We start from the raw sequence: 112640 nt of genomic DNA on the forward strand, positions 1-112640 counted from the left end.
CGGCGTCAGCTATGAGCCTGACGAACTGCTCAGCTTTCGTGTCGTTATTCCTGGGCACTGTTGTCGCATCACCCGCATAGCGTTCGACGCGTTCCATCATTTCCCGTACCCGTTCAACGTCGGCACTCATCCGGCGTAGAATCTCTTCTCTTGTATCCTCCGTGACGGACTCAAACCCTTCGGTAAATCGGTGAAGTCGATCCAGATCACCACCAAGGAGATGGTTGACGCGATCCCTCGATAGATCCTCAACGAGTTCCGCTGGTGTCTCTGCGGTAAGCGCCTGCCGGTTTCGGAGAGTGGCGTGATACAGTCGCGTCCGATCATAGAGGTTGCGCAGCCCCTCGTCAAATGCCACGATGCTACTCTCAAGTTGCTTGTAAAGCCGCCATTTGCGGAAGAAGATGACGTTTTTGTCGGGATCGTACGTATCTCCCCCAGCCAGCTTTGCAGATTCGTAGTTGAGGTCTTCGAGGAACGGAACAATTTCATCGAAGATGTTGCGTCGGTATGAATGCGGATATGAGTAGGGAACCTCCTCGACTGCAGGCTCATAGTATGCCACATCCTCACCGCCGAGAGCCCGCAAATCATGTTCGTACTCGTTTGCAAGAATTCGCCACGTAAGTTTGAGCGAGAGTTCGTGTTCGATTTGCCGGATATCGTTCAACAGCGACCGATCAAAGTCCTCGTAATCGTCAAGCCCTTTGAATCGGGCTCGTGTCTCGATATAGTGCTGGTGTAGTTCGTGTTTCTCAAAGCGATTTTGCCTGGCGCCGTTTCGAAACAGGTCTATTAACTGGAACAGATCATTCGGACTGAGGTTGATAGGGGTAGCAGAGAGCAACAATACCCGGGCTGCCGGATTTGATCGGATCACACGCTCGAGGTTGTTCCGGCGATTTGAATTATTGCGATAATTGTGTGCCTCGTCGACGATGATCAGGCGGTACTCCTCCGAGTACGATCGTTCATCAAACGTCGGGACTGAGCCGTCGGCTTCAGATCGGTGTGTCTTCTGGAACTGACCCATACTAATGACATCAACCTCGTCCTGGATTTCGAATTCAGCGAGCGTATCGTTCCATTCTTCGATCACCGTATTCGGAACGACAGCGAGAACGCGTCCTTCAGTGTCGGGGCCAACCCGTCTCGATCGAAGGTATGTCTTGGCGACTTGGCCGGCGACATATGTCTTTCCGGTTCCTACACTGTTGGCCAAGATATATCCTCCATATGTCTCTAACCGACTCATCACAATCCGATAGCTGAAATCTTGAAAATCGAGTAACTGTTCCTTGGAGGTACCCGGCGCGTCTTCGAGGAGATAGTCCTTATCGAGAACAGCGATGATTGCAGCGAAAAACGTCTTCGGAGAATAGTAGATACTTCGACCCTCTTGGGCTTCATTAAGCGTTTCGAGGATGTCGAGATCAGGCGTCGCCTTCTCCCAAAGTTTGTCGAACCATGATCGGATCCGACGACGGCTCTCGAAGGTTGTTTGCACTGGCATCGACAATTCGATATTCCTTGATAATCCGCTGCTGGAGAAGTTTGCGCTACCATTCCAAGTATCGTCAGGATTTGGGCCATCGGTTAGATAAAAATTGTAAATCTTGGCGTGGAACCGTTCGTCTTCTACGACCCGAATCTCGAGGAATTCGTTCTCTAAGAGTTCTCTCAATACATTGGCGGCGTCTGAATCATACATACCCAGACTCCCACGAAGGAGATCCTGAAGAATCTGTTTCGTATATCGGTCTGTCTGCTGGCCCATGACGACACGAATAGGCGCACAAGTGCCCCAGTTCATGTCGTCACAAGTTGAAAGTGAATTAGACTCTATTAGTGCCCGAAAGACATCGCTTGTTGCTTCAAACCCGGAGAAGAATACGAACCCAGACCCAATGTCCATCCGGAAAATCGGTTCCGAAAGTTCGCCAGTAGCAAATTGACAGTAACTCTTGATGACGTCCCGCATTGACCCGGACTGGTCTTCTGGAAGAAATCCAGAATTATTATCAATAATCTTGGAGTCGAGATCCGAAATCGGAATTCCATCAGGCATAATCAGTTCTTGACTTTGAGATGCAAAATATGTGGCGGAGTTTTAAATTCATTATGAATAGACAGTAGACTATCTGTATGTCGCGCTGGATCAGGAGAGTAAGAAACGGTATATGACGAGATTCTCCGAGCTGTGTAATCTGAGTGCTGAGTTTGAAGGCAATTGATGAGAGAGAATACCGGTATTCTTCACACTGTGATATTAATTTATAATATTATATTTGGTATTAATGTTCACCTTTGGAATAGCGATCATGGATGGATTCAATGGTGTAGCTCCGAAGGCCTTTTTGCGCAATTTCAATAGACTCCGTGAAAAGTTCTCTTCCTAGTTGTCGCCGAGCCCCAAACGGCTGAAGATAGTCACCCTCAATTTCGATATTGAAATCCTTACACACTTTTTTGAATCGTATTCTTCCTCCCTTTTTCGAAAGAGCTGGTGGGATAATGTCGTACTTATGAAACAGAGACATAGTAGGATGCTCCGACCGGAGGTTACTAATTTCATCCTCGTCGTAACTACGTTCTTGAAGCCCCTCCACGACTCTTTTGACCATTGACGGTGCATGATGAGAAGTGAACACTGGCCATTTACCCGATTCAGGTGATTGAATCTCTTTTAATGTTTCAATTGGTTCTTTTGCCTGGCGTGGAAGCGGAATACCTTCGTAATTCTGGCTTTGCCCAAGTACTTGGATAGTGTTTCTATCAAAGTCAATGTCGTTCCATGTGATTCCTGTTCGACGATCATCAGAGGGATCTCTCAATATCTCTGCGGAACGGGCACCTGAAAAGGCAATAAGATAGACTAGAGCACGGTCTCGGTTAGCTGAAAGTTTTTTATCTGGGTTTGCGATGATAGCTCTCTTATCAACGGCTTCTAGGAGTCGCATACGCTTTTCTTCAGACCAAAATTGGCGTTCTTCCTCTTTGATTTCGTCTGGTAAACAATCTTGAACTTCTGGGTAGGTTGCGGGGTTAGTAGTGATTAAATCCTTATTCCTACACCAAGTTAAAACAGCAGAAACAATATGGAAGTAGCTTTGTGCTGTCGAAGGGACGATCTCATCATCTTCGGTAAGTTGTGAGAGGTGAGTTGCATACTGTTTCAGAACTTTTCGATCTAGTTGATGAATAGAAGTAATACTATGTTCTATTAACCATGGCTTCCACCGATGATTGAGAAATGATTCCGCGTTAGAACGATAATTGCCGGAAGCTCCTTCCTTCGCTTTGTCCTCTAAATAACCTTCGATTGCAGCAGCAATGGAAGAGAAGTCTTCAATACCGGTTTGCTCGCTTATTTCATCTGTAAAACCTTTTTCTGTCATCGAACACGTATATCATGAGTGCTCACAAATATAAACTATTGGCTAAGACTGAAAGTAGTCCAATTAAACTATCCACCGGTCTCTTTTCCAGCACTAATGTAAGGAGTAACAGTGACGACTAATATTCAGCAATACAATTGTGTGGATGTACCGTCTAATAAACTACCAAGCTGCCATCCGAGATTCTGCCAGGTGAGTTCATCGAGAATATCGTCATATCCTTCTCCATCGATAGCGTCATTCCAGCCGACCTTGAACCGTCCTCGCCGCCGGTTCTTCTCAGGATCTTCAATACGGACATCCTCGTCATAGGCCAGGGGGATCGTAAGCCATCGGATCGCGTAGACGTGCTGTACCGATAAAAACTCACCACACAATAATACCAAACATCAATGAAAGATGTACCCCAACCTGCGAACGACCCCTACCAACTGGACGACGACGTACAGGTCTACGTGTCTGAGACCAATCCAGACAGCGTACACCATGAGAAAGAAGGCACCATTACGGACGTCTTGCAGGACACTCTCGGAGACGAGACTGGGCGCGAACTGGACTCCTATAGCTACCGCATCGAAACCGATGGTGAGGAAATCGATGTCTGATTCCGGCATCGTGACTTGGTACCGGTATCAAAGTAGCTAATTACCGATACTCCATTGCAACGGGCGATAACGAACGCAAGCCAACGTGGCCACAGATCCGAGATGCACTCGAAGTCAACGAGAATCGCCTTTGCAGTGCGTGGCTCATGGGACGTTTTGTGAACCCGACGAAGGAAATCGCCCAAGAGAGTGACGTCGATGGTGTCCTCGCATTCGAGAGCTTCGATGCTATGGACGAATTCGACTATAACGGACACTCTCCGGAGACGATCGAGGTCAGTGGCAGCACCCGAGAGCGACTTATAGACGCAATCATTGCTGGCAAGAGAAATTATCTAACGATTCAATGAGTGAGCATCTGTGTCATTCGGTCTATTTCTCTACGAACTTCTGAGACACAGGATTCGGTGAACGATGCCAACACATCTTTTCCCTCCTCGACCCGCCCCTCGTCGTAAAGTTCACGCGCTTTCGTTTCTCTATCATTAACTCGATTTTGAAATTTCTTTTCTAGCTCGTCGAAACGACTTCGAACAATTTTCTGGTTCATTTTGAAACCCCGACCGTATTCATCACCCTTCGCTGTCTCCAGTAGGCGCTTGAATTCCCACCAGTATGATCCGTCTTCGTATTCATCTTCGGTCGCCTCGGTCGGGTGTATTACCTCTCGAGATGCTGTTCCAGCCTTTGAAACGACTGTTGGAACAGCTTCACTCTCGATGTAGAAGGGCACATACACTCCGATACATGGGGGTCCTGGTGTCCACCACATTTTCGCAAATCCGTCGTCATCGGATGGTAACTCGAAAATAGCTGAACTGACGCTATCACCCCAAGTAAATTCGGCTGGTGATGAGTGCATACAAATTGTTAGGAAATCCGGCAGTGCCGCATTGAATTTCGGGCCCTCAAGAAATGTCTCTTCATAATGGTCTCTGAGAATTTGCTGCATTGAATCAATATTGAAATTTCCGTTGTCGGTGAGATTATTTAGTAGATCTTGTGAACGCTTGTATCTGATACGAGATACTTGGAGTGCGGTCGAGTGATCAGTATACGCATCAGCGAAATCGAACGGTTCTCGATCATTTGGCCACCAGCCCTGTGTTTTAGCATTGGCAATCAAATCGTCCGACCCTTTCGTCCATGAATGGCGAATCGATAATTCGTTCGAAATCGATTCTGATCCGGTCGAAATTCGCTTCGCTGCCCACCGATAACCGGCCGTTTCCAGGATCCACGCTTCATCTGGGTCAGCAATGAGATACGAGTTGTCGTATGCTCCGTCCTCGATATCGTCATCCGCGACTGCTGAACCGAACTGTCCATACTCTTCGAGTAAATTGCTGACAACTTCGACCGCTTCTTCAGCAGTCGTCGCTCGCTCAAGGCCAAGGCGTACATATTCCATCCCTAAAATTCCTTTCTCGGGCGATTCACCCCGATCAACAGTGTCAAGCGCTTCCCTCCAGGGTTCCGTAAAGACGGCCTCGTTCCCCATGACGACATTATGTTCGTTGATACCAAGCTCATAGCCCCAACACCAGTATGGGGCAGTTCCGAGTGTCGCATAGGTTTTCGACGGTTGTGCAAGTTCGCAATTTGCGAGCTTCAGAGTTGCTTCTGAAGACGGTTTCTTTGCATCTCCGTAGATCATCGGTTGACACTCGAACGCGGGTCGATCACTGTTTTTCCCGAAAATTACGTTCCCGGAGCTTGTCATGTCGGATAATGCGACGGCGTTATCACAGCCAAGCGGTCTGTTTATGGGTTCGGACATGGGTTCAGAGTGAACTATCGGAATCAACGTTTAAATCCCTGTGCTATGGGCACTTTTCACATATTCTCGCATTATTCAGACATTCACCTCAGGGGTTCAATGATCGGCAAACGCGTGAAAAGATGCCAAACACACTCTGGTTTCCACTGATTAATCTGGCAGTTCCTGAATGACTATTCCTCTAGAATCCACCAAATAACCACCCGCGGACTCAACTTCCCACGCTCCACCGCACCATCCTCATGCAACTCCTCAAGGCGTCGATGCGCAGAGGGCCGTTCAATCCCAAGCGTATCCGCCACCCACCGAGCGGTCACCGCCGGAAACTCTGACTCACGTATCACCCCGAGAATACCACCGTCAGTGGTTTCCTTCATGAATCGAATGGTGTTCATCGCTTTATCTCGTACCTGCTATGGTAGCCGTGGTTCTCCTTTCACGCCCCATCCGACACAACTCTTGGTTACCCAGTTACAACTGACTGGTCTTGTAGCGTATCGCTACCGAGATGCCGTTCGAGAAGTGCGAATAGCGAATCTAGACTGATTGCCAAGAGGGCACCTGGGATCGCCCCAGCAAGCAACTGTGGCGTGTTAAACAGGTAGATTCCCGTTATCACCCAGACACCGAGTCCGCCTCCACCTATGAAGAACGCAAGGTAGGCAGTACCGACATTGAGAACGGCACTCGTTCGAATTCCGGCGAAGATAACAGGGAGTGCAAGCGGGAGTTTGATCTTCCGGAGGATCTGATTCTCGGTCATTCCCATGCCACGCGCCGCCGCGACCGTACTCTCATCAACGTTTTCGAGGCCCGTCACCGTGTTCGTGAGAATTGGCAATAGTGCGTAGGCGAATAGACCAACAAGTGAAGGGAGAAACCCAAGTCCCAAGAGCGGAAAGACGAGGGCGATAATTGCGAGCGTCGGTATTGTCTGTGCGACGTTACCGATACCTAATACCATCCGCTTAACGTGCTCATTACGCGTTGCAGCGATACCCAGCGGAACGGCGACGATGATTGCGAGTGCAACTGACACGAGGACAAGTGTTAAATGCTCCTGTAAGAGCCCAAGGAAGGTGTCAAAGTGCGAGAGGAGGTACGAGAGTGCCGCACCCAGTGTCTCGATAACACCCATTTCTACATCCCCTCCTCAGTTGCGGTTCGATAGCTACGGATATCTCGTTCTGTGACCTTCCCCACAACATCGCCATCGTCGATTACTTGCAATGCCTCAGTGTCTTTCTCAATCATTCGCGACAGAGCGATATCCGCCCCATCGGTTGGGGAAACGTGAACATCTGTGGCAGTCGTGACCTCAGATACTTTCTCTCCACCATCGACTGCAGCTGCGTGGGTTTCTTGTTCGACACCGGCTGGTTGCATAATTTCTTCGACGTGGGTTATCTGAAGTTCCTTGAGCGTTCGGTCTGAGCCGATGAACTCCTCGACGAAATCGTTTGCAGGGTTCGCCAAGACTTCTTGTGGCGTCCCATACTGGACGAGTTCGCCAACGTCGAATATGGCGATTTTATCACCCATTTTCAACGCCTCGTTGATATCGTGCGTAACGAAGAGAATCGTCGTGTCGATACGATCTTGGATCTCAAGGAACTCATCTTGCAGTTCCGAACGAGTGATTGGGTCGAGCGCACCGAACGGTTCGTCCATCAGTATTACGTCGGGATCTGCAGCAAGCGCCCGTGCGACGCCGACACGTTGCTGTTGGCCGCCCGAGAGTGCCGTTGGGTACTGGTCACGGTATGCTTCAGGTGGCAGATCCATCAGCGCGAGGAGTTCGTCAATGCGGTCGTCGATGCGCCCCTGCTCCCAGCCTTTGAGTTCGGGTACTGTCGCGATATTTTCACCGACGGTCATATGATCGAACAGCCCGATTTCTTGGATGACATAGCCAATGTCGCGTCGGAGTTCTACCTTGTCCAATTCCTGAATGTCGGTTCCGTCGTAGTAGACCGTCCCCTCGGTCGGCTCTTCAAGTTGATTGACGAGCGTCATCGTTGTTGTTTTTCCACATCCCGACGGCCCGACGAACACCGTCGTGGTTCCTCGCTCGACTTCGAAACTAATGTTTTCAATTGCGACTGTTTGATCTGGATAGACTTTCGTGACGTTGTCGAATGTAATCATACTTGGTGACTCCTGTTCTGGTGTATGGGATTTTTCGTTCATGCTATCGACCGCCGGATGATGCGCGTGAGGAGGGCAGGTTCAATGGTCTCGCCATTTCGAAGTCGGAATAGTTGCTCCAACACGCCGAAGCCGTAGTCGAACGTGAGTGCAAGCAACGAGACAATGACGGTCGAAACGACAATTGCCGACGGATACGCCTCGCTGATACCGTTGAAGATGGGATTACCGAGGTTGTTCGCGCCAATGAATGCGCCGATAGCAGCGATGCCGATGAGGATGACTACGGCGTTCCGGACGCCGGCCATGATGACGGGAACCGCTTGCGGGAATTGGAGACGCCAAAGGCGTTGTCGTCGTGTCATCCCCATCCCTCGCCCGGCCTCAATAGTTGCTGAATCGACTTGCGTCAGACCAACGTAGGTGTTCCGGACAATGGGGAGTTGTGCGTAGAGGACAAGCGCAATAACAACTGGAATCTCGCCGATACCAACGAACGGTATGAGGAGGCCAAACAGAGCAATACTCGGTACTGTCATCAGCATCCCTGCCGTCCAGAGGACGACCTTCCCAAGACGGTCGTCGAATGTGGCGACTACACCGAGTGGGATTCCAATGACGAGTGCGAGCCATACTGAGTCCACGACTACGATGACGTGATTGACGAGAAGATCCCACAGAAGTGACTGATTTTTTGCCATGTACTCGAAGTAGCTTTCGAGCAGTAACGGTGCGACCGATTGTGAAACTGTGAATTGAACTCCAACCATTGGTTTAGAGTATCTCTTTTCGTTGCAGGTACTCCCGTGCGACCGTCTGTGGGTTCTTTCTCTCAAGAGCCACTTGCTTGTTGAGACGTCGCATCACGTCAGTCGTGAGCCCCTTACTGGCGGCGTTTAGTGGAGGTCGAATCGATGGATTGGTTTCCAGCGTTGCACTATCCACAAGTGGTGCGGCATTGTATACCGGGAAATAGCCCTTGTCATCCGTGAGTACTCGCAGACCAAACTGGATAATTCGTGGATCGGTGTTGAACCCGACACCGATATCGGCCGACCCCTTACCAATGACCTGGTACAGAAGACCGGAACCGATGTTGTTCACGGTGACATTGCCGAGGTCGTCAGCAAATCCGTAATGTTTGCTTAACCCCGGCCATCCGTCGGCCCGACTTTGAAACTCTGCGTTCAACGCGACCGTCAGTTTCGAGCCATTTTCTTCTAAGAACGTGGCGAAATCAGACAGCGTCTTAACGCCAGTCTTTTTCGCCCAATCTGGGTTGGCGAGAATGACGTAGGTGTTGTTGAGTTTTGCACGTTGGAGAAATGTCAATCCATGTTTCTGTTTGAACTCGGCTTTCACTTTCCGGTAGAGCTTCTGGGGGTCAGAAATGACAGTGTCGTGCTGTGGCGGAAGTGTTTGCCATGCTGTGCCCGTGTACTCCCAATACAATTGTACCTCTCCAGTGTCGAGGGCGCGGAAGTTCGTCGTCGTTCCACCGAGTCCGACTTGGTCACTGACGTTTAGGTCGGTGTTTGACGAGAGTGCCTCGTACGCAATGTAGCCGAGAACCTCCTGTTCGGTGAATCGTTTTGAACTGATTTTGATTGAGTTACCGCTGAGTTGTGTTGCCAGGGTAAGACAGCCCGACAGCCCTCCGACACCGGCAGCGCCAGCGAGACCACCTCCTGTTTTGAGGAGTCTTCGCCGCGTGACTGGCCTTGGCATACCACATGATAATACAAAGAGGGGCCTAATGTTTGACCCGTAGTAGTTCATCATTTATAAGCCGAATCGGACGGGCTACTCGCTCAGGCTCGCTGGAACGACGGTCACTGGAACTGGAGCATTGAGAAGCACTCGCTGAAGTGTACTTCCAAACACTGCCTTGCCGGTCTGACTGCGCTTTCGTCCATACAAATAAAGACGGTCCATGTCGGCTTCGTCGACCATCGAAAGGATACCGTCAGCCGGTTCGCCAACATGCTCTATGCCACGTATTTCAACGCCGATGTTCACATCTTCCAGTATCTTTTTTGCCGTCGTGATACTAGATTTCCTCGCCGCGAGACCGTCTACCGTCATTGAGCCGTCAGAATCGATGTTCTCACGAGTCGACGATAGTTCGTCATCATCGAAGACATGGAGGAGGAGTGCCGTGGTATTCTGAGATTCAATTTCTGCGGCGGCGGTTGCGACCATCTGGGCCCATGGCCGGTAAGTGCGTAATGAAAGCAGTATCCTGTCGCTCATATAGTGATCGAAGGGCAACCATCCGATAATCAGTTCGTCGCACATGGATGGCTATTAAATACCTCTGCGCCGCCAGCGGCGAACTCAATGCCTGTCTCTGGCTACTTTCTATGCTTCCAAACTGGGTTTTTTTGACGGGCCTGTGCGAGCGTCTCGGGGCTGATTGTCGTAGAGACGGCTGCGGTACCGTCAGTGGTTTTTGCCACGATGTCACCACGCGGGCTAGCGATACAGCTCTCGCCTGCATGCTGGCGACCAGACTGTGTTCCGACATGGTTGGAGCCGACTATGTAGCAAAGCCCATCAAATGCGCGCGCACGACAGAGCAGTTGCCAATCTCGTTCGAACGATTGCCGCCACGCCGCACTCACTGCGAGCAAGTCACAGCCATTGTTCGCGTACTCAAGCAAAAGTTCTGGAAAATTCAGATCGTAACACAACAGCAGTCCCAGCGTCCCGACCGATGTTTCGACGGTAACCGATGTTGTTCCGGCGTTGAATTGGTCTGCTTCGTCGTCCCAGAGTTTTTGTTTCCGATAAGTCGCCTCCACACCACTTTCGGAGATGTAGATGAGTGAATTATAGACTGAGTCACCGTCAGCCTCTGGGAGTCCAACGACGAGATCTGTCTCGGTGGCGTGGGCGACTTCTGAGAGACGCTCCGTCATCGATCCTGGAATCGAGAACTGTTGCGTCTGAACGATATCAAGATCGTAGCCGGTCACACAAAGTTCAGGGAACACCGTGAATTCGACTGCGTCCGGCAGATCACGCGCAAGCTTTTCAATAGATGCAATGTTTGAGTCGGTGTCGCCGACTGCTGGTTCGAACTGACATGTGGCGACCTGTTGTATCCTCATCATGGTATTGACTCCGCTTCTGTTTGGTACATAGACGTTTGTAGGCAGGGAGTTGAAGTAGCCCTTCGCACCTACATCTCAAGGCATTATACGACCCATCGCGAGATGGAGGGGGGATTTATATCCGTTACAAGTTCGCCCTGACCTATAACCTGATTTGACGAGTCGTTTGTTACAATCGATGACGAGACGACGAACTCGACAATCCACCGATGGGAAACCGTCACTCATCGACTGTGATATCCATCAACGGTGGAAAGACGAATCAGAGGTCATTCAGTACCTCCCCGACCGGTACAAAGAGAGGGGTATTCAGGCACCCGAAATCCTCTACGACAACGTTGCAGAGTTTTCCCGGCGAGATGCAATTCCTGATGATGGGAGTAAACCAGGGTCGGACATCCCGAAGATGAAAGAACAACATCTCGAGGAATTCGGCGTTGATTACGCCATCCTGACGGGGAACTCATATCTCAACCTTACTGCACTCCCGAATGACGACTATGCTGCTGAACTCGCGATTGCAAGTAACAAATGGGCTATCGACCGATGGCTTTCCGAGGGCGGTCCATTTGTCGGTTCGCTGTTGGCAGCACCGCAGAAGCCAAAACGGATGGCCGAAATGATTCGGAATCTTGGCCAACATCCGCGCGTCGTGCAGATTGTGATGCCGATGGCGGCCCAACTTCCCTACGGTCACGAATACTACTGGCCAATGTATGAAGCTGCGGAGGAAGTAGGGCTTCCGATCGCCATGCACCCCTACACGGAGGGTCACGGCGTTACTCGGCCGCCAACTGGAGCCGGATATCCGCGTACCTATTTCGAGTGGCATACGCTCCTCGGAACCTACGCGATGGGCCAACTCGTTAGTCTCGTCGCTGAGGGTGTCCTCCCAACCTTCCCCGATCTCAACTTTGTTGTCATAGAGGGTGGTCTCAGCTGGGTTCCACACTTCCTCTGGCGAATGGATAAAGACTGGAAGGCGCTCCGCGCACAGGTTCCGTATCTCGAGAAGCCGCCAAGCGAGTACATTAAAGAGCAGGTTCGGTTTACGACACAACCCATCGAAGAGCCGGACAATCCACAGCATCTCCTCCAGATTTTGGAGATGATGAATGCCGAGGAGACGGTGATGTTCGCCAGCGACTACCCACACTGGGATACAGACTCACCGCTGTACGCTCTCCCACCAATGCCCGACGAAATGGAAGACGGTGTGATGGCCAGAAATGCCCAAGAACTGTACGGACTTCCGGACGATCCGGCGAATCTCCCGACCAACTAAGTTGTCACTATGAAAAATCGATTTGAGATATGTCCGGCGACAGAACTTCCCCCAGGAGAGCGAAAGATCACCAAATTAAACGGTGTTTCGGTAGGCGTGTTTAACGTCGACGGTGACTACTATGCGCTGAAAAATGACTGCCCACATCAGCGTGCGCCGTTGTGTATGGGGAAAGTAACCGGTACAACAACGACAGACGGTTCTGGAACGGTGGATTGGAAGGACGAGGGGCACATCCTGCGGTGTCCATGGCATGGCTGGGAATTCGACATCGAGACCGGCCAATCGGTCTTCAACCCTCACAAGGTTCGTGCTCGGTCATTCGAGACAGCTGTTGAGTCTACTAGTGACAACGCACACGAGGACGACTCTGAGGCCAATCTGATGTCTAATAGCTGTGATTGTGGCGTGAGCGGTGACGAACCTCCGGTTGACACCTACGAGGTGGCGGTCGAAAACGAAGTTGTTGTCGTCTACCTTTAAAATGTCACATCATCAGGTCGGTACAGATGATGCAGTCGAGTTCATTCAATCTGCAACGCTACAAAACGCACCGTCGGCAGTCAAGGGACAGGTTAGAATTCGGGTGCTCGACACGTTTGCCGCAATGATAGCTGGCTATCGACAGGATGGTATCGATATTATTCGTGATTACGCGATAGACCGCTTCGGTGGCGAGAAAAAGGCAGTAGCAACCCTCCTCAATGGAAACGGGGTAAGAGTTCATGCGGAGGGTGCAACGCTCGCCAACGCGACGGCAGCGAACGCTCTTGATATCGACGATGGCCATCGCGAGGTGAAAGGACATCCGGCCGCTGTCGTTGTCCCAGCAGCACTCGCTACGGCTGAACTTGTTGACGCAACCGTCGATGAGTTTCTTGACGCTGTCTATGTCGGCTATGAAATTGGTGTACGAGCCGGATTGGCAATTCACGAGACGGATGATGTTTACACTGGTACCGGGTCATGGGGTGCACTTGGTGCTGCGGCCGCCGGTGCCCGCCTTCGCCAGTTTTCCCAAGAACAGACGGCGCACGCGCTCGGAATTGCAGAGTATCACGCTCCACGGACACCGATCATGCGTGGTGTCGAACGGCCAGGCATGACCAAAGACGGAATTGGCTGGGGTGCATATGTCGGTACGGTATCAGCAACCCTCGCCGAAGCCGGATTTACAGGGTCGGGAACGGTGTTCGACGAGGAAAATGTCACTGCTACTGTCTCGCTTGGCGATCGGTTTCACGTCACAGAGGGATACCTCAAACCGTACCCCTGTTGTCGTTGGGCTCAACCTGGCGTAGCAGCCGTGCTTTCGATGTCGGAGTCTATCGATCCGAAGAATATTCAGGCGATTCATGTCCACACGTTCGAGACGGCGACGCATCTCCACACTCGTGCACCTGATTCGCCTGAGGAAGCACAGTATTCCTATCCATTCCCTGTTGCGGCGGCGCTCGTCCGTGGCCAGTTCACGCAAGCAGAGCACGCGCCAGACGCGCTGGCCGATCCCGAAATACTAGCACTCTCGGAGGTAGTCGAAGTTCACACTGACGAAGCATTGGACGACCGATTCCCGAGCGAATGTCTCGCTCGCGTCGAACTCAAGACCAGAGATGATACATACGTTTCAGACGTTACTCGGTCGCCGGGCGCTCGAATGCAACCACTTTCGGATGATACAAGATACGAGAAAGCCCGTCGCCTTGTTTCGCCCACGCTTTCTGAGTCGGCCATCGAAAAGACCGAACGATGTCTTGGTAGTGAGGAACCGGTGAGAGAATTAGTTGCTCTATGGCAGACATAGCAGGTTAGTAAGGCGGGAACAACACGATGCAGATCAACCATTGGAATATTGGAGGTTGGTGACAGCAAGCGCTTATGAGGAGTCGCTTCATGGTTTCAGTACGATGTTGACTGCGGAAGTGCGTGTCCGGTACGACGGTGACTGGACTGCTAAACTTGCTGAGTTCGATGTCTTTGGAGAATTTATTGCGTCCACGTTTCGCAATCACCGGTACATTGGAATGCTGGCACTGGAAACCAGCGAATACGAGGCGACACTCGACATCATTCGCTCACATGAGATGGTCGACAGCGTCGATGTTGTCGAACAGTACGAAACGCCCGAAGGACGGTGTGCGGCAACAGTGTTACTTCGCGGCCGTCTAACCGAACTCACCCCTTTGCAGGCGCTAATGTACGAAGGATATCTCCCTATTGGGCCGACGAAGTTGAAAAACGGTTGTGAACACTTCAATCTACTCTTGGGTGACCGTGACGAACTCTCGAAGGCTATTGAATTACTCTCTGAGTTTGGGAGCGTATCTGTCGAACGCATCACAAAGGATTTTCGACGTGAGATCACACCAAGTCGTGCAGAATGGCAGGAGCTTCTTTCGTCAATTCCGACGCGACAACGCGAGTTTCTAAATGTGGCAGTCGAGATGGGATACTTCGAAATCCCCCGAGCAGTGACGCTCGAAGAACTCGCCGAGGAATTAGGAATCACAAAGACGACCGCTTCGACCCATCTTCGGAAAGTGGAACGGAAACTTATCACATTCCTGTTGCCATACATTAATCTTGCCGTCAAAGACGAATAACCAGTTTTAACACGTCCAATAGGTATGAAGATGCGACGAGATACAGTACTCTTCCGCTGGAATCCACCAGATGACCACCCGCGGACTCAATTTCCCTCGCTCAACCTCTCCATCCTCATGCAATGCTTCAAGCCGTCGATGTGCGGACGGCCGCTCAATCTCAAGCGTATCCGCCACCCACCGAGCGGTCACCGCCGGAAACGCCGACTCACGTTTTGCCGTGAGAATATCATGTCTTCATCAAATATGTTGTCTAAAGGTACCTTTGTCGTTGCGTCATCACGCGGTGAATAACTCTCTCGGGAACTCTGCGAGTACTTCGGCTCCGTTGGTAGTGACACGGAACGTCTCGCTCATCTCGACACCAAAATCATCAAACCAGAGACCGGGGATCATATGGAACGTCATGTTCTCTTCCAGTATCGTTTCATCGCCCGGTCGCATGCTGGCAGTGTGTTCACCCCAATCCGGTGGGTAGCCAAGTCCCATTGCATAGGCGATCCGATCCTCTTTTTCAATGTCATATTGTTGGATGACATCTCGCCACGCCTTCTCGACTGCCTCGCAGGTAACCCCCGGTTCGACGGTGTCAAGAGCGGCCTCAAGCCCCTCTACGACGATGTCTGCCGTCTCCTGCACCGTCTTTGGTGGGTCACCGACAAACGTTGTACGGGCAAGTGGTGAGTGGTATCGGTGTCGACAACCCGAGAACTCAATAATAACGGGGTCACCTTCTTCGAATTTACGGTCTGTCCAAGTCAAATGGGGGGTACCCGTGTGGTCACCGGAGGGCATTAGCGGGACAACAGCAGGGTAATCGCCGCCGAAGCCGTCGGCGCCGTGGATGAGGGCATCGTAGATGGCGGCTGCAGCCTCGTATTCGGGGACACCTGCTTCGATGGTATCGAGGGCGGCTACCATTGCCTCTTCGGAGATACGCGCGGCCTCTCGCATGTACTCAAGTTCGCGCTCGCTTTTCCTGATTCGGAGCCAGTTAACGAGGAGTGTTGCATCCTCAAACGTGGCGTCGGGGAGGTTCTTCTGAAGGCGTGTATAGGCCTTTGCGGTGAAGTAGTAAGCATCCATCTCAACGCCAATACGACCATCTTCCACATCGAGATCCTCGAGAACTTCCCCCAAGTAGTCCATTGGGTGCAGGTCGTATGGCGAGTGAACGTGATCATCACTATATGCACGGATACTCTCCTCGTCGAGCCAGGTAGTCGCACGTGCCCCATTTGCGTCTTGGTCACGACCTACCTACACTGGTTCGTCGTGATTCGTTGTTACCACGACAGCCTGGTGAACGTAGAACGACCATCCTTCGTATCCTGCGAGGTAATTCATGTTCGCAGGATCGGAGACGACGAGGGCGTCGAGATCCTCTTCGCGCATCCGTTCTTTCGTCCGCTCTAGACGGCTGTCGAACTCGGTGCGGTCAAATATTGTTTGCGCCATGATGACGATACACAGAAAGGCATTCAGTAAATAATGGTATAAGTTTTTTGAATACGTCGGTAACAAGTTCTGTGTATGAATGGTGCTTGGAATTGTTGTGGTGGACCTTGACGATGGGTTTTCAATAAAATGGCATTTACAGAAACACGGATCCAGAGCAACACAGCAACACTAGTATTCAAATAACGATCCTAGTTCGACCTCAGAGTAATCGATGCCGATTGTCCGAAGTGCATCCCAAAGTGTCGCTTGATTACTCGTCACGACCGGTTTGTCAAGATCTCGTTCTAATTGATCGACAATCTCAAACGTCCGATACCCAGTACAGCTAATGAAGATACCATCGGCATTCTCGCAGTTAATGTTCCGCGCTTGTTGATACGCCGTCTCTGGACGATGAGTGCAAATTTCCTCATCTGTCCGGCAACCTAATCCGTGGATATCGACTACCTCATAGTTGGATTCCTCAAGAAAGTTTACTTCTAACTCGTTAAGTTCCTCAATATATGGTGTCGCAAGTGCTATGGATTCCATCTTCAGCGTATCAAATGCACGCTTGACCGACGCCGCAGTTGCAACAGCAGGCACTCCTGCAACGTCTTCAATTCGCTGTTCGATTTCTGTTTCAAATCCCTCCCCTTTGAGTAGACTGCCAGCAGTACAAGAGTAGGCAATTACATCAACATTGGTCGTTTTCAGAAGCTTCGCACATCGCTCAACATCGTTTGACATTTGCTCCAATGTTTCTGCATCAGCCACGCCATCTTTGAGCAACATTCGCGAGGCGTGGACAGAGACACCATCAGGCGTGTATCGGAAGTACTCTCCTTCACTGGTTCGATCAGACGACGTCACGACGACTCCAAGCCGATTCCTCCACCCATACATTATTCTACCTGTTCAATGTCAGCTGCTCTACTTTGTGAGTCACTCCTCCATCCTTGCCAAAACTCCTGTTTCCACGTCGGGTTAGAGAGTCGGTAGAGGCCAACAGTGAGTAACGGAAGAACGAGAACTGCGGTGAACAAGACAGCCAAGATTGGGTACACCTCACTGACAAGGCTGATGATACCTATTCGAGAAAGCCATATTGCGCTGAGAAGGATAAGCAGTCCCACCGATCCACGCTCAAATGCTGAGAGCCCATCCCTTGTTGCAAAGAATCGATAGTCGGACTCCCGGATATTTTCGTCAATGCGCTCAGTGATGGAGTGCACAAATCCCACCCCGCTTTCGGTCAGCGTCCAACCGATTGCCACTCCATAGAGAACTAAGAGAACTGGTGAACCAAGCATTGCTAACCACGGAACTGACGCTCCCATAACACGCTCATTGGGATAGTAAGCCAACAGAGAAAGGTAGGATAGCGCGAGCGGGATGGCAAGCATGAATGCGCTTAGTACCCCCGAAAGAACTGCTTCTGAACGGCTTTCCATCCGATCAATTAAGAACAGTGGTGGAATAAAACCGATGAGCGAATATCCAGCGTAGATCAATGCGGATTCCATTGCGGCGCTAATACTTGGCTTGTCCACGTACGCTGTACTTCCGCTTCTCAGAACCTCAAGGGCCTGTCCGCCATTGTTTATGAGAACATAGGCAAACATCGTGATATATACCGCATAGATAAACGTTGTACCAATGACGCTGAATCGTTCTATCGCTCCTCGACCAAAGTAGAGAACGAAGAAGATGAATCCGATAAGAAGGACATTGGCAACAAACACTGGAACGCCAAGGATCTGATTCATTAGATTGCCACCTGCAGAGGCAACGACTGCGATGATGACAACTGCTAAGATTACGTAAATAAGCTCAAAGATAGGCCAGCCATGCCAAATGAGGTTTTTCATCAGCGATTTATAGTCGTATAAATTGAATTTCCTCGAAAACTCGTAAATCAGAGCTCCACAAATAGCGAGGGCAGTAAAATAGGTAAGTATAGAAACACTTCCGAGAGCACCATATTTTGCTACGTACTCTACTACTTCTCGCCCTGTCGAAAATCCCCCACCGATACTTACAGATTGGAAGACAATTGCCGGGATTATAATTCGTCCAATTCGGGTCTCTGTGAGGCGTGCGAACATAACCCATAGCACGTGAGTATTAGATATTAAAGTTTTTATCCTCATTTTATGAAAATCCTTGGAAAAAAGCGCCATTTTGGTTCCGCTCTGTCGGACAACTAAATACGTGTCGTTTTTTTAACCCAGTGGAAACTCGCGATTTAATCCCCCCGCTTAAATACTGGAGCCTGAAATTCTTGTTCGTTAAGAAAATAACCATATAATAGTTCCTCTCTGCAAAACTCTACGCAACTTTCGTATAAGGGTAGCACAGTCTTCTAGGAGAAAGACTGTACAAAGAATGAGATACACACAACCAATTTACGTTATTTAAGTCGATTTGAGTATAGCGAACATATTAGTGGTGATCAATGTTACTCATGACCATGAGCGACCAAAATAGGAAAACCCCTTCATCACTATCTACTACCGAAACTTCCTTAGCAATCGTAGAGAAGATCCGTGCTCATAATGGAATTCGATTGAGGAACTTAACTGAGGAACTTAATCTCTCAAAAAGTACGGTTCATGCCCATTTGACCACACTTAGAAACAATCGATATGTCGTTAAAGAAGGGGAATTCTACCATTTAGGGCTAAAATTCTTTGAGTTGGGTGAGTATGTAATCTCTCGTAAAGATATTTATGAAATTGCTGAGCAAGAGGTTAATGCTCTTAATAATCGAGTTGATCAGATAGCTGACTTTAGTGTTGAGGAACACGGACGAGTACTTTCACTCTATAGTGAACTCTATAATACTCAATCGTCGTTTCTTAGTGATCGACGTACTTTTTATATGCATAACACTGCGTCTGGAAAGGCCATTCTCGCCGAGTTTTCGAAATCAAAGGTAGAGAAAGTAATAGACCGGTGGGGACTTCCTTCTGAAACTGAGCACTCGATCTCAACCCTTGATGAACTTTATATGGAACTTGAAGAGACACAAGAGCGAGGATATGCTATTAACGATGAAGAAGTTGTTACTGGCCTCTTTTCTGTTGCAAAGCCAGTCATGCATACCGATGGTCGCGTTTGTGGAGCGGTTAGCTTAGATAGTCCTAAATATCGAATAAACAAGGACTCCATCGATGATTTTGCTTCACAACTCGATCAGACAGTCCAAACCATTGAGCAGAAGCTCGGTGATTGTTCCAATCATATTTGATTGAATAAAATGCCTAAAGACGAAATTCCCGAACTCGTCGAAGTTACTAATTAGAGCCACGACAACCCCGAAGACCACCAGTACGTCGTCTCCATCGACGACGTTACTGACGAACTGATGGCTTGTACGTGCCCGCACCACATCCACCGCAATGCCTCCTGCAAGCATATGGCCGCAGTCGAAAACGCGACCGACGATGGGACGCTCACGGCGTTCCCATCGGAGGACGACGAGACGGACGAAGACGATGCTGAACCGGCAGAGTGCGATTGTGACGGCCTGAATGGCTTCCCGTGCTGGCCGTGTGTTCGGGCGGGTCGCAAGGAACTGCCAGCCTAATCCCGGCTCTCTTTTCTCATTTATGTCATGCCAAACGACGCTGTCCGACGTCGTGGCCCAGCGAACGCTGACCGAAACCACGAGTGCGCCAACTGCCGACAGCGACGAAGACCGAGCGCAACGCCACGCGGCGGACGTCGCAACTGAGCATTTTCCCGAGCTGCCGATTGAGGCGATTGCGTGGGACGTGTCGCACCGTGCAAAACGGCAGGCAGGCGTCACCAAGTACGACCCTGCGACCACCACGATCACGCTCAGCTGGGATGCGTTCGAGCACCACGGCTGGGAGCAATTCAGTGCGACCGTGCGCCACGAGTTGATTCACGCTTCGGAGACAATTGAGGTTGATAGCACTACCCGCGAACTAGATCCCATCATCGACGGGCCTGAGAGTGAGTACGATGATGGTGAGAGTGATGCTGCTTTATGCGCCTACCTGCGAGAAGTACAAATGACCTTTCCAGATCGGAACCTGAGCAGCCAATATCCTGAGCGACTCATTTGTTCTAAGTAAGAGTGTAATCTCCTCCAATTAGCAATCACCCATACCAACGAATGGCTCCTATTCCGGACGAATCCAGATCACGCGACGAGCTTCGGGCTTCTTCTTGCGAATCTCTCCCTCCTCTGCAAGCCCATTCAACTCCCCATTGGCCGTCCGACGTGGCCACCCAAGCTCTGCCGCAATCTCACTCGCCATGTAGGATTCAAGCGGCTCCATCACTTCGAGTACATTTGTGCACTAAAGATTTTTTACTTGACGCTTGTAGTGGTATGATGTGGAAAGTTTCAGGACGAAGCGAGGGATGTGTTTCATCTCCGAAAGCGAACTGCGACTCGAGGAGAGCTACACTGACCAATTGAAACACTACTACGAGGGAGCGAAGGCCTCAACCCGTGGGCTCGTCCTCACCGGACTGATGATCGTCTATGTCGTTTGGATAGTCAATTACTTCATATTCATCAAACCAGAACTCTTGCCACCCTTTTTACCAATCTTTGTGATCATCGTCGTTCTCGCCTATTTCGTGGATCTTCTCCGAGGATTCCGACGAGTCAATCAACTCACCCTCGATTCGATTACTGCCGTTGAGGTAATCGAAGGCTCGTTGTGGACCCATCCTCGATTTATCATCGAGTACCAGAACGACGGTCAGAGCAATAAGCGACGTATTCGACTCCCGTCCAGATACTTTGCATTCACCGAACAAGAGTTCGAACACGCAAAGGAGCTGTTTCGCTCACACGAGATCCCTCTCACTGACGATGTCGATCGGTTCAATGACACCCAGCCATCCACATTAAAAGAATAAAGAAGACGTAGTCGTGTCGTTGAAAACGCTAGTCCTCGAGATGAGCGACGTGCGCTGCGACAACTGTAAGACTCTCAGCCGCAACACCGTTCTCTCGTGCGTCAACCCGCTCACGGACACTCTGGATGTACTCCCGAGCGTCGACGTGTGCGGATTCGTTCTTGCTCATACAACTAATTCGGAACTGAGGAACCATAACGATTGCGTCACAATCGGCTTGCGAAGACGCGCTTCCCATCATCCCTCTGCGTAAGCAATTCAGATGCCCCTGCTCGTTGGAGATAGTCTGTCGCAAACTCCTCCCAGACGTGTTCATGCTCAACAGCGTAGTACGTCCACGGATCGTCGACATTGGGTGGAAACGTCTCGAACGGGATGACAACATCGTTCTTTCTGCGGACGCCTGTAGCGCCTAGAGTTTGAAGAAACGAAAAGAGGGCTGCTTTCCGACGGACTGTGAGGATCCGCTTTGATTCGCGAATGTACTCATTTGCCCACGTTGCCCAGTCGTCCCCCTGATTCGTTTCTGGAACGTCTGAAAACGTGTGAAACGTCCGAACGTACAATTCGAAAAATGCGATTGACGTTCGATGGTTCGCATTCGGAAGACCGTGAGACCGAATGAGTTCCGAGATAAGACTCCCACCGACAGTTGGGATCAATTGCTTCCATGTTACTGCCTCAATGGCGTCCGCAATCTGGGTCGGTTCGAGCGGCTTGTACCACGCAATCTCTTGTTCGTCGCTGATCTCGTCGAAAAGACTGATGGCAGTATCGACGATATCGCGTGTATCAGTACTATAGTTTGAGAGATCAGCACCTTCGATCGCCTCTTCTTGTGCTTCTGCAAACGTGTAGACACCATATACGTCATCGTCGAGTTCGAGGAGCTGGATAACAGCGGGTTCATCACGACTCCGTAGATCCTCCCGTGCTTCTGATTCAGACGGGTGAACATACGAGAGCAAATAGTAGTTCCCATCGATTCTAAGATGATAAGGAATGAGAGCCATTACCGACCACTACACAGAGAAGAGGCTTAATATCCCGGGGCATTCGTCCCGACTTACAGTAGCAGGCCTATGGTTTCTTCTTGCGAATCTCACCATCGTCCGCAAACCCATTCAAAACCTCATATGCCGTCCGCCGTGGCCAGCCAAGCTCCTCCGCAATCTCGCTCGTCATAGAGGGGTCGAGCGGTTCCATGACCGCAAGCCATCCGCTGGCTTGCACTCTTGAATAAATTCATCTCCTGCTCCTCTCGATCCTTCTTATCATTATCGGGCCTGGTCCGATGAGGTTCTCTTGATACTGCTCCCGGTACAAAGCCATCTCTTAGCGCCCTCCCACAATTAGTAAACCACTTATTCTAAACGGAGTAATCGACCAACAGGCGAGGGTTGCCAAGCCAGGCCAACGGCGGTGGGCTTAAGACCCGCTCGCGTAGGCGTCCATGGGTTCGAATCCCATCCCTCGCATTCCCATTCACACTCAACCCGAACGATATCCGTAGGAGAACAGTTTCACCCCGGCAGACATCTCTGCCAGATCAAAGGTGTCTTGAGTAGCTAGTCACATTTGGTGTCTAATGCAACAACGTGTACAAGCTCCAGAAGACACAGACGATCCACAAACAAAATCACCGACTGACGTGCTTTCCGAGCTCCCACCAAGTGCAAAACTGGTTGCGAAAGTCCTCGAATACAACAACAGTGCGCTCACGCAGGCTGAACTTGCCGATGAAACCTTGCTCCCGCCACGCACGGTTCGCTACGCACTGACTCGACTCGAAGAACATGATCTCGTTGACTCACGCTTCTCATTTGTCGATGCACGAAAACGCTGCTATTCTCTTGCCTTCGACAATCGCTAACTGAGGCACCTATTCCTCCAGAATTCACCAGATAATAATCCGTGGGAGCCAACGATGAATCGGAGCGGCCACGTCAGAGTGGGCGTCCACAAGGACATCTTCGACGACGAGATTGTGGACGAGATGATGGCGGATTCGGTGGGGTCTCACGAGGACTACTTCTATCTGGAGGTCACATTCCCCGAGCGGTTAGGCGGGACTGGAAACGGGTTTGGAACGCCGGGTATCACGAACTGCGTACCGTCTGGCCATCCCGCGCCCGACCCGAAGGGCGGGCGGGTTATCAGGTGGGTCGTCTGAGTCTGAGCCCGGGCGTCAGCAGAGGAGGGGCAAGTGACTCCAAGAAACCTAGGCCGCGCTACGCCGAAGGGTAACTATTGTCGATAACTTAACTGCCCCAACCGTAATCCACTATTGATATCCATAATCCCGTGGTATTGGGCGGGGTAGCTGCCTATTTTCGTGCGATAGCCATTTACTCTTGTAGCACCAATATCTATCACGGAGGTAATTCTATGTCAATGGGCACGTTCGATGCAGAGGAGTACGAACGCCGCGAAAAGAAGATCAGCTCCGTTGACGCTGATTCGGACGATCGACGGACGAACTTCGAAGGCCACGTCGAATACACTGGCGATGACTCGATCGAAGAGCTCCTCGCTCGACTGAAAGAACTGAAGGCAGAGTAGTCTGCAATCTATTTACCACTAATTTACACTGTTTAGACAATACCAGATTGAGTAACACGTCACCTCCCCAGCGGACAGCTCGTTTTTCGGCGGTTGTTTCCATCCGTCTGTGTACTATTTACTTAGGTATCCAGCGAAGCAGTCTGGATGGCTCCGAAGGTACATTCGTGATTTTACACCACCTTTAGCATATTTACTTCCGAGCATTTGTTTAAAGTCACTGGTGGAAGAGGGGGTATCATTTCGCTGATGCTCTTCTTCTCGGCCGACGTTTACTGGATAAGTTGAACCGCCGAGTGTGACCGACTATGACGTTACTGAAGATCCGACTCGTGCGGAGAAATAGGTCGTCTCTATTCTTGGCCACCCTAGCTCATTCGGAAATCTATCTATTTCATGCATATCCTAAATCCCTGAGCTGTTGTTTTACTGCATCAGCTATCTCGATGGTATCATTTGTAGTCTCTCGAACATCCAACGTTTGTCGGCATTCCCCGAGTGATTTTTGTGGGTCAGAAACAGCTGGTGAGCCGACTTCTTCCCACCCATCCCGTGTCTCATAGCCATAATACGAACGAGAAAGCGCAATACCAGTGAGTGGCTTATCAAACGTCTCGATAAGTGAAGTGGGATAGCCAGCCTTCTGCATCATTCGAATCCGCGCGGATCGAAGACCTTCATACTCAACTAATCGTGGTCGGTCTGTAATCTCGCCTAGTAAATTCTGTCCTCGGGACGGAGCATCAACGTCAGTAAGTTCGAGGATTGTTCGATGAACGTCAAGAATGCTCGTTGTCTTGGTACACACTCCTTTGCAGTCAGAACCTGAAATTACAACCGGAATATGAGCTAGCTCTGGATACACTCCATGTAAATGCCGCCAGCTGCCATGCTCACCGAATAATTCACCGTGATCACCAATCGTGATTACATAATCAAAGTCCTGCTTTAACTCGGCAAAGATCTGCTGATATTGATCTGTAAGGTAATGAACTGCTTCGTCATACGCTTTACGAATATGTTCTTGGTCGGGCTCGTCATCCGTGAGCGTAGCGGCTACTTCGTCATAGGACGAATCCTCAATAGTTCCATTTGGTGGTGTATATGGAGCATGAGCTTCCATGAGGTTTGCAAACAAAAATTCGTCATCTCCAAACGCAGTTTTCTGAGTCTTTTCGAGGAATTTTGCTGCACCATCGTCAGTTCGTTTGTCTACTAGATTGTGAGATCGTTTTCTCATGCCTCGCTTGATTGAGTCTCGCATTCGATATTGACCAGCGAACGCCCGTCGTAGAACATCCGTATATCGCTGCAATCCAGTGGAATCCTGATTGATTTCGAGAATTTCTTTCCACCCCTTGAGGCTTTTACTGTTGACGTTTATTCGCCATGTGCCTTCGAACGTGTCGAAACCCCTATCGTACCCGAAAATAGGCGATACCATTAGATTGGCACTAAACGCTCGTGTCGTGTATCCGGCTTGCTGGAGACATTCTGCTAGTGCTGGCTCTGGACAATCGAACCCCTCTGATTTTGCATGGATGCCGATTTCGCTCGCATATTTTCCTGTGAAGAGAGATGCATGCGCGGGTATCGTCCATTTCGCAGTTGACCAGGCATTGTCAAACCGCTTCCCAGGAAGCCAGTCAAATTCTGCATCAAAAGCATCCTTTCGGAGAGTGTCTAATACAATGAGGGCGATGTTAGTCATCACCGTAGTAGAGACCTAGAGTACTGCTAACACTTCCGGTTGCATTTGAAAACGATAATTTGATCCTGAGTTAAGGGTCTTTTTACCGTAGAGTTCGTTCTGTTGTCGTCTTCACCGCCATGCTGTTCCCATTCCAATTCCCAGTACCAGACCAATCGCGACGCCCGTTGCTAAGTTATCCATCGCAACACCGATGGCGACCCCCAGTGCAAGTCCAACTGCAATTCCGGCTCCCATCTCCTTCTCTGAGCCGTTTTCACCGCGATCTGAAGACATAGAGTTTCAATTAGTCATACCCGCTAATAAACCATCTATGTCTACCGACGAGAAGGTTTGCTCAAGATTGTACGTGAAGGTGACGACAATGAGTACGAAACCACCCGTAGCCCGTAAACCTGCCGAGACGGCATAGAACCGCGCCCAGCGGGAACGATTTTCCTTTAGCCTAACTCCGTCTCCTGCTTCTTATTTATGTCGCGCCAAATGGCGCTATCCGATAGTGGCCGCTCAGCGAACGCTGCTCGAGTACGCAGATGCGTCGACCGAGAGTGACGACACACCGACATCTGAGCACGACCTGCTCGACCGCGTGCAATGCCACGCGGCGGACATCGCCGCTGAGCATTCCCCCGATTTGCCGATAGAACCCATTGAGTGGGAAATCTCGTCCTAACGACAGAGATTGGCAGGTGCGACGAAATACGACCCTGTGAACGGCGAGATAAGATCTCGCTCGTATGGGATGCATTCGAGTAACAGGGATGGGAGCAATTCAGTGCGACCGTGCGCCACGAACTCATCCATGCCTGGCAGTACCACGAGTTCGGCGACGCGGATCACGGAGCAACACTCACCCGCTGGACAGACCGCCTCGAGACCTCGAAATACTATAAGAGATTCACCGCACCCAAGTGGTGGCTGGTGTGCGAGGACTATAGCGGTTGGATTGCTCGCTATCGACGCTCGAAAACATTGCGCAACACGGAGCAGTACAGCTGTAGTGAGTGTGGTGGGTCGATTCGTGTCAAGGAGGGCGATAGTCACTGACCGAATTCAGTTTAAGTAGTTCTCGCGATAAAGAATAGATACGAGGAAGATTTTCGCGGTTGACTGCTTTCTACTTGAGCCCTTGCTTTCGCTCTTAGTCCTCGCTTAGAGCCTGAAGTGGTTAGTGGCACATACTAACGTTCTCGCCACTCGAAATCGAGATTATCTTGCATGCTCTCGAGCCAGTCTTGTCCATTCTAACGACGACTGACACTCCACAGAGAGCAGACGGAAATATCACTCGAAAACGTACTGTGTCATCGTTTCGACCGCAGTGTCCACAAACTCCGTTGTAAGTCGAGCAACTGCACGGTCAATATCGATGTCCATGAGCGAAACGACGGCCCACGGGGAGACAAACGACTCTTGAGTCAGTGTGCCCGCCTCGAATGCGTTTGCCAGTGAGAGACCTTCGGGATACTCCTTCGTCGTAATTCCAAGCGCGATGTACTGTTGCCCAGCAAACGGATGATCCTGACCGCTGATAATCAAATACGGCCGTCGTGGTGCATTTCCAAACGGATCCGAAGCAACGACCACGACCCCGCGGTCATACATCACTCCTCCTCCGTCGAAGTGCTCTCTTGTTCCTGCTCGTCAAGATCCGGAAGATCAGCGTCCCAGTCCGGGTTCTGATCATAGTAGTCACCCTCGAATTGCATCGCAACCGTCTCTAATCCGATGAGGCTCGCCGTATGAGCATCGTACGCTTCTGGATTGATTGCCCAATATTCTCCCTTGTGCCTGACGAGTCCTCGGGTTTCAAGTCGACTCAATGTCGTTCCAACACTCCCACGGGGGATATCGAGTTCCTCGGCCAATTCACCGGCTCGAAATCCCAATTCTGGATTGTCAGCGAGAAATTCGAGAATGGACCGTCCATTTGTGTTTTCGTTCGGTAGCTCTGTTGGGTGGTAGCTCTCGAAGTCGACGGGCATGTGTAACAGTATGTAATAGAACGTAATAAGGCTGATGTACTGGATGACACAACCATCTGAGGATCGACGAGGTGGCTAACGAGTTGATGGCCTGCACGTGCCCGCATCACGTTCACCGGAGCGCCTTCTGTAAGCACATGGCTGCGGTCGAAACCGCGACGGACGACGGCACCCTGACGGCGTTCCCATCGGAAGAGGACGAGACGGACGAAGACGACGCTGAATCGGCAGAGTGCGAGTGTGACGGCCTCGATGGCTTCCCGTGCTGGCCGTGCGTTCGGGCGGGTCGCAAAGCACTGCCGAACTAACCCCGTCTCACTCTTTTCATTTATGTCACGCCAACTGCCGCTGTCCGATGTGGCCGCCCAGCGAACGCTCACCGAATGTGCGGATACAGCGACCGAGAGCGAGGACGACGATACACCGATGACCGAGAGCGAGCTGCTCGACCATGCGCAACAGCACGCAGTGGATGTCGCAGCTGAGCATTTCCTTTCCCTGCCGGTTGACGCGATTGAGTGGGACATCTTGAAGCGTGCGAAACGACAAGTAGGGATCACGAAGTACGACCCAGAAACGGAAGAGATTATGATCGTTCTCACGTGGAACGCATTCGAGCAAGAGGGCTAGGAACAGTTCAGTTCGACGGTGCGCCACGAACTCAACCTGCAAGAACCTGTCTACTCTTCGCATTGTAACCAAGTCTCAATGTCTGCGATGATCTGCAAACTATCCAAACTCTCAAAACCGGTTTTGAGAGTTTGGATGGCTGATAGTACCCTCGCTGCTGGAAACATACATTTCTCGGAAAGTCTATACGGTTTCTCCGATATTGTATTCTATGGAACTTTTAGACCTTACACTTCGCGAAGGTGAGCAACGATCCGGCTACTCGTACTCCACTAAGCAAAAAATAACTGTAGCAGAAAACCTCTCAGAATTGGGTATAGAATATATTCAGCTTGGGTTTCCAATCGCTGACTCCCAGACAAAGGAAGTCTGTGATGCCCTGGATATTACGGCGAAAACGACTGGTATTGCGCGTGCGATCCAAAGGGACATAGATGCAGCAATAGATGCAGGGGTTGATGTTATTGACTTGTTCGCTCCAACGAGCGATCTGCAGCGCTCTCATATTCTTGGAGTAGAGAAAGAAGAGCTTCTCTCACGTATCGAAACCTCCCTTGATTATGCTCACGAAACTGGGTGTGAGGTTCATTTCTCTGCGATGGATGGTTTCCGAACTGAGACTGACTTCCTAAATGAAGTTATCGAGCGTGTAAATGCAGACTACATTACAATCGCTGATACCGTTGGATCGCAAACTCCAACGATGGTCGAAAAAACACTCACTGGCCTCACCACTGACTTATCACAGATAGGGATTCATTTTCATAATGACTTAGGCTTAGCGACCGCAAATGCACTTGCAGCGAGCAACTGTGGAGTTGGCAAAATCGATGTATCTGTTGCCGGTGTGGGAGAACGAGCAGGAAATACTGCACTTGAAGAGTTTGTTATCGCTCAGTCTCGAGAAGCCAATTCTACCGAGCTTAGTGTCGATAAAGGTCAGTTGATTCCTGCACTCGAATCGATTCTTGATATCCTTGATGAAGATATTGCACCACAGAAACCGATACTTGGGAAGGGAGTGTTTGAACATGAATCTGGCCTCCATACGGCTGCGATGCTAGATACTCCAGCAACATTCGAACCGTTTGACCCTGCAGATTTTGGGGGACAACGACATTTGCTGTTTGGGTCATCAACGGGGAGAGGGGCAGCGAAGAAATTACTAGAGCGAGCAAATCGCGATCCGATTGACGATCGAATTGAGATCCTTCTTAGCGAACTCGATAGTCAGAACGAGGATCTTCACCTCGAAGAGGCTGTTGCACTCGCGAAGGATATCAGATAATCTGATCTGACGCCAGTTGTTCGATTATTTCTGCTGAATATCCGAATTCAGTGAGAATCGCGACCGTGTTTTCTCCTAGTCGAGGAGGATCTCTAGTCTTCCTCCGTTGAAATCCAGTGCTTTGTGCCGGAAATCGAGGTACTCGAATCGTTGTTTCGTTCCCTTCTACGGCATTGATCTCTGTCAGTGCATCAGTCATGTTCAAATGAGGATCGTCAACAACATCCTGGAGGTTCTGCACTGGTGCCACAGGGACGTTCACATCACGGAGTCGAGAAACAATCTCCTCTCGGTCGAACTGTTGAAATTCGTCCTGAAGCAATGCTACTAGCTCATCGTTATTTTGCCGTCGAGCCTTGATCGAAGCAAATCGTTCATCTTCATCGAATGGAAGGTCGAGTTCCATACAGAGCCATTTCCACTGGCGTTCTGACGACGGTCCCACGAAAATCCATTTCTCATCCTTGGTTTGGAAAACGTCGTACGGAGACCAATTCGGGTGCCCTGCACCGAGAGAATCCGGGATATCATCATAGGCTTGCGTATATGCTAACCAATAGCCCATCAGCGCAACCGAACTTTCAAAAAGGGGAACCGTAATGAGTTGTCCGGAGGTTGTTGTATCTCGCTGTCGAAGTGCACCAAGGATAGAGATTACGCCATACAGCGATGCAGCCATATCAGCAATGCTTGTCCCGGCGCGGACGGGCGGCTCCCCGGGATTGCCTGTTGTACTCATTAAGCCACTCAGCGCCTCTGCAATTGGGTCAAGTGCTGGGTAGTCCTCATACGGTCCCGGATTAAACCCCTTAATCGAACAATAAATCAACTGTTCATTGTGTTCTTTCAAATCGGCATATCCAATGTTAAGTCGATCAGTCGTGCCCGGTCCGAAATTTTCGACGATAACATCTGCCTTCTTAACAAGATCAATAAAAACGGCACGTCCGCGATCGGCCTTCAGATTCAGCGTTAGACTCTTTTTATCGCGGTTGACGTAGTTGAACGAGCTATTTCCAGTTGGACTTGAGTCACGAACAGCGTCGCCTCCATTTGGATTTTCGATTTTGATTACTTCTGCACCAAGATCAGCGAGCGTCAGTGTACAGAAGGGACCTGCAATAATATGGCCTAGCTCAAGCACGGTGATATCAGCAAGTGGCAACTTCTCGGTTGTCATTGTTCTGACCCCCATTGTGCTTGCGATTGATTTTCAGTAAGCTCTTCACCAAACAACTGCGTTCTTCCGTCAGCATCAAAGAAATACAGATGATCTGTTTCGAATGACGCTGTAATCGACTCGCCCGGTGAGAGATCATCAGCGGCATCAGAGACAATATCTAATCGTGTCTCATCGAGTGTTCGAGCATGAACCACCGATTCCGTTCCAAGCGGCTCGACAACCTCAACTGTCGCCTCAACTGAGTGGTCACCAGCTCCAAGCGAGAGATACTGTGGTCTTATTCCGAGCTTGATAACGTCACCACTGGACGCGGAAAGATCCTGGTTTGGTAATGGAATTTCTAGTCTATGACCAGTGACCGTGGGTGTTTCATCGATAATTTCTACCTGGCATTCAAGAATATTCGTCGACGGCGTCCCGATAAATCGAGCAACATATTCGGACTTCGGATAATCAAATAGGGTTTTCGGTGGATCGAACTGCTCAAGGGAACCATCATTCAGTAAGACGACGTTATCGCTCATCGTCATCGCTTCCGTTTGATCGTGCGTGACATAGACAACAGTCGTATCGAGTTCTTGGTGGAGCCTTTGAACTTCGACTCGCAACTCTGCCTTTAGTTTGGCATCAAGATCGCTCATCGGTTCGTCCAAGAGAAGTACGTCGGGGTTCTGGACGAAGGCACTTCCAAGGGCGACACGCTGCTGTTGACCACCAGAGAGCTCAGCTGGCTTTTTATCAAGTTGATCTGTGATTTGCAACGTCCGGGCGGCCTCTTCGATTGACTCGTTGCGGTCGGCTTGTGAAACTCCTGCGATTTTTAATCCATAGCCGATATTCTCACGGACACTCATATGTGGGTAGAGCGCGATACTTTGGAAAACCATCGCAATATTCCGCTCCTGTGGCCTGAGATGGGTTACTTCTTCATCACCGAAGTGAATGTGTCCACTTGTTGGTGTCTCTAACCCTGCAAGCATTCGGAGTGTCGTCGTCTTCCCACACCCAGAGGGCCCAACGATAGTCGTAAAGGATCCTCCCGGGATGTCGAGGGATAGGTTGTCGATTGCTTCGAACTCTTTGCCACCTGATTTGAACACTTTGCGTACATCTGTAAGGTGAATTGATTTTGCCATGTTACTCAAGACCTCCAACGCTGAATCCCTGGAGCAGGTAATTTTGAAGGAACAATGCTATCAGGAAGGGTGGAATGCACATTAGAAACGAGACAGCCATCGTCTCGCTCCAGCCGACAGATACCCGATCAAGGAACAAACTCGCTCCAACCGTAATCGTATACATATTGTCGCTACTCATCACGACTCGAGCCATTGTGAAGTCATTCCACGCGACTGCGAACGAAAAAATCGCAGCTGAAATGTAGCCTGGCCGAGCCACCGGCAAGACAACATCTCGAACCGTACGCCACCGGCTTGCTCCCCGAACCCATGCCGACTCTTCGAGCGAAATCGGAATGGTCTGGAAGTACTGCCACATCAACCAAATCGCGAAGGGCGTTGAAATCGCCGTCAGCGAGAGTGTGAGTGCGAAATAGCTATTCAACAGCCCTGCCGTGTAGAACAGCACGTATAGCGGGATAGCGAGTACGATCGGGCTGAACATATACGAGAAAAGAACCGCACGTGCAGTGAGGCTCTTACCACGGAAATCAAACCGAGTAAGCCCGTATCCGGCTGCAACAGCAATACTCGTCGAAAGGACCGTTGAACTTCCAGTGACGATGATACTGTTCGTCATATACCGAATCGTCTTTGTCGTGGTTAGTAGCTCGTTGAAGTTCTGGAATGACAGTGTCCGTGGAATTAAATTCACTTGTCCTCCAGAGAACACCACTTCTGGTGGCTGAAACGCTAATAAGAGCATGATATATACCGGAATCATGACGAAGATAGAAACGAGAACCGCCGTAGTATAGACCCCGAATCGCTTGAACTGTTGTTGTGTCTTTTGAGAAACGAAGGTTCCCGCGCCTCTTGAGCTGGTAGCCATTATGTACCCACCTCCTCACTCGGATTGAATACCCGAAAGTACACAGTTGCGACAACCGCGAGAAGGAAGAACATTATACCAGCCAGTGCTGTTGCACCACCGAAGTTTACTTCGTTGAAAGCGAGCTGGTAAACTCGGATCGGTAGAGTTGTTGTCGCTTTCAGTGGCCCTCCATTTGTTGAGAGCCAAATAATATCGAACTTGTTGAACATCCAAATCCCACGGACGAGAAGAATAATGAAAATCGCACCTCTCAGATGCGGGAAAGTGATATCACGAAATGCTTGCCACGTAGTGGCACCTTCAACCCGTGCTCGTTCGTACAAGTCAGGATCAATTGCCTGCAGGCGGGCGAGAAGAATGAAAAATGAGAACGAGCCAAATTTCCAGACACTCGTTACAACAACACCTGCCATCGCCCACTTGAGAGACGAGAAAAATCCAATCGGTTCTGCGATGAGACCGGCATCGACGAGAAACTGGTTGAGGATCCCGACATTCGGATCTAAGATAAATTTCCATAGGAAGATCACTACTAACGTTGGAATCAAATATGGAAATATCATCATCGTGCGTAGTACACTTCGGCCTTTTATTCGCTGATTTACAACAAGTGCTAGCCCAAGTCCGACTAAGAGACTAAGAATTGTTGTGGAGAGGGCATAGACAACACTATTCCAAAGAAATGTCCAAAAATCAGGACTCGATAGTAATTCAGTATAGTTAGCGAGTCCAACAAACGTTGCCTCCTGTGTGGGATTGGAAAAGAGACTCATATTGAGTGCGTAGAGAATCGGAAGCACCCAAATAACAGTAAAGAATATCACAAGTGGTAGAAAACAAACTAACAGTAAAAACCGACGTCCATTGAATAACTGTTGAGGCCGAGTTCGTGTTTCCATGCTCATTGATTCTTCAACCCTTGTAGCTTCTTTGCAACCCAATCCACCGTCTGTTCGGGAGACTTTCCACCAACAAGAAGTTGATCAGCCGATTGTCCGAACAACTGTTGACCGTATGCGTCAGCTGCAACGATATTTGGTGCGCCATCTTTTCCAGTCGCTAGGATTGTCGAGAATGAGTCCCAATTCTCTTTCACGAGCTTCATTACTGCCGGATGTTTCTGAATTGTCTTGTTTTGCTTGACTGCCTTGCTATTTAACCCATCTCGAGTAGGAGGGAACTGGAACAGTGGTGCCGAGAGGACAAAATCCATGAACTTATCCGACTTTGAGAAAAAGTCGACAAAGGCTTTTGCGCCCTCCGTAGCATTTCCATCATTCCGAACAACGTGCCCTTCCATATATGCCCACCACTTGTTCTGCTTTTTACCCTGTGGCAGCGGGAATGGTGATGGAGATAGCTTCTCTATTAAATCTGGACGGTTTTCAGCAATAGTTAAGATTGGTAGGCCGCCAACGCTTGCAATTGCTGCTGCATTTTCTTGCTGTAGTGCCTCAATTGCATCTCCCCACTCCCATCCGCTACCATTCGGTGAATATTGACTCATCGTTTTCAGCCACCGGTAAGTTTCGACTGCCTTCTGCCGGTTAGCACCGTCGTCAATGGTGATCTGGATGTTATCGGATGGACCGCTATAGATCTCTACATCATTTTGCCACAGATATTGTGTGATTTGCGTGTCCGCGTTGTTTGTCTGTCCAGATTGAACTACAAACCCTTCGATGTTATTCGATTGAGAAACCTGTTTCGCCTTTTTCTCCCATTTAGACCAGGTTTCGGGATTCGAACTGTAGAGATCGTTCCGGTACCAAAACATCAAAGGCTCGACCATTGTCGGTGCAAAGTACGATTTTCCATCCACGTTTACTGGATCTGGAAGCCCATTATCCTGGACAGCATTCGAAATTGGTGCTAAATCTCCGTTGCGTTGATATCGGTATGCATCGGCAGAAGTATCAAAAATAAGATCTGGCGGGTTGCCGGCAGCCACCATTTTTTGTAATTGTTGATCTGTTGATGTCCCCTTTGATGTGTATGTAACGTTCACCTTGTAGTCATGGTTCTTCTCAAACTCACCAATGATTTCGTTGATGATTTGTTTTGAATCGCCTCGGTCACTAAGATAAGAAATCGTTTTTCCCTTTCCATCACTGTCGTTACCATTTCCTGACAGAATGCTTGAACACCCTGCGAATCCAATAGCACTTCCAGCAGTGGTCAGTTGGAGAAATCCCCGTCTACCAATGTGTCTGTCTGCCATGAGCTATACTAACATATGTGAAGAGAGTCTACTTTTTCCCTACACACGTAGGGGCTTTAAGTACTATTCTCAAGTATGAACTTTCGCTCTGCTGGAGCAGTAGCAGACTGGGTCTTCTGTTCGAGCGCATCGATTAACAGCTTTTTTTCTGCTTTTCGGAGATGCTCCAGGAACGTAGAATGAGCAATATCAAGTTCTGAAGCTAAATCCTGTGCTTCGACTTTTCGAGGCCAATCAAAATATCCTGACGCCAAAGCAAGTTCGATGACTTCAGCTTGTCTAGAAGAAAGCAGTTGTAACTGAGATTCAAATGGAGATAATTTCCCAAGACTTACTGAGCCAATTCCAGAGAGTTCCGCAATTATCCTTTTCAAATCTTCACGGCGAAATACGACGATATCAAAGATCCGCTGACTACCATTAACTTTATCCATTCCATCTAGCATCCCATGATTCTGGCGAATGATTGGAAGAGCTCCACACGACTTTTTCGTTACAAGTAACCGATTTTCATCAAGTGTTTCGACCGATTGAACCTGCTCTGATGCCATTAGCTTATCCCGAAGTAATTCTCGCTTCTCACCGGCTTCAATTACGAAAGTAATGAAGTAGTCATCTCGAACTTCTTCTTGTGTAACATTAAATGGATGATTGCTTAGCGACGTGATTTCGCTTAAAATGCAATCCTTCTGCAAATTGAAATAGATCTTTGCTCTAAACATGCTCTGTGTCAATCACAGTTACGAACTCCAGCAAAATAGCTCTATTTTCCATAATTCTGTGATGTTGATACTTGATTAATAGCGCTCGTTTCAGTGGTTCTCGAATTGCTGCCATTTGCGTATGCAACGGTGATTTTATTCTTGTTCTCACTCTCGTTCTCACCAGTGCAAAAACTGTGTATTCCCAAACTGATTCTATGATTTTCTTGCAAAAACCCTCGCGTAAACCGACTTATTTATCATACTGTAGGTGACGTGGATGTATCTTGACCTATTACTCTCTTCTTGATACAAACAAACTATATGAACGACTTTCTGTCAATAAAGGATGTCACTCTGCCAGCGAACTGACCCAATTAACTGGGCGACGATATCCAGATCTACATATCCAAAACTGATCCCGATAACAAGTGTCTGGAAAAGCAAGCATCATCACGGATGTCCTGCAAGACCACCTCGAAGTCGAGACCGGGCGTGATCGGGACTCCTACAGCTACCGCATCGAAACAGAAGACACGAAATTGATGCCTAGATCCGGCACCGCGACTTGGCACCCGTATCTAGCAACTAATCATCGATACGCCCATTGAAATGAGCATTTCCGAACGCATACCAACGTGGCCGCAAATCCGAGATGCACTCGAAATTAACGAAGTTTGCCTTCTCGTGCATGGCTCACAGGAAGTTTTGTGAACCCGACTAAGGAAGTCATCCAAGAGAGCGATGTCGATGTTGTCCTCGCATTCGGAATCTACGAGGCTACAAACGAATTCGACTATGACGGACGCTATCCGGAGACGATTGCGGTCGGTGGCATCACTCGAGAGTTAGATCTCATCATCGGTGGTCCTGAGAGCGATTACGATGATCGTGAAAGCGAATTGCTCTATGCACGTCCCAACGAGGAATACGAATGACTGCTATTCTGACCGAATCCATATCACCCGACGCGCCTCTGATTTCTTGTTGCGAATCTCTCCCCCTCTCCTTACGCTCTCTTATTACCAGTCATAGATCCTGGTTATTTGATATACCGTTGTTGTTCTTCCGGGATTTCATCTTCTAGTTTTTTTACATCCTCCGTTTTCATATGAACCGTAAGCACAGGGATTCTGGCATTACAAACGACTTCTTCGGCGATACTCCCCAGGATTCGTTTTTTCTCCCCCGTTCGTCCGTGAGTTCCCATCACGATAAGATCAATATCGTTTTGCAGTACATAGTCGAGGATCACCTCGTACGGGATACCGTGTTGGATCACGGTGATGAGCTCGATCTCGGCGTCGTCCGCTCGCTGCTCAAGATAGTCAAGAGCGCCCGCTCCTTCTTGTTCGAGGACTTGGATGACTTGTGTTTGTGTTTTATCAGGGAATCGCATGTATGCTCGCAAGTCGACGACATAGAGAGCATGTATGGTTGCGCCGCTTAGTTTCGCTTGTTGAAAGCATTGTTCTATGGCACTTGCCATCTCGAGACTACCATCAGTCGGGAGGAGAATATTGTCGTACATCTGAATACGACTATCATGGTTTGCCATTCATAAAGATATTCGTGAACTACGATTTCGAGTCTGCTTTCAATTTGTCGCTGTTCTATCAGTACTGGTATGACCGAATGATACCGATTCGATCGCGTCCAATGGTGGTGAGTTGAGTCTCGACAAACATCCTGGATTGAGGAAGGATCGAATACCGACGGAAATTTGCGGTAATCAGGGTGGTACCTCAATATTCGCGAGAACACTACGGGAATCTGATCGTCATAGCCGCCACTCCATCCCAGCAGTGTCTGCAATGGGTCGAATACCGATATTAGCTCATACGGGCATTATCGCGAAATACAACGCCTCTATCCAGCCTTAGATCTGAATTATTAAATTCTTATATATAACTATAAATATAATTATGATTTTAAGTATATTTATGCCAATCTGTTCGTCGAATCACGGCCTTCTTTCGTTCTCAAACGAGTTGATACAGGGAGTCATTGTTAAATGAAATGAGCACTGGCCTCACTCAATGTCCTGACTGTGGATGGACCGGTAAGACAACTGATTGCGTGATCGATGAACTCGAACGACAGTGTCCTGTCTGTCACTACGCATTTCGACGTAATTCGTGAATCAAGAAAGTGATTCACTCGTTCTCTGGAATCCACCAGATGACCACCCGCGGACTCAACTTTCCCCGCTCAACCTCTCCATCCTCATGTAACACCTCAAGCCGTCGATGCGCTGACGGCCGCTCCATCTCAACCGTATCTGCCACCCAGCGAGCGGTCACCGCCGGAAACTCTGACTCCCTGATCGCGGCGAGAATATCGTCGTCAGTCGTTTCCTTTGCGTACTGCCCCCGAGTATCGCGCTTTCTCTCGTCTGTCATCGTACCCATCAGTTCACTATCCACCATCTTAAATCCATACACTACATAGTACGCCGGTGGATTTAATACCATACACTACATAGTGCTTGGTAGGAAAGACGGAGCCATCGGGCGTGTTGAAACGCGCCGGGTGCTTGCAACACCCGGCACCGGTCTTCCGAAACGTGCTAGAAGACCATGAGTACAAACCCGTCCGCAGCCCGTGACGCTGCCGAGACGGCACAGAAACGCGCACAGGCCGAACAATTTTCCTTCGACGTCGATGCCCCCGGACTCCTCGAAGTGACCAATGAGATCCACGAGACGCCTACAGACCACCAGTATACCGTCTCTATCGACAATGTGACAGGTAAAACACCAGATTGATAGCTATTGAGAAATCGGAGCCAATTATTCGTCCTGTTGCCAGTGAGGTGCAGAGTTAAGTCCGGGTAGTGCTGAATTCAGATCCATCTGAGCGGCTCCATAGAACTGTTCTCGCCCTACTGGAGTAGAGATACGCAGAATCACCGTATTACTTGTCGCTTGAAAAATCGACAGTGCCCATCCCTTTTCATGCTTCCATTGGCTGTGGCGTGCTGAATCGTTGTTTTCGACCGTCTGTGAGCCCAGTTCCCAACTCAACCGAGTCAGCTGGGTGAGGTCAAACGGCACGACGTTGGGTAAGGTCACATCATTCGAAAAACCATCCAAAGTGTCATGAGTAGCCATATCATACAACGTGGACTGCATGATCAAAAATTCAGGTGGTTATCGCTCCCTGAAAAATCGTAGTGTAGAATAACCCACCGACAGGAGAGGGTTACTACGCCCGGTCAACCGCGGTGGGCTTAGGACCTGCTCGTGGAGATTGTGACTGCAATGGCCTCGACGGCTTTCCATGTTGGCCATGCGTGAGAGCAGGACGGAAGGAACTGCCGAACTAACCACCGCTTCAGCCCTTTTTATTGCTACTTCGGCGGTTAATACAGAGTGACCAGAATCCCAAGCTGGCAATGATTGGCTAACCGTCACAGAAGAGAGCTAGTCCATATTCGCCGTTCAGCGCATCTATAAGACGATTAGAGTGGAACAGGTTCCCATAGAGAGGAATGCTATGGATCACCAAGTGCTGTTCATTCATGGTGCTGGAGGATACGAAGAAGATGAAAAACTAGCAGTGGATCTACAGGATGTATTGGGGGCTGCATACGAGGTGCAGTATCCACAGATGCCAAATGAAGATAATCTCGAATACGAGGCATGGAAACAGCAGATCGTAACGGAACTTGCTGCATTGGATGATGAGGTGATTCTTCTCGGACACTCTTTGGGCGGTTCGATTCTGTTAAAATGTCTTTCCGAGGAGAAGATAGACGTGCCTATCGCTGGTCTATTCCTTATCGCAGTACCTTTCTGGAATGCCGAAGGGTGGCAAGTCAGCGAGTATGAGTTGGAGGAAAACGTTGCGTCGAATCTCCCAAGTGAACTACCTATGTTTTTTTACCACAGCCGAGACGATGAAATAGTACCGTTTTCCCACCTCGCGCTATACGCGGAAAAACTTCCGCAGGCAACTATTCGCAAGTATGATACTGGTGGACATCAGTTCAACAACGATTTGTCTGACGTTGCTCGGGACATCAAACGACTAGAAAAGAAGAACTCATAGCGAGATAAACACTGGCTCACTCAGACTACGTCGACAGTTGAACCAGAACCGCTAATGTAGTATTATCCATGGCACGCCAATTAACATTCTCGGATAGCACGGACCAGCGAACGCTCACAGAAAGCGCGGATGCTGCGACCGACGACTTTCCGGAGACACCGACAGCCCTCCTCGACCGAGCACAACAGCACGCCACGAACGTCGCCACCGAGCACTTCCCTGACTTGCCGATCGAAGAAATCGACTGGGAGGTCTCACACCGAGCCCAACGACAGGCAGGCGTCACGAAGTACGACTCTACAACAGACGAGATCACGATTGCGCTGACCTGAAGGGCCTACGAACAACACGGTTGGGAGCAATTCAGCGAAACCGTCCGGCACGAACTCGTTCACGCATGGCAGTATCACGAGTTCGGCGACGCGGATCACGGAGCAACATTCACCCAATGGACAGATCGCCTCGACAGCTCGCAACACTGCGAACGCTTCACCGCGCCAAAGTGGTGGCTCGTCTACGAGGATTGCGATGGTCGGATTGCCCGGTATCGACGCTCGAAGACCGTCCGCAACCCGGAGCAGTACAGCTGCAGTGAGTACGGTGGGACGCTTCGTGTTGAAGGAAGTAGTGATCACTAACGTCTTGAGAATCGATGGCCAGTGCCTTCCACACAATATATTAAGCGCAGGCAAGATATATACTGCAGTAGCGCGAAGAGTAGGATATGACCCCAGACGACAACCCACCCACGCCACCAAGTCTCGCCGAGGAATGGAAAGAAACGTGGGAAGACGAGTCAACGCGAGATCGGGTGTATACCACTACCCTGCAGCTGTATGAGCCAACACGAGTTGCTGCGATTGCCGAGAGAGCAAATGTCTCGAAGGAAACCGCTAGGGACTACCTGCAGTGGTTCGCGGAAATCGGGATGCTAACGCAGACCAACGAGACACCAGACGAATTCGTCCGCGACGAAGACTACTTCCGATGGCGACGGATTCATTGGCTGCGTGGACTCCCCATGGAGGAACTCGAACAACGATTGAAAATGGAGATCGCAAAAGAGCGGAGTTACCGCGAAAAATACGATGCCGAGGGACCTGACCACGTGGATGCGCTCGACCATGCAGACTATACTGATATCGAGGATGTCTGGTCGGAACTGCAAGAGTGGAAAACAGTTCGACGGCGAATCGAAGAACTCGAACAGGCACGACAGAACCACGACAACACTACACAGGCGTCCGCCTAATCGATGAGCGATGATACCGAGAAAACACTCGATGAGACCCTGTTACGCCATATCGCTCGTCGATTGGGTACACTCTCGCTCGTTGAATCTGTCTCTGTCTTTCCGCACGAGCGACCGGAATCGGTCGTAGCGTGGTTTGATCGTCAGTATTTCCCCGACGCAATTCAACAGGTCGCTCTCGAGATCCGTGCGTATACGAATGGTGATTTCAACATCACCTATCGTGAGGACAGAGGTGGAACGGCGTGGGTGTGCCGATGGGACCGGCACGAAAATCCGCATAATACCCGGGATCATTTTCATCAACCACCGAAGGCACGTACGGAAGATACTGTTGATCGAGACTACCCGGCCGATTTTGTCGCCGTCATAGATTCCGTTCTTGAGCGTGTGGATGACCGAGTAGGTGAAGTCTGGAACGACCACGAGTAAGGTGTCTTCTGGTAGGAACAATTTGCCTTCGATGTCGATGCTCCCGGACTCGTCGAAGTCACCAATCAGAGCCACGAGAACCACACAGACCACCAGTACACAGTCTCCCTCGACGACGTGACCGAAGAACTGATGGCCTGCACGTGTCCGCACCACGTCCACCGCAACGCCTTCTGCAAACACATGGCCGCCGTCGAAAATGCAACCGACGACGGAACGCTCGACGCCTTCTCCTCGGAGGACAGCGAAGACGATGCCGAACCAGAGGACTGCGACTGTGACGGCCTCAATGGCTTCCCGTGCTGGCCATGCGTGAGAACGGGCCGCGAAGAACTGCCGAACTAGCCATCGCTTCAGCTTTTTTATCCATGGCACATCAATTGCCGGTCTCGGCTATCACCGAGCAGCGCACATTCACGAACACAAGTTTTCGCACGTCGAATAACAAGTGAGATACTACTGTGCGTGTAAGTAACTACCATGGAGACCTCACTCGATAACGTAGAATCCCCACTCGAAGAGATCAAGTTTTTCGCTCGTTCAGCGAACCGGATTCGAGCACTCAACGCACTGACTGCAGGTTCGATTGAACGCCGCGACCTCGAAGAAACGACCGGAATTTCGCGCCCAACATTGAGCCGTATTCTCGATGATTTCGAGGAACGAGGGTTGGTCAATCGAGACAGACGACGCTACGAAGCAACGAAACTCGGTTCGTTTACTTCGAAAGAATTCATTGGGCTCCTTGATCGGTTTGAGGCGCTCCAGACGCTGAACGGAGTGATTCAGTGGTTCCCGGAAGAAGGATTTGACTTCGATCTCGGCTGTCTCGCCAACGCCGAGGTTGTCCGCCCACACAAAAACGACGCCCTCGCACCGACAACACGTATTGTTGAGCGACTCAACGCTGCTGACCGAGCGCGTATTCTCTCATACACTGTGTTCCCTGCAGGAATAGAAGCGTGCTGGCGCGCGACCATCAACGGTGGCCATCGGTTGGAGGCAGTCTTCGATTCAGGAGCGCTGGCAACCGTCGCGGCTGACGCGACCATGGTTATCCGCTCGAAGGAGATGTTCGAAACAGGCCGTGCCCGGATTTTTCATTACGATGGCGCTGTCCCCTACGTCCTGTTTATTATAGACGATGAAGTCGTCGACTTGTGTCTCGGAAGCAAAGACGGAGCACCGCGTGCGGTGATAGAGACCGATAACGAGACGATTTTGGCGTGGGCAAACGCCACCTTCGACGCCTACTGCCGAGAGGCTATTCACCTCGATCGAACTGCGTTTGCGCCGTAATGGCTGTCCACGGTGTGAAATTCTGCTCAGCGCGAATAGATATCGTGGTGGCGCGCCATTCTCAAATCGGTGATACCATGACCACGAAACTGTACATGGATGTCCACCGGAACATAGACGGTGCAGACGCCAAGGCCGTTGCAGAGGCACACAAAAAAGACCTCGAAGTTCAAGAAGCGCACGGTGTGAAATACTTGCGGTACTGGCTTGACGAGGACAAAGGAGCCATCTTCTGCCTCTTCGAGGGATCGAGTAAGGAAGCAGGCGAGACGGTGCACCGCGAAGCGCACGGACTCGTCGCAGACGAGATCTACAGAGTAGAAGAAGGAAAGTAAATCAAGGAAGAAACGACGGATAAATCGATGAAGGGGATTCAACTGCCCCTTCACGCTAACGGTGATTCCAGATGAATCAGAACCCCACGTTGACCATACAACGAGGCCCCAGGAGATGACCCCCGAGTCACATGAACTCGTAGTGAAACACCTCGACGACCCGGATGATACAACCTCGTTCGACAACGGCACGCTTGAGATCGTATCGCTTGGAGACGTCACGGTCAAACGGGCGACTGTTGACCCCGAGTGGAGGTGGTCAGAGGATGTCGCTCCGCTGATGGGTACCGACCGCTGTGAGTCTCATCACACGCTCTATATCGTCTCAGGGCGATTGCGCATCGAACTGAACGATGGAACCGAAGAGGAAGGTGGAGCTGGCGACGTAATGGTGATTCCACCCGGACACGACAGTTGGGTCGTCGGTGACAACCCACTTGTGTACGTAGACTTCTCCTGTCTCTCACCCCCTTTCGGGGAATAACAAATTTAATTTCCTTTAAGAGAATCGGTACCAGTGCAAGTCGAAGGAGGGAAAGGCAACGTAATCAGCACAGACGACACCCCTTTCTCCATTCTGAACCAAGACGTGCGGGTTAGCTGCCACCACCCTGGAGGCTGGTGCTGAGTAGATTAAGTGCACTGCTAAAGACCGACGCGTCACCAGAGAACCGACGGGTATCGCCTTGACTCAGCGTGAGGTCGCGGCCGAACACGAACGTCGTGATCTGTCCTTGTCCTCCGTCACCACCGCCCAACAGGTAGCGGATGATGTACGCGTTGTAGTCGTCCGGCTGGCTGATTTCTGGGACGTTCCCGCCACCAGGTCGCGCGAGGAGTCGCACCGTCGTGGACTGTTCAAGGGCGTTCTGCACACGGAACTGTACACCCGGATGGTAATCATAGGTGTACACCAAGACGTTCTGGCCTTGTGCAGCAGCACTGCCGGCACTACCGAGGCCGAGTGCGAGCGCGCCCGTCGCGAGTGCGCCCTTCTTCATGAACGACCGACGTGGGTTATCCAGCGTGTCCGCTGGCTCTTCTGTGTCTGTATTGGTCTTTCCAGGCATTATCTCACCCCTTACTTGTAATCGAACTGTATGGATAAAGGGATATGACCGTTCTAGCCGGGGAAGACTCCTCTATTCGGGATTTTCTGCTGGTATTCCGCATATCACGTTCGAGGTAGGTGATTGCTGATGCCGAAAGAACGTCTTAAATTCACAACTAGATGTAGATTCCTGAAAAACGGACTAAATCCGGTAAGGAAGCAAAAAATGAAATTCACTATATTTAAATATTATTATTTCCACATCAGCATGAATTAACGTCGTTGATGCTTGTCACACTGGCTTTCGCTTATTTCGAGTGGTTGCATCGGCTCGTTGCGAGTGGCGTTGTGCGCGACGTTCACGCCGCCGTCCAATCAGCATTCGCACGATATAGCTGGGTTGCGGTGGAAGCCAGCCGAGCTGCTTGGCCATGCCGAGATCATCACGCACAGCATCGTGTTCTGCGACGGCACCGTCGGCGATGCGATACCAGTGTGTCTGGTTGACAGCGAACGAACGATCCCTCGACGGAAATACGTCCGTCACGTCTCCATCGGGTGAATCGTGGACGACGAACGGTCCGTGTTGGCGACCATGCATAGTCACCCGTGCGGCGACGCGGTCTCCGTCGACAATGACTTCATGGAATTCGAACCGCATGTCGGTGAAGGCCCGGTGTAGCCAGCGCATCGTGGCTTTCAGTCCCTCTGGACCGCGCTGACGGGCTTCCATCGGTTCGTCGGCAGACCGGTGGTTGAAGAAGTCAGTAGTCACATGGGCATCGACCGCATCGTAGTCGGCCGTTGCCACAATGTTTAAATCTTCCCGAGCGAGCTGTTCATGTTGATTTTGAATCATTATCCTCACCTGGAATGTTGTCTCCACCCGCCTGAACGATGCTTTCGGTCGGCGAATGTATGGTTTTCGTACGCATGACTGGCCTGAGAGACATGCCAGTCACCTCTACGGTTTCGCTTCGAGCACGAGGTTGACCGGCGTTTCGGTCACCCGTTGGAAGCGCGTGAACCCTCCCTCGGTAGCGACCTCATGCAATCGAGCTTCTCCGGCCTGCGCACCCAGTGCAGGTTCACCGCCCTGGTCGAGCGAATTCGGCGTACAGATCATCGTCGAGAAGGCATAGAACACTCGTCCCACTGGGTTCAGGTTGTCCTCGACCTGGTCGTTGGCGAATGGTTCGACCAGCATCCACGTGCCGTCGTCGGCGAGCGTCTCTCGGACGTGCGCTGCGACGCCGATCGGATCGCCCATGTCATGAAAGCAGTCGAACATCGTTACGAGGTCATACTCAGTTCCATTGTACGACTTGGCCGTTGCCGCTTCGAAGCTGACGCGTTCCGCGACACCGGCCTCCTCAGCGCGCTCGCGCGCCATATCGATTGAGTGGTCGTGGTAGTCGATACCGACAAAGGTGGACTCGGGGTATGCTTCGGCCATGATAATTGTCGTTGCCCCATAGCCACAGCCTACGTCGGCCACGCGTGCACCGTTCTTGAGCTTCGTCTCCACCCCGTCGAGGGTTGGAATCCACTCGTTCACCAGACTCGCCGCGTAACCAGGTTTGTAGAACCGCTCCGTGGCCGGGAATAGCTCCGGGTGATGCTCGTGCCACCCGACGCCGTCGCCAGTCTGGAATGCCGCTTCAATGTCGTCCTGGACCTCGGCAATGATGGCGTTAGTTCCCTGAAACCCTCCCAGCATAAATGCTGGACTGCCTTCGTCGGCCAGCACGAGTCGCTGTTCGGGAGAGAGGCTGTAGCGGTCGGTCTCGGGATCATAGGTCACGTATCCGCCGGCGGCCTGCGACCGCAGCCACTCGCGGACGTAGCGTTCGTGCGTGTCGGTATGTTCGGCCAGTTCAGCCGACCTAAGCGGGCCGGAGTCAGCCAGTGCCGCATAGAGACCGAGCCAGTCGCCGATCTCAGCTAGTGCGGCTTGGAACGCCCCACCAAGATCGTTTACAGCTGTTCCGATGAGATCGTCTAGTTTCTCTTCGTCTATCTGGTCTTGTCCCGTTCGGGTGTCTGTTGTCATGGTCGTCTCTCCTGCGTGAAGGTGGACGAGACACACCAATACGTTGTTATCTGATGCAATTCACCCAGTGCATGCCGGCGTTGCGGCCGGTGCAAGCGATGCACTAGCTGCACGAAAATCCATTGCTCGGCGAATCCCTGGGTCGATGGGCGTGAGTCAATGAACGTAATCTGGACCCAAGACACGACCAATGCTGTGGCCAACCGAGATCGTCGATGGCTTCACGGCCATGAAGCTCCCGGTTAATTCTGCTTTGCAGGGCGCTAAACCCTCGCCACTTACGGCGGGGAGGATGTCACGCTTCGATCGCTTCCATATTGAGAGGGCGAGCCTCGTCGCGATAGGACTCGTAGAGTGGGGTCGCCCACTCACGTACCTTCGGGGCGTCGGTGTCGACAATCGCTCGTAACATACCGGTATCTGGGTCATAGCCGGTGAGGGCGACGCGGTCGTCGAAGATAGTGAGCCCGCACGGAAGCGTATCGTGCAGCAGGATGGTAAGGTTGCCGCTCGCGAGGCCTTTCTTGGCTGCCTCAGGCGACCACTCAAGCACGGCTTCGACGATAGGTGGTGGGTAGATAATCTCGGTCTCCATGCCGGCACGAACGTTCCGGAACAACGAGCCGGCGTTGGCCGATTTGAGTGTTGCCGTCCCAAAAGCCCGCATCTGTTCCGCATCTTCGATTAACTCATCGTAACGGTGCACGGGTTTGTATGGATCCTCGGCGTCGCCGACCGTGACGACTGCCTCGGCAAATGCCTCGATTGTGATGCCGAGTCTTTTGGTTGGAAGCCATTGTGCGACATCTCGGAGTTTCCGCTCGGTCTCCATCCGGGTGAGCAAAGTGGTGACCTCCTCCGCGATAAACTGGCCCGCCGATGTCGCCCGGTGCTCATGGCCGTCTCGGATAATCCAACCCTGCGTTTCGAACTCGCGCAGCATCCGCCCGATCGTGGACGACGATGCGCCGGTCATTGCCCGCAGGTCCGACCGGCTATGCGGACCGTCAGCCAGTGCGTTGATCACCTCGATGCGGTGCTCTGATCGTGCGAGGTACTCGATCTCTTCGAGTGCCGATTCCATGGTACTAGTTCACACCCCGCACTAAATTGTTTTGGGTTGAACGTTCCCGTCGTCCGAATTACCTCGAACGGAATAAGTAAGGTTCATCCCTAGAACAATCTTTTTCTATTAACTATTTCTCTGAAATCCACCAGATCACTACTCGTGTGCTCAATTTCCCCCACTCCAACTCACCATGCTCATGCAACTCCTCAAGCCGTCGATAAGCGGACGGCCGCTCAATTCCGAGCGTGTCCCCCACTCAGCGAGCGGATATAACGGGGCTCTCCTTTGTGTATGCCCTGAGAATTTGGTCATCTGTACGTCTCTATTCCGATAATCTTATCTTATCGTTGGAGTGTAATTGTCATATGACTGTCGAAGGTAATAGATCCAGCCAGCTACTCCTTCCAATTGTTGGTATACAAGCGACACTGATAGCGATTTTTCTCACTAAATTGGATTTAGTGTTGGTAAGCTTTAGCCTCGCAGGTATTGGATCTCTGTTTATACTATACTGGATCGTCAAAACGACAGCTGATAGCCGATCTCTCTCCCAGTGGCTCAGTATTCTCTTAATCGGAAGTTGTGTCGTTGGGTTTCTCTTCTTTCTTTTTACAATGCTCACCAGTAGTTGGTAGCCGTTTTAAGTCTTTAAAAGGAAACTACTCGTTTGTCACGACGAATCCTCAACTTGGTGTGAGCTACGGCATTCGGATCCTGCGCTACCAGCGCTCGAACGTCGTGAAACACCCTGAGAAGTACAGTTGCGGCGATTGCGGCGGATCGCTCCGTGTCGAGGAGACTGCCGGACAATGAGGTCGGAGTACCGTTGTCCTCGCTGTCTGGGGGTTGTTGGAACGATGACGGTGGCTGGCCCGTCGAGGGTTCATCTGAGTCCGTGCGGGCATCGGGTCGCCACTCCCGACGAATTGCTCGACATAGGCGCTCTGCACCTACCACGCCCTGATGTGTGGGTGACGGACTTCCTCGCTGAATCTCACTGGCTCCCGCTGACGCTTTCAGCTCTCCGTCACTCTTTCATTCGTTCGTTTCTGGGTGGTACAGGCGCAAACACAGGTTAGAATATTATACTAATCTACACGGTTCTGTTGTAGCTCTCAGAGCGTGACAGGAATGGTGTGCTGAATAGAGAGGCTGGGTGTCGTGGCGCATCGGATTAGCCGACGTCGATTACTGGCAGACGAAAGTCTCGGGTGAACATGTATACGTCAACCCTGATTCGCTGGCACGATCACTTACCAAGTGATGACGACAGTAACAGACCTACAGTGGAAACAGATCGTCGTTGGTGGCATTGCCCCTCACGTCATCTCGACCGGACTACTCATCGTGGCGATTGTCGGGTACACGTTCCTCCTTGTGTTCCAAACGGGAGGAGAGCCCGACCCTGGTGCGTTGCAGCAGTTCAACACCGTATCTGGGACTCAGATATACCCCGTGGTGACAATCTTGCTGACTGTAGTCGCGGCGGGGTGGGTCGCTCGACGTGTTGATCCCGACAGAGCGATGCTTCACGGCGTTGCCGTGGGTGTCCTCGCTGGCCTCGTGGGATTCGCGTTTGGTGCACTTGACGCAATGATGATAGTCCGCTTCGTCTCCACGGTTGGAGCGGGTGTACTCGGCGCAAAGCTATCGCAAATCCTTCTCGGCGACTAAGAACGAGTAGGGAATTTTCCCCGGTTTTGGTGAATACCCCGACTGCTAATAGGTTCCAGCGATCATGCTGGATTCAATGCCGAAATGTCCTTGTCAACATGTTCATCTGAATACTGATGCGAAAACGAGTGGAACTATTTTCTGATGAACAGAACATCGAAATGCGATAGAAAAGCTGTAACGTGCGGCTCCTGCATTGGAGTGCAACTACCCAAGCCCGCCCTCACGAGGGGATCACGATGAATCAGTCTGCCTCAGATCGAAAGGCGCTGATCGTCGGATGCGGGGTCGCTGGACCGGTTCTCGCACTGTATCTACAGCGAATCGGTATCACCCCGGTTATCTACGAAGGGCGACCAGAACCACGGGATGACGCGGGATTCTTTCTCAACCTCGCTGAGAACGGAACAGACGTTCTGGAGACACTCGGCATTAGGGAGGAAGTCCTCAAAGATGGTCATGAATCGAGTCGGTTGGTCTTCCAGAACCACAAACAGAAACAGCTCGGTGAAAACCCCTCCGAGACGGTACTGATCAAGCGTGGTCTTCTGACCAAGGGCCTTCGAGAAGCGGCAATCGATCAGGGAATCACCGTAGAGTTTGGAAAGCATCTGACCGACGTCCAGATTCCGCACGAAGACATGGCCATCGCGTACTTCGACGACGGCACGGAAGCCCATGGAAACTTCCTCGTCGGCTGCGACGGAATTCATTCACAAACCCGTCGCTCAATTCTACCGAACGCTCCGGATCCGGAGTATACGGGAATCATCGATTCTGGAGCGTTCACCCGAAATGACTCGATTCCACCGTCTGAAGGAGTTATGCTGATGACGTTTGGAGTGGACGGGTTCTTCGGCTACCAGAAGGTTCCGACGGGCGAGATCTACTGGTTCGAGAACCACGAACGGAAAAAGGCCCCTGATCGAGCAGAACTCGATGGGATCTCGCCAGCGGAGTGGAAAGAGAAGCTACTCCGACTCCACAAAGACGATTACGACGAAGTCACCGAAATCATTCGTTCGACCGATGGAGAAATCGGTAAGTGGCCGGTGTACGACCTGCCGTCACTCCCGACGTGGCATCAGGGAACAGTCTGTCTCATCGGTGATGCCGCACACACGACATCCCCACACGTCGGCCAGGGAGCATCACTGGCCATGGAGGATGCAATCGTTCTGGCGAAGTGCCTACGGGACACCGAAGTAGTTCAAGATGCGTTCGAGACTTTCGAGTCCATTCGACGCGACCGAGTCGAGGAGATCGTCAAGATGTCTCGGGAGACGGGGAATCAGAAAGCGCCGTCTAACTTAGTCACGAGAAAGGTTCGGGATCTCGTGCTCCCGTTTTTCTTGAAACGAGGTGTGGAAAACTTCGAACAAATATACTCGTACCGAGTGGACTGGAACGAACCGGTGTGATCGGTCGTCCGAAAGTGCCAGAGTACACAAATGAAACGACAATCCGACATTCGCAGAAACGGTTCTAGAGAAACAGAATTCCATTTATGAATACATACGTAATCCTTGCAGGAGCAAGTCTCATCTGTTTCGGATTTGCCACCATCGTTAGCATTCTGATAACATACACGAGTCCGGCGAACCCGCTCGGTCTCCTACTCCTTGCAACCGCTCTCTTTGTCTCTGCAGGGCTCTTTGGCTTATTCAGTCTCACGTGGTATCTCGTACAATGGATTGCGTCGGTTGCGACTACGGGTGTCAGAAAGGGTCGGTATCAACTCGGAGCGTGGCTCGAAGAACTCGAAGAAAAACACTCGATAATTCGCATCATATGTCTCTCAACGGTGATTGTACCGCCTGATCGGCGATCACCCAAGGAGAGGGTGACCGAGTCGCTCACAGCACTTCAAGCTCGGTACATTGAGGGGCAGATCACAGAGCCTGAGTTCGAGAATGAGCTTATGACGATACTTGAATTAGAATCCGAAATCGAGTATTAGTAAGTCACTCGACCACAATTGCTCCCTTCATTCCCGCTGACCGGTGCGGTTCACAGACGTACTTGAAGACGCGGGTGTCCTCGAATGTATAGTCGTACGTGTGGCCGCTCGAATCGGAGTACTCTGACTCGAAGTCACCATTCTCCGCTGAGACGTTGTGAGTGCCACCATCACCAGTCCATTCCCAGACGATAGTCGTACCCGGAGAGATCATTACCGCCGGTGGATCGAACGCCTTTCCTCGGCTTCCAGCACCAACACGGACGATTACCTCGTTTTTTCCCCGTCTATCTACAGTCCCACTATAATTATTGACACCGTCGAACCAACCATCGTAGTTGGGAGGATCTTCGACGTAGGTTTCGTCAGGACGTCTCGTTGCATCACTATTTTCGCTAGGACTACCGAGACACCCTGCGAAGTTTGCACCGACTGCTGTCGCTCCGAGTATCCGAATTACGGCGCGTCGAGAGTAGTTGGGAATTCCTTCATTCATGATTGTGTTGCAGGTTGTCCGCTGTTTGGTCGATGTTTCGCATCTCGAAAAGACGACACCAAGGGTTGGATCTTCGCTTTTCGAGTTCCGAGTCGATCAATCTCTTAGGGCTATTTCTCATGTTACTTGGCCTCCTTAGGAGCCTCCTCCAGCCGTGACTTCCGCCCATGCGTGCTGGACAGTGACCGTTGACAGCCAGAATATCACGACTGCATTAACGGGATGAATTGCCCCTACGAGCGACCCAAACCGATGGGCGGTGCCGAACTGGACGAAGAATAAGAGAAAAATCACAACTGGAAGCCCCTTGTGAATACGAGGCAATCGTCCGAGGAACGCGAGGACGAACAGTACTAGGAGGAACACCGGCAGGATATTGCCGAACGAGACGTGTGTGCCCCATCGGGCAGGGTTCACAAACACAGCCATGCCGGCAATATATACTTGAATGAGAACACTGGCTGTAAGGAGAATGGATGCTCCCAGATAGCAGTACTTAGCCCATCGTACGCGTGACGGACTGGCGTTTTGTTCGTCCGTCTTCTCTACCCGTGTTGAATACGTCACATTAGAAGGCTTCGCGGAGACCTGATTGAAACTTCTCGTGAACATGTTACCCCGAAGAGCGCCTCACAGAAGAGCTGCATTCGGAATATCGATTCGAAGAAGAAAACCAAAATGTCGGATGCAAGTGAACATGTTTACCTCCAACTCCATTATCCTGCCGCTCCAAGGAATCCTATGCCACGAGTACGCCTAAAGGTCGGTCCAATGCCGGATATGGTTACCATTGCTGATAAGTTTCCAAATACGGTTATCCGATTTCTCTCAAATTATCCCTCTGAGAAGGGCGTAACCAGTGTGTTGGAGATTCAGACAGACCGCCCAGATGAGTTCGTTCAAGGAACCAAGAACTGGTTTTCGAGTTCAACCACGGTATTGCATAGCGATGACGAAACAGTAGTCGTAATGCTTGAAGGACAACCACCGAACGGGTACTTCGTCTCTGAAGACATTGAGTACCACCCAACGACCCCTGTCGTCGCCCGTGATGGTTATCTCTTCATCGAGTTCGTGATGCCGGAATCGAAGTTGGCGACCATGTGGGAGTCACTTGATGAACGTAACGTCAAGTATGAGGTACTCTCTATCACCGAGGACTACAACGTTCTCGATTCACTCACTGCTCGGCAACAAGAAATTCTCACGGTCGCCATCAAACGGGGATATTACGATAATCCACGAGGGTGTTCATTGACCGATCTCGCCGAAGAACTCGGGGTGAACAAGTCGGTGATAAGTGGCGTTCTTCATCGAGCTGAAGGTGAAATCATCAAAGATGCTATCGGCGATCCACGGGAACATTAGACTGAGAACTGCTGAAAGGACAGGGAGGTTTGATGAAAGTGGACTGATCTGGGCTACCTAAGTGGGCGAGGTTTCTCCATGGAAGAACGGAAGATGACCCAGTACGAGATATGCGCCCTGTATTCAGTCCAACCGCTAGAACCGATCACCTCTTGAAGGTTTCAACAAGGCCATGTTAGTAGACTATACTAACCCTGGCGTATCCACTTTTACTCTAGCTGGCGACTGTTTACACCAATTCGGAGCAAAACCTCCGTGTCTGCTCCGTGAGACGGCCCTGTTCATACACTCCACAGCGAGCTTGCAACCGTCCTGGAGGAGACGCGGGACGACGAGATCACTGCTGAGCGGCTCGCCACACGAATGCTCGACAATGACGGGGGCAAATGGCTCATGATCGGCCTCACTGAGGGTCCAACAGTGGTTCTCACCTACAATCGGCTGATGAATTCGATCATCCGAACACCGACCGAGCGTGATAGTCTAGATGGGAATGGACGTCGGCAGCTCGACCGTCGGCGAACGGAAGGGCACGTACTCGAATCAGTGCAACAGCTCGGGCGAGAGTATTTTGACTGGGTTCATCCGCGCTATTGGTGGGTGTTCGATGCTGACTATTGCGTCGAGTAAGGCTACATAAATCGTTTGGATTGCTCGGTTGGCTACCGGACAGAGCGGAATCTATAAACTGGGTAGTCTCGTTGCTGTCACTATGGTGTCCACTTCCACGCCAACTGTTGGCGTTGGCACGCTTCTTGGATAGTGGATAGTGTCGCGATTTAGGGTCAGACGGGCTTAACCCGGTACGCTGCACATATTTTTGACTCGGCTGAAAACGATTTCAGCGTCTTCAGTTGACCGGGTCGTGGCGCTGCTCGTCTTCTTTGCGCGGGATCTCCTCGAGAGTCTCGATGTAGACTGGGTTACGGTAAAGGAATAATCCAACGGCGATGATCCAGATCACGCCCGGCATCAACCCGATCTGGAATGCCATCGAGAGGTCGGTGTACCCATGGGCTTGAACGATCGCGAAGGAGAGCGCTCCAATGCTGGCAAAGGCGCTTAAACTGCCCATGCCACTGAACCAGTCGAGACGAGCCGACGACTCGGCGCTGGTAAAGAACGCCGCCGCGAGGAGTCCCGCTGCGATGCCAAACATGAACCACTGGATACTGAAGAGTCCGCCTTCGATTTGCCGAACCGCGAAGGCCGTCTCATAGAGCAATTCCTGTTGGTCGGGACCCGCTGCCGCCCACCGATCGACTATGATCCCAAGGGCAACACCGTCAACCGCGGCAAAGATGCCGTAGACGCCCGCACACACTACCATCGCCGCACCACCAAGCGTCGCCCACACCCCGGCAACTCCTCTGCGGAGGCGGAATGCCAGGGCGATGATAGCGGCACCCATCAGGAGGATTCCGAGGAACTCTCCCAGGTGGTAGATTGCCCACAGTGATTCGACCGCGTAATCCGAGAACGCATCACGCGTGTGGTGCGGTGGCGTAAACGGGTGCAAGTAAGCCGACACCCCGTAGACCACGAGTCCCAGAATCGCCGTAACGGTCCCGACCTTCGAGAAGTACCGCTCAGAAGGAGCCATGGCCCTCCACCGGCTGGGTACCGACTCCTCTGATACCATGAATATTCAACGCCACTGACCCGATTGAAGTCTCCTCACTTGGGATCATGTTTACTCCGTTGCAGATACATTGCTCTGGCCGACAATTATCGTCACAACGATAGATAGACTCTGCTTGTCAATATAGACTCTTCCATGTTATTTCAGGAATTACAGGACAGGATTTGTATTTTCGGAATTTCCACCTCCTAAATTCTCTTTTACGATACCTCGATGGTTTTAATTCCACGTACTACATAACACATGGTAGGAAGCATGGTGCCCTCGGGCGTGTTGAAACGCGCCGGGTGCTTGCAACACCCGGCACCGGTCTTCCGAAACCTACGCCCAAAGACCATGAGTACAAAACAATCCGCAGCTCTTGAAGCTGACGAGACGGCATACAAACGCGCACAGGCCGAACAGTTCTCCTTCGACATCCAAGCCCCCGGACTCGTAGAAATCACCAATCAGAGCCACGAGCACCCCGCAGAGTACCAGTACACCGTGTCCATAGACGATGTGACCAAAGAACTGATGGCCTGCACCTGCCCACATCACGTTCACCGCAACGCCTTCTGTAAGCACATGGCCGCCGTCGAAACCGCGAGGGACGACGATACCCTGACGGCGTTCCTATCGGACGACGACGAGACGGACGACGACGATTCCGAACCAGAAGACTGTGACTGCGATGGCCTCGGTGGTTTCCCGTGCTGGCCATGCGTGAGAACGGGCCGCAAAGCACTGCCGAACTAACCCCGCTTCAGTTTTTCACTCAGATCACACCGTTGAGCGTATGGATACAGTGACCGTCGATTCCTTGCTAAAGCAGTATTCGTCGTAACAGATAGTCTCCTATTCGTCATCACGACCTTGGGCGATACATCGGTCATGCTGTCTGTGCTTCGAGGGATCTGCAGACGCGACGAATCTTATCAATAATTTTCCAATTGAGGGTAATGGTTCGTATCCCAACGCGGAAACAGGGCAGTAGTCTCTGGAAGAGTTGACTTTTCCGGCCACTCTAATCCGGGTGTCCAATGTCTGTTGTTTACCACAAACCTGAACTCACTACCCTTTCTCCGATAATATCGACCGTGAAACGACTGCAGGTCCATTCATCGTTACTCATTTCCCGCCCCGAGTTAGGCAGTCAACAACAAACCGACTACAATCCAACTCTTTGGTGAACCACGTGATTGCGTGGGGGAGAACAAATAATGACACACCACGACATCTTCACTAGCACGGTCTTACAAGTCGGTGGACTTCCGGGATGGCTGCAAGACCCTATCTCGGGGTTTATCGCATTGCTTCCGCGCCTCGTCGGTGCGCTCATCATCCTGCTCATCGGTTGGATTATTGGCCGTGCCGTGGCGGCGGTCGTCCGCAGAATCGCGGATCGAATCGAACTCGATAGAATGGTGCTCGACACCCCGCTCGGGCGGATGATGGGCGGAACGGAGGGCGCGGTATCGGGCGCGTTCGGAAAACTCGCCGCGTGGTTCGTCTACGCGCTGGCGATTCTCGCGGCGGCGAACGTGCTCGCAATTGCGACGCTTTCGCAATGGGTTGCCACCGCAGTTTCGTACCTCCCAGCGCTCATTGCCGGACTGCTGGTTATCGTCCTCGGATTCGTGGTTGCTGACTTCATCGGTGACGCGATCATGCGAACTCGGGCGGCAACGCACACCGCGTACACCCGGTGGTTCGCCACGGGAACCCGGATGTTCCTATACTTCACCGCCATCGTCATCGGTCTCGACACAATGGGTATCGACGTAAGTATCCTCTACCTGTTCGCTCGTGCCCTTGCGTGGGGACTCGCGGCCGCCATCGCCATCGGGGTCGGCGTCGCGTTCGGTTGGGGTGGTCGGGACTACGTCGCCGAACACATCGACGGGTGGATGAGCAGCGCGAGTCAGGGAACCCCAAGTCCGCAACCCGGCGACGACGACTGAAGGGTACTTTGTGAGCGACTTTTCGATAGAACTCTTTTATCGGAGCTTCTTCCTGGAGTCGTGTCAGTGGGAATTATCGTCAATCGCCATTCTGCTGCTCGCCAGGACACTTACCACTAGCATTGAGCATGACTTTCGATTGAGTATATCCATCTTCACGCAGGAAAGATCGAACTTGAGGCGAAGTAACTAGGAGATCTCGAAGCATGCTCGGCGATAGATTGGCGGTACAAATGGGTTCACAGCGTTCGTCACGTGATAAGGTCTGATTTGAGGGGCCCGAGTCGTAGCACTGGAGAATTAGCTCGTCGAATTCCGCGCCGATTCGGCTCAAAGGTGGCTGAGACGAATATTTTCCAAGCTGGGACTGTGACCCGGGAAAGATAGACAATATTTAAATTAGGCCGATTCAATTGAACCACCGTGTCGAATTACGAGCGTATGGAATCTATGACGAGAAGAGGAAATCGGTATTAACAGAGCATGTTGGACGAGCAACGCAACGTTATCACGGGGATGCCTGTGGACAGAGAATATGATTTCGAGGAGTACTACCAGACGGACGTTCCGAAGTACATCCAGAACGACGACGAACTTGACCGCATGCAGGCGGATATCCGCATGCGGAAGATAACCGGGAAACTTCCCCGGTTCTTGCTCGGTGGACCGACGGGATGCGGTAAGACACACTGCGCACGCTACTTGGCCTCTCGCTTAGACGCCCCACTCATTACTATTCAGGGAAAGTACAGCCTTCATGAGAGCGATTTGCTCGGTTCACCGGCTCTCGTCAATGATCAAACGGTGTGGAACGACGGCCCGCTCACCAGGGCGTTGCTCGCGAGTCGGGAGGGGCCGGTCGTTCTCCTGCTCGACGAGGTGAATCGGGTCCGACCCGAAGCCAAAGGCGTTCTGTTCAGCGCCCTCGATGACCGGGGATGCGTGGAACTCGACGGTCGAGGCGGTGAGACCGTTCAGGGAGACCCGCAGAATCTGATCGTGATCGCGACGGTCAACGAAGGATCGGAATACGTCACAGAGCGTCTCGACAGGGCCGAACGACGGCGATTTGGTAACAAGTTTTCGATCACTTATCTCGGGCTGATCGATGTCGAGAAAGAGGCGCGTCTGGTTTCTGATCAAACCCCTATATCGCTGCCGCTAGCCATCGAGATCGTGAAGACAGCGAACGATATCCGCATGCAAGCCCGCGACGAGAACAGTTTGGCGATAAACGCCGGCGTTCCCACCGCGATGGTTCTCTCTTGGGCGCGTTCCGCCTTCGCGTATCACGACGCGGGTCTTGACGATCCGGCGGTCGAAGCAGCACGTGACGCCGTTCTCCGCCCGTTTTACGACGAGAATCGCGCCGCACAGGAACAGGCCATGCAAATAGTGAAGGACCGACTCTCCGGGATACCCGTCGGAAAAGATGCAGTCGAATCCTGGCTCGCCGACGAGCGAAGAATAGTGAAGGGGAACGGGTACGCGTAACTCCTGTTCAGACACGAACTCGAGGCAATCACAATGCTGTTACGGGAAAACGACATGCTCCGAAATCTCCTCCGAACGCTCTCAAGCGTCCACACCGATGGCAAAAGCCTTGACGTGGTGTTCGCCGACCGCTCGTTCGTCGTCGATGAGGACACGGTTGCCATTTCGACTGAAATCGACGCTGACGTGGAACTAAGCGAGGCTGACGAACTACGGTTCGTCGTCGACGCGCTCAGTCACCAGGCCTGGCGCATACGTCTCGGAGCACGCTCCGAGTTCGAGGAATTCGTGCGCGACTATCCGACCGCTCCCCACGTAGCCGGCGTCGTGCGGAGTTTAGTCGAAAACATTTACGTTGACGAGCAGCGGACGAATGAATTCAAGGGACTGCGACAAACCGTCGCATTCAAAGCCGACATCATCATGGCCGACCACGACCAGCGTCCGCCGCTAGATGCGCTTCCCCGGGAGGCGGCGCTAGTTGAGGGGGTCTGCCAACTCGCCTTGGCTGGACACGTAAAAGGAATTGCTGGTATAGACGACGGCGTTCGCACGTTTCTCGGTCAAACCCGCCGCCACCTCGTAGAAGCTAGGTGCGAACACGACGCGACGCGACGAAAGGAGCAAGCGCGCCGCGTGACCGACGCGCTCCTGTCACAGGTCGCCATCCCGAGGATCGCCGACGAGTACGCGAAGGACACGACGTTTTCCGCCGACTTCATTCCCGACGTTCCCAGTGCCTCCCGTGGCGCAGTTGAACCGATAACAGCGCGTGCAGTTCTGGGTGATGCGCTAATAGATGTCTCCTCAACTCTTGTCGCCGTTAGCGTCTTGTTCGCCAGTGGCATTCTTAGCGCGATACGTCGGATACTTGAACAGCTCCGAATATTCGCCCTCCTGAGGTGGGTGGCGAAAAAGTCCGACGTGCTTAGAGCGTGGCGCTGGCTACTCTGTACGTTAACCCCCGAGCCGATCGGTCGTACCAGCGAGGAGGAGCAACGCAAAGCGACTGCAGCCGCGCTGTACCGTCGACTCGCCGCGGCGGGACACTCTGCGGAGGGTTTCTTGACTGCCGATGGAACCTTACCGCATGACGTCGACCCCGAGACGGTTCGACCGGAACGTATCGACGTCGACGCGCTCCGCGCGGTTTCGCCAGAGGCCCTCGGGGCGCTGAACCACTCCGACCTCTCTAAAGTGAACTCCCCTCACCCAGACGGAAGCAAACTCGAGTCGGACAACGCAGAGCAGGAGACCACAGCGTTCATTGATACAATGACGGACTTGGCCGACGAGGGAACGGCTGCCGACTGGTACCGGTGTAATCACTGTTCGTATAGACAGTCGGACGTGAACACCGTATATCAGGGGCGTGACCTGCAGCGAACGGAACGACTCGCAGAGAACGATATCACAGTGCGGAGGGCCGCCCGCGACGCGCGAGCATCGACGCAGAGCAACGCATTAGACGTCAGGACAGAACTCGATAAACGAGGACTTACCCAAGAGATAGAGAAGGCGTTCTCCGCATTCGGGACACGCACCGTCGAGCGGAGGGGGTGGTGTGGCGAGCGTCTCGACGTTCGAGCGGCCGTACGCCAGCGTGCTGGTGCACCGTACCAACAGGATGTGTTTCGTCACCGGCAGCAATCCAACGCCAGCGATCGAACAGTCGGCGTCGCGATCGACCTGAGCAGGAGTATGGATATTTTCGAGGCGAAGGTTGCCCTGGGCGCGCTCTTCAGAGCCACCTCCGTAATCGGCGATAATATTGTTGCCATCGGATTCGGAACCGATAGAGAGAACGGGAACCGGATTAAAACACCGCTTGTAACGGCCCCCAACGAGGAGTTCCAGTGGCATCACTTGAATGCTATTAGCGAGATGGACGATACACCGACTGCCTCGGGAATTGAGGACGTCCGTGATCTTCTCAAGAACAGCCGGGAGCGGATACTCGTTGTAATCACAGACGGGAAACCGAACATTCCGCTCAACGGGACGACGCCGAATCGCGAAGAGGCGGTGACGGACGCGAAAGAACAGGTTCGAGAGGCCCGTCGCCATCACGACGTCGCTGTCATCGGCATTGGAATCGGCGACGAAATAGACGAAGGAACCCTGCGGGAAATGTTCGGACAGTGGGGATACGCGCTGGCTGACCGATCGAACCTCGCCAAGCGACTCGTTGACGTGTATCGCGGTCAAATCGAGACCACTCGACACAGTGATTAGATCCGACATCTTCAAATTTTGACTTTCCAAATAAATATTTAGAATTAAAACGCGTGGAGATCCGCCAGGGATTTTGGGGAGACTACGTGTTTGTACGAGTTGTTCTAATGATTCATCTCGATCTCAGCTTCTCGCGGTTTCTGTCGTGAGCTTTTGCTTTAAACCGCTGAGTCGAGTTACGCCTGTACGAAATTTCCACTGTGTTATCGGGACGCACGATTAAGGAAGTCACAGTACGTGCGACAGCGAGCTGGCAAACGTGTAAAACGTGCAGCACTGAAGCCTCGAATTACTCGCCAACCCTGAAACTGCCGAGACGGCACCAAAACATGCACAGACCAAACAGTTCGGCTTCCGCGTCGTGTCCCCCGGAATGGTCGACGTGACCAACGAGAGCCACGACAACCCCACTGACCACCAATACGTCGTCACGCTGGACGACGTGACGAGTGAGGCAATGGCTTGCACATGCCCGCACCACGTTCACCGTGACGCCTTCTGTAAGCACATGGCTGCCGTCGAAACTGCGAGGGACGACGACACCCTGACGGCGTTCCCGTCGGAGAATGACGAGACGGACAACGACGATGCTGCACCGGTAGAGTGCGATTGTGACGGCCTCGGTATCTTCCCGTGTTGGCCGTGTGTTCGGGCGGGTCGCAAGGAACTGCCGAACTAATCACCTTAGTTTCTTCTTCGTGTCTCACCAATTGCCGTTATTAGCTGTCTTGTACAGTAAATGCTCGTGGGAAATGATAGTGAGACTTCTGAAATAAGCTGACTAGTAGACCATCCATTGGCTTACAAAACGACTGAACCACAACATCGACGATTTTCCCCTGGTATTGTCACGAGGTTGAAAACAGGTCAACGGGTATTTCATTACTGCAGTCTACTTGTGGCGTATGCCCGCCACAATCGTCGAAGTCGAACTCAGCGCTGACGAATTCGCGCTCTCTCACACCCTATCTAGTGTCGAAGGAGTCAAATTCGAAATTGAACGCGTTGTCGCCCATGAAGACGATCGTGTCATGCCATTTGTCTGGGTGAGTGGAGGAGACATTGACCGCGATGAATTCGAAGCCATTCTTACTGAAGACCCAAGCCTTGATCAGCTTGAATTACTGGCTGATGTAGACGACGAGTGGTTGTATCAAATGGAATGGGTTTCCGAGATTGAGACGCTCGTGCAAATTCTCGTTACGGAAGAGGCAACGATTCTCGCCGCGACCGGCAATCAAGACAGCTGGAATCTCCGTACCCTCTTTCCGGATCGGGATGCACTCTCTCGAACTCACGACTACTGCCAAGAGAAGGGGCTCCCATTCGAAATTTTAAACATTTACCAGCTTGACGAGGGTCGCCAAGGTCGCTTTGGAATCACGGAAGACCAGCAAGAAGCACTCACACGGGCGTACGATTCTGGGTATTACAACATTCCCCGTAAGGCAACTGCCGAGGAGATTGCTGATGAACTCGGAGTCTCTCACCAGGCTCTCTCTGAGCGCTTGCGACGTGGTCATGGGAGTCTAGTCAAAAATGCGTTGATCATCGGTCGTGGTGCTGATGAAAGGGAGAAAAACTAGCAGAGCGATCTATTTTCTTCCACGGCTAGACAGAACATACCAAATGGAGAGCGACTAGTAGGAGCAGCTACCACCGAGGGCTTTTGATTTGATGGCCTGTATCTCGATAATGCTGGATAGCACATCGATCTACTTCGTCAGGTGGCCTATCTTTGGTGCTGACCATCCACCGACATTCGGTGCAGCAGAGGAGCTTTTCTTTCATCATAGGCCCCATTTCAACGAGGAATCGGTTTATTACTGTAGTTGCATTCTCATGCAATTAATTTGTACTGGTTGCTCGTAAGCAATCTACCATCAACTTAATGAATAATTAGTAAATTGAATTATTCGGAGCCTGGCCGTTCTCCATCTGCAGTGGGTTTGGAGACGGTGATCCAGCTATATAACAATCATCTATTTTGATGCTTTATAAATATATATGCGGCCATACCAAATTAATATTGGTTAATGAAAATCCGAAAATTATCTAAGCCAAACATCACCAGCTATAGGTACGCTATTTATGGCTACCGCTACCACAGACGACACGCAAGCGAGTGGAGGAGATCGGTTCATTTATCTCACTGCTGGATTGGCAGCCCTCAACGGGCTCTTGTTCGGATTTGACACCGGAATCATCTCCGGTGCATTCCTCTATATTAATAACACCTTCACGATGTCACCACTCGTCGAAGGTATCGTGATCAGTGGTGCAATGGCGGGTGCAGCGTTTGGTGCGGCGACTGGGGGCAAACTAGCCGATCAGATCGGTCGCCGCCGACTAATCCTGCTCGGTGCGGTGGTTTTCTTCATCGGATCGCTAACGATGGCTATTGCACCGACGGTGCCCGTCTTGGTCGCGGGTCGTCTCATCGATGGCATTGCGATCGGCTTCGCGTCCATCGTTGGCCCACTTTACATCTCAGAAATAGCACCACCCAAAATTCGTGGTGCACTTACCTCACTGAATCAACTCATGGTGACACTCGGAATCCTCATCTCCTACTTCGTCAATTATGCCTTCGCAGATGCCGGCGATTGGCGGTTAATGTTGGGTACGGGGATGATCCCTGCCGTCATCCTCGCACTCGGCATGCTCAAAATGCCCGAAAGCCCCCGCTGGCTCTATGAACATGACCGACCGGACGCTGCCCTCGCAGTTCTCAAACGCACTCGTGAAACTGGTATCGATACAGAAATGACTGAAATCAAGAAAACTGTCGACAAACAGTCCGGAAACGGTCTTTCGGATCTGTTCGAATCGTGGCTGCGGCCGGCACTTATCGTCGGGCTTGGACTCGCCGTCTTTCAGCAAATTACCGGTATCAATGCTGTCATTTACTATGCTCCGACAATTCTCGAATCGACCGGTTTCGGAAGTTCAACATCGATCCTCGCTACCGTCGGTATCGGTGTTATCAACGTCGTCATGACTGTCGTCGCCATCGCACTTATTGACCGTGTCGGCCGACGAAGTCTCTTGCTCGTTGGCGTCGGAGGAATGGTTGTAACGCTCGGTGTCCTCGGTGCCGTCTTTTACCTTCCTGGGTTCGGGGGCATCCTCGGGTGGATCGCGACGGGCAGTCTGATGCTCTTCGTCGCCTTCTTCGCGATCGGCCTTGGTCCGGTGTTTTGGTTGCTCATCTCTGAGATCTATCCACTTTCTGTTCGTGGCAGTGCCATGGGAACGGTGACCGTCGCCAACTGGGGTGCGAATCTACTCGTTTCCCTCGCATTCCCGATACTCACCGTAAATCTCGGCAAACCATCCACCTTCTGGCTGTTCGGGATATGTAGCTTGTTGGCGTTTGTCTTCGCCTACCGGCTCGTCCCTGAGACGAAGGGACGCTCCCTCGAGGCGATTGAAGCGGATCTCCGGGACAACGTCGCTGATCCTGTCGGAGCCACCGGAACGGAGTCAGTACCCTCTCGCGATTAAGGATACGACCGATTCTCTTCTTTCGATCATAGACTGACCCGAGTAAATGACACATTAAGACTGGTGGATTTTGAATAGAGGCCACGATCGAGACTATTTCGGATGGCTGGGTACATACTGGAGACGTCGGTCGAATTGACGATGATGGTTTTGTGTATCATGTTGAGGCAGCAGAGTGCGACTGTGACGGCCTCAACGGCTTCCCGTGCTGGGAGTGCGTGAGAACAGGGCGGAAGGAACTACCGAACTAATCCACGCTTCAGCTGTTTTTATCCACGTCAAGTCCCGGTCTCGGCTATCACCGACCAGCGAACGCTCACTGAGCATCTGGCTGCAGCAAGCAAGGTACACCTGAGCCACCGACAGCCCTGATCGACCGTTCGAATGTCACGCGATAGACGCCAAAGCAGAGCATTTTCCTGGATTTTTTTGTGGCGTTTTGTGGTACTAATCACGTATATTTTCTCACATTAATTCACATGTGCTCTACTAGTAGTAGGATGTCAGTAACAAAATCAAGTAAGTCCAAATACAGGGTAATATGACTTCCTCCTGGGACCCACGGACTCGCCGTCGAGTACTCGAATGTTCAGGCACTATCCTTACAGGGACGTTCCTCGCTGGATGCTCCACCTCGAAGGATAAGGACGTCAAGAAACGAACAACCACCGAGAAAGAAAGAGTTGATCCCAGTCAGCTATCACTGCAGAAGCTGGACCAAATACAACCCTCGGGACAATCACCGCCCAGTGGCGGCTATTCCGAAACTGATGTTCGAGCCGACGGCCAGTATGCTGTTCTCGGAACCAAGTGGGGTATAAGTGGCAGCTATCTTGTCGACCTTAACGATCCAGGTTCTCTGAAACAGGTCCATTATCTGGGGAATTCGAACGACGCGCCGAACATAGATGTCAAGTTCGACTATCGGAACGGGCTGTACTATCGAAATATCGAGAGAACCTGGTCCGGGAATTTCGAGATCGTTGATTACGGGTATGATACCGGAACACCGGAGACTCCAAAAATCATTGGTTCTATCTCCGAAGGGAAGTCACACAACGTGACACCACACCCGACGAAGCCGATTCTCTATACAGTGAACTATGAGCTAGAAACAGATGGCTTCGACGTGTACGATATCACTGATCCGATAACTCCGCGCAAAGTTGGCCAGCACGGGCCAAAAGGGGCGTGTCATCATATCAAGGTTGATCCGAACCGAGAGCTCCTCTGTGCGTCATTTCAGGGCGGACAGTTCGTCGGGATCGTCATCTATGACGCGAGTAATCAACGAAAACCGGTTGAAGTAGGTCGTTTCGACTACAAAAAGCACAAATCGTACAGTACGGCACAAGTTGGCGAAGAAGCATTCGGGGCTGCACACCGCAGCTATTTCGATCCACGACGCGATTTGCTTGTCGTCGGAGACGAGCGATTGGCAGGCGTTCCAGGGGGAAAACACGTCTTCGACATCGGGTGGAAGGAAGGCTCGCTAAAAAATCCTAAGCCGATTGGATTCACTGTCTCACCTAACGCTCGTCGCATGAAGGATGACTACGCTAACCGTTTCGATTGGACTGGTCATCACTTCGATATCGTTCCGTGGGGGGAGGCAACACTCCTTGTCAGTGCCGACTGGCACGAAGGAGCGGTGTTGTACGATATTACCGACCCAACGAATCCGCACTCAATTGATCGGTATCCGACCGCTGATAGCATGGAGGAAGTTACGCCAAACGACAAAGTGTCACTCCTTGGTGAACCACCGATGGCGTGGAAGGCAGCGTACAATGCCAAACGTGACCTCATCGTTGTTAGTGATTCTTTTACGGGATTCTACACGTTTGAGCTGATGTCTGAAACGTAGCCGTTTGGCTCTCTCAAGGGCCTATTCCGAATTCAATTCGTTGATTCTTGCACTAAATAGGGAGAACATAGAACCATCCTTTCCGTTGGTCAGGATCCCGATGGTCAACTGAATGGATTGTCCGGTGTCTCCAGTCGGGTAATATCTCCAATTACGTCGAAGTCATCGTCAAACGAGTACAGGTACTCAATACCCTCTCGCTGCATGTACGCAGCAATCGTCGCGTCCCCAAGAGAGAGTCCTTCGTAGGTCTGAAAGAGAGAGACGGCGTTGGTGAAGTCCTTTTGTGCCGCGTGGAGTACCTCAAATCCAGCAGACTGATTAAGCCGCTCATACGTCTCCACAGCCATTTCGTGACGCTTCCGGTTGTGTATCCAATTGAAAGTTTCAAGAGCGATGTAGTTCGTCACTCGTCCAGTCGGGAGGTCGCCGCGATCCATCCCGCGGACGATCTCCAGAGCACTATCGTGATGCTGGTCATCGATATCCGCCATCCCGATAAGAACGCCTGTGTCGACAACTGCAACTGCCATTAGTTGTTCTCCACGAAGGCGGGATCCTCCTCATGGCCGGCGAGGTCGTGCGTTTCAGATCCGCCACCACCCATCGATACCGGTTTAAAGTCGTCGAACGCTCCGTAGCGCTGCTTGACAACTTCCACAGAGAGGTTGCCTTCATTGTCAGTATTCCAGCGGAGTTTGTCGCCTGGTTCAATGTCGAGACGTCGGCGAAGCGACGCCGGAATCGTAACCATTCCCCGGTCGCTAACCTTGGTTTCTTCCGGAGGTTCTTCGGTTGTCATACGTGGCAGTACTGGCTCTTGTGGCATACATGTTGCGCCTCATGTAGCCGTAGTCGATCTGTGAACCACACCGGAACACCATCTACTTCGGTTAGCTCAGGCCGGCCGAATCCAGATAACGCGCCGTGCTTCGGGCTTCTTCTTTCGAATTTCGTCGCTCTCATGGAGTCGAGTGAGAACGTTATAGGCTGACCGTCGTGACCATCCAAGTTCGTCCGCGATCTCACTCGTCATGTAGGGTTCGAGCGGCTTCATGACCTCTAGTACCGCTTCTTCGGTGTGCTCTTGGACATATTCCCCGCTCTCATTACGTGCCCTTTCATCGTTCTCTGTCATACCTGCTCCTTCATTTCCGCATGACATAAGATTATTCCTTACAGGGAAATCGGTGGTTTTATTACCTATTCCCTACAAGGAATACGTAGGAAGAACGGTGCCCTCAGGCGTGGTGAAACGCGCCGGGTTATTCACCATTAGGCGAGAATAAGAAAGATCATACTTTGGCTTCTATTCGTAATGGAATCGAGTTCAGGGTTCAATCACGGCTCGAAACCGAACCTCGCTTTCCATCATACGTTCATAAGCTTCAGCGGCCTCCGTTAGGTCGAATACCTCCACCTCGGGCGTAATATCACGAAGTGCACTGAATTCTAACGTATCCTGTGAATCACGGGCATGACCGGAAGCCCAGCCACGGATTGTCCCACGATTTCCAACCAATGATGCTCCAGAGACATCAATAGGGTCGCCGGGGACACCAACAACGACGACTTCACCGTCCGTTCCCAAACCAGGGATGATAGAAGAAATTGCCGTCGCACTCGGTGCTGTAGCAAGGATCACCGTTGCGCCACCAAGTTCAGAGAGTACTTCTGCAGCATCTTCTGCATTCGCGTCGATAAAATGATCAGCACCTAAATCGAATGCGTACTCTTTTTTGTCTGTTCCGCGTGAAATTGCAACCGTCTCGAATCCTGCTTGATGAGCATACTGTACGCCAAGATGACCGAGGCCACCGATACCTTGTACGGCGACTAAATCACCTGGCTGAGCGTCGGTGTGTCGAAGGGCGTTATAGGTCGTGATTCCAGCACACAGTAACGGTGCAGCATCAACTGGTTCGAGCTCGTCCGGTACTCGAGCGAGTGCCTCCGCGTTAATAGTAGCATATTCAGCGTACCCGCCATCGACCGTTATACCATGGATGTCCTCATTTTTACATTGTTGAAACTCACCACGACGGCAAGCATCACAGACGAAGCAGTGACCGCCGTGCCAACCGGCACCAACACGGTCTCCTTCGGTCCACAGTTCTACAGCTGAACCAACGGAGTCCACACGTCCAACGATCTCATGCCCGGGAATTCGGGGGTAAGAAAGACCTGGGTAGCCACCCTCTTTCGCGTACGAGTCGCTATGGCAGACACCGCAGGCTTCGATCTCGACGCGAACCTCCGTGGCTTCCGGATTGGGAACTGTTCGGTCGACAAGTTCAAATGGTGCACCAGGTTCAGCTACCTCTATTGCGCGCATTGTGTCAGGCATAGCATCATAGCTATCGGGCGCACTGTCAATAAAGATAGCTTCAGTGGAAAGAGATCGTTTCAACACGTCCCCATGCGTAACAGATCTGACCCAGCGTTGGAAAAGGCGCCATGACTACCCAGAACTTCCGACCCTCGACAGCGGTGTCACACTCCTCGAGACGGACGAGCGAGCGACCGGCGCGTTACAGTCGCTCGTACTCGACCATTTGCTTCTCGGCGGTGGCTCGGCTATTTGGATAGACGTCCACGGTCATGGGACAACACAACTACTCTCGCGGATCGCACCATCCATACGCGTCCTTGATCGCATCCGAACCGCACGTGCATTCACCGCATGGCAACACCAAAGCCTCTGCCAGGATCTCATACCTGAACTCACTGACGTCACTGCCGTGGTCGTCCTTCCGGCGTTCGAGTGGTTCTATCGGTCGGAGGAGCTGTCGCGTGGCGACGGTGAGCGGATGCTCGCGGCGGCTGTCGATCTCATCGGCGAAATTGTGGATACATTCGACGTCTCAGTGCTCATGACTCAGCACACGGATGATGCGCTAACAGATTCGATTCAAGAGTGCGCAGCCGACGTCATTCGGTGCGAACAGACACCGTATGGGCCACGCTTTTCGGGCGACGAGTATGAGACGTTAGTGTATCCACTCGACAATGGAATGGTGCAAACGACGCTTGCCTTCTGGCAGCAGGTGCTGACAACCCGCCACCCAGCGGTTGCTGATGCCGATTCCCCAATAGAGGTGAGTGTCCATGGGTCGTACTAACCTGACGTATCGCGACGCACTGCGCGTCATGGAATCACGATGGGATGACTACCGTCGTGCACTTCGACACACCGATCAGGAGGTGTTTGATCGGCTCTTCGAATATGCCCGAGCACACGCTGATGCTAGCGGGCTGCAGAACCACCAGTTCGTCGAGGTTCCGGCGCTCGTCTCGATGCTCCTCGAACAACAAAAGCAGATCGACGATCTCGAAGATCGACTCGATCACGTCCAAGTCAACGAGTTTCGGGACGTGCGTGTGATAGAGTGACGTGTACATCTCCTGGCGTGTGAGCGTCGCGATGTTCGCCTCTGCGGTGTCGGTCTCCCAGGCAGCGAGTTTGGTTCCGAGGTCATCAAGCGACCATTCGGTCTCTTCAGCGAGGGTGTAGACGAGGTAGCGTCGTCGTGGATGCGCAATTGCCTCGAAGACGGGTTGTAATTCGAGGATGGACTCGGAGATATCGATGTCGAAATCGCGCTTGGCGGCGCTCTCCTCGGCGGCCTGACCCGAGTGTGTCTCCCTCTCGTTGGGAGGTGGATCGTCCCCCGCCATAGCTAACTTTGGAGTGTAAATGTATTAAAAACTCGGTGTAGAGCGTGTCTTCCGACCATTTCGAACTAATGCGTATACAGTTGCAGTCTCTTTATATCTATTTATAGTGTCATGTTTCTCATTCAACTACTCGAAATCGCCTGATAGTGACGAGCAGTGCTGGTCTGAATGGTTGGTGTGACCGACCGGTAGACAGGTCGGTCGGCAGGAGCAACGAAATTCGACCCTGCGACGGACGAGATTACGATCGCGCTGACGTGGGACGCCTACGACTCGCACGGCTGGGAGCAATTCAGTTCGACCGTCCGCCACGAGTTGATCCACGCATGGCAGTACCACGAGTTCGGAGAGGCGGACCACGGGCGAACGTTCGCCCGCTGGATCGACATTCTCGACACCGCACAATACTGCGAGCGATTCAGATCGCCGAACTGGTGGGTGATTTGCGAGGATTTCGGTGGGCAACTGGCGCGCTACCAGCGTTCCAAGGTCGTGAAACACCCCGAGACGTACAGTTGTGGTGAGTGCGGTGGGTCGCTGCGGGTCGAGGAGACTGCCGGACAATGAGGACAGAATATCGTTGTCCCCGCTGTCAGCGGGTTGTTGGGCCTATAACGGTGTCTGGCCCGTCGTTGATCCATCTGAGTCCGTGCGGGCACCAGGTCGCCACTCCCGACGAAGTGCTTGAGATGGGCGATCTGCACCCACCACGCCCTGATATGTGGGTGACGGACTTCCTCGGTGAATCTCATCGACTCCCGCTGACGCGTTCGGCTCTCCGTCACTCTTTCATTCGTTCGTTTCTGGTTGGGACAGGCGCTAACATACGTTAGTATAATAAACTAATCTACACGGTTCTGCTGAAGCTCTCAGAGCGTGACAGGAGTGGTGTGCTGAATAGAGAGGATTTATGCAGAATGGTTACATCGCTCCATTTTGAGCGGAAGTTCCTGAACAGTGATTTTGAAATGATGAGTGATAATTCGGGACGGTTCAAACCATTCACGAGACTCGTTACCCAGCGGAAACCGTCGAATGCACGGCCGAGCAGGAACGACAAACGGAAATTGGACCAATCCGCGGCGACACTAACCCCGGGACAGTCCGCACGTTTAATACTGGATACCGGCGAGCGGTGTCGTTGGGTGGGAGTGCTCCAGCCATCCTGGATTATTCCTGTCCGACTGGTGAAGAGGCATGAAACGGACAAAAACGACAATAGCGCTGTTGACGATGGTCGTCGTCATCGGCTTGACGTTCGGAAGTGGTGCTGCCTTTGCCGGCGCCGACTATTCCGATAAGAAAGATGTCAAGAAAGACGACAAGAAGGAAAAGAAAGAAAAGAAGAAGGGCAAGAAAGGAAAGGAGAAGGTGACGATCTGCCACCGACCGCCTGGCAACCCGAGCAACGCCCAGACGCTGACGTTAGGCGCACCGGGAGCACAGGCGCACTTGGACAATCACCCGAAGGACACTAAGGGCCCCTGCCCGAAGAAATACTGAGCTAACGATACTTTTTTATCGCTGACTCCAGCCCAGACGCCAGCGCCCGAAAGCGAAGAGCGATGAGCGATCGCTATCTTCAATGATCTACCAATGGCTCCCGCTACATTCGCGCCCTGTATTCAGTCTAACCGCTAGAACCGATCACCTCTTGAGGGTTTCAACAAAGCCATGTTAGTAGACTATACTAACCCTGGGTATCCACTTTTGCTCTGACTGGCGACTGTTTACGCGATTTGCAGCAAAACATCAGTGCATGCTGCGGGAGACGGCCCTATTCGATATGCTCTACAATGAGCTTGCAACCGTTCTATAAGAGATACGACCTGACGAGATCGACGCTGATGGGCTTGCAACGCGACTGCTTGAAAATGACGGGGACAAATGGCTTAGAGGATTTTCCGAACGTTTCGGTACACACGGACATTGACGCTAGAAAGAACGAAACACCAGCCAACGAATACCCCATAGAAGATGGCTGCTTGGTAGCGTGGCGGGACTGCATTAAGCGGTAGGACCGCAAGTGAAAGTGAGATGATACCGAAGAGTACAGCACCAAGAAGATAGACGCCTTTTCCGAGTGGTGTGTGGACGCTCATAATAAGCGGTGAGATCACCATTGTGAGTACCAAGAAACCAAGAAGTGAGCCAAAAGCGACTAACGTGTCGCGGCCACCGATTAAGCGTTGAAGTGGGGATGTCGTCGCGGCCATAATTTCACTACGTTTGCAGATAGCAAAAGGATTGCTCTCAATAGGATTTCGCGAGTTTAGGCGATGTTCTCTGGTTTTCTGGGCAATTACTCATCGACTGGTGAATGAGTTTATATCCGGCCGGGTTTTTGAGACGCTATCCAAACAAGATGGTCTGTATTCGACTGAAATGTGAGAGTTCTCCCTGTTTCTAAATGCGTGATTGATTCTATAACCGAAGTAGAACGTGTGACGGTAGCGAGGTCGAATTCTCGAATTTGCCTGATTTGGCCGATTGACTGCCGGTTGAGAGTATAAGCGGCAGTGGAATCGACCGGGTCGCCACCCTCCGGGAAGCACAAATCCCGTCTCCGTTATCGAGAGGCTGATTTTGTTGGGGAGAACACTTGGTTGAAGAGAGTCAATCAAATCTATTCGACCAGTATAATGAGTTTAGATACAGTCACTACTAGGATGGCAACCAATATCTCCAATCATCTCAACAGTGATTGGGTCGTCAACAGCTAGTCGTAACCTGTAATAAGAATCATCAATCTGATTGCCAATACTTCAATAAGAAAAAGACTGAACGTAGTAGATGGTTCAAATCACTTTCTTGCCAATGATTGTCGCGTTCCGTGTTTCAACAACCGTTCCATTGACTGTATTAACCGCGACAATTGTCACCGTACCAGTTGTCGGCAGCATGAGTGTTACAGTCGTCTCACCACTTTCAACAGGCGTTTTATAGACTGCTTTGCCTGTCGCATCGATCACGTTCAATTGGGTCACACCTTCGCTGGTCGTTGCCTCATCGGTGAGCGTGACCCGCGTATCGACCTTCCCTGCTGCAACTGAATCAGTTGTCGACGCACCTTTGAAAACAGATGAATCAGCAGTACCGAGAGTTACCGTTGGATCGAGTGTTAGACAGCCACTCGTCATCGAGACCATCACGACCAGTATCGTGACCATCACAACGCGAATCCGTTGATTCATTACTTTTATGACTTGGTGCGGCATGCTTAGTCCTCACGACTAGCCGGTCCGGCCGTGGCTATCCATTTTCCGTCTATCGATCAGCATTCTTAGGCCCGTTGAGTCCAACAGAAAAACGTAATGAGTCAAATGCAGGGAACTCAATGGGAGTATAAGACGCTGAGACCACCGCGTGGTGAAACCAAAAAAGAAGCCGATGATCCGCAAAAGGAATTGAATGCCTACGGCGAAGATGGGTGGGAACTGAGCGAGACGATCGACTACACGGGTGGCGGCACCAAATATCTCGTGTTTAAACGACCAGCTGCAGCTGATACGTGCGCCGGTGAGGACGCAGAATCATGAGCGATGAGAGTTCTGACATCAGTACGGCCAATACAATGCGCGAGCGAGCAGGCGAGAGTCGGCTCAAAATCTGGCTCTTGCTCGCCGCGAACCGCCTCCACGTAACGGCCGTCTTAGCGTTTGCAGTCCTGATTGTCTTTGTCATTGCGGTGACCTTCCTGTCTCCACCCTTGCAGCAACAACTTCAATCCGGAGACATGATTGAGACGATGTTCTCGACGATGATTGGGGCCATCATCACTGGCGTGACGCTCGTCGTGACCATCGGTCAACTCGTCATCTCCCAGGAAAACGGCCCGCTCGGCGAGCAACGCGAACGCATGGAGAATTCGATGGACTTCCGTGACTATGCCGAGGAGCTGATCGGTTCACCGAGTCCTGCAGATCCGTCAGCATTCCTCCGAGAACTGATCGATGTGGCCGAGCAGCGAGCCGTCGCCCTTCAAGAGGGTCTGTCCGAAAACGACAATGATCAACTTCAAGAGGAAGTTGACGAGTTCACCGACAGTTTCACTGGAAATTCGGAAGTTGTTCGCGATCAGCTTGATGGCGCCAAATTTGGTACGTTCGACGTGCTCTTTGCCGCACTCAATTTCAATTACTCATGGAAAGTTTTCCAAGTCGAACGACTCATGAATAACTATGAAGAGAGTCTCTCCGAGGAAGAGATCACGCTCTTAACTGATCTGAAAACGGCATTGAGCCTGTTCGGCCCTGCTCGTGAACATATCAAGACCCTCTATTTTGAGTGGGCACTTGTGAGTCTCTCACAAATGATTCTGTATGCAGCGATCCCAGCACTTGTCGTCGCCGGGATTATGCTCACGATTGTTAATGCGACTACGTTTTCAGGGAGTACGCTCGGCGTGACGAATATGGCGTGGACGATCGGTCTGGCGTTCACAATAACGTTAGTACCATTTTTCCTCTTTACATCGTATGTCTTACGAGTTGTCACTGTTGCGAAGAGAACGCTTGCTATCGAACCGTTGATCCTTCGGGATTCACAACGGTAATTCATGTCTTAGAACCATCGTGAGGTCTACATACTTCAAAATTGGTCGAGTGTCTTCAAGAGGGCGAGTGCGTCACTTGGCACCGTAAATTCAGCAATAACACTCATAGCAACGCAACATCCTGGAAAAGGATAAGAGCAGGGGCACAGCAATTCAGCTGCCAAAGATGTTACTGTTTTCGCATGGTGTAACCACGTCTGCTTAGTGCAACAGGCGGTAGTGGGTATTCAATGCCGAATATCGGGTTGAATGAGAGGGGTTAGGCTGTTGTCGTGGTCGTATTCCAAAGGCCGTAGCCGCCTTGCTTGGCCTCCTGTTGCTTCTGTTCAAACTCCGCTCGTTTGCTGAACTGGCCGTCTGCGACCCGTGCGTAGCCCGACCGGAGCAACTGGGTGTTATACAGCCAATTGCCGGTGTAGACGTACACTTGCAGGTGGCCGTCACTGTCGCTCCCAACCTTTGGGTCTGTAACGAGTGTGACGGTGCTGTACTCAAGCTGTGCTTTGGTGGTCTGGAGCGCTCGTTTGTGGTAGAGACCGCTCTCAGGCACGTGTACACCGATCAGATCAACAGTCTGGGTCTTGCCGTTGCGTTCGATTTTGATGGTTGTCGGATCGACGATTTTCGTCACCCGCGCTTCAAAGCGCTGGCTCCCCGTGGGTGTATCGACTCGTGCGGTGGTCTGTGTTGGCACTGTCGTTGCTTGAGCTGCCGTGCTGGGTTGCGTCGTTGTTGCTATTGTTGTCTTGGACGTCGTTGTGTGCGCCGTGCTGGCCGTCTGTGTTGGTGCTGTCGTCTGGCTGGTACTGGTCGTTTCCGGCACTGTGGTCGTTGCTGGGGCTTCTGTTTGCGGCTGTGGCTCGGTTGTCGTAGGCATCGTGTCGTCACTCTTCTCACCGAAGCCAATCCCACCGAGACAGCCAGCGAGGGCAACGATCACAACGAGTGTGAAGATGGGGACTGTTCGGGACATATCTGCTGTCGTTACTCTGGTTAGTTCAATATTCGGGGTAGCGAACACTGGCCGGCTGAGCGGGGTGTCGCATATGGTCTACCGTATCTGCTGAACGACCGAGGACCCGAGTGCTACGAGTAACCCAGCTGGGGCAAGTGCTACCCCGATAGCCATTGAACGGAGCGTGTCATAGAGAGATTCTCAGAGCGTTGGTTTCAACTCGTTCTGCTTGAATCAGTCGGTACAAATACCTGCGAGTACAGCGTCAGCTGTTCAAGTTCGCGCGTGGCAGTTCACTACAGTAGGCCCCACACTACACCGAGAATGGTACCGAGACCCATACCAATCGAAATACCTATCCCGATATTATTCAGTGCAAGCCCAAGAACGACTCCTATTAAAGGTCCGAACGCAATCCCTAGAGCCATCTTATTCAAATCTATTTGGTCGTCCTCTTCGTCAGACATGTGCTATCTTTGGACTTCTGGTGAGATAAACCCAGAGATCTAATGGCATATGAACGCTCTATATCTAACGTTCACTATGGAGTCCAAAGGGTGACATTCTGCTCTAGCAGCGAACGTCCTTTTTCTGGAATCAGCTGATTGCGAGCGACTGGAAGCATGCCGAGCCGAACGCTCCGCAGCGGACCGCCTCGGCCGAATGCCCGCCACTACTGACACCAGTGGGACAGTCAGACTGCTATCATCGGTGGACAGTCAGTTTTCTCGTGAAGAGGACACCACATTTCCGGAGTAATCTGGGTGCGTGCAGGCGCCTCACCGCCTCTCGTGACCATCACGCTCTCAGTGACAGTCCCACTGCACCGGAGCTCGCTCTTGACAGTCCCTGTGGGGATCTGTCGGAAGATAGTCGTCCCTGCTGTTACTGGCAACTGTGGAGTGCCCTACTAGATAGACAGCCCCTCGTGCTGTCGCTGCTCGACGTCCAACTGTTTCGGCAGGGTGGACAGTCCCATCGGCTGGATCATGCTGGAGCCTAGGGCGTGCTGGTCGCCAGATCAGACAGCCCCCCTGTAGTGGCCGGCGGACAGAGCAGTCTGTTGCTGGTAGACAGTCTTCCGTGCTGGTCCCTTCCTCTATCGCGGGTTATTCAATGAAACTGCGGTGTCTCGCAGAAGATGGCACCCCGCTGGTGCGCTCGGGTCGGCACCCAGATCATGCCGTCATATCGGCACCCAGAGGGGCGTGCTGGTGTTGGCACCCGGCCATTGCTCACGGCTGGTGATGGAGATGTGTCGCTCGTCGGCACCCCCTCTGTTCGGGTGCAGAATGTGGCACCCCACGGTGTCGTTTAGCGGCGTTCTCGCTGTGTCCCGGCAGGGCAGACTGTCTAGTGGCTTCGTCATACGGTTCTCAAGCGTAATCCAGCCATTCTCGTCTGTGTTAGCCATCACTCGTCTCCTCGTGCTGTCGCGGATGCGGTTGCTGTCGCTGTTGCTGTTGCAGTCCTCTGCTGTGCGGGACACTGCTCGGTTCTACTGGCGGCTTGCCGCCCTAGTGCTCCCTGTCCTGCTGGCGGTCTACACTCCGCTCTGTGGCCTGTTGCTCGCACTGCTGGACTATCCTTGCACCATAACCACTGTCCTGACATTTTCATGGTACTGCCGGTCTGACTGTCCCCCAGTTTCGTTTCCTTTCTCTCCCGGCGCTCTGCTCAGGGGACTGTCCTCTCCTCCAGTTGCCCCGCGTCCTATGTTCCCCTTGGATGCACTCCATCCATGTAATTATACGATATCTGACTATCCATACTTTCGTAGCCACAGGGAGACTGTCAGTCGTCTCTCATCCCTCATCCTACCAGAAATCTTAGCTCTTATTCGGGTGCCCACTCCTTGCACTCCACACATGAGGGTGCCCACTCCTTGCACTCCACACATGAGGGTGCCCACTCTTTCACGCTCACTTTGGGTGCCCCATTCTCTCCAGATCATCCTGTCCTCGGTGCGCCCTCAGCATGGTCCAACATCTCGCTCGCACTCACTGGCCAACCATCAGCATACCGCCGGGCTGCCACCTCCAGATATTACCTCACCCATCTTACATTCTCTCCAGCACGTCGGATTCTCCTTTTGCCGTCACATTGGGTGGTTGGCAGCCTATTGGTGTCGGCGGTTTCTATCAAAGGCCTTAATACAGGCGTAATCACTAAGGCCATAGCTAAATTAGGGCTTACAAGAACATACTATGGAAAATGATATATCCAACGCAGAGCAAGCACCCTTCGGCGCTATTGATGACCAGATGAGTGCGGATCGCGCCGCACTGTTAGCCGCTGTCGCTCGTGCCACAGAAGATGATCGAGATGGCATTCCGACGGGTCAACTTCGGGAAGCGGTCGGTGTGCCCTCAGGAAGCATGCCGTACCATATGGACGCGCTCATGGAGTGGGAGCTAGTCGAAGTTGTCGGTAATCAGAAAGAGGGTGGGGGGTCGCCATCAAAGGTGTTCGCTCTCACGGAGCGGGGAGCAGACTACCTCGATAACTCGACAATCAAACAATTCCCATCTGCTGAGGACGTGGCGGAATTAGAGCAGCGTGTCGATGAGTTAACCACCCAACTGACCGAGCTTCAGGACCAGCACAACCAGATGCGGGAAGCCTATAATCGGATGGCGGATCTTGTCGAAGAGTTGCAAGACCAAGTTGAGAAATCTTAGAGCCGCGGCAGCGACGAGTCGTCACCATCATCCGTCGGCCGTTCCGCGTCTGTCCGATGGTCCGCCGGTACGTCGCTCTCCTCGCTGCTCCGCTGGTTGCTCTGCTCGGTCGAAATCAACTGCTTGGTAGCACTGCTACCGCTCTGCCCTCTGTCGTCCAGTAGGTCCGTCAGCGGCGTCTGTGTGTTGCCCTCGTACAGCCGGATGTCCATTGGTGTCTCTGTTTCCGGCGGGACGACGACCACGTCCCACTCGACCTCGCTCAGATCGCCGTCCATCTCGTACTCGGGGATTACCGGTGGTTTCACGTTCCGCTTGCCACCGTCCGGGTAGGCACTCGCGTCGGTGAAGATGTCGGCGGCCGTCTCAAAGCGGACATTAACTGTGCCCTCACCGTCGCGCAGAATGTACTCACCGGTCTGTTCGTCGTACACCCAGACGTTCTCCCGGCCACCGGGCCGCGTGATGGTCTCGCCGTCGATAGTGAGCGTCTGTGTGCCGGTATAGAACCGTCGTTCGTCCTCGGTGGGATGACTACTCCGACAGCAGAACGGCGCGTCTGCCACCGTCTCATACACCTTCTCGGCCACCTCCTCACGGGCGAAGAACAAGCACCGATGGCCCGCGTTGTGTGCCTGCGCGAGATTCTTCACCGTCTGGGAGGGTTGGGTACTCCCAGTCGTGTGTTCGCTCTCGATATAGGCGTCATTCGTCCCTGCAAGCCGATTCAACAGCGCATGCTCCTCGCGGTAGCTGTTCACTGTGTCCGCTATCGTCTCCGGGTCGTCATCCGGCCCAATTGAGAGGACGTCGTCTAGTCGTGCGAGGCCGTCTGGCATGACGTCGCCGGTCTGCTCGGGGATCTCGAAAATGAACCCGAGTTGCGTCATCGGCACGTACGCATCCGCCATCGGTGCCCAATGCTCGGCGTTGCCGTCGTTCTCTGAGTCTCCAAGGTTGAGGAACCCGGTATCAAGCGGTTTCACTTCCATCTCATCCTTGACCTCCCGATTGGCCAGATGTGTATCCGGCACTCGCTGCAAGACTTTCCGCCATGCTTTCCCGGCGTCGGTCACGTCGTCGCCGGGTAGATACCGGTTCAACCGCTCAACACACGCCGCTATTTGCACCCAGCCACCTGGATCACCTTGTCGAATGCTCTCGTCGTAGACTGCTTTGAGCGTTTGGTTCCGCAAGTATTCATCTGTCCCGACCGGGAGGTCTGCTGGATCATCCGCAGTCGTTCCCTCGTCCAATTCGCCATACGGCAATTCGCGCTGAATTTCGGCGTCGGTAATCGGTGGACTGCCATACTGCTCCAGACTCCAATGAATCACGTCCTCGGCATCCTCTTCCGAGCGAAGCGGTGGATACGGTGCAAAGGTATGGATTTTGAGCGGATCGGAGTACTGCATGCCGCCTTTAATCGGGATTCGCGTCCATACCTGGTAGTTCTCCGTTTCCATCAAATCCTCCTCGTTGTACCCCTTGAACAGCTTCGCGACGGGACGGGCGTCTTCGTCGTTCGGCAGTCGGAAGATCACCGGGTTGTTACAGTTCGCTTTCACGGCACTCAGCACACCTGCTTCGTTCAGCTGCTCGGGATACTGGCAGGCGATCGTCACCGAGAGTTTCATCGATCGGGCCCGGGCGAGCATGTTCTTCACGTCGAGATTCTGGCTTGCGATGGCGTCGAACTCGTCGAAGATGGCGAAGAACGGCTCGTTCTCACCGTCCTCGAAGGAACGACTTTGCACGGCGCTCCAAATCGGGCGCATGACACCGAGCGTAATCATCTGCTTGACGTCCTGATTCGAGACAGGCGTTCGGACGATCACGATTTTGTTCTCGTTGATGATTTCCTGAAAGTCGATCGAACTCTCCCGCTGAGCAATAATCCGGCGGATAACACCGTTCTCGACCCAGTTTTTCACTCGCGACAGGAGGGGGCGAACGGCGTCGTCGTCCATTTCGGCAATTTCATTGACGAACTCCTTGATGTAGGGGTCCTCGACCTCCTCGGCGAACTGTTCGCGACGCTCCTGATTCAGAAGGACGAAGTAGAAATCGATCACCGAGTAGTCTTTGTCCGATTTCATCATCGCGCGGCCCATACTCTCGGTAATCGCCCGCATACGCGGCCCCCAATAGTCGTCGTTATCGAGAATCGCTTTCAAATTCTCCAGGCGATCCTCAATCTCCCGTTCTAATTCGACCTGACTGTCTGTCTCGGGAATTTCAAGGAAGTTGATGCCGACATCGCGCTCAAAGTCTTCGTCGCCCGGTTCAATCCACACCACATCATCGAGGCGGTCTTCGGGGAGCAGCTGGAGGAGTTCTTTCGAGTCTCGCGCCTTCGGGTCGAAGTAGACGAAGCCGTGGCCGGCGTACGCTAACTGAACCATCCAGTTCAGAAGCTCGGTCGTCTTCCCGGCGCCGGTCGTCCCACACACCCAGTTGTGCTGAAAGAGTGAATCGAACTCGATCGGCACCTCGCGAAAGCCCTCCTGGGCGCTGTCATTGTAGCCAATCCAGAGCGGACTCTCGGGACGGTCGCGCGACCCTTCGATGAGCTGGCGGACCTTCGGGCCGGCGACGACATCGTTTTCCTCCGTGTGAGTAAGGACTTCGGCGCCGCCGATTCGGTCGCTGCCGGTCGGAGTAATCTGGTAGGGCTCAACCGTCGGTGCGCGAAGATCGTCGGGAATCTCGTCGTTCTGCTCGTCACGATCGTCTCGATTATCTCGATCGTCTTCATCGTCCGCGTCGTCACCGCCGAATAGGTTATCGAACATCGTGGATCACCAAGGCCCGGCGTCGGACTTGCACCGAAGTGACGGCGTCGACCGTCCGGGAAACGGGGGGAGCGTCGCCGCTGTTACTCTTCTCGTTGACTGTCGGCCGGCACTTCACCGCCGCGTTGGGCGTAGCGCCAGTCGATTTTCGGCGTCTCGATCTCTTTGTTCGGGATATGCGCCGCCCCAGCGAGTTCGTTCACCGAGAGAATCATCTCGCGGTCTTCCCACTCCCGAGTGTGAAGCTTCTCGATGAACGCGGGGTGATCGCTGGTCGGGACAGGCGCGTCGGTGAAGCCCTGCTCGGTCATGGTGTTGTAGTAGCGGGTGAACATCCCCGCCACACCCCGCGCTCGGGATTCGGCTTCGTACTTGTCCGGCGAAGCGGCGAGAATCCGCATGTTGGTGTGAAAACCGTACTGTCCTCGCTGCATTTCGACGATATCCGCCGCTTCGCGGTCTTTCTTGCTCGCGTCACGAGTACGGGGATTCAGCCACCCGACGACCTGGTCCGACCGGAGCCCTTCGGCGACGTCATCGACGCCCTCATCCCGGGACAAGAGCCCGCCGTCGCCTTCGGTCCAGTCGTTTTTCGCCGGCCGAAAGACAACCTGCACGACAACGCGCGTCTCCGGCGTCGTGAGCATCTCGCTCGTCACTTCGCCGTACGGATCGCGCTCGAAACCTTCGCCCTGATGGTTACGAATCGGGTAGTAGTAGTGACGGTTCAAGTCGAGTTCCGCGCCGGCGATATAGTCGTCTGGGCGGATTTGCGGGAATGCATTGCCACCTTCCACCCAAAATACCTGGGTGTTCGAGTAGCTGTTTGCGACACGCCGGCGGAACTTGTCGGCGGCGTCCTCATCGGCGGCGTGTATGTAGAATTTGAGTTTCGCCTCATCGAACCACAACTCAAAGGAGTGGTGCTGACTGACGTTTTTGCTCCGGAACCCCTTCGTCCGCACGTCGTGGAGCGATTGGAGCATCGCGGCGCCGTCGACGATGCCCTGGTTGTCTTTGTAGGGCCGAATGGCGAGCAACACACCCGGCGTCTCGTCTACGGTTTGGGTGTACGACTCGTCGAGCTGCACCGCGGTGTATTCGCTGGCGCCGTCGTCGCTGCCGAACAGGCCCATCAGATTTCCCCCCATTCGTCTTCGATGTACGGCCGAAACGGCCCGTCCTCGCTCGCTTTGTAGCTATAGATCACGTCCTCGAAGGGCGAAGCCCGTTCTTGGGCGTGCATCCACCCTTCGACGTCCGCGTAATCGACGAGATAATCCGTATACCCCAGGCCGTCCTCCCCGCGTTTCGCCTGGCTGGTAATGAAGTGCAGTTGCTCGTCGTTCATTCCGAAGCGCTTCTTCGCGTCGTCTTCTTCCAGCTTGTCCGTGTAGAAGAACTCGGTTGTCGGAACCTGGCCGAGAATGGCGCGTTTTGACTCTTGCATGTCCTTGTCGTCAGCGCTCGCGAAGTCGCTCGGGCGGTGCGAGAGGAACCAGAGCCCGGCGTTGAAGTGCCGCCAGTGGCGCGCCGACTGTTGGAGCCACGCGAGAATTTCCTTCGATTGGAAGAGGTAGTGCGCCTCATCAATCACGAACAGCGTCTTGCTCGGCGCTCGTTTCACGGCCTGATAGACCTGTCCGAGCATCAGCTGGAGCATCGTCGCTTTGTCCGCCGCCGCACCGAGGCCTTGGATCTGTTTAAGATCGAGGTACGACACTTCACCCGGGCGAATGTGGGCTTCCGATTCCCCGACGAGTGCGTCGTGTTCGCCGCCCGCTTTGAAACCACTGAGGCGGCGAAGGAGCGGGCCCGCGTTCTCTTTGATCTGTGCCTTCTCCAGTTCTGAATCGACGTACTCGCCCGGGTTTTCGCCCATGTCGTTGACGATCTCCCGGAAATCGGCCATCGTTGGACTGTTCTCGGCTTTGTGCGTGGTGACGTCCGCTTTCAGCACACCCGCCTGTTCATATGTCGCGTTCAGTGCATCGGAGACGAACGGGGCAAACTCGCCGGCTTCGTCGCCAATCATGTCGAGAATGAAGTTGCGCGCCTCGGTGAACTTCATATCGTACGGATCTAGATTCCCCGATGCTGCCAGCGCCGCTTCCGGCGTCTCCTCGATATGCAGCGGGTTGATGGTCTGTGACCCGTCCACTGTGATGTGTTGGCCGTTGAGCAGTTCAATGAGACTCCCGAACTCGCCCATCGTATCGCACAAAATGAGCGTCCGATCCTCGCCAGCCAGATACCAGCGGGTGGCCTGCTTGCCGACATGGTAGGATTTCCCGCTGCCGGAGTTCCCGATCGTCAGCCGGTGGCCGGGTGCCACTGAGAACTGGTCCTTGATGATTTCGCTGCCGTTCTGGACGTTGCGGCCCTGCTCGACGCCGTCCTCCTGGTCGATATAGGCGGATACCGGCGGAAAGGCCGCGGCGATCGTCCCCGACAGCGTCAGCGAGTAGCGTTCGCGCGTCGAGACGTCGGCGAACGCGTCCCGACTGTTCGGTGAACAGGATTCGAAGAGTTCGGCTTGTCGCTGTTCTGGTGCCAGCACCGTTAGATGAGCGGGAGCACTCTCGAGCGTACCGGTCACTTTCTCGCAGGCGCTTTCGAGCGCTCGGTGTTTGACAATATCCAGGGTTAGTTCGTCTTCACTCGCTAGGCCCTCCTTGATACGCTCCTCGGCTTCATCCAACGCCTGCCGGGTGCCAGCCCGAACCGTCACGTAGCCGCTCAAATCCCACGGTTGGGCTTGCGTGTGGTGGAGGAGTTTGTACATCTTCACGTACGGGTCGAGGTCGTCCTCGACGAGAATCGCCGAGACGTCACTCACATCTTTGCGCTCATCGATGTTCGCGTCGATCTCTCCGATGGTGTCTTTCAATTCGAGTTCCGTCGCCCGCTTGTCCCGTGCCCGGATGTCTAAGCAAACATCAACGTCTACGCCTCGCATGGTGTAGATGTCTTCGAGGAACTTCTCTCGGGGTTCAACCGGCCAATCGGCGATCCAGTAGGTCCGACAGTACTGCTGGCCTGTCCGAACGTAGCCATCGCGAGCGTCGAACGTTTGTGGCGCGAGGAGTTCCTGTACCCGATCGTAGGCCAGTCCGTTTGTCTCGTCTTCGTCGCTGGCGAGTGGCGCGAGGAGGCCTTCACGGACTCGTGCGAGGAACGACGTTTCTTCGTTGGCGTCCTCGTCAACATGCGTGCTCGTTGCGACTGGTTGCGAGACAGTGCCGCCGTCTGTTGTCGCTTCGACCGTCGCAACGTCCGCTACTCCTGTCGATGGTGTGTCGGTCGCATCCACGGCTTCAGGACGTGGACTGTCGCCGTCCTCGGCGCTATGTGGCCACACTGCTGCATCGACGTCCTTCGTCACACTGTCGGCATCGAAGGAATGCTCTGTCCCGCTCCAATATCGGCCCAGGAGCAGCGCATGCTCAGCAGGTCCGACTTGCGTAGTGTCACACCCATCGGTACTCCCAAATGCACGGGAGAGCCGAGAGAGTCGGCTCTTCACTTCTCGTTGCATTCGTCGGCGTTTGGCGTCACACTGCTCATCATCATCGCCGAATAGCAGCGATCGAATCTCGCCTTCATCGGTCATGTCCGGTACCGACACCTCGTCTGGGCGAACTTCAACGACGAGATAGTGCTGCCACTCGCGAGCGTTGAACCGTGGAAAGTCGGTGTTCTCGGTCCACGTGATAACGCTCTGAAGGAGCTCTCGCGCTAGCTTCCACTCTTCGCCAGCGTACTCCGACGAGTAGAGTTTCGCCCGATACTTCTCGGTGACATCGCGAGGGTCAATCTCCAGTGCCGTGCTGAACAGGCGGAAATTGAAATCGCTCACGTGTTGATCAAGTTCGCCACGAATACGGCCGATCATTTCACGGGCGTCACTCGTCTTTTGCATCGTCGTATTTCGGCCCGAAACGCGCGCCATCGCGACAAGTCGCCCGTCGTCCATCTCGGCAGTGCCATCGGCGTGGATCCGTTTCACGCCGTGCACTGTGGCGGCTTCATCGCCTGACTTTGGGAACCCGCGTTTGGCCTTCGCGTATGCGAGTGGGGTTTTGATGCAGTCAAGTCCCGTCGAGTACTCGCCCGATGAGACAGCCAGTCCAACAGCACCGAGCCCACCGAGTACGCCGACACCAGCACCCATCAACGACGGAGCAAGCGGGGCACCGAACAACGCGGCGAGACCACTGACCCCGACGATACCGGCACCTGGTGTGCCGTAGAGGAGATCGTTCACTTTGAGCCCGTGATAGTCAAGTCCGGAATCGACGTGTGGTGGGACGAGTTGACTCGGATCTTTCGGTGCGTCCGCATTGTCTGTCATGGGTAAGTCCCGTTCCCAGCCTTGCACCGGGATGTCGGCGTGAACCGAAACGGGGGTTAGTCGTAGCGTTGCAGTATCTCACGGCCATGATTTAGCTCGTAGTCAGCGCGTTCTTGCTCTTCTCGCACGTCTCGAGCGTCGATACCGCCATCTGCGTTCAACGCGGTGTTCACTGAATCATAGTTCACGGTCTCCTCCGTTGCCGACGTGCCAGTGCTAAACGTCGAATTGTCCGATTGTTCCCAACTGGAATCGCTGTCGCTCTGGTAATCCTGATACTTCTCGTGGACTTCGTGCCCGACCCGCTCGCCCGCTTCGTCGATGTATTTCCCTGCTTTGCGCTGGTTCGCTGCTGAGGTGCCGAGTGCGATCGAGGCAGCGTCATTGGCGTGTGCCAGCATCTCCTTCGGGAGAACGAGCAAAGCCAAGACAAGCCCACCAACAACGAGGGTGAACGTCTCCAGCACGCCGAGTGCGCCGGATGTCCATGGCAAATCGGCGAGCAACCGAAGGACGAGTGCTTGAAAGAGCTCCGTGACGATCACGACACCAAAGAGATAGACGAAGGTATCACCGGTGCTCTTCAAGAATCCCGAGAAGCTGCGACAGGCCCAGGAGAGCGGCCACAAGAACACGCACACATAGATAAGGGCCCGCTCGAGGCCAAGGATGAGAACCCCGACGGCAATTGTGCCCGACTGGAAAATACCAAGAAGGGCACCAAGACCAATCCCGACACCGAGTTTCGCGAGTTTTGAATTTGTCTGAATGAACTCGGCACCGTCAGGTGCAACCGATATCGCGGTCTCGTTCGCCAGGTGGAGCAAGAGTGGTGGGATAATCCAGGTCGTTGCGACCATGATGAGCGCGATGCCGACGCGTTTCCATGCTTGACGCTTCTCGTACGGATCCGACCGATAGAACGACATCCCGAAGGCCGCCATCAACGCGACGCTTGCGAGACCGGCTGTCCATGCCGAGGCTTTGTATACGCCGGGCCACAGACCGTTTTGAGGATTGACCCAGGTACTCGGCTTGTCCGGTTGACCGGGAGCAGGGATCCCTGCGACGCTGTCGCGAACCGTATTCGCAATTCCCTTCCCGACACCAAGGAAAATCCCAGCAATCGCTTTGAGCTGTCCCTTCGCCATATCGACCGGGTTAATCGACGGAACGAGCCCGCCACCAAACCCACCAAGGAAACCGCCGCCGTTGCCACCGCTTCCGCCACTCGTCGAATTATTCGATGGTGCTGTCGTCTGGCCGTCGCCAGGACTGCCGATCCAGTGATTCTGGGATGTCGTCGAATTGTTCACACTGGCTGATTGTGCCGTGACTGGGCCGGCAAGCGACGTGACTAGCACGACGAGAATGAGTACCGAAAACCATCTGCTGTGTCTCTTCCAAGTCATGGTCAGAAAGGGAACTCGAGAGGCTCACATTATGTTCGCAAAATTCACACACGAGAGCGTGCTCACGCCAGCCTTGTCGAGGACGACGGCGAACAGTGGGAAGAACCACGCACCGCAAAACGTGATCACTGCCCCACGGGCCGCATCGCGACCCTCTTTTTTCTTATCTGAACGGGCACTTCCCATCTTCAGCCAGGCCATTGCACCGCGGAATGCTGCGAGCAGAAACATCCCGATCGTAATCATCCCAAATGCGAGCGTAATGACGGGACCAAGTCCGGACGAACACATTACGTCGCTTGCTTCCTGGGTAGCTTGGGCTGCCACTGGCACTGAAAACGCCGCGGTTGTGGCGACGATACCGACACTAGCACGAATGGATCGAGTAGGGATTGCCCCCCATTTTGCAGCGACCACACGCTTCAGTGCGTGATATTCCTGCGTTGAATCGTCCGTCAATCGGTGAAATCGGTCAGAGATGAGTCTCTCGGTCGATTTCGGCTTTTGTTCATCCATTGTACTCACTACCACATCTAGAGGGCTAGATAAATACCTTACGCACACAGTGAGACGCCGTATACTATCGAATAGAGTCAGTGTGTCCGTAACCTATTTATGTCATAGACTAGGGCTGTTCTACATGCTTCCACGCAATTCCAATCAAATGGTCTCTCTCACCAATGTCGACAAAGAGATTCTCGAAATACTCCGAGGTGGGCGGGCAACGCAATCCTACATCGTCGACGAAACTGGCCGTTCGCGCCAATACGTCCACAATCGACTCGGAATACTCACTGCTGCGGGGTATCTTGAAAACATTCATAGAAAAACGGCATTGTACGAGTTAGTCGGTGACCCGCTTGCTGACGAGGAAAATGGAGGATGAGGCGATGCGAATCCCATCACTCTCGATCGAAGCGCCGAACGAAACCGCACGAGAGACACTCCGCCGCCATTTCGCGATACTCGTCGGCCTTCTGAAAGTCGTTCTCGTCGGCAGCATCATCCAAATTGTCGTCCTCGGAACGACGGGCGTTATCGCGATGTACATTCTCGGCTTAGAGGGGGCGGCCGCTGGCTGGCTGGTGATTCTCTCGTGGTTCATCGCCGCGTACTTCATCAAACTCTACGGACGGAGTATTTTCCCAGTGAATGCCGACCAATTCACCCGAATCTAAAAACCAGCTCTCTCACGCTATTTGCTCGCCATCGAGAAACACGTTCTTGAGTGTTGCTCCACCGTTCCGAATGACTTGTGCCTTTGTCGCATCCCATCCGGGTGTGTGTATCACGAAGTCTTGCACAGTCGCTTGACTAACACCCTCGTCGACGACGAGTGCTGTCATCGGCGTATCCTTGATCGTTACCTCGACGTTCTTCACCACGACCTTCTGGACGGCGTGCTGAATCATGAGCGACCATCCCGTTGGTTTCTTCTGGATGATTTTCGTATTCGAGACCGTACACGTTCCGTCATCAACACGAATGGGGCGCTGCTCGTAGTAGAACTCCTCGCCAAACGAGCGGTCAGTCACGACTACACAGTTGTGGATTCGTGAGCTGTCGCCACCGATACGGATATTCGACGCCTGGCTGTTTGCCGCGATACAGTTCACTACGTCGACCGTCCCGTCACCCGTCCCTGGCTGGCCGCCGATCACGTAGATGCCGTTGTCCGGCCAGCCACCGAACAGTGAGTTCTCGACACGGAGATAGCCCTGTGCCTTCGGATGCATCGTAATCCCTGACGTTGCCCATGAGCGGCCAGCGTTCGGGCCGCCGTCGTACGTGTCCCGCGTGTTGATCGTCTTCTGGTAGGTGAGCCCACCAAAGCGGAAATCGACATTGTTCACGCGGGCTCGCGCTTCTTCCGTCGCTGGATTCACTCGAAGCGGCCCCTGACACCCGAGCGAATGCATCCCGACTTGGCGAAGGGACCGAATCTCCGACGTCCCCGCCGTATGGTGGTTCAGTACCTGCATTCCCTGGTTTTTCCCGCGCCAATCGAGGGTAAACCCGCCGAACACGAACTTCCCCCGATGTGGATTGTCTGGAATCCCAATTTTGAAGTGTTGGGCGGGGCCGTGGAATTCGCCCGCCGAGACATCGAAGCCGTTGATCGCGTTGACACGCCCGTGAACGAGCGTCGCGTTCTGGCCGATGATGCCGAGGTTCCGAAGCCCGACGCGCCGAACCTGGCTGTTCATTTTGTAGCGTCCGGGTGGGAAGTAGAGGAGCGTATCACTCCCGATCTCGCGCTGGATTACAGGTGAGTTGTCCTCGTCTCCAGTCGGATCTGCGCCTGCCTTCGCCATGTTCACGACATTGCGGAACTCGCCGCGCCACGGCTTGGGATCGATCGATCGGAAGTTGCCGCTCGTCGCGTTCGTGTTGCTGTTTGTCGGCCCTGTTGATGGGACACTTCCCCCACTCGCGCCCGTCGGGAGGAGACACCCCGACAGAGCTGTCGCTCCAATACTTGCGCCTGTCGCGAGAAACGCCCGTCTGCTGTGCGATACACGATCAGCGTCGTCAGGAGGTGATAACGATGTCATAGGAGGATCACTCACGCTTCGGTGCAGGCGTTGTTTCTAGGTTAGTTACTATCTTAACCAAGATAAGTTTTGTGTGAGTTACTGGCTATGTTCAAATCAGTTTCTTATAAGATTTCACGCTCATGTGTTAGCGTTGTATACTAATGGGGCTTTGTGGAATCCTCAGAAAATAATAGATTTCGACGGGCGTGCTGATACAGGGCGCGTATCTTTCATACCATTTCCTTGAGAGCGGCAAGAGGAACTGGTCTAATTCAAGATACGCTCGTTAAGGTACCACGGAAGCACTCCAAGGACAAAGAGGATACCACCTGAAAGCACGATCACTGCGGGTGGGACGACGATTGTAAAATATTCTTTATTATCAATTCCAATCCAACCTGCACTGAATGAGTTGGCGATGTGCAGAATGCTTACTCTCATTAACCACTGGATGGTTACCGCACCACCAACCAAGAGGAGGATTCCACTGCCGAATGCGCGGTGGGAGACTTGCGTCATAGGTGCCAATTATACTACCGGAGGATATATGCTTATTCCACCCATTGAGTATTGACTGATAATTGAAATGCCTCCTTAGTAGTAAGTGAAAGATACGCCTCTATCAGGTCACAGATTCTGCTACGATGAATGGACGCTCTGTCTGCAGCACGCACCTCTTGGCAGACTGTGAAGGTTTCAACAGAGCCACAAATAGGAACAGTCGAAGAGCGGCGAAGAGGTAAGAAGAGGACAAAACGTAGTCAGAGTGAACGGCTCGCTAGCGAGTAGTACCGGGAACGAGACTCCAGACTTTCTCTGTCGCGAGGTACTCACCGTCCTGCTCTTCGATGTACCCTTCGGTAAGAGCCTCGGCTATCGCGTCAGCGAGATCCCCGTCAAAGCGGCTATGCTGGCGTGCAATCACACCAATGTGGGCGCGATCAATTGTCGCGCGGTTGTGCCCGCCCGGATTATGCTCGATAATCCGGGCAATGAGTGCGGCATTCTCGCTCATATGTTCTACTAGCGATCAGCACTCAATAAGATTCATATCCGAAGAGATCCGTTGAAATAGTGCGCTAACCTACCACTATATTGGAAGAGACCCGCTTAGTTGCGCGAATTTGAGTTCGCTGTACGATAGCGTCCGAAGGCGTATCCTAGCCAAACAAGAGTCAGGGGGATTGCAATGAATTTTAGAAAGTCGAAAAACAGCGCGTAATATACGACTGTCTTTCCAACCATCGAAAACTGAGGGAGCCACGCGGGAAGCGTAGTAACACCGTCCGAGACACCAATCACAAATTCCATTAACAAATATTCACCAATCAGAACAGTAGCGAATAGACTACTGAGGGCAATCACTGGCCGTCGAAGAGTTGGTTCACGCCGTACGGATTGAGTAAGTTCCATATACATTTATTTGAGCTGAGATGTATTAAATATGTATAACGTGTCACTTGTCATGACATCATTGTTCCAACAGAATTGCTCATGTTTTATGCTTCAATTTCATAAGCGCTACTTATCAATTGGAATCTCTCGTATCACCTGCAGAAAACGCGGTTATGAAGTATGCTGCGCGTCCTTTGCTCCACGAACCGTTTCCTCAACTGCCTCGATACCGTCCTCATGGAGCACATTGCCGACGACGACTGTGTCAGTTACATTCGCCATCTCAAAGGCTGAGTCATAGTCGTGAATCCCGCCCCCATAGAAGAGTCGCGCTGACGAGAGTGAATCGCGTGCGGCAGCGACAACAGCTGGATCGCCGAGGGTGCCGGAATACTCGAGGTAGATAATCTTCTGGTCAAGGATCTGTTCAGCGAGTTCAGCATAGGCAACGACATCATCTCCATCCAAGTCACAGTTGGCCTGTGTGTACGTCGCGACTGACGATGCTGGATTGAGGACAATGTATGCTTCTGGGTGCACGTAATCCCAATCGAGATCGGATGTGCGAACCCATTCGTGGTGCGCTCCTGTGATCCACAGTGGGTCATCGGCATTCAGAACAATCGGAACGAGGTAGCCTGAGAGTGCATCACTGTGGAAATTAGTCGGGCGATAGGTCGGTTCGACGAATATTGGGGTCTCGGCAGAAGAGAGTGCATCAAGAATTGACTGAACGCTCGTTTCTGTGACGTTTGTGGTGCCACCGAGAATGAGTGCGTCTGTTCCCGTGTCAGCTATGCCAGTGTAGGTATCCCCATCGTGAAGTGCTTTATCGGGTTCGATCTTCGTGACGTGATCCCACTGTGCCCACGCAGCCGCCATAGCTCACCGTAGTGCCATCACACGCAAACCGCTTTCCCACTGTTCGTATGGAATCATAAGCCTCCGTGATCTGCGTACGACACTTTCACTCCGGGGATGGCTCATCCCTAATATCGTGTTGCCCCGTCTCTTGTCTATGAATCACGACTTCGTCTCATTCGGACGCGAAGAGGTGTTTGCCGAACTCACCGAGCACATCGTTGAGTTGCGTGAAATCTCGGATGGCGATGCAGAGGTGATGGCGAGCAAAGTCTTGAGCCGAGCATCCAGCACGATTCATTTGGTCGGGCTATCCGACAATGGCAAGCGCGCACTCTACCATTGGGAGACGTCAAATCCTGGCGCATGGGCTTCGTTGATACCCTTTGACGAGCGTGGTGTTGATAGTCTCAATGCGATCATCATCTGGCAAGCTACCGACGAGGACCAGCCGGACGACTTTGAGACGTGGCTCAAACTGCGACTCGATGGCTTAGACTGGATTCATCCAGACTACGTCTAACGAGTTGTACTTGCGTCTTCTTCATCCCTGATTAGACTCCTGCCTAATTCGAGCATTCACTCCCCATCCGGGGTCGTTCGAATATGATTGCCCTTCTCAAATCGCTTCTCTGTGATCAAGTCTCGTCTCTGTCGTGGATTCCTGCAGCGATCTGCGTTCAACCACTTTATCGAATACAAGGCAAGTACAGACGCAGAGGTGGATATAATCGTCGAATCTTTCGGATTTTACCTGAATAACATCATTACAAAATAGAAGAACAATATTATGTATTTATTGGAGAATATAGTTTCGATCAGTCTTCGACTTCCGAGTTCCCTTCACTACTCGTCCCGAGAAACCATTCCCGAGTACCTAAGCGAGACCAGGATTCTTGCGTAGGCACATGTCGTTCTTGTGTCTGTCCGTAATTGACAAGCGTCACGAGGAAGACACCTCCGATTGTATTCCCAAGGAATACCGGAAGCCAAAATTCTGTAAATACGGCACTCAACGTCGCACCACCGATGAAAACATAATATAGTGCCTCACAGCCCGTTACTACAATGTGATACAGGTTCCCCGCACTAATCGTGTAAAATATAACGTAGATGAGTACAAAGCGGGTGATAGTGTCGCGCGCAGCATGATCGAGCCAGACGACACCAGCAACGAGCCATCCGGCGAAAACCGCTTTGTAAAATAATGCCCACCAGCCGACGCTAAGACCATGTTTGCCGAGGTTCGTAGCCATACGAGCAGTTTCCGGTTCGAGAACGTTGCCCTGTGCGAGGACAAACGCACCAAGTCCAGCACCGAGTATGTTACCGAGCAAAACGATACTCCAGATGCGGAGTAATTTGGGAATAGATGCAAGATGAGTTAATACCAATGCAACCGGGGGCAGTGTATTCTCTGTATATAGTTGGTATCGTCCTAGGATGATGTAGATAAACCCAATTGGATACAGAATTGCTGCCAGAAACTCGTTCGAAGACACTGCCGCACCGACTGCAGAGCCAAGAAACGTGAGTGTGATCGCAAAGCCAGCGGCTACCCCGCTGAGGAGAAGTTCTCGATCGGTTGCTTCTACTTCTTCGTCAGCGGAGGCGACGACACGCTGGAAAATTTCGTCAGTCGAAAACCGTTGTCGCACGGCTCTTCCAGCGGCAGGAGCCCCACTCTTAGCTTGATCAATACTCTTTCGAATATCCTCTTCAGACGGACTATCTGAACTCATTTACCTCTCCTTGCTACCTCGATAGCTACGGTAGCCTGCGTGGCGACGCTGCAGCGTAGTTGCGAGTAGTGCCTGTCTATTCAAATCTCACGGTGATTCCTCGGGTGGAGGTTCACCGTTGTTTTCAACATGAATGCGAACCTGGCCGTTGCCGTAGATGATATTCAGTAGATCGTCAGCACTGAACATGACTGTAACACGCTCGTCAGCGTGTGGGCGAAAGAGCTGATCAAGCCCATCTGGATCAATGTGATCTATAGGCGAAATTCCCCCTCTTGCAAATTCTTCCCCGTCTGACGATTAATCGCATTAAGGACGGTATCGCTAAGTGGGCGATTCTCCGTAGGTGAGTAGACTTCTGTATTGGTATGGTCGTTCATCGTCGTTCTTCAATGCAGACTCCCATGGTTGCCTCCCCTATTCTTTTTGCCACTCTCTCAAAAGCGCCAATCAGCGACGTCTCGTCCTTCTCAACGCGAAACCTTCACGTACTGGTTAACGGTGTTGTTTCTCATATCGACCGATTTCATCTGAGGAGAGGGGTCGTTGCCTACGTTCGCTAGTTTACTGTTCTGATGGCCATTGCGGCTAGAGCGTCGTTCGCACAGGGACTCCATTTACTTGCGTCCGCTCAATTGCAGTACCTCTTTCGCGATGACGATGTGGAAAATATCACACTCTGAATGGCCGAGAACAGTATTCCTTCAGGCAAACTTTTTTTATCGATTATCGTTGCACTCGGTAGCTCGGATGATTCCCCTCGCGGCTCCAACACTCGGCGATGTCGAACTCGATCACATTGCGACTGTTTTCGAACGCGGCCAGCTCACGCGTGGACCTGAAGTTGATGCCTTCGAAACAGACTTCGCCACCTTCTGTGATTCAAACTACGCGATTGCAACCGCCAACGGAACGACTGCATTGCACACTGCCTTCCACGCACTTGTGCTCGGAGAGAGGGATCGGATCGCAACGGCACCGTTTTCGTTCATTGCAAGTGCGAACGCAATTCGATGGTGTGGAGCCACCCCGACGTTCGTCGACATCAGGGCTGATACCTACAACCTCGATTGCCACGCGCTCGAACAGCGTCTCCGTGATGGTGAACAGATCGATGGGGTGCTCGCTGTCCATGCGTTTGGACTTCCTTGTGAAATGGAGCATCTGCACGAGTTGGCTGATGAGTTCAACTTTCTGATTGTCGAAGACGCTGCTCAAGCCCACGACGCTCAGTACAATGGTGTGCCAGTGGGATCACTTGGTGACCATCAAGAACGTCTTCCTCGATTGCTTCGATGTCATCAAGTAAGGTATAGTATTATTGACGAACCAGTGAGATCGGCGGGGGTACGTGTATCGCCATCAGAGCAACAGGCCCAAAATACCCAGATTACGCAAATTATGGGCGAACTTTCCGATCTTCGAACAGCACTGATTCAGTTACTCGCAAAATACGAGCATGACATAGCTGATCCTGATGTGGCTGATCTCCGGCTCTACATTGATTCGCTTCGCCCGATCATTAATGATGCTGACACTGACGTCGCCGCGTTTTTACAGCCGATCCAGCAAACTGTGAGCGCTGTGGGTGCAGTCGGCTACTATTTTCTCCCAGGTGATTGAAATGCGCCAGGGATCCGCGAGCTCAAAGCAGACTTTGATGCCGTAATCGAACTCCGCATTGGCACATCCGGCCCTGAACAACGGTGGAATCTTCGCCACACTGGATATACAACGCGGTGGTTCTCACTTGACTAATAAATTATTTCCACTTATCAATATTAAGGATTTAATACTCGACCACAGATCCAGGTATCAGTAGTACTGCCAGCGGGAATCGAGACAGCAGAACACGGCTAGCGATCGATATCCGTTTTGAGGACGTGTGCTAGTTCCTGCATTGCCGCTTGGTCATACTGGGTCAAATCATACCGATTACTGTTATTTCGCTCGCTATACACACCGAGAATGCCGAATTGGACGAGCAGGAGAGGATATTCCCGAGCATACGCCGATCGAGCGCTGGCTCGTCGAGTGTCTCATAGAGTTGACTCACACACGGATAGTTGCGCTGGCATACTTCGAGTGCCTGCTGAGCCTCCTGATGATACGTTGAGAGTAGCCCGTATTGCGTTGGCTGTGTCTCACGAAGGGCCTGGATGTGCGTAATGAGAGTCTCTGGCATGGCTTCCTGATACTATTTACCAGCTCTGTTTTCGCTTTTTTGTCTGTACAGGTGATAATAAACTAGTGTAGAAATGGTCATAAAATAGTGAGGGAGAGGAACCCATATTCATGTATGCATCGTCGAAAAAGAGGACTGCTGCCAGTCAGTCACTCGTCGGTAATCAAGCTGTGTCGAGTTCGATCAGCGTAGTCATCGTAACTGTCGTTCTAGACGGAGAGGCTCTCAGAGATGCCGGACATCACCGCAGTCAGTGCAGATGAGACGGCCTTGGTCTTCGAGAAGGACACCGCCACAACGGCTTCATTTCCCACAGAGATTTGGCCCGTCAGTTCTTTCGACTGTTGTCTTGAGTGCCTATTCTAAGTGGTCGATTTGGGCTTGCTGAGCTTTCACTTGCTGTTTGAGGAGATAAATCTGGGCAAAGAGCCAGAGATGGCCCTCATTACCAAGTAAGGTGACCATGTTGACCGATTGTTTCCCCATCATCTCCATAAAGAGTTAGATATCTAACTATTAATAAGCACTCGCCAACTGGTCATCGATTTCGCGTCTGATCACCAGCACATTATTCACTCTGTTGAATACAGCTATGAACGATCGGCCTCGGCTGTCTAAAGGGTGTTGAGGTCGAGTATTGTTACTTGAAAAACCGGATAGATATCACAAATTGTTAATCGATATTTTTACCTGTAAGTTAAGCTTGTAAACCATAGAATTTTGGCTGGGTATTCGGTACTATAGTCCTGCCGGTGCTCTCTTATTCACTCGACTTAGTCACCGATGTCTGCGTTGAATTCATCTTGGGAGAGATCCTCAAGGAGATTCTGCACGTCTTGTTTGGTCTCATCGTCAATATCATCGATTGCTTCAACACTATGGGCTCCACCGTGAGCAGTCTGCAATGCATTTTCGTTGAGGGCACCGTCTGGGCTCACGACCGGCAGCTTGAGATCGGTAAAATTATCCGGCGGAAAGCCTGTCGATGAGAGGATAAAGTGGTTATCGATGTCAGAAAGGTCATTCGTCTCGAAATCCTCCTCTTGTGGGGAGTCCCATTCTTCTGTCGTTGTCCCTGAGTACTCGGGTTCGTGTATGTCATACTCTGTCATGGTCCATCCACATACTAAATCCGCTAGCTATTTGTACTAAATGGCCATTCGGACGCTGTTTCGGTTTCTAAGAGAAAAATATTCAAGCAGTAGATTTTTATAAATATATTCTGAACCTCAGTTATCCCAATTTAGAACTGATTTCCATGAGTATCAAGAGTAAGAGCCTATTGTCTTCTCTGCTGATACAGCAAATCAAGCAACTCCTCAAGTCGTACGGACTCGGCCTTCTGTTTACCGCCAACGTCGTCGGAGCGGAATCGATATACATCCTAGGCAATACAGGCACGAAATTCGGGTACTGGCTGTTGTGGACGATGCCGCTCAGTCTGCTGCTCGGTATGGGCATGCACGAGATGTCCGGCCGGCTCGCAATCATCAATCAGCCACTAATGGAGTACATCCGGGATACCGTCGGCGAACTGCCGGCGAAGCTGTTAGCGTACGTTATCGCTTTCATTATGTACTTCTGGGCGATCTTAAACTTCGCCATGTGCGGCGCAGCATTGGTCTGGCTGACACTGCTGGAGAACCTCCATGTGGGTGTCGTTCTCGTCGCTGGTATCGGCGTTGCGATAGTCGATGTTCAAATGCTCGCCAAACGAATTACTATAAAACATACGGTGAATAGAACAGGAAGTACCTAGAGCGCAAGATAAGGGCCAACAGAGAGAAGGATAAGACCTAATGCAATCTTTAATTTGGCTGGATCGACAAGATGGGCAACCTTCCAACCGACAATAACACCCACGAGTAGCGGGATTCCGACTAGAACAGCAAGTGGGAGTGAAATATCTCCTTGTAGAAAATACCCTGTGGCTGCAAATACTGCAATGAAGATTGATTGTACCTGAGCGACAGCAACAGCCAGCAATATCGGAACACCAATCAGGAGTAACGTCGGCACTGCAAGCACTGGACCACCAATACCCAACAAACCGCTACAAATACCGAGAACGAACCCCAATATGCCAAGTATAATCTGTCCCTTTCGCGTCATTGCTTCAAGCATGTATAGCGGATTGAATCCACGCCGTTCGCGATAGAGAATGATTCCACCAATAGTCATTGCGACCCCACCAAGCAATAGTCCGAAAACCGGCCTCGGTACGTAGGTGTTCAGATAGGCTCCCATTAGTGCACCAGCGATACTTGTTACACTAAGTATGGTTGCTATTGCACGACTTGCTCCCGTCTCCATCTCACCAGAGTATAGATAGGCAGCACTTCCAACGATACCCGTCGCGATGAAGGTTGCATGCGCGGTTCCGGCAACTTCAGCTGAAGAGATCGGTGTAAGTGAATAGAGCGCGATCGTCACGAAAATTCCGCCAGGGCCAATCGTCGTAATACCAATCCCAGAGAGAAATGCGATCACCACGAGTAATACCATAAGTGTGTATCCGAATGGAAGACTTAGCATGATCACGTGTCTATTTTTATCGCTATTTGAGTGTATTCTGATTACAATGATTCATGGATCATTTCTACGAGCGATTTAGCAGTAAAGAGTGAGGCAACGAGCATAAGATATACGGTTGAGAGGAAGAATGATTTCTCCGCCAGGACCGAATCGAAGTATCTCATCATAGCTCAACTCACCGAAGGAATAATTCGAGAAAATTCTATGATATGACTTGACGGAATGAGCTAAACTTGATAAAAAGTAGCATCTGGTAAACTCACCGGACGACAGTCACCGGGACCGGAGAGCGTCGAACAACTACCTCGGCGACGCTACCAAGGAGAATCCGAGTTACACCTGACCGTCCGTGGCTCCCCATGACAATATGGTCGACATCCTCAGTTTGAGCGTACTCTACGATGACTTTCGATGGCGCACCTACTCTAGTTGCAGTTTGTATGGTAATACCGTGCTCTTCAGAGAACTCTTCTGCTGCTTCTAACTGATCCTTCACCTCCGCTCTGACTCCTTCTGCCTCTTCCTCGGTAAATAGCTCTCCAAGAGCTTCTGGGGTATGATGTACGTCGGATAAATCGACGACTGTCAACACCGTAATTTCCGCGTCGGAAAACAGTTCAAAAGCGTATTCTAGCGCTTCGCGTGCTGGCTCTGAATTATCAAAAGGGACGAGTATCTGTAGTGGCATAGTGCATACTATGACCCCTGTCATTATTAAATCGCATCTATTTACCCGAGTCAATTTCGTTACTACTTCGTAGGAGACACTCAAGTGATACGTTATGGATAGTGAAGGACCAATAGTATCTACAGCGACGCAAAGTAACGGGATTACTCCCTGATTCGAAGGATTTGCCGCTGAACTCAAAATCGATACTCACGGCAGACTCCAGGCAACTTGTTTGATCCGCTTCCAGCCAGTGAGAGTATATCGACTGCAACTACCCTCGTGATCGTTCAATCTGATCCCCAGTACATGCAATTTCCTCGTCCAAGGTACAAGTCCTCCGAAAAGGTATAATACTTTTTGTACAATGGTGATAAGCTGATTTCCTCGACGAGCGTGTCAATCTACTATCGAAGAAACATGAACGGGACAGTCAACGCGGCAACTAAATAGAAATTCGGAGCATTCGTACGGTCACGCATCTGGTGGAAGCAGTTCCGCGAACTCGTCATCAAGTGCATCGTTCACAACGTGGAACGAGGCCTCGCTATTTCATACGGTGAATGCAACTTTCTATAATTCTGAGAGGTACGGGCTGCTGAATACATCCTCTGTATTCAACAGTCGCCCCCGAGATGCGAGATTTCGCCGACGCGAACGAAACGGGCGCGTCCCGACGCGGCTCGGACCCTGACGGAGTGCGCGCAGTCGATCCAGGTCACCAGCGTCGAAACCCGGTGACACCTGTTTCTCAGACCGTAGATACTCTCTGACCTTTAGTAGGATGCGCTTGCAGCCAATGTTATTTTATCAGTACCAGGAGTGGGTTTCATCCTGGGCTGATTTCAATGAGCATGAGAAGTCACTCTCTGTTTTCGTCAATGCCCGTGAAGAAGGTAAAAGAGCTGCTCGAGACGTACGGACTCGGCCTCCTGTTCACCGCGAACGTGTTCGGAGCGGGGTCAGTGTACATCCTGAGCAACACGGGGGCGAAGTTCGGCTACGCGCTGCTCTGGACGATGCCGCTCAGTCTGCTACTCGGCCTCGGGATGCACGAGATGTCGGGGCGACTCGCGACCATCAACCAGCCGCTGATGGAGTACATCCGGGACACGGTCGGCGCCTCAAGGGCGAAACCGTTGGCGTACTTCCTCGCATTCATCATGCACTTCTGGGCGATCTCGAACTATACTATCACCGGCGCAGCACTGGTCTGGCTGACCCCGCTGAACAACCTGTATGTCGGGGTCATTCTCGGCGCCGGTATCGGCATCTCGCTGGTCGAACTTCGGCTGTACAACCGCGTCGAAGCGGCCATCGCGGCGTTCATCCTCACGGTCTTCAGCATCTACATCGTCATCGCCGCCGGACTGACGCCGCCCGTCCAGAAGGTGGCTCTCGGGTTCGTCCCGGCGATACAGGCGAACTACGGCTATCTGGTTATGGTCATGGCGCTGCTCGGGACCACGGTGTACTATCCGAACTTCTTCATCCAGTCGAGTATCAGCGAATCGAAAGGCTTCTCGGAGATGCGCCGGTATCGGAGAGATCACTTCGTCGGCCTCTGCTTCGTCGTCTTGCTCAGTACGGCCGTGCTGGTGGTCGCAGCGATGACGCTCAAGCCACATACCCCCACTCTCGCGAGTCCCGCGAATCCGTTGCATTCGAAGCTCGGCAGTTGGGCACCCACTGTCTTCGTCGTGGCCGTCTTCCTGGCGTCGATCTCGTCCGCGACGGGGACCCTGTTCGCCGCGGGCTACATAGTCCCGCAGTCGCGGGGCCGTAAGCCGGCGTTCGGTAACCGGTCGTTCCGTCGGGTCGTCGAACTACTCATCGTCATGTCCGTCGGCTTCATCGTCCTACTGATCGAGACGACCGGCGCGAACCCGGTCGAGCTGGGAATACTCATGCCGGCGATCAACGGCGTCATCGGCCTCCCCATCACAGTTGTCGCGCTCTACATGGCCAACGAGCGATTCTTCGATCACCCGCGATGGCTGCGTGTCGGCCTCGGTATCGCCGTGGTGGTGACGATCATTCTGGCGCTGGTCAGCGCCGTGGATCTGGTGAACACAATCTCCAAGTGGTTCTGAACCCGATCGATCGTCGTACGGCAGCCGAAGGCCGGCGTCGCACGGCAGGCGATTGTGAGTAACACTCGACAATAATAGCTGGGAGACAACTACCCATGTAGCTGCGTACACAAGTAATAACTAAGGGTGAGTCACGCGATGAAAGAACTGCCTTGAGCCTGTGGGCGTGAAGCGGGTTCGAGGGGTGCGGTGGACGCGTGGCGGTGCCGAGAGGGCTGGTGGTGGGCTGGCTTCCCGTCACTATGACCACACCCTCTCCACGAAAGTTCTCGTTCCATGCGTCCTTCGGAATCCGATACTGCTTCGTGTTCACTTTTCTCGTGAACGATATTTTGTGTAGATCAACGATCTGAGGCGCTGGAGAGAGCAAGGGAGGAATTTCTTAGAGATGTATCATATCTGTTTACGAAGGCGGCGGCGCAGCGAGGGTGAGAAAACAGAGCCGGACGCGGTCAAGACGAGGTCGAAGATCTCAATACCCACATGATCGAAGTAAATGGGTCGGTGTTCGTCTATGGTAATTCCTCCAGTGCGGTTCTCGCGCTGGAGGCAGCGGCTCGCAGACTCGATAGTGAGATCTGCAATGGCTCTAGAAGCGCTTGGGGGTAAGTACCAGGAATTGTTTGTGATAGGCGTTACGCGATTTTTCGGAATGTCGCCATTCCATCTTGATGGATCGTAATCCGGTACCCCTCATACGTAAACTCAATTTGTGCTTGTGCAGCCTCCGGCGGTGGACTCGAAAAGAGGTTACTGACAAAGTGATCAATTGCATCATACACTGGCGTCAATTCAGATGTGTTCTTCCCTTCAAGCTCTGCCACTACTTCCGCAACAGTGACTTGTGGATCACCGTCATCAGCCGAAGCTACCTCGGTATGGAAAACCGTTTGCTCGGAATTCTGGTGGACGTTTTTGGTCTCGGCCATATCATCGCTTATTGCGCGTGATCGTCGTAAACGAATTGGCTGCAAGACTAACAAGTAACAAAGTGATTGGATCGGTGAAACTGGTAGATGTCGACTTTTTGTCATGAACTAAACAGCAGCTAACGGGAGAACAGATATGGTTCACCAGTCACTGCCTCTGTGGGTGAGAGTCTAGAGGAGTGATTCCACTTCTGCCAGTATCTTGAATACCAGTGCCATCACTAGTTTTAACCAGAACCATGCCTGTTGGTGATCTTGGCCCGACCGACGTCGTCACGGCAGACCGCGATACTCCACTCGGTGATATCGCTGAAACACTCGACTCTGAAAATGTTGGGGCAGTCGTCATCACTGACGATGAGACACCAGTCGGAATTGTTACCGACCGTGATCTCGCCATCGCAATCACTACGAGCGATGATGTCACTTCGCTCACCGCGGAAGACGTAATGACAGAGGATCCAGTCACACTGCGCGAAGACGCAGAAGCCATGGAACTTTCGCGCACGATTGGTGACCATAACGTCCGCCGAATCCTGGTCGTCGATGAGGACGACAACCTCACCGGCATCGTGACACTCGATGATCTCATCGCCACAATTGGCGAACAACTCGATAATATCGCGGATACAATCGAAGTGCAGTCGCCAGACTACAGCCCGTAGGACGCAGAGGATGCGCTATACGAGAAATGCCACTTCTTCATCTATTTTTGGTAGTGAATCCGTTTGCCGAGGAGACCTCTTCCAGGACAATAGTAACGATGTAGGCAGTTTCGAACAAGACGACGTGCTCCCGGCAATATTGTCCCAGCCATTTTGATGGCTGCTTAGCAAACCGAGCCGGAATAGGTCATGTACATCTGTTTGAGTACTCTCTCTGGAGTAATTGCACATCTACGTGGTCGTCTGGCGTGTACTGTTCATACTGTTGAGCTCGGTGTTTAGTCTCGTTTACTGTGAATGAACGAGCTATTTTTCGCGTGGGAGGCTGATATTTTGCATTTGTCCTCCACAGTTTGGGCACCCACCGGGCTGGTCATCAGCTTCAACACGGTGACCACAGTCTTGGCGTTCATGCGTATAGGGCGGCTCCTCATCAACAGGATCGCACTCAGTCATAGTGGTATGTATACATGCAATATTCTACAGTTTTAGCCTCTTCATGTTTTGCAAATCAGCATTAATGTCATTCAAGCAGTACTTATATCATTTAAGAACCACGTTTCGGTGACCAATATTCACGAGAATAGAATGGTACCTAGAAAGGCGATTTTCGCCTATTCGCGTTGTGGGTCGCTGGCATGGCCAGCTTTTACGTCAGTTTTGCTCATACAATTCAAACAGCCGTGGACAGTGTTTTGATTATCGCCGAAGACCCGTGCGAAATCTCGAGTGATGAAGCTCCCGCAGTTCTGACACCCGGTATCAACGATTCGTGACTCCATCCCTCTTTGTGAAGTGGTCTTTGCCATGGGTCAACACCTCCTATGTTACATATCATTCATCCGCTGTTTACTTGTGGCCGCACACTGCTGGCACTCTGTAATCCGATAGGGTTCCCGCGAAAAAGCTGCATTTTGGCTCTCCTCACTCTCAGTGATGAGCTCGATCATCACTTGGTGTGGCGTCATCGCAGCACAGTTGTCACATTGTTCTACGAGTTGGCTGTCAGCGGATCTCTTTGCTCCCATAGGTTTGTGGTTTCTCCGTCTGGGGTGGTTTCAGCGCAGCACTGACATCAGGTGGTTGTCTCTGTCTTGTTCACTCTAGACACATGTTAACATATGAGTAGGGAATATCTCTACCTATGGGCTGAATATGCAGGCTCATTAACCGCCAGTAAATGATTATATTTTTATGCGGATCACAGAGCGTAGATTGAGAAACCGTTGGCAACACGTCTCAAGTGGTAGACATTCGGCAAAGAGGTGGAGTGACGTCACCTATCCATCTGTGGTTTGAGAGGCAACTTTGATTTTCACGGTTCCATCGCCCCAGAGTGTGACTAACACGTCATCGGTATCGAACGCGACAGTCGTGTTGGCAGTGGCGTCTTTGCGAAAGAGATTATTGAGCGCATCTGTGTTGATATCTTTATAGAGCTGGAACTCTGCCTCAGTTACCTCCGTGTCTTTCAGATCTGCGACCGTCTCTACAATCGCGGTACTCAGCTCTCGATCGTCGTCTGGATGATACAGCTCGCTCTCTTGGTTACTCTTTGTGACCATACGCTACCAGCACACACGCCATCTGAATAACCGTTATGGGTGTTACCTCAGACCGCTATTCAACTAACGTATGACGCACACTACTCGTTCATCTCCTTCTCTATGACACTGCTTAATTAAGGCTCAGAAGAACAGAATCTTCTATCCAACCTCATTTCGTCCTCATTGATCGATTCTCGTTCTTGGCTGCTCCTGGGCTACTTCCGAGTACAAGCGATCCGATTCCGAGGAACGAAAGATATGATCGACGGCTTGTTCGTGAGTTGCTTGGTACATCAACTTGGTTCCGGTCGTCGGAATTATTCATTACAGTAGCACCTATCCAAGATATTAAAATAAAATTTGGAATACAACAGATAAACGTTGACAAAGATAGAAATATGGGCCCGTATTCAACGCATATTCCAAATATGACTGAAAATAGTGCTATCTCTTCACCTCAACAATCACTGCCAAAAGGCAAGGGATCATCACGAATTTCTTCGAGTACTCGCTGGGAAATTTGATGGATGTCACCCGTCGGCTCGATCGCATAATCGTTTTCTTTCCGAGCCCACTCGTTCTCGAGCGGGTACCAGTCAATCTCATAAGATTTTAGACCATTACAAAAATCGAATATTCAGAAGAAATAGTTCAGTATTTATTTGATAGTTCTGCTATTTTCTCTGCGGAGAGAGACGTACTATAGATAGACGTAGCGTCGATGTGACCACCAAAGTAGTTCCCAGTGGTATCCCACACGTCCTGCGATGAACTCCCACCGGAGCGACCGATTTCACCTTCATCACCGTGATCTGAAACGCTCTCGAAGCCGACATCCGCTTTCGACGCCACTTCACTCCCGTCGACGTAGAGTGTAAGCGAACCTGTCTCAAATACCACTGCAACGTGTACCCAGTCCGTCCGAGTGAACGGGCTGCCAATGGTGCTGAGATTCCCGTTGTCTATCACCCCAGCTTCCAATGTATCGTCTTTGATGCGCAGCCCCAAGCCGTTCGCGCTTCCGCCTTCATCGTAGACACTTTGTGTTCCCGTCGTCGAATCAGGCTTCACCCACATCGAGACCGTTCGTTCGGAGAACGCATCATGGAGAAAATCGCTACTAGAGGTTCGAATATAATCGTCATTGCCGTCCAATTGCAGCGAATACTTGCCTTCGACAGCGACTTGATTGTTGTAGCCAGCGCCGTTTTTAAGCGAGAAGGTATGATTGTAGCTTGAACTGTCCTCGTTACTATTCTCGAACTTCCAGTAGGCGATCTGCACCTCGCTCATCTGCTCCTGAAACACGTGTCGATAGCTTTCACTTCCGATCTTATATGTCGTCTCTAATTCGAGTTCCACGTCGCCATCAGGTGTTGAGTCAGGGGTTACATCCCAGCGAGTGGTGACTGACTCACCATTCGAGACTGCATCGAAGTGTGTAGGGGAACTGGCTGAGACCGACCACCCGTTGGGGAATCCCGAGACGTTGAGATCGATATCTTCCATCATGACCGTCTCCGCGTCTGAACCGCCTGGATTGGTGAACGAGGCGGTGATTTCGAATGATTCTGACGAGCCACTGGACGAATCATACGAATCAGGAGCAGTGAAATCAACCTCCGCTGTGGTCTGTTTTGCCCCTGGGTTTCCATCTTCGGTAACGAATGAGGCGATCGTACTCACAGACGCGTTCGGTTCTGTAACGGTTGAGACCACCCGGTAGTCAGTACGCCACTCCTCGGGCGTCAGCGTACACCGAACGTACCCACGGTTATTGTTGTAGAATTTCCGCCAGGGAGTATTTTCGCGGTCTCCATACGTCGTCGTGCCACTCGAATCGCCCCCTGAGGAAATCGAGGTTCCAACATATTCGGTTCCCACCGTCTTCGAGTCCGGATCCGAGAAGTCGGACTTGAGGTTATAGACGAAGCTCCGGTGGACGTCACCAGTAATGACAACCGGATTCAAGTCCGAATGCTTGGTCATGGAATCCAAGATAGTCTGCCGGTCGGCCCGATAGCCATCCCACTTGTCACCGCCGCCAAAGTCCACTTCATCGGAATCTGAGTTATTGTCCGTTGCTGCAAAGGGAACCTGATTTGCCAGAACGTTCCACCGGGAGCTCGAACTGTCGAATCCGTTGAGCAGCCATTGTTCTTGCTTATCGCCAAGAATCGTTCGCTTGGGGTCTTTTGCTTCCTCGGAAGAAGAGGTTTGATCGTCACGATACTGCCTCGTATCCAATACGTTGAACTCGGCAATATCGCCGAAAGTGAACCGACGATACAGGGGCATGTCTGGCCCGTCGGGCATCCGCGAGCGGCGAATCGGTTGGTGTTCCCAATACGCTTGATAGGCGGCGGCTCGTCGTTTGAGGAACTCTTCGGGTGGCGCGCCGTCGATCTCATCAGCGTAGTTGTTCTCAACTTCGTGGTCATCCCAGGTCAGGATCCAGGGGAACGCAGCATGAGCATCTTGGAGGTTTGGATCCGTCTTATGCTGGGCGTGTCGGATTCGGTAATCGGCCAGACTTTTACATTCGTGTTGCGGCTCATAACCCCGACCGAGGGACCCCTGTGCGTCTCCCTCATAGATGTAGTCGCCTAAGTGAAAGGCCACGTCGAGATCTTCCTCGGCGAGGTGCTTGTGAGAGGTGTAATATCCAGAGGGATAGTTCTGACAGGAAGCGAACGCGAAGTCGAACTCGTTCACGTTCATATCGGCTGTTGGTGCGGTTTTCGTCCGGCCAACCGGACTTTTTGCAGCACCAACCTGGAACTGGTAGTAATATTCCGTGTTGGGCTTGAGTCCCTCGGGTTCGACGTGGACAGAATGCGCATGTTCCGGACGTGCGTATGCCGTCCCGTCTTTGACAACCTGTTGCATGTTTTCGCGGGTGGCTACCTTCCAATTGACTGGTGTCTTTTTGTCCGGCATCCCACCATCAGCTTGGAGGGGCTTGCGTGCGAGACGCGTCCAAAGGACAACCGAGTCAGGGAGTGGGTCACCAGAGGCGACACCTAGTGTGAACGGATTGTCGTTCACGCTACCGGAGTCGGATTTTGCGGTGGTGAGTCCGATTGTTCCAAATGTGGTGAGTCCTGCGACGCCCGTGGCTGTTTGCAGAAATTCTCGCCGGTTGGAGGAAAGAAATGTAGTTTGTTTGCTATGCATTTTATTTTCGCTGTCAGAGTCTGCCATTTATCCAGATGAAAAGCCCAATTGCCGTCGCATGAATGCTTATAATATACGTCTATAGCGATACATCTAATACCGTAGCTCGAAAAATATGAATACACATACATAGTAGTAAGCGGTCTATATGTACCTCATTACCCATATCCTATCAATACAGTAATTGGAATAGATTTACCTAAGAGGATAGAATATGAAGTGCGTTTCTGTCCGAATTACAGAATTCTAAGAAATTGAATACCTAAATAGTAATTGACTATTTAGTCCATGTAGTACTGTACCCTCATTCTGGGTGAGTTCTTCCAACAAGTAGGCTGTAATCGGGGAGGCAAGAACAACGCCAACTAAGAAGAACCGCTCAGGGAGCTTTCACGCAGATTTTCGACTACCCTCTCGAGGGTATTGCACTTCCGCTTATAGCCTGAAGCAGAGGTTACAGCATTAGAAACTCCGTCTATGTCGATAATACTGTAACTAAGACGGGAGTCAAGATACCGAGAGCACATTCGAGAAATCACGCCCCACCTTCGCAATCGCGTCGTGCGCCCGGTCGATGCCGTGCTGCGTCAGAAAGCCGTGAATCATGGGCTGAAATTACGATACTGAACCGCCCCCCTCGCTGACTTGTAACTTGTTTTCAGTATCAAGAAATAAGGTAGTTTGAATTTAACGAGGTGGTACTGTTAGTTCTCTTCGTTGGGGCGGTGACGAGCAGGATACTCGAATTCAGTCACGACCGGGAGATGGTCAGATCGATAGTTCCCTTCTCGAAGGTTAAGTGTTCGGTACCACTCAATGGCAGCGGTATCCAAAGTGAAGATGTAGTCGATCCGATCCTTAATCACGTTCGTGAACCCGTGATAGGTTCCCCATGGCCCGTAGACCGTGTCGGTGTCTGCTTCTCTCCGCGGGTCGGACAAGGGGCTGTCAGTGGTACCGTTCGTCCCAGTCATAATCTGGTACGGGTTCCGACTTGGTTTGGAGTTGAAATCGCCAGTTATCACGACCTCCTCACCGTCTTCTGCATGCTTCCGTGCGCGCTTGGTAAGGAGCTTCGCTGACTCCACTCGAGCTGTTTCCCCGACGTGAGAAAAGTGCGTATTGCAGAACCAGACCCGCCGTCCAGTCTTGCGGTGACGCAGACTCGCCCATGTCGTCACACGCGGGAGATCGGCGTCCCACCCGACGCTTGGCTCGGCAGGTGTTTCCGAGAGCCAAAACGCGCCGGTCTCAACGGCGCGAAATAGGTCGGGGTGCCATGCAATGGGTACCATCTCACCTTTCCGGTCACCATCTTCTCGGCCAACACCGTACCACTCATACTCAGCGACTTCTTTTCGAAGGTCATCATACTGATTTGGTTGGGCCTCTTGCACGCCGAGAAGACCCGGCTTAATATCGGTGATTGTCTCAACGACACGACTCAACCGTTCGTCCCACGAATACTCATCGTCAGGGTTGTCATAGCGAATGTTAAACGAACACGCCCTGAGGCGGGTTGGGTGCGTATTGGACATAGATGAATCGTCGTTTCGGTTTGTGTTCTCTTGTTTGGTTGCGTCATCAGTTGCTGATCCAGTAGCTGTTCCAAATGCGACTCCAGTCGTAGTTACTCCTGTCCGTTGGAGGAACGTTCGCCGTGAGAAGTCCTCAAACATTGCATTCCGACCTTTCTCGGGCATCATTAAACCTGCTTATAATTCGTATAAATACACCTATTGTGTTTCACCAAGAGATTTCTAATCGTATCTATCGATTACTCCAGTGAATCACTCAATCAGTGACTTGAAAACACACAAACAATTTTAACAAACAAACTTGTGATAGAGTGGTATTCATAGAGGTATTTACGTAACGGAAAATGTATTATAAAGGATTCAAATGGCGGACGACATCCTTCAATTGCCCTTGGACGTGAGGGCAACCAGCCGAGAAGAAGCCAGGGTCACTAGGTTCGAGACCTGTTTCCACCGGCACGAAGCGTCCTGGTAGTATCAGCCCCGCCGTACTCAATGGTCAATTCATGGCTCGCCCTGAGGGAGCTCACTCCGCTCCCTTCACACTCCCTCGTTACCTCTTGTTGAATTAACGACATTCCCTTGTCCACTTCCGATAATCGTGTAAATTGTTTTCCCTTTGTCACTCGTTCATATCGATCTGTATCTCTTCACTTGGGTGCCGTTCCTTTTGAGGACAAAGGTGATGGTCACCAGAGTTCTCCCCGATAAGGTTTGCTCCAGTCTTTTTCAATGTACACGACTGAATCGATCTAGCATCGGATCCACATTCTAGAGATTATTATTTCATGTATATAGGAGAATTATAAGCATATTTTATAAGGGTGTCCTTTTGTAAAATCGATGTCAGAGACGTACACAGAGAGCGCCACAGAATCGGATCAGCGGAACGCACCGTCTACAACTCGACGCCAAACACTGGCGTTCCTCGGCGGCCTTGGCGGACTAGGGCTCACGGCAAGTCACCGATCTACAGCGCAGCGTGCGAGTGAAAGTGGCGAACCAACTGTTGACCCCGACACTGAGTTTAGCATTGCAATTTTCCCGGATACGCAGTACTACGCACAGCAGGATAATGGCATCTTCGAGCAGATGGGGCAGTGGGTCGCCGATAATAAGGAGCGGTACAATATCCAGATGTTCCTGCACGAAGGGGATATCGTGCAGAGCTACGGATCAGATAACGATTCCGAGTGGGATATTGCCCAAGATGCGATCGGCAGGATGGACGACGCGAATATCCCGACCGTGCTGTCGCTTGGGAACCATGATGCAGACAATATCCGAAATCCGGAAACGTTCCGCAATCGGTTTCCGACATCTCGCTACAAGAAAACCAATCAGAACAACGAGACGATTCTCGACTGGGGGACATTCGAGGGATATGCCGAAAATGCGTATTTCCTCCAAGAAATTCATGGGGAGCAATTTCTTTTCCTCACGCTGGAGTTCGCGCCACGTGATGCGTCGTTGAAGTGGGCCGGGCAACTTATGGAAGATTATTCCGAAGCGACTGCGATTCTCGTCACACATACCTATACATATCACGACGGCACCCGAACGGATGCGAACGACAATTTCGCCCCGAATTGGTACGAAGGTGGGGGCCTCCCTGAGGGCAGCAATTATAATAACGGAGAGCAGATGTGGCAATTTGAATTGCGGCACCACGAGAACTTAGCGAATGTACACTCTGGGCACCACATCACTGGCCCATACGTTGCACGAAAAACCGCCCGCGCAGAAGGCAATCGCACTACACAGATGTTCATGGACTACCAAACGATTGACAATGGTGGTGATGGGTGGTTCCGCCTCTTGACGGTAAACACCCAGACATACGGGGCAGAGATTAACACGTATTCACCGTATCTCGAGAAGTGGAGTGACAACGAAGAGGAGTCATTCGAATTTAATCTCTACCCGTCTAAGAAAGGTACATAAGGATCCGAATTCGATAGGAAGTTAGGCAATCGAGGTGCAGGATATTATTTCGCATGGTGTGATGAAGATTGGATAAAGTTGCCACTGGCGTCTCTTCCCTCGAGGCAATCATTCATCACTATGATCGATTATTTAGAAGGGCATAGATTCGTGAACGAATCTGTATTCCTATTATAAATTTACTTTTTGATGCCCTAACGGCTCCTTCCTATGGTGTCCGATCGACTCCAATCGCTGAACCGGCGCACGTTCGTAGGAGCCAGCGCAGCTGTTGCAAGTACGGCGATGACTGGTATTGGGACAGCTCACGAAGCAGACGACAAAGAGCAAGAGGATGATGACGAGAACGGCGATGATGACCTTACAGATATCGCCCACCGTGGCTACATGGGCCAGTATCCAGAAAATACACTTCTTGCGTTCGAAGAGGCGTCGCAAACCGCCGATATGATCGAACTCGACGTAATGACGTGCAAAGATGGCGACGTTGTCGTCTTCCACGACGAGAAGCTCAGCAGCCGTGATGGCGGAACTCGTGGACTCACCGATAAAGATGGCTACGTCTGGAAGATGTCTTGCGAGACAGTACACAACGCAGAAGTGCTTGACAGTGGGGAGACTATTCCGCTTCTCTCAGAGGCCTTGGAGACCATCCCTGACGATGTTGCTGTCAACATCGAGTTCAAGAACCCGGGCTCGACAGAAGTGAAATCCTCGACGAACCTTTCAGGAGACGAGCTGGAAAAAGGAAAAGACCGCTGGCGGTCGTTCACCGAGAAAATCCTCGATATCGCGGCGGAGTACGACAATGACATTCTCGTCTCATCGTTCTACGAAGCGGCCATCGCCACAGTCCGAGAAACAGATTCGAGCATCCCTGTAGGCTACCTGTTCTGGGATTCGATCGAACGCGGCCTCGACATCGCTCGTGAGTACGACTGTGAGGCAGTCCACCCCGCATACAATATGGTGAAAGGCTCACCCTTCTTCAACGACGACTACTACATCACCGATCCGGATTTTGCGGACATCGACCTCGTCGCGACGGCCCACGAGGAGGGGCGTGCAGTCAACGTCTACACCCTGGATACGTGGTATCAGACCAACGAACTCGTGGAGGCCGGTGTCGACGGTGTCATCGTCAACTACCCGAACCTGCTTTGAGTGCGTTATTGCCTTCGAATTTCAGCGAACTATCTCTTTTTGTGCGTATCAAGAGGTGCCAGGAAGATGAACAAGAGACCAGCAAGTAATTGATTGGAGGGAGTACGAGGTAGCTCTATATCCGTATATATTGAAATTACAAACGTTCAAATTACCGCCCGTCACTCACTACAATGTCGAGTATTCACATCAGTCGCCAGTTCTCTAGAGTAGTCAGATTACTCCACAACACGTGCTATGACAACAGCCAATCAAAGCAGTACGTTCGAAGCGGATGAATCGATTTTCAAGGGATATATACTGGATGTCCGGATTATTGAATCACGGTGTCCGGGTGAGGAAGGAACACGGTATCGGTTTGAAGCGCCTGGTCATACGGAGATTTACTTCGACGATCCAGATCTGGCGAAATTGTACACCGACATCTACTTCGACGTAAACGGGTTTGAGGAAGCCGGCACGGGTGACCGTGGCGTCCCGCCAGAGATAATTCAGGCGGGCCGAGATACACTGGCCGCATACTTTCTCACACAACCGTACACGGACATCAACTGGGTTGCGTCATATTACGGGAAGAATTCCACGAAAATCGAACGGTATGTGGCTGCAGTTCAAAAGCGTGCGCAAAAAGTCCGTGCCGGTGCGAAGGAACGCGGAATGGAATAGCTCTTCGATTTTTTCGAACGTTAAGTACCGTTGGAACTGTTGGCCACTTGTGTACCGAGACGATTAACCTGCGTCAATACGGGGCGGCGGTGCGCATGCTCTTCACGGCCGATTTATTCTGCATCTCAAATCGAGCCTAGTACGTGTAGATTGATAGAGATTGATTCTGAATCGACTAGCATTCGAACTATTTATTTCCAGCAGCTATAGCTGCTTTCTCGATCAATTTTCCAGTTATTAGTAGTATTAGAAAGACAGGTACATAGGAAGCAGTAACTCTTGGTTTGGGTATATAAACTCTGTACTTCTATTATAAATTTACATCATTCACGGGTAGAAATGCACGGCTGTATGGTGGAGTTTACTCGCCGCAAATTGATGGCAACGTCCGTGGCAGCCACATTGGGTGCAAGTGTCGCAGGTACAGGTGTCTCGGGGGGCAAAAGCAGCAATCCTCCTGAAGACAAGAACACGCCGCGAGCACCCTACGTGAAGGGAGAGCTCAAGCGATTTTCGTCAACTGCGTTCGGCGCAGAAGTCACGGGGCCATTCGTGTTCGCAGACGGAACCCCGCTTTACAGTCTCCAGCACCCGAGTCGGGACAATCCTGCACCATACAACAAGGCGGGAGTCGGATACTTCAAGGGATTCCAGTTCTCGATGGACGGGAACAATGGCGACTTCAGCGGGCTCTCGACGCCACAAACGAACGAGGAGAAAGAGAAGATTCGAAGTGCAGACGGCAAGTACGAATTCCTCGCTCACGAGGAAGACCGCATCAACGGCGGCACTGAACGCCTTGGCGTCGTCCAAACGCCAGATGGTAAAAACATCACTCAAGATAACTTCGCCGGCACTCAGTACGGGGACGCCGCGTCAAATCCGGACTGCAACCAGTTCATCCCAACGAACGACGACGGAACTGAAGGGTACTTATTCACGAACTGGGAGAACAGCCCCGGAAACGTTTCGCGAGTCCCGCTCAGGCAGACCGATGATGGTGAATGGAACGCGGATTTGGAGAATGCGATTAACCTCGCCAACACGGCACTGCTGCGCAAACTCGGTGGCACGCGAATCAATTGCTACGGTGATCGCACTCCATGGAACACGATGATCTCCTCCGAGGAGAACTATGCCCATCCGCGTGTCTCGCTCACCGCGACGGTGAGTGACATCGTCGACCAGGGGAGTGGAAAGGGACTCATCGGTGCGTGCCAGTTTTGGAACCGGCCCAACCCGACTGGGATTCAGGAGGCCA

At 52.0% G+C, this 112640-nt stretch carries 122 protein-coding genes, 1 tRNA gene and 5 pseudogenes (2 of these 128 running past the window's edge); 61 read left to right on the forward strand and 67 right to left on the reverse strand.

The genetic code is table 11. The features are described from left to right. Positions 1–1513 carry the 5' portion of a helicase-related protein gene (locus LIW51_RS31160; RefSeq protein ID WP_368411894.1) on the reverse strand. Its footprint begins 1187 nt before the window's first position, so the window shows 1513 of its 2700 coding nt (coding positions 1–1513); the start codon lies at positions 1511–1513; the stop codon falls past the left edge of the window. Between the two features lie 781 nt (positions 1514–2294). Beyond that, positions 2295–3398, reverse strand: a complete 1104-nt coding sequence (locus LIW51_RS31165) for a tyrosine-type recombinase/integrase (protein ID WP_227379926.1) — start codon at positions 3396–3398, stop codon at positions 2295–2297. 392 nt (positions 3399–3790) lie between these two features. Between LIW51_RS31165 and LIW51_RS31170 the strand changes: the two genes are divergently transcribed. Further along, positions 3791–4003: a DUF8139 family protein gene (locus tag LIW51_RS31170; RefSeq protein ID WP_227379927.1), complete on the forward strand. Its 213-nt coding sequence runs from the start codon at positions 3791–3793 to the stop codon at positions 4001–4003. Positions 4004–4346: 343 nt separating this feature from the next. Here the strand turns inward: LIW51_RS31170 and LIW51_RS31175 are convergent, their stop codons facing one another. From LIW51_RS31175 to LIW51_RS31210, 8 genes are all read right to left on the reverse strand, one after another. Next, the gene (locus LIW51_RS31175; protein WP_227379928.1) at positions 4347–5660 is read right to left on the reverse strand and encodes a C69 family dipeptidase; all 1314 of its coding nucleotides are present in this window, start codon (positions 5658–5660) and stop codon (positions 4347–4349) included. A gap of 296 nt (positions 5661–5956) precedes the next feature. Continuing rightward, positions 5957–6178: a MarR family transcriptional regulator gene (locus LIW51_RS31180; protein ID WP_227379929.1), complete on the reverse strand. Its 222-nt coding sequence runs from the start codon at positions 6176–6178 to the stop codon at positions 5957–5959. A 68-nt stretch (positions 6179–6246) separates the two neighbouring features. Then, positions 6247–6921 (reverse strand): ABC transporter permease, encoded by a 675-nt coding sequence (locus tag LIW51_RS31185; protein WP_227379930.1) that lies wholly within the window; start codon positions 6919–6921, stop codon positions 6247–6249. Between the two features lie 2 nt (positions 6922–6923). Continuing rightward, positions 6924–7931 carry an ABC transporter ATP-binding protein gene (locus tag LIW51_RS31190; protein ID WP_227379931.1) on the reverse strand — a complete coding sequence of 336 codons (1008 nt, stop codon included), beginning with the start codon at positions 7929–7931 and terminating at the stop codon, positions 6924–6926. A 38-nt stretch (positions 7932–7969) separates the two neighbouring features. Further along, positions 7970–8632, reverse strand: coding sequence for an ABC transporter permease (locus LIW51_RS31195; RefSeq protein WP_227379932.1), 663 nt, complete (start codon positions 8630–8632; stop codon positions 7970–7972). A gap of 73 nt (positions 8633–8705) precedes the next feature. Continuing rightward, complete coding sequence (locus LIW51_RS31200; protein ID WP_227379933.1) at positions 8706–9659, reverse strand: glycine betaine ABC transporter substrate-binding protein; 954 nt, start codon at positions 9657–9659, stop codon at positions 8706–8708. A 75-nt stretch (positions 9660–9734) separates the two neighbouring features. Continuing rightward, on the reverse strand, positions 9735–10229 hold the full coding sequence (locus LIW51_RS31205) for a universal stress protein (protein ID WP_227379934.1): 495 nt from the start codon (positions 10227–10229) through the stop codon (positions 9735–9737). A 56-nt stretch (positions 10230–10285) separates the two neighbouring features. Next, positions 10286–11047 (reverse strand): carbon-nitrogen hydrolase family protein, encoded by a 762-nt coding sequence (locus tag LIW51_RS31210; RefSeq protein ID WP_227379935.1) that lies wholly within the window; start codon positions 11045–11047, stop codon positions 10286–10288. Positions 11048–11225: 178 nt separating this feature from the next. Here LIW51_RS31210 and LIW51_RS31215 point away from each other — a divergent pair, with 178 nt between their 5' ends. The 4 genes from LIW51_RS31215 (at position 11226) to LIW51_RS31230 (ending at position 14935) form a co-directional block, all read left to right on the forward strand. Then, positions 11226–12332 carry an amidohydrolase family protein gene (locus tag LIW51_RS31215; RefSeq protein WP_227379936.1) on the forward strand — a complete coding sequence of 369 codons (1107 nt, stop codon included), beginning with the start codon at positions 11226–11228 and terminating at the stop codon, positions 12330–12332. 9 nt (positions 12333–12341) lie between these two features. Next, the gene (locus tag LIW51_RS31220) at positions 12342–12815 is read left to right on the forward strand and encodes a Rieske (2Fe-2S) protein (protein ID WP_227379937.1); all 474 of its coding nucleotides are present in this window, start codon (positions 12342–12344) and stop codon (positions 12813–12815) included. A gap of 1 nt (position 12816) precedes the next feature. Continuing rightward, a complete protein-coding gene (locus LIW51_RS31225) occupies positions 12817–14136 on the forward strand; it encodes an MmgE/PrpD family protein (RefSeq protein WP_227379938.1) in 1320 nt (439 codons plus the stop codon). 103 nt (positions 14137–14239) lie between these two features. Next, positions 14240–14935: a helix-turn-helix domain-containing protein gene (locus LIW51_RS31230; RefSeq protein WP_227379939.1), complete on the forward strand. Its 696-nt coding sequence runs from the start codon at positions 14240–14242 to the stop codon at positions 14933–14935. Positions 14936–15214: 279 nt separating this feature from the next. On the opposite strand, the pseudogene LIW51_RS31235 reads toward LIW51_RS31230, so the two are convergent. The 3 genes and pseudogenes from LIW51_RS31235 to LIW51_RS31245 form a co-directional block, all read right to left on the reverse strand. Continuing rightward, a pseudogene (locus tag LIW51_RS31235) lies at positions 15215–16393 on the reverse strand (M24 family metallopeptidase). Between the two features lie 171 nt (positions 16394–16564). Beyond that, positions 16565–17170, reverse strand: a complete 606-nt coding sequence (locus LIW51_RS31240) for a maleate cis-trans isomerase family protein (RefSeq protein ID WP_227379940.1) — start codon at positions 17168–17170, stop codon at positions 16565–16567. 110 nt (positions 17171–17280) lie between these two features. Next, positions 17281–18558: a YkvI family membrane protein gene (locus tag LIW51_RS31245; protein WP_227379941.1), complete on the reverse strand. Its 1278-nt coding sequence runs from the start codon at positions 18556–18558 to the stop codon at positions 17281–17283. Between the two features lie 290 nt (positions 18559–18848). Here LIW51_RS31245 and LIW51_RS31250 point away from each other — a divergent pair, with 290 nt between their 5' ends. The 3 genes from LIW51_RS31250 (at position 18849) to LIW51_RS31260 (ending at position 20481) form a co-directional block, all read left to right on the forward strand. Then, positions 18849–19628, forward strand: a complete 780-nt coding sequence (locus LIW51_RS31250; RefSeq protein WP_227379942.1) for an IclR family transcriptional regulator — start codon at positions 18849–18851, stop codon at positions 19626–19628. Positions 19629–19745: 117 nt separating this feature from the next. Then, positions 19746–19967, forward strand: a complete 222-nt coding sequence (locus tag LIW51_RS31255) for an SWIM zinc finger family protein (RefSeq protein ID WP_227379943.1) — start codon at positions 19746–19748, stop codon at positions 19965–19967. A 22-nt stretch (positions 19968–19989) separates the two neighbouring features. Further along, on the forward strand, positions 19990–20481 hold the full coding sequence (locus tag LIW51_RS31260; RefSeq protein WP_227379944.1) for a SprT-like domain-containing protein: 492 nt from the start codon (positions 19990–19992) through the stop codon (positions 20479–20481). Between the two features lie 48 nt (positions 20482–20529). On the opposite strand, the gene LIW51_RS31265 is transcribed toward LIW51_RS31260, so the two are convergent. Then, on the reverse strand, positions 20530–20688 hold the full coding sequence (locus LIW51_RS31265; RefSeq protein ID WP_227379945.1) for a hypothetical protein: 159 nt from the start codon (positions 20686–20688) through the stop codon (positions 20530–20532). Positions 20689–20746: 58 nt separating this feature from the next. Here LIW51_RS31265 and LIW51_RS31270 point away from each other — a divergent pair, with 58 nt between their 5' ends. Beyond that, positions 20747–21280, forward strand: a complete 534-nt coding sequence (locus LIW51_RS31270) for a hypothetical protein (RefSeq protein WP_227379946.1) — start codon at positions 20747–20749, stop codon at positions 21278–21280. A 28-nt stretch (positions 21281–21308) separates the two neighbouring features. Here the strand turns inward: LIW51_RS31270 and LIW51_RS31275 are convergent, their stop codons facing one another. The 3 genes from LIW51_RS31275 to LIW51_RS31285 all read right to left on the reverse strand — a co-directional run bounded on the left by LIW51_RS31275 (position 21309) and on the right by LIW51_RS31285 (position 22486). Beyond that, the gene (locus LIW51_RS31275) at positions 21309–21449 is read right to left on the reverse strand and encodes a hypothetical protein (RefSeq protein WP_227379947.1); all 141 of its coding nucleotides are present in this window, start codon (positions 21447–21449) and stop codon (positions 21309–21311) included. A 37-nt stretch (positions 21450–21486) separates the two neighbouring features. Next, the gene (locus LIW51_RS31280) at positions 21487–22293 is read right to left on the reverse strand and encodes a DUF8172 family protein (protein WP_227379948.1); all 807 of its coding nucleotides are present in this window, start codon (positions 22291–22293) and stop codon (positions 21487–21489) included. A gap of 67 nt (positions 22294–22360) precedes the next feature. Further along, positions 22361–22486, reverse strand: coding sequence for a helix-turn-helix domain-containing protein (locus LIW51_RS31285; protein ID WP_227379949.1), 126 nt, complete (start codon positions 22484–22486; stop codon positions 22361–22363). A 187-nt stretch (positions 22487–22673) separates the two neighbouring features. Between LIW51_RS31285 and LIW51_RS31290 the strand changes: the two genes are divergently transcribed. From LIW51_RS31290 to LIW51_RS31305, 4 genes are all read left to right on the forward strand, one after another. Then, positions 22674–22758, forward strand: a tRNA-Leu gene (locus LIW51_RS31290). 110 nt (positions 22759–22868) lie between these two features. Further along, positions 22869–23153, forward strand: a complete 285-nt coding sequence (locus LIW51_RS31295; protein ID WP_227379950.1) for a helix-turn-helix transcriptional regulator — start codon at positions 22869–22871, stop codon at positions 23151–23153. Positions 23154–23207: 54 nt separating this feature from the next. Beyond that, on the forward strand, positions 23208–23453 hold the full coding sequence (locus LIW51_RS31300; RefSeq protein ID WP_227379951.1) for a hypothetical protein: 246 nt from the start codon (positions 23208–23210) through the stop codon (positions 23451–23453). Between the two features lie 215 nt (positions 23454–23668). Then, the gene (locus LIW51_RS31305; protein WP_227379952.1) at positions 23669–23842 is read left to right on the forward strand and encodes a DUF5786 family protein; all 174 of its coding nucleotides are present in this window, start codon (positions 23669–23671) and stop codon (positions 23840–23842) included. A gap of 394 nt (positions 23843–24236) precedes the next feature. On the opposite strand, the gene LIW51_RS31310 is transcribed toward LIW51_RS31305, so the two are convergent. Together LIW51_RS31310 and LIW51_RS31315 are read right to left on the reverse strand one after the other, a co-directional pair. Beyond that, positions 24237–25553: a sulfatase-like hydrolase/transferase gene (locus tag LIW51_RS31310; RefSeq protein ID WP_227379953.1), complete on the reverse strand. Its 1317-nt coding sequence runs from the start codon at positions 25551–25553 to the stop codon at positions 24237–24239. Positions 25554–25664: 111 nt separating this feature from the next. Further along, on the reverse strand, positions 25665–25829 hold the full coding sequence (locus tag LIW51_RS31315) for a glycine zipper domain-containing protein (RefSeq protein WP_227379954.1): 165 nt from the start codon (positions 25827–25829) through the stop codon (positions 25665–25667). Between the two features lie 223 nt (positions 25830–26052). Between LIW51_RS31315 and LIW51_RS31320 the strand changes: the two genes are divergently transcribed. Both LIW51_RS31320 and LIW51_RS31325 read left to right on the forward strand, forming a co-directional pair. After that, positions 26053–26226 carry a hypothetical protein gene (locus LIW51_RS31320; protein WP_227379955.1) on the forward strand — a complete coding sequence of 58 codons (174 nt, stop codon included), beginning with the start codon at positions 26053–26055 and terminating at the stop codon, positions 26224–26226. Between the two features lie 110 nt (positions 26227–26336). Continuing rightward, positions 26337–26600 (forward strand): hypothetical protein, encoded by a 264-nt coding sequence (locus tag LIW51_RS31325; RefSeq protein WP_227379956.1) that lies wholly within the window; start codon positions 26337–26339, stop codon positions 26598–26600. Positions 26601–26837: 237 nt separating this feature from the next. Here LIW51_RS31325 and LIW51_RS31330 read toward each other — a convergent pair whose 3' ends face one another. Both LIW51_RS31330 and LIW51_RS31335 read right to left on the reverse strand, forming a co-directional pair. Continuing rightward, on the reverse strand, positions 26838–27158 hold the full coding sequence (locus tag LIW51_RS31330; protein WP_227379957.1) for a hypothetical protein: 321 nt from the start codon (positions 27156–27158) through the stop codon (positions 26838–26840). Then, positions 27158–27538 carry a MarR family transcriptional regulator gene (locus tag LIW51_RS31335; RefSeq protein WP_227379958.1) on the reverse strand — a complete coding sequence of 127 codons (381 nt, stop codon included), beginning with the start codon at positions 27536–27538 and terminating at the stop codon, positions 27158–27160. Before LIW51_RS31335 ends, LIW51_RS31330 begins: the two co-directional genes overlap by 1 nt. A gap of 71 nt (positions 27539–27609) precedes the next feature. On the opposite strand from LIW51_RS31335, the gene LIW51_RS31340 reads away from it, so the two are divergent. From LIW51_RS31340 to LIW51_RS31350, 3 genes are all read left to right on the forward strand, one after another. Further along, on the forward strand, positions 27610–27846 hold the full coding sequence (locus LIW51_RS31340; RefSeq protein WP_227379959.1) for an SWIM zinc finger family protein: 237 nt from the start codon (positions 27610–27612) through the stop codon (positions 27844–27846). Between the two features lie 22 nt (positions 27847–27868). Beyond that, positions 27869–28168: a hypothetical protein gene (locus LIW51_RS31345; protein WP_227379960.1), complete on the forward strand. Its 300-nt coding sequence runs from the start codon at positions 27869–27871 to the stop codon at positions 28166–28168. A gap of 211 nt (positions 28169–28379) precedes the next feature. Next, positions 28380–29456, forward strand: a complete 1077-nt coding sequence (locus LIW51_RS31350) for a LeuA family protein (protein ID WP_227379961.1) — start codon at positions 28380–28382, stop codon at positions 29454–29456. Here the strand turns inward: LIW51_RS31350 and LIW51_RS31355 are convergent. From LIW51_RS31355 to LIW51_RS31380, 6 genes are all read right to left on the reverse strand, one after another. Continuing rightward, positions 29449–30636: a CaiB/BaiF CoA transferase family protein gene (locus LIW51_RS31355; RefSeq protein WP_227379962.1), complete on the reverse strand. Its 1188-nt coding sequence runs from the start codon at positions 30634–30636 to the stop codon at positions 29449–29451. The two genes, LIW51_RS31350 and LIW51_RS31355, sit on opposite strands and share 8 nt — an antisense overlap. Next, positions 30633–31775, reverse strand: coding sequence for an ABC transporter ATP-binding protein (locus LIW51_RS31360; protein WP_227379963.1), 1143 nt, complete (start codon positions 31773–31775; stop codon positions 30633–30635). The genes LIW51_RS31355 and LIW51_RS31360 overlap by 4 nt, the downstream gene beginning before the upstream one ends. A gap of 1 nt (position 31776) precedes the next feature. Then, positions 31777–32649, reverse strand: a complete 873-nt coding sequence (locus LIW51_RS31365) for a carbohydrate ABC transporter permease (RefSeq protein ID WP_227379964.1) — start codon at positions 32647–32649, stop codon at positions 31777–31779. Continuing rightward, on the reverse strand, positions 32649–33551 hold the full coding sequence (locus LIW51_RS31370) for a carbohydrate ABC transporter permease (RefSeq protein WP_438267482.1): 903 nt from the start codon (positions 33549–33551) through the stop codon (positions 32649–32651). Before LIW51_RS31370 ends, LIW51_RS31365 begins: the two co-directional genes overlap by 1 nt. A 2-nt stretch (positions 33552–33553) precedes the next feature. Next, on the reverse strand, positions 33554–34813 hold the full coding sequence (locus tag LIW51_RS31375; protein ID WP_438267483.1) for an ABC transporter substrate-binding protein: 1260 nt from the start codon (positions 34811–34813) through the stop codon (positions 33554–33556). A 116-nt stretch (positions 34814–34929) separates the two neighbouring features. Next, entirely contained in the window at positions 34930–35607 is a 678-nt protein-coding gene (locus LIW51_RS31380; protein WP_227379967.1) for a helix-turn-helix domain-containing protein, read from the reverse strand. Positions 35608–36005: 398 nt separating this feature from the next. Between LIW51_RS31380 and LIW51_RS40555 the strand changes: the two genes are divergently transcribed. Both LIW51_RS40555 and LIW51_RS31385 read left to right on the forward strand, forming a co-directional pair. Further along, on the forward strand, positions 36006–36185 hold the full coding sequence (locus LIW51_RS40555) for a DUF8139 family protein (protein WP_497007417.1): 180 nt from the start codon (positions 36006–36008) through the stop codon (positions 36183–36185). Between the two features lie 99 nt (positions 36186–36284). Further along, positions 36285–36512, forward strand: a complete 228-nt coding sequence (locus LIW51_RS31385) for a hypothetical protein (RefSeq protein WP_227379968.1) — start codon at positions 36285–36287, stop codon at positions 36510–36512. A gap of 104 nt (positions 36513–36616) precedes the next feature. Here the strand turns inward: LIW51_RS31385 and LIW51_RS31390 are convergent, their stop codons facing one another. Next, complete coding sequence (locus LIW51_RS31390; RefSeq protein ID WP_227379969.1) at positions 36617–37105, reverse strand: universal stress protein; 489 nt, start codon at positions 37103–37105, stop codon at positions 36617–36619. Between the two features lie 625 nt (positions 37106–37730). Beyond that, the gene (locus tag LIW51_RS31395; RefSeq protein WP_227379970.1) at positions 37731–37985 is read right to left on the reverse strand and encodes a MarR family transcriptional regulator; all 255 of its coding nucleotides are present in this window, start codon (positions 37983–37985) and stop codon (positions 37731–37733) included. A 168-nt stretch (positions 37986–38153) separates the two neighbouring features. Here LIW51_RS31395 and LIW51_RS31400 point away from each other — a divergent pair, with 168 nt between their 5' ends. Then, positions 38154–38342, forward strand: a complete 189-nt coding sequence (locus LIW51_RS31400; RefSeq protein ID WP_227379971.1) for a hypothetical protein — start codon at positions 38154–38156, stop codon at positions 38340–38342. Between the two features lie 24 nt (positions 38343–38366). On the opposite strand, the gene LIW51_RS31405 is transcribed toward LIW51_RS31400, so the two are convergent. Next, positions 38367–38687 (reverse strand): hypothetical protein, encoded by a 321-nt coding sequence (locus LIW51_RS31405; RefSeq protein ID WP_227379972.1) that lies wholly within the window; start codon positions 38685–38687, stop codon positions 38367–38369. A gap of 355 nt (positions 38688–39042) precedes the next feature. Here LIW51_RS31405 and LIW51_RS31410 point away from each other — a divergent pair, with 355 nt between their 5' ends. The 9 genes and pseudogenes from LIW51_RS31410 to LIW51_RS31450 all read left to right on the forward strand — a co-directional run bounded on the left by LIW51_RS31410 (position 39043) and on the right by LIW51_RS31450 (position 43429). Further along, positions 39043–39627, forward strand: a complete 585-nt coding sequence (locus LIW51_RS31410; RefSeq protein WP_227379973.1) for an alpha/beta fold hydrolase — start codon at positions 39043–39045, stop codon at positions 39625–39627. A gap of 68 nt (positions 39628–39695) precedes the next feature. Further along, entirely contained in the window at positions 39696–39959 is a 264-nt protein-coding gene (locus tag LIW51_RS31415) for a hypothetical protein (RefSeq protein WP_227379974.1), read from the forward strand. Positions 39960–39977: 18 nt separating this feature from the next. Further along, positions 39978–40265 (forward strand): annotated as a pseudogene (locus LIW51_RS31420) (SprT-like domain-containing protein); the annotation flags it as partial. An 86-nt stretch (positions 40266–40351) separates the two neighbouring features. Then, positions 40352–40879 carry a DUF7342 family protein gene (locus LIW51_RS31425; protein ID WP_227379975.1) on the forward strand — a complete coding sequence of 176 codons (528 nt, stop codon included), beginning with the start codon at positions 40352–40354 and terminating at the stop codon, positions 40877–40879. A 3-nt stretch (positions 40880–40882) separates the two neighbouring features. After that, positions 40883–41311 carry a toxin-antitoxin system TumE family protein gene (locus LIW51_RS31430; protein WP_227379976.1) on the forward strand — a complete coding sequence of 143 codons (429 nt, stop codon included), beginning with the start codon at positions 40883–40885 and terminating at the stop codon, positions 41309–41311. A 108-nt stretch (positions 41312–41419) separates the two neighbouring features. Then, positions 41420–41656: pseudogene (locus tag LIW51_RS31435) on the forward strand (SWIM zinc finger family protein); the annotation flags it as partial. A 135-nt stretch (positions 41657–41791) separates the two neighbouring features. Further along, the gene (locus LIW51_RS31440) at positions 41792–42610 is read left to right on the forward strand and encodes a helix-turn-helix transcriptional regulator (protein WP_227379978.1); all 819 of its coding nucleotides are present in this window, start codon (positions 41792–41794) and stop codon (positions 42608–42610) included. Positions 42611–42687: 77 nt separating this feature from the next. Beyond that, entirely contained in the window at positions 42688–42945 is a 258-nt protein-coding gene (locus LIW51_RS31445; protein WP_227379979.1) for a DUF4242 domain-containing protein, read from the forward strand. Between the two features lie 115 nt (positions 42946–43060). After that, positions 43061–43429, forward strand: coding sequence for a cupin domain-containing protein (locus LIW51_RS31450; RefSeq protein ID WP_227379980.1), 369 nt, complete (start codon positions 43061–43063; stop codon positions 43427–43429). A 112-nt stretch (positions 43430–43541) separates the two neighbouring features. Here LIW51_RS31450 and LIW51_RS31455 read toward each other — a convergent pair whose 3' ends face one another. From LIW51_RS31455 to LIW51_RS31470, 4 genes are all read right to left on the reverse strand, one after another. Then, positions 43542–44015, reverse strand: coding sequence for a twin-arginine translocation signal domain-containing protein (locus tag LIW51_RS31455; RefSeq protein ID WP_227379981.1), 474 nt, complete (start codon positions 44013–44015; stop codon positions 43542–43544). Positions 44016–44288: 273 nt separating this feature from the next. Continuing rightward, on the reverse strand, positions 44289–44855 hold the full coding sequence (locus LIW51_RS31460; protein ID WP_227379982.1) for an ester cyclase: 567 nt from the start codon (positions 44853–44855) through the stop codon (positions 44289–44291). A gap of 105 nt (positions 44856–44960) precedes the next feature. Further along, a complete protein-coding gene (locus LIW51_RS31465; RefSeq protein ID WP_227379983.1) occupies positions 44961–46049 on the reverse strand; it encodes a class I SAM-dependent methyltransferase in 1089 nt (362 codons plus the stop codon). Positions 46050–46344: 295 nt separating this feature from the next. Beyond that, positions 46345–47133, reverse strand: a complete 789-nt coding sequence (locus LIW51_RS31470; protein WP_227379984.1) for a helix-turn-helix transcriptional regulator — start codon at positions 47131–47133, stop codon at positions 46345–46347. Positions 47134–48381: 1248 nt separating this feature from the next. On the opposite strand from LIW51_RS31470, the gene LIW51_RS31475 reads away from it, so the two are divergent. The 3 genes from LIW51_RS31475 to LIW51_RS31485 all read left to right on the forward strand — a co-directional run bounded on the left by LIW51_RS31475 (position 48382) and on the right by LIW51_RS31485 (position 50752). Beyond that, positions 48382–48792, forward strand: coding sequence for a hypothetical protein (locus LIW51_RS31475; protein ID WP_227379985.1), 411 nt, complete (start codon positions 48382–48384; stop codon positions 48790–48792). A gap of 239 nt (positions 48793–49031) precedes the next feature. After that, positions 49032–50213: an FAD-dependent oxidoreductase gene (locus LIW51_RS31480; protein WP_227379986.1), complete on the forward strand. Its 1182-nt coding sequence runs from the start codon at positions 49032–49034 to the stop codon at positions 50211–50213. 86 nt (positions 50214–50299) lie between these two features. Then, complete coding sequence (locus tag LIW51_RS31485; protein ID WP_227379987.1) at positions 50300–50752, forward strand: hypothetical protein; 453 nt, start codon at positions 50300–50302, stop codon at positions 50750–50752. A 4-nt stretch (positions 50753–50756) separates the two neighbouring features. Here the strand turns inward: LIW51_RS31485 and LIW51_RS31490 are convergent, their stop codons facing one another. Both LIW51_RS31490 and LIW51_RS40160 read right to left on the reverse strand, forming a co-directional pair. Beyond that, positions 50757–51248 (reverse strand): halocyanin domain-containing protein, encoded by a 492-nt coding sequence (locus LIW51_RS31490; protein WP_227379988.1) that lies wholly within the window; start codon positions 51246–51248, stop codon positions 50757–50759. Positions 51249–51383: 135 nt separating this feature from the next. Next, entirely contained in the window at positions 51384–51860 is a 477-nt protein-coding gene (locus tag LIW51_RS40160) for a DUF6220 domain-containing protein (protein ID WP_227379989.1), read from the reverse strand. A gap of 357 nt (positions 51861–52217) precedes the next feature. Here LIW51_RS40160 and LIW51_RS31500 point away from each other — a divergent pair, with 357 nt between their 5' ends. Together LIW51_RS31500 and LIW51_RS31505 are read left to right on the forward strand one after the other, a co-directional pair. Then, on the forward strand, positions 52218–52616 hold the full coding sequence (locus tag LIW51_RS31500; protein ID WP_227379990.1) for a helix-turn-helix domain-containing protein: 399 nt from the start codon (positions 52218–52220) through the stop codon (positions 52614–52616). Between the two features lie 363 nt (positions 52617–52979). Next, positions 52980–53246 carry a hypothetical protein gene (locus tag LIW51_RS31505; RefSeq protein ID WP_227379991.1) on the forward strand — a complete coding sequence of 89 codons (267 nt, stop codon included), beginning with the start codon at positions 52980–52982 and terminating at the stop codon, positions 53244–53246. 220 nt (positions 53247–53466) lie between these two features. On the opposite strand, the gene LIW51_RS31510 is transcribed toward LIW51_RS31505, so the two are convergent. Further along, a complete protein-coding gene (locus LIW51_RS31510; RefSeq protein ID WP_227379992.1) occupies positions 53467–54219 on the reverse strand; it encodes a hypothetical protein in 753 nt (250 codons plus the stop codon). 375 nt (positions 54220–54594) lie between these two features. Here LIW51_RS31510 and LIW51_RS31515 point away from each other — a divergent pair, with 375 nt between their 5' ends. The 8 genes from LIW51_RS31515 (at position 54595) to LIW51_RS31550 (ending at position 65304) form a co-directional block, all read left to right on the forward strand. Then, complete coding sequence (locus LIW51_RS31515; protein ID WP_227379993.1) at positions 54595–54996, forward strand: SWIM zinc finger family protein; 402 nt, start codon at positions 54595–54597, stop codon at positions 54994–54996. Positions 54997–55460: 464 nt separating this feature from the next. Beyond that, on the forward strand, positions 55461–56201 hold the full coding sequence (locus LIW51_RS31520) for a mechanosensitive ion channel family protein (RefSeq protein ID WP_227379994.1): 741 nt from the start codon (positions 55461–55463) through the stop codon (positions 56199–56201). A 483-nt stretch (positions 56202–56684) separates the two neighbouring features. Continuing rightward, positions 56685–57695: an AAA family ATPase gene (locus tag LIW51_RS31525; RefSeq protein ID WP_227379995.1), complete on the forward strand. Its 1011-nt coding sequence runs from the start codon at positions 56685–56687 to the stop codon at positions 57693–57695. Between the two features lie 33 nt (positions 57696–57728). Next, entirely contained in the window at positions 57729–59930 is a 2202-nt protein-coding gene (locus LIW51_RS31530; RefSeq protein WP_227379996.1) for a VWA domain-containing protein, read from the forward strand. A gap of 373 nt (positions 59931–60303) precedes the next feature. After that, the gene (locus tag LIW51_RS31535; RefSeq protein WP_227379997.1) at positions 60304–60609 is read left to right on the forward strand and encodes an SWIM zinc finger family protein; all 306 of its coding nucleotides are present in this window, start codon (positions 60304–60306) and stop codon (positions 60607–60609) included. 226 nt (positions 60610–60835) lie between these two features. Beyond that, positions 60836–61516, forward strand: coding sequence for a bacterio-opsin activator domain-containing protein (locus LIW51_RS31540; protein WP_227379998.1), 681 nt, complete (start codon positions 60836–60838; stop codon positions 61514–61516). 505 nt (positions 61517–62021) lie between these two features. After that, positions 62022–63437 carry a sugar porter family MFS transporter gene (locus LIW51_RS31545; RefSeq protein ID WP_227379999.1) on the forward strand — a complete coding sequence of 472 codons (1416 nt, stop codon included), beginning with the start codon at positions 62022–62024 and terminating at the stop codon, positions 63435–63437. Between the two features lie 1060 nt (positions 63438–64497). Further along, complete coding sequence (locus LIW51_RS31550) at positions 64498–65304, forward strand: LVIVD repeat-containing protein (protein WP_227380000.1); 807 nt, start codon at positions 64498–64500, stop codon at positions 65302–65304. Between the two features lie 104 nt (positions 65305–65408). On the opposite strand, the gene LIW51_RS31555 is transcribed toward LIW51_RS31550, so the two are convergent. From LIW51_RS31555 to LIW51_RS31570, 4 genes are all read right to left on the reverse strand, one after another. Beyond that, positions 65409–65837, reverse strand: coding sequence for a type II toxin-antitoxin system VapC family toxin (locus LIW51_RS31555; RefSeq protein WP_227380001.1), 429 nt, complete (start codon positions 65835–65837; stop codon positions 65409–65411). Beyond that, positions 65837–66106 (reverse strand): AbrB/MazE/SpoVT family DNA-binding domain-containing protein, encoded by a 270-nt coding sequence (locus LIW51_RS31560; protein ID WP_227380002.1) that lies wholly within the window; start codon positions 66104–66106, stop codon positions 65837–65839. Before LIW51_RS31560 ends, LIW51_RS31555 begins: the two co-directional genes overlap by 1 nt. A 96-nt stretch (positions 66107–66202) precedes the next feature. Further along, positions 66203–66442: a hypothetical protein gene (locus LIW51_RS31565; RefSeq protein WP_227380003.1), complete on the reverse strand. Its 240-nt coding sequence runs from the start codon at positions 66440–66442 to the stop codon at positions 66203–66205. Positions 66443–66634: 192 nt separating this feature from the next. After that, positions 66635–67651 carry an alcohol dehydrogenase gene (locus LIW51_RS31570; RefSeq protein WP_227380004.1) on the reverse strand — a complete coding sequence of 339 codons (1017 nt, stop codon included), beginning with the start codon at positions 67649–67651 and terminating at the stop codon, positions 66635–66637. Between the two features lie 43 nt (positions 67652–67694). Here LIW51_RS31570 and LIW51_RS31575 point away from each other — a divergent pair, with 43 nt between their 5' ends. After that, positions 67695–68426: a P-loop NTPase family protein gene (locus LIW51_RS31575; RefSeq protein ID WP_227380005.1), complete on the forward strand. Its 732-nt coding sequence runs from the start codon at positions 67695–67697 to the stop codon at positions 68424–68426. Further along, entirely contained in the window at positions 68413–68697 is a 285-nt protein-coding gene (locus tag LIW51_RS31580; protein WP_227380006.1) for a DUF8156 family protein, read from the forward strand. The genes LIW51_RS31575 and LIW51_RS31580 overlap by 14 nt, the downstream gene beginning before the upstream one ends. 9 nt (positions 68698–68706) lie before the next feature. On the opposite strand, the pseudogene LIW51_RS40165 reads toward LIW51_RS31580, so the two are convergent. After that, a pseudogene (locus tag LIW51_RS40165) lies at positions 68707–68982 on the reverse strand (DUF7344 domain-containing protein); the annotation flags it as partial. Positions 68983–69192: 210 nt separating this feature from the next. Here LIW51_RS40165 and LIW51_RS31585 point away from each other — a divergent pair. Further along, a pseudogene (locus tag LIW51_RS31585) lies at positions 69193–69549 on the forward strand (SprT-like domain-containing protein); the annotation flags it as partial. 630 nt (positions 69550–70179) lie between these two features. Continuing rightward, complete coding sequence (locus LIW51_RS31590) at positions 70180–70485, forward strand: hypothetical protein (protein ID WP_227380007.1); 306 nt, start codon at positions 70180–70182, stop codon at positions 70483–70485. Positions 70486–71780: 1295 nt separating this feature from the next. Here the strand turns inward: LIW51_RS31590 and LIW51_RS31595 are convergent. After that, positions 71781–72200 (reverse strand): hypothetical protein, encoded by a 420-nt coding sequence (locus tag LIW51_RS31595; RefSeq protein WP_227380008.1) that lies wholly within the window; start codon positions 72198–72200, stop codon positions 71781–71783. 96 nt (positions 72201–72296) lie between these two features. Between LIW51_RS31595 and sp36 the strand changes: the two genes are divergently transcribed. Next, positions 72297–72521 (forward strand): Sp36 family protein, encoded by a 225-nt coding sequence (gene sp36 / locus LIW51_RS31600; protein WP_227380009.1) that lies wholly within the window; start codon positions 72297–72299, stop codon positions 72519–72521. Then, a complete protein-coding gene (locus LIW51_RS31605; protein WP_227380010.1) occupies positions 72518–73537 on the forward strand; it encodes a DUF7972 family membrane protein in 1020 nt (339 codons plus the stop codon). The genes sp36 and LIW51_RS31605 overlap by 4 nt, the downstream gene beginning before the upstream one ends. 259 nt (positions 73538–73796) lie before the next feature. Here the strand turns inward: LIW51_RS31605 and LIW51_RS31610 are convergent, their stop codons facing one another. The 3 genes from LIW51_RS31610 to LIW51_RS31620 all read right to left on the reverse strand — a co-directional run bounded on the left by LIW51_RS31610 (position 73797) and on the right by LIW51_RS31620 (position 75906). Then, positions 73797–74510, reverse strand: coding sequence for a thermonuclease family protein (locus tag LIW51_RS31610; protein WP_227380011.1), 714 nt, complete (start codon positions 74508–74510; stop codon positions 73797–73799). A 278-nt stretch (positions 74511–74788) separates the two neighbouring features. Next, a complete protein-coding gene (locus LIW51_RS31615) occupies positions 74789–74959 on the reverse strand; it encodes a glycine zipper domain-containing protein (RefSeq protein WP_227380012.1) in 171 nt (56 codons plus the stop codon). 719 nt (positions 74960–75678) lie between these two features. Beyond that, the gene (locus tag LIW51_RS31620; RefSeq protein WP_227380013.1) at positions 75679–75906 is read right to left on the reverse strand and encodes a hypothetical protein; all 228 of its coding nucleotides are present in this window, start codon (positions 75904–75906) and stop codon (positions 75679–75681) included. A gap of 793 nt (positions 75907–76699) precedes the next feature. Here LIW51_RS31620 and LIW51_RS31625 point away from each other — a divergent pair. Beyond that, positions 76700–77173, forward strand: a complete 474-nt coding sequence (locus tag LIW51_RS31625; protein WP_227380014.1) for a helix-turn-helix domain-containing protein — start codon at positions 76700–76702, stop codon at positions 77171–77173. Here LIW51_RS31625 and LIW51_RS31630 read toward each other — a convergent pair. From LIW51_RS31630 to LIW51_RS31650, 5 genes are all read right to left on the reverse strand, one after another. After that, complete coding sequence (locus tag LIW51_RS31630) at positions 77170–79968, reverse strand: type IV secretory system conjugative DNA transfer family protein (protein ID WP_227380015.1); 2799 nt, start codon at positions 79966–79968, stop codon at positions 77170–77172. The two genes, LIW51_RS31625 and LIW51_RS31630, sit on opposite strands and share 4 nt — an antisense overlap. Positions 79969–80051: 83 nt before the next feature. Then, a complete protein-coding gene (locus tag LIW51_RS31635; protein ID WP_227380016.1) occupies positions 80052–81119 on the reverse strand; it encodes a DUF8128 domain-containing protein in 1068 nt (355 codons plus the stop codon). Continuing rightward, entirely contained in the window at positions 81104–84322 is a 3219-nt protein-coding gene (locus tag LIW51_RS31640; RefSeq protein ID WP_227380017.1) for a VirB4 family type IV secretion system protein, read from the reverse strand. Before LIW51_RS31640 ends, LIW51_RS31635 begins: the two co-directional genes overlap by 16 nt. Before the next feature lie 56 nt (positions 84323–84378). Then, complete coding sequence (locus LIW51_RS31645; protein ID WP_227380018.1) at positions 84379–85734, reverse strand: TrbL/VirB6 family protein; 1356 nt, start codon at positions 85732–85734, stop codon at positions 84379–84381. Between the two features lie 24 nt (positions 85735–85758). Then, positions 85759–86250, reverse strand: a complete 492-nt coding sequence (locus LIW51_RS31650) for a hypothetical protein (protein WP_227380019.1) — start codon at positions 86248–86250, stop codon at positions 85759–85761. A 124-nt stretch (positions 86251–86374) separates the two neighbouring features. On the opposite strand from LIW51_RS31650, the gene LIW51_RS31655 reads away from it, so the two are divergent. After that, positions 86375–86620: a helix-turn-helix transcriptional regulator gene (locus tag LIW51_RS31655; RefSeq protein ID WP_227380020.1), complete on the forward strand. Its 246-nt coding sequence runs from the start codon at positions 86375–86377 to the stop codon at positions 86618–86620. After that, entirely contained in the window at positions 86610–86912 is a 303-nt protein-coding gene (locus LIW51_RS31660) for a hypothetical protein (RefSeq protein ID WP_227380021.1), read from the forward strand. The genes LIW51_RS31655 and LIW51_RS31660 overlap by 11 nt, the downstream gene beginning before the upstream one ends. Positions 86913–86924: 12 nt before the next feature. On the opposite strand, the gene LIW51_RS31665 is transcribed toward LIW51_RS31660, so the two are convergent. The 4 genes from LIW51_RS31665 to LIW51_RS31680 all read right to left on the reverse strand — a co-directional run bounded on the left by LIW51_RS31665 (position 86925) and on the right by LIW51_RS31680 (position 90548). Continuing rightward, entirely contained in the window at positions 86925–88289 is a 1365-nt protein-coding gene (locus LIW51_RS31665) for a hypothetical protein (RefSeq protein WP_227380022.1), read from the reverse strand. A 249-nt stretch (positions 88290–88538) separates the two neighbouring features. Then, a complete protein-coding gene (locus LIW51_RS31670) occupies positions 88539–88790 on the reverse strand; it encodes a hypothetical protein (protein ID WP_227380023.1) in 252 nt (83 codons plus the stop codon). A gap of 259 nt (positions 88791–89049) precedes the next feature. Beyond that, positions 89050–89286: a hypothetical protein gene (locus LIW51_RS31675; RefSeq protein ID WP_227380024.1), complete on the reverse strand. Its 237-nt coding sequence runs from the start codon at positions 89284–89286 to the stop codon at positions 89050–89052. Positions 89287–89837: 551 nt separating this feature from the next. Next, positions 89838–90548 carry a phosphoglycerol geranylgeranyltransferase gene (locus LIW51_RS31680; RefSeq protein ID WP_227380025.1) on the reverse strand — a complete coding sequence of 237 codons (711 nt, stop codon included), beginning with the start codon at positions 90546–90548 and terminating at the stop codon, positions 89838–89840. Between the two features lie 136 nt (positions 90549–90684). On the opposite strand from LIW51_RS31680, the gene LIW51_RS31685 reads away from it, so the two are divergent. Beyond that, positions 90685–91050 carry a hypothetical protein gene (locus tag LIW51_RS31685; protein WP_227380026.1) on the forward strand — a complete coding sequence of 122 codons (366 nt, stop codon included), beginning with the start codon at positions 90685–90687 and terminating at the stop codon, positions 91048–91050. A 295-nt stretch (positions 91051–91345) separates the two neighbouring features. Here LIW51_RS31685 and LIW51_RS31690 read toward each other — a convergent pair whose 3' ends face one another. Together LIW51_RS31690 and LIW51_RS39630 are read right to left on the reverse strand one after the other, a co-directional pair. Continuing rightward, positions 91346–92269, reverse strand: coding sequence for a formate/nitrite transporter family protein (locus LIW51_RS31690; protein WP_227380027.1), 924 nt, complete (start codon positions 92267–92269; stop codon positions 91346–91348). Positions 92270–92356: 87 nt separating this feature from the next. After that, entirely contained in the window at positions 92357–92536 is a 180-nt protein-coding gene (locus tag LIW51_RS39630) for a HalOD1 output domain-containing protein (RefSeq protein WP_368411901.1), read from the reverse strand. Between the two features lie 483 nt (positions 92537–93019). On the opposite strand from LIW51_RS39630, the gene LIW51_RS31700 reads away from it, so the two are divergent. Then, the gene (locus tag LIW51_RS31700) at positions 93020–93892 is read left to right on the forward strand and encodes a DegT/DnrJ/EryC1/StrS family aminotransferase (RefSeq protein WP_227380028.1); all 873 of its coding nucleotides are present in this window, start codon (positions 93020–93022) and stop codon (positions 93890–93892) included. Between the two features lie 1335 nt (positions 93893–95227). On the opposite strand, the gene LIW51_RS31705 is transcribed toward LIW51_RS31700, so the two are convergent. After that, the gene (locus LIW51_RS31705) at positions 95228–95566 is read right to left on the reverse strand and encodes a hypothetical protein (protein ID WP_227380029.1); all 339 of its coding nucleotides are present in this window, start codon (positions 95564–95566) and stop codon (positions 95228–95230) included. Positions 95567–95712: 146 nt separating this feature from the next. Between LIW51_RS31705 and LIW51_RS31710 the strand changes: the two genes are divergently transcribed. Continuing rightward, complete coding sequence (locus LIW51_RS31710) at positions 95713–96213, forward strand: divalent metal cation transporter (protein WP_227380030.1); 501 nt, start codon at positions 95713–95715, stop codon at positions 96211–96213. Here LIW51_RS31710 and LIW51_RS31715 read toward each other — a convergent pair. Further along, entirely contained in the window at positions 96210–96989 is a 780-nt protein-coding gene (locus LIW51_RS31715; protein ID WP_227380031.1) for a sulfite exporter TauE/SafE family protein, read from the reverse strand. The two genes, LIW51_RS31710 and LIW51_RS31715, sit on opposite strands and share 4 nt — an antisense overlap. Positions 96990–97248: 259 nt before the next feature. Then, the gene (locus tag LIW51_RS31720; protein WP_227380032.1) at positions 97249–97701 is read right to left on the reverse strand and encodes a universal stress protein; all 453 of its coding nucleotides are present in this window, start codon (positions 97699–97701) and stop codon (positions 97249–97251) included. Positions 97702–98537: 836 nt separating this feature from the next. Here LIW51_RS31720 and LIW51_RS31725 point away from each other — a divergent pair. Next, the gene (locus LIW51_RS31725; RefSeq protein WP_227380033.1) at positions 98538–99749 is read left to right on the forward strand and encodes an NRAMP family divalent metal transporter; all 1212 of its coding nucleotides are present in this window, start codon (positions 98538–98540) and stop codon (positions 99747–99749) included. Positions 99750–100384: 635 nt separating this feature from the next. Here LIW51_RS31725 and LIW51_RS31730 read toward each other — a convergent pair. After that, positions 100385–100678, reverse strand: a complete 294-nt coding sequence (locus LIW51_RS31730; protein ID WP_227380034.1) for a HalOD1 output domain-containing protein — start codon at positions 100676–100678, stop codon at positions 100385–100387. Positions 100679–100917: 239 nt separating this feature from the next. Between LIW51_RS31730 and LIW51_RS31735 the strand changes: the two genes are divergently transcribed. After that, a complete protein-coding gene (locus LIW51_RS31735; protein ID WP_227380035.1) occupies positions 100918–101343 on the forward strand; it encodes a CBS domain-containing protein in 426 nt (141 codons plus the stop codon). A gap of 306 nt (positions 101344–101649) precedes the next feature. Here the strand turns inward: LIW51_RS31735 and LIW51_RS31740 are convergent, their stop codons facing one another. From LIW51_RS31740 to LIW51_RS31760, 6 genes are all read right to left on the reverse strand, one after another. Continuing rightward, a complete protein-coding gene (locus tag LIW51_RS31740) occupies positions 101650–101799 on the reverse strand; it encodes a rubrerythrin-like domain-containing protein (RefSeq protein ID WP_227380036.1) in 150 nt (49 codons plus the stop codon). Positions 101800–101957: 158 nt separating this feature from the next. Continuing rightward, complete coding sequence (locus tag LIW51_RS40170) at positions 101958–102152, reverse strand: DUF7563 family protein (protein WP_438267481.1); 195 nt, start codon at positions 102150–102152, stop codon at positions 101958–101960. Between the two features lie 18 nt (positions 102153–102170). Then, positions 102171–102371, reverse strand: a complete 201-nt coding sequence (locus LIW51_RS31745; protein WP_227380037.1) for a DUF7835 family putative zinc beta-ribbon protein — start codon at positions 102369–102371, stop codon at positions 102171–102173. A gap of 252 nt (positions 102372–102623) precedes the next feature. Further along, the gene (locus tag LIW51_RS31750; RefSeq protein ID WP_227380038.1) at positions 102624–102908 is read right to left on the reverse strand and encodes a HalOD1 output domain-containing protein; all 285 of its coding nucleotides are present in this window, start codon (positions 102906–102908) and stop codon (positions 102624–102626) included. A gap of 633 nt (positions 102909–103541) precedes the next feature. After that, positions 103542–106094: an alkaline phosphatase D family protein gene (locus LIW51_RS31755; RefSeq protein WP_227380039.1), complete on the reverse strand. Its 2553-nt coding sequence runs from the start codon at positions 106092–106094 to the stop codon at positions 103542–103544. A 677-nt stretch (positions 106095–106771) separates the two neighbouring features. Next, positions 106772–107605 (reverse strand): endonuclease/exonuclease/phosphatase family protein, encoded by an 834-nt coding sequence (locus tag LIW51_RS31760; RefSeq protein WP_227380040.1) that lies wholly within the window; start codon positions 107603–107605, stop codon positions 106772–106774. An 843-nt stretch (positions 107606–108448) separates the two neighbouring features. On the opposite strand from LIW51_RS31760, the gene LIW51_RS31765 reads away from it, so the two are divergent. The 4 genes from LIW51_RS31765 to LIW51_RS31780 all read left to right on the forward strand — a co-directional run. Continuing rightward, positions 108449–109549: a metallophosphoesterase gene (locus LIW51_RS31765; RefSeq protein WP_227380041.1), complete on the forward strand. Its 1101-nt coding sequence runs from the start codon at positions 108449–108451 to the stop codon at positions 109547–109549. A 210-nt stretch (positions 109550–109759) separates the two neighbouring features. Beyond that, positions 109760–110713 carry a glycerophosphodiester phosphodiesterase gene (locus tag LIW51_RS31770; protein WP_227380042.1) on the forward strand — a complete coding sequence of 318 codons (954 nt, stop codon included), beginning with the start codon at positions 109760–109762 and terminating at the stop codon, positions 110711–110713. A gap of 237 nt (positions 110714–110950) precedes the next feature. Beyond that, on the forward strand, positions 110951–111379 hold the full coding sequence (locus tag LIW51_RS31775) for a hypothetical protein (RefSeq protein ID WP_227380043.1): 429 nt from the start codon (positions 110951–110953) through the stop codon (positions 111377–111379). Positions 111380–111730: 351 nt separating this feature from the next. Further along, on the forward strand, positions 111731–112640 hold the start of the coding sequence (locus tag LIW51_RS31780; protein ID WP_227380044.1) for an alkaline phosphatase PhoX. Its footprint extends 1175 nt past the window's final position; only the first 910 of its 2085 coding nucleotides appear in the window; the start codon lies at positions 111731–111733; the stop codon falls past the right edge of the window.

Origin of the sequence: Haladaptatus halobius, from assembly GCF_020618475.1 — an archaeon.
Lineage (GTDB): Archaea > Halobacteriota > Halobacteria > Halobacteriales > Haladaptataceae > Haladaptatus > Haladaptatus halobius.

Coding starts and splice junctions, on each gene's coding strand:
- LIW51_RS31165 (WP_227379926.1), bottom strand. CDS start 3,398: ATGACAGAAAAAGGTTTTACAGATGAAATAAGCGAGCAAACCGGTATT.
- LIW51_RS31170 (WP_227379927.1), top strand. CDS start 3,791: ATGAAAGATGTACCCCAACCTGCGAACGACCCCTACCAACTGGACGAC.
- LIW51_RS31175 (WP_227379928.1), bottom strand. CDS start 5,660: ATGATCTACGGAGATGCAAAGAAACCGTCTTCAGAAGCAACTCTGAAG.
- LIW51_RS31180 (WP_227379929.1), bottom strand. CDS start 6,178: ATGAACACCATTCGATTCATGAAGGAAACCACTGACGGTGGTATTCTC.
- LIW51_RS31185 (WP_227379930.1), bottom strand. CDS start 6,921: ATGGGTGTTATCGAGACACTGGGTGCGGCACTCTCGTACCTCCTCTCG.
- LIW51_RS31190 (WP_227379931.1), bottom strand. CDS start 7,931: ATGATTACATTCGACAACGTCACGAAAGTCTATCCAGATCAAACAGTC.
- LIW51_RS31195 (WP_227379932.1), bottom strand. CDS start 8,632: ATGGCAAAAAATCAGTCACTTCTGTGGGATCTTCTCGTCAATCACGTC.
- LIW51_RS31200 (WP_227379933.1), bottom strand. CDS start 9,659: ATGCCAAGGCCAGTCACGCGGCGAAGACTCCTCAAAACAGGAGGTGGT.
- LIW51_RS31205 (WP_227379934.1), bottom strand. CDS start 10,229: ATGTGCGACGAACTGATTATCGGATGGTTGCCCTTCGATCACTATATG.
- LIW51_RS31210 (WP_227379935.1), bottom strand. CDS start 11,047: ATGATGAGGATACAACAGGTCGCCACATGTCAGTTCGAACCAGCAGTC.
- LIW51_RS31215 (WP_227379936.1), top strand. CDS start 11,226: ATGACGAGACGACGAACTCGACAATCCACCGATGGGAAACCGTCACTC.
- LIW51_RS31220 (WP_227379937.1), top strand. CDS start 12,342: ATGAAAAATCGATTTGAGATATGTCCGGCGACAGAACTTCCCCCAGGA.
- LIW51_RS31225 (WP_227379938.1), top strand. CDS start 12,817: ATGTCACATCATCAGGTCGGTACAGATGATGCAGTCGAGTTCATTCAA.
- LIW51_RS31230 (WP_227379939.1), top strand. CDS start 14,240: ATGTTGACTGCGGAAGTGCGTGTCCGGTACGACGGTGACTGGACTGCT.
- LIW51_RS31240 (WP_227379940.1), bottom strand. CDS start 17,170: ATGTTGCTCAAAGATGGCGTGGCTGATGCAGAAACATTGGAGCAAATG.
- LIW51_RS31245 (WP_227379941.1), bottom strand. CDS start 18,558: ATGGCGCTTTTTTCCAAGGATTTTCATAAAATGAGGATAAAAACTTTA.
- LIW51_RS31250 (WP_227379942.1), top strand. CDS start 18,849: ATGAGCGACCAAAATAGGAAAACCCCTTCATCACTATCTACTACCGAA.
- LIW51_RS31255 (WP_227379943.1), top strand. CDS start 19,746: ATGGCTTGTACGTGCCCGCACCACATCCACCGCAATGCCTCCTGCAAG.
- LIW51_RS31260 (WP_227379944.1), top strand. CDS start 19,990: ATGTCATGCCAAACGACGCTGTCCGACGTCGTGGCCCAGCGAACGCTG.
- LIW51_RS31265 (WP_227379945.1), bottom strand. CDS start 20,688: ATGGAGCCGCTTGAATCCTACATGGCGAGTGAGATTGCGGCAGAGCTT.
- LIW51_RS31275 (WP_227379947.1), bottom strand. CDS start 21,449: ATGAGCAAGAACGAATCCGCACACGTCGACGCTCGGGAGTACATCCAG.
- LIW51_RS31280 (WP_227379948.1), bottom strand. CDS start 22,293: ATGGCTCTCATTCCTTATCATCTTAGAATCGATGGGAACTACTATTTG.
- LIW51_RS31285 (WP_227379949.1), bottom strand. CDS start 22,486: ATGGAACCGCTCGACCCCTCTATGACGAGCGAGATTGCGGAGGAGCTT.
- LIW51_RS31295 (WP_227379950.1), top strand. CDS start 22,869: ATGCAACAACGTGTACAAGCTCCAGAAGACACAGACGATCCACAAACA.
- LIW51_RS31300 (WP_227379951.1), top strand. CDS start 23,208: ATGAATCGGAGCGGCCACGTCAGAGTGGGCGTCCACAAGGACATCTTC.
- LIW51_RS31305 (WP_227379952.1), top strand. CDS start 23,669: ATGTCAATGGGCACGTTCGATGCAGAGGAGTACGAACGCCGCGAAAAG.
- LIW51_RS31310 (WP_227379953.1), bottom strand. CDS start 25,553: ATGACTAACATCGCCCTCATTGTATTAGACACTCTCCGAAAGGATGCT.
- LIW51_RS31315 (WP_227379954.1), bottom strand. CDS start 25,829: ATGTCTTCAGATCGCGGTGAAAACGGCTCAGAGAAGGAGATGGGAGCC.
- LIW51_RS31330 (WP_227379957.1), bottom strand. CDS start 27,158: ATGTATGACCGCGGGGTCGTGGTCGTTGCTTCGGATCCGTTTGGAAAT.
- LIW51_RS31335 (WP_227379958.1), bottom strand. CDS start 27,538: ATGCCCGTCGACTTCGAGAGCTACCACCCAACAGAGCTACCGAACGAA.
- LIW51_RS31345 (WP_227379960.1), top strand. CDS start 27,869: ATGTCACGCCAACTGCCGCTGTCCGATGTGGCCGCCCAGCGAACGCTC.
- LIW51_RS31350 (WP_227379961.1), top strand. CDS start 28,380: ATGGAACTTTTAGACCTTACACTTCGCGAAGGTGAGCAACGATCCGGC.
- LIW51_RS31355 (WP_227379962.1), bottom strand. CDS start 30,636: ATGACAACCGAGAAGTTGCCACTTGCTGATATCACCGTGCTTGAGCTA.
- LIW51_RS31360 (WP_227379963.1), bottom strand. CDS start 31,775: ATGGCAAAATCAATTCACCTTACAGATGTACGCAAAGTGTTCAAATCA.
- LIW51_RS31365 (WP_227379964.1), bottom strand. CDS start 32,649: ATGGCTACCAGCTCAAGAGGCGCGGGAACCTTCGTTTCTCAAAAGACA.
- LIW51_RS31370 (WP_438267482.1), bottom strand. CDS start 33,551: ATGGAAACACGAACTCGGCCTCAACAGTTATTCAATGGACGTCGGTTT.
- LIW51_RS31390 (WP_227379969.1), bottom strand. CDS start 37,105: ATGTACGACAATATTCTCCTCCCGACTGATGGTAGTCTCGAGATGGCA.
- LIW51_RS31395 (WP_227379970.1), bottom strand. CDS start 37,985: ATGGGTACGATGACAGACGAGAGAAAGCGCGATACTCGGGGGCAGTAC.
- LIW51_RS31400 (WP_227379971.1), top strand. CDS start 38,154: ATGAGTACAAACCCGTCCGCAGCCCGTGACGCTGCCGAGACGGCACAG.
- LIW51_RS31405 (WP_227379972.1), bottom strand. CDS start 38,687: ATGGCTACTCATGACACTTTGGATGGTTTTTCGAATGATGTGACCTTA.
- LIW51_RS31415 (WP_227379974.1), top strand. CDS start 39,696: ATGGCACGCCAATTAACATTCTCGGATAGCACGGACCAGCGAACGCTC.
- LIW51_RS31425 (WP_227379975.1), top strand. CDS start 40,352: ATGACCCCAGACGACAACCCACCCACGCCACCAAGTCTCGCCGAGGAA.
- LIW51_RS31430 (WP_227379976.1), top strand. CDS start 40,883: ATGAGCGATGATACCGAGAAAACACTCGATGAGACCCTGTTACGCCAT.
- LIW51_RS31440 (WP_227379978.1), top strand. CDS start 41,792: ATGGAGACCTCACTCGATAACGTAGAATCCCCACTCGAAGAGATCAAG.
- LIW51_RS31445 (WP_227379979.1), top strand. CDS start 42,688: ATGACCACGAAACTGTACATGGATGTCCACCGGAACATAGACGGTGCA.
- LIW51_RS31450 (WP_227379980.1), top strand. CDS start 43,061: ATGACCCCCGAGTCACATGAACTCGTAGTGAAACACCTCGACGACCCG.
- LIW51_RS31455 (WP_227379981.1), bottom strand. CDS start 44,015: ATGCCTGGAAAGACCAATACAGACACAGAAGAGCCAGCGGACACGCTG.
- LIW51_RS31460 (WP_227379982.1), bottom strand. CDS start 44,855: ATGATTCAAAATCAACATGAACAGCTCGCTCGGGAAGATTTAAACATT.
- LIW51_RS31465 (WP_227379983.1), bottom strand. CDS start 46,049: ATGACAACAGACACCCGAACGGGACAAGACCAGATAGACGAAGAGAAA.
- LIW51_RS31470 (WP_227379984.1), bottom strand. CDS start 47,133: ATGGAATCGGCACTCGAAGAGATCGAGTACCTCGCACGATCAGAGCAC.
- LIW51_RS31475 (WP_227379985.1), top strand. CDS start 48,382: ATGACGACAGTAACAGACCTACAGTGGAAACAGATCGTCGTTGGTGGC.
- LIW51_RS31480 (WP_227379986.1), top strand. CDS start 49,032: ATGAATCAGTCTGCCTCAGATCGAAAGGCGCTGATCGTCGGATGCGGG.
- LIW51_RS31485 (WP_227379987.1), top strand. CDS start 50,300: ATGAATACATACGTAATCCTTGCAGGAGCAAGTCTCATCTGTTTCGGA.
- LIW51_RS31490 (WP_227379988.1), bottom strand. CDS start 51,248: ATGAATGAAGGAATTCCCAACTACTCTCGACGCGCCGTAATTCGGATA.
- LIW51_RS40160 (WP_227379989.1), bottom strand. CDS start 51,860: ATGTTCACGAGAAGTTTCAATCAGGTCTCCGCGAAGCCTTCTAATGTG.
- LIW51_RS31500 (WP_227379990.1), top strand. CDS start 52,218: ATGCTTGAAGGACAACCACCGAACGGGTACTTCGTCTCTGAAGACATT.
- LIW51_RS31505 (WP_227379991.1), top strand. CDS start 52,980: ATGCTCGACAATGACGGGGGCAAATGGCTCATGATCGGCCTCACTGAG.
- LIW51_RS31510 (WP_227379992.1), bottom strand. CDS start 54,219: ATGGCTCCTTCTGAGCGGTACTTCTCGAAGGTCGGGACCGTTACGGCG.
- LIW51_RS31515 (WP_227379993.1), top strand. CDS start 54,595: ATGAGTACAAAACAATCCGCAGCTCTTGAAGCTGACGAGACGGCATAC.
- LIW51_RS31520 (WP_227379994.1), top strand. CDS start 55,461: ATGACACACCACGACATCTTCACTAGCACGGTCTTACAAGTCGGTGGA.
- LIW51_RS31525 (WP_227379995.1), top strand. CDS start 56,685: ATGTTGGACGAGCAACGCAACGTTATCACGGGGATGCCTGTGGACAGA.
- LIW51_RS31530 (WP_227379996.1), top strand. CDS start 57,729: ATGCTGTTACGGGAAAACGACATGCTCCGAAATCTCCTCCGAACGCTC.
- LIW51_RS31535 (WP_227379997.1), top strand. CDS start 60,304: ATGGTCGACGTGACCAACGAGAGCCACGACAACCCCACTGACCACCAA.
- LIW51_RS31540 (WP_227379998.1), top strand. CDS start 60,836: ATGCCCGCCACAATCGTCGAAGTCGAACTCAGCGCTGACGAATTCGCG.
- LIW51_RS31545 (WP_227379999.1), top strand. CDS start 62,022: ATGGCTACCGCTACCACAGACGACACGCAAGCGAGTGGAGGAGATCGG.
- LIW51_RS31555 (WP_227380001.1), bottom strand. CDS start 65,837: ATGGCAGTTGCAGTTGTCGACACAGGCGTTCTTATCGGGATGGCGGAT.
- LIW51_RS31560 (WP_227380002.1), bottom strand. CDS start 66,106: ATGACAACCGAAGAACCTCCGGAAGAAACCAAGGTTAGCGACCGGGGA.
- LIW51_RS31565 (WP_227380003.1), bottom strand. CDS start 66,442: ATGACAGAGAACGATGAAAGGGCACGTAATGAGAGCGGGGAATATGTC.
- LIW51_RS31570 (WP_227380004.1), bottom strand. CDS start 67,651: ATGCCTGACACAATGCGCGCAATAGAGGTAGCTGAACCTGGTGCACCA.
- LIW51_RS31580 (WP_227380006.1), top strand. CDS start 68,413: ATGGGTCGTACTAACCTGACGTATCGCGACGCACTGCGCGTCATGGAA.
- LIW51_RS31590 (WP_227380007.1), top strand. CDS start 70,180: ATGAAACGGACAAAAACGACAATAGCGCTGTTGACGATGGTCGTCGTC.
- LIW51_RS31595 (WP_227380008.1), bottom strand. CDS start 72,200: ATGCCGCACCAAGTCATAAAAGTAATGAATCAACGGATTCGCGTTGTG.
- sp36 (WP_227380009.1), top strand. CDS start 72,297: ATGAGTCAAATGCAGGGAACTCAATGGGAGTATAAGACGCTGAGACCA.
- LIW51_RS31605 (WP_227380010.1), top strand. CDS start 72,518: ATGAGCGATGAGAGTTCTGACATCAGTACGGCCAATACAATGCGCGAG.
- LIW51_RS31610 (WP_227380011.1), bottom strand. CDS start 74,510: ATGTCCCGAACAGTCCCCATCTTCACACTCGTTGTGATCGTTGCCCTC.
- LIW51_RS31615 (WP_227380012.1), bottom strand. CDS start 74,959: ATGTCTGACGAAGAGGACGACCAAATAGATTTGAATAAGATGGCTCTA.
- LIW51_RS31620 (WP_227380013.1), bottom strand. CDS start 75,906: ATGGCTAACACAGACGAGAATGGCTGGATTACGCTTGAGAACCGTATG.
- LIW51_RS31625 (WP_227380014.1), top strand. CDS start 76,700: ATGGAAAATGATATATCCAACGCAGAGCAAGCACCCTTCGGCGCTATT.
- LIW51_RS31630 (WP_227380015.1), bottom strand. CDS start 79,968: ATGTTCGATAACCTATTCGGCGGTGACGACGCGGACGATGAAGACGAT.
- LIW51_RS31635 (WP_227380016.1), bottom strand. CDS start 81,119: ATGGGGGGAAATCTGATGGGCCTGTTCGGCAGCGACGACGGCGCCAGC.
- LIW51_RS31640 (WP_227380017.1), bottom strand. CDS start 84,322: ATGACAGACAATGCGGACGCACCGAAAGATCCGAGTCAACTCGTCCCA.
- LIW51_RS31645 (WP_227380018.1), bottom strand. CDS start 85,734: ATGACTTGGAAGAGACACAGCAGATGGTTTTCGGTACTCATTCTCGTC.
- LIW51_RS31650 (WP_227380019.1), bottom strand. CDS start 86,250: ATGGATGAACAAAAGCCGAAATCGACCGAGAGACTCATCTCTGACCGA.
- LIW51_RS31655 (WP_227380020.1), top strand. CDS start 86,375: ATGCTTCCACGCAATTCCAATCAAATGGTCTCTCTCACCAATGTCGAC.
- LIW51_RS31660 (WP_227380021.1), top strand. CDS start 86,610: ATGGAGGATGAGGCGATGCGAATCCCATCACTCTCGATCGAAGCGCCG.
- LIW51_RS31665 (WP_227380022.1), bottom strand. CDS start 88,289: ATGACATCGTTATCACCTCCTGACGACGCTGATCGTGTATCGCACAGC.
- LIW51_RS31670 (WP_227380023.1), bottom strand. CDS start 88,790: ATGACGCAAGTCTCCCACCGCGCATTCGGCAGTGGAATCCTCCTCTTG.
- LIW51_RS31675 (WP_227380024.1), bottom strand. CDS start 89,286: ATGAGCGAGAATGCCGCACTCATTGCCCGGATTATCGAGCATAATCCG.
- LIW51_RS31680 (WP_227380025.1), bottom strand. CDS start 90,548: ATGGCGGCTGCGTGGGCACAGTGGGATCACGTCACGAAGATCGAACCC.
- LIW51_RS31685 (WP_227380026.1), top strand. CDS start 90,685: ATGAATCACGACTTCGTCTCATTCGGACGCGAAGAGGTGTTTGCCGAA.
- LIW51_RS31690 (WP_227380027.1), bottom strand. CDS start 92,269: ATGAGTTCAGATAGTCCGTCTGAAGAGGATATTCGAAAGAGTATTGAT.
- LIW51_RS31700 (WP_227380028.1), top strand. CDS start 93,020: ATGATTCCCCTCGCGGCTCCAACACTCGGCGATGTCGAACTCGATCAC.
- LIW51_RS31705 (WP_227380029.1), bottom strand. CDS start 95,566: ATGACAGAGTATGACATACACGAACCCGAGTACTCAGGGACAACGACA.
- LIW51_RS31710 (WP_227380030.1), top strand. CDS start 95,713: ATGAGTATCAAGAGTAAGAGCCTATTGTCTTCTCTGCTGATACAGCAA.
- LIW51_RS31715 (WP_227380031.1), bottom strand. CDS start 96,989: ATGCTAAGTCTTCCATTCGGATACACACTTATGGTATTACTCGTGGTG.
- LIW51_RS31720 (WP_227380032.1), bottom strand. CDS start 97,701: ATGACAGGGGTCATAGTATGCACTATGCCACTACAGATACTCGTCCCT.
- LIW51_RS31725 (WP_227380033.1), top strand. CDS start 98,538: ATGCCCGTGAAGAAGGTAAAAGAGCTGCTCGAGACGTACGGACTCGGC.
- LIW51_RS31730 (WP_227380034.1), bottom strand. CDS start 100,678: ATGGCCGAGACCAAAAACGTCCACCAGAATTCCGAGCAAACGGTTTTC.
- LIW51_RS31735 (WP_227380035.1), top strand. CDS start 100,918: ATGCCTGTTGGTGATCTTGGCCCGACCGACGTCGTCACGGCAGACCGC.
- LIW51_RS31740 (WP_227380036.1), bottom strand. CDS start 101,799: ATGACTGAGTGCGATCCTGTTGATGAGGAGCCGCCCTATACGCATGAA.
- LIW51_RS40170 (WP_438267481.1), bottom strand. CDS start 102,152: ATGGCAAAGACCACTTCACAAAGAGGGATGGAGTCACGAATCGTTGAT.
- LIW51_RS31745 (WP_227380037.1), bottom strand. CDS start 102,371: ATGGGAGCAAAGAGATCCGCTGACAGCCAACTCGTAGAACAATGTGAC.
- LIW51_RS31750 (WP_227380038.1), bottom strand. CDS start 102,908: ATGGTCACAAAGAGTAACCAAGAGAGCGAGCTGTATCATCCAGACGAC.
- LIW51_RS31755 (WP_227380039.1), bottom strand. CDS start 106,094: ATGGCAGACTCTGACAGCGAAAATAAAATGCATAGCAAACAAACTACA.
- LIW51_RS31760 (WP_227380040.1), bottom strand. CDS start 107,605: ATGTCCAATACGCACCCAACCCGCCTCAGGGCGTGTTCGTTTAACATT.
- LIW51_RS31765 (WP_227380041.1), top strand. CDS start 108,449: ATGTCAGAGACGTACACAGAGAGCGCCACAGAATCGGATCAGCGGAAC.
- LIW51_RS31770 (WP_227380042.1), top strand. CDS start 109,760: ATGGTGTCCGATCGACTCCAATCGCTGAACCGGCGCACGTTCGTAGGA.
- LIW51_RS31775 (WP_227380043.1), top strand. CDS start 110,951: ATGACAACAGCCAATCAAAGCAGTACGTTCGAAGCGGATGAATCGATT.